The organism is Streptomyces sp. NBC_00212 (assembly GCF_045206365.1).
Classification (GTDB): domain Bacteria; phylum Actinomycetota; class Actinomycetes; order Streptomycetales; family Streptomycetaceae; genus Streptomyces.
The window spans coordinates 6601786-6712082 of sequence record NZ_CP108115.1; the positions used below are offsets into that span (position 1 = coordinate 6601786).

112 protein-coding genes and 1 riboswitch (2 of these 113 only partly in view) are annotated in these 110297 nt (G+C 71.6%); of the genes, 60 read left to right on the forward strand and 52 right to left on the reverse strand.

Annotated features, from left to right (window positions below; all coding sequences use genetic code 11):
* Positions 1–6, reverse strand: the 5' end (the start) of a protein-coding gene (locus OHA17_RS30050; RefSeq protein WP_406509136.1) for an aminoglycoside N(3)-acetyltransferase. Its footprint begins 798 nt before the window's first position; 6 of the gene's 804 nt are visible here — the first part of the coding sequence; its start codon is at positions 4–6; its stop codon lies off the left edge, out of view.
* Between the two features lie 172 nt (positions 7–178).
* Between OHA17_RS30050 and OHA17_RS30055 the strand changes: the two genes are divergently transcribed.
* The 9 genes from OHA17_RS30055 (at position 179) to OHA17_RS30095 (ending at position 8382) form a co-directional block, all read left to right on the forward strand.
* Entirely contained in the window at positions 179–931 is a 753-nt protein-coding gene (locus OHA17_RS30055; protein ID WP_053729351.1) for a metalloregulator ArsR/SmtB family transcription factor, read from the forward strand.
* On the forward strand, positions 928–2349 hold the full coding sequence (gene sufB / locus OHA17_RS30060) for a Fe-S cluster assembly protein SufB (protein WP_406509137.1): 1422 nt from the start codon (positions 928–930) through the stop codon (positions 2347–2349). The genes OHA17_RS30055 and sufB overlap by 4 nt, the downstream gene beginning before the upstream one ends.
* A 62-nt stretch (positions 2350–2411) precedes the next feature.
* On the forward strand, positions 2412–3632 hold the full coding sequence (gene sufD / locus OHA17_RS30065) for a Fe-S cluster assembly protein SufD (RefSeq protein WP_406509138.1): 1221 nt from the start codon (positions 2412–2414) through the stop codon (positions 3630–3632).
* On the forward strand, positions 3632–3949 hold the full coding sequence (locus OHA17_RS30070; protein WP_344373184.1) for a bifunctional 3-phenylpropionate/cinnamic acid dioxygenase ferredoxin subunit: 318 nt from the start codon (positions 3632–3634) through the stop codon (positions 3947–3949). Before sufD ends, OHA17_RS30070 begins: the two co-directional genes overlap by 1 nt.
* A gap of 7 nt (positions 3950–3956) precedes the next feature.
* A complete protein-coding gene (gene sufC / locus OHA17_RS30075; protein ID WP_406509139.1) occupies positions 3957–4721 on the forward strand; it encodes a Fe-S cluster assembly ATPase SufC in 765 nt (254 codons plus the stop codon).
* Entirely contained in the window at positions 4718–5992 is a 1275-nt protein-coding gene (locus tag OHA17_RS30080) for a cysteine desulfurase (protein ID WP_406509140.1), read from the forward strand. The genes sufC and OHA17_RS30080 overlap by 4 nt, the downstream gene beginning before the upstream one ends.
* A 12-nt stretch (positions 5993–6004) precedes the next feature.
* Positions 6005–6469 carry a Fe-S cluster assembly sulfur transfer protein SufU gene (sufU, locus tag OHA17_RS30085; RefSeq protein ID WP_053729357.1) on the forward strand — a complete coding sequence of 155 codons (465 nt, stop codon included), beginning with the start codon at positions 6005–6007 and terminating at the stop codon, positions 6467–6469.
* Positions 6466–6804: a metal-sulfur cluster assembly factor gene (locus tag OHA17_RS30090; RefSeq protein WP_267053850.1), complete on the forward strand. Its 339-nt coding sequence runs from the start codon at positions 6466–6468 to the stop codon at positions 6802–6804. The genes sufU and OHA17_RS30090 overlap by 4 nt, the downstream gene beginning before the upstream one ends.
* A gap of 255 nt (positions 6805–7059) precedes the next feature.
* A complete protein-coding gene (locus OHA17_RS30095) occupies positions 7060–8382 on the forward strand; it encodes a DUF3616 domain-containing protein (RefSeq protein WP_406509141.1) in 1323 nt (440 codons plus the stop codon).
* 7 nt (positions 8383–8389) lie between these two features.
* Here OHA17_RS30095 and OHA17_RS30100 read toward each other — a convergent pair whose 3' ends face one another.
* Complete coding sequence (locus OHA17_RS30100; RefSeq protein WP_406509142.1) at positions 8390–9430, reverse strand: glycerophosphoryl diester phosphodiesterase membrane domain-containing protein; 1041 nt, start codon at positions 9428–9430, stop codon at positions 8390–8392.
* 223 nt (positions 9431–9653) lie between these two features.
* Here OHA17_RS30100 and OHA17_RS30105 point away from each other — a divergent pair, with 223 nt between their 5' ends.
* Together OHA17_RS30105 and OHA17_RS30110 are read left to right on the forward strand one after the other, a co-directional pair.
* Complete coding sequence (locus tag OHA17_RS30105; RefSeq protein WP_053729362.1) at positions 9654–10190, forward strand: TetR/AcrR family transcriptional regulator; 537 nt, start codon at positions 9654–9656, stop codon at positions 10188–10190.
* Positions 10191–10256: 66 nt separating this feature from the next.
* Positions 10257–10580 (forward strand): DMT family transporter, encoded by a 324-nt coding sequence (locus OHA17_RS30110; protein ID WP_398876662.1) that lies wholly within the window; start codon positions 10257–10259, stop codon positions 10578–10580.
* A gap of 33 nt (positions 10581–10613) precedes the next feature.
* Here the strand turns inward: OHA17_RS30110 and OHA17_RS30115 are convergent, their stop codons facing one another.
* Positions 10614–11495 (reverse strand): winged helix-turn-helix transcriptional regulator, encoded by an 882-nt coding sequence (locus OHA17_RS30115; RefSeq protein ID WP_406509143.1) that lies wholly within the window; start codon positions 11493–11495, stop codon positions 10614–10616.
* Positions 11496–11623: 128 nt separating this feature from the next.
* A complete protein-coding gene (locus OHA17_RS30120; RefSeq protein WP_406509144.1) occupies positions 11624–11824 on the reverse strand; it encodes a hypothetical protein in 201 nt (66 codons plus the stop codon).
* Between the two features lie 136 nt (positions 11825–11960).
* On the opposite strand from OHA17_RS30120, the gene OHA17_RS30125 reads away from it, so the two are divergent.
* Both OHA17_RS30125 and dapD read left to right on the forward strand, forming a co-directional pair.
* Positions 11961–12683, forward strand: coding sequence for a GntR family transcriptional regulator (locus tag OHA17_RS30125; RefSeq protein ID WP_406509145.1), 723 nt, complete (start codon positions 11961–11963; stop codon positions 12681–12683).
* A gap of 190 nt (positions 12684–12873) precedes the next feature.
* Positions 12874–13866, forward strand: coding sequence for a 2,3,4,5-tetrahydropyridine-2,6-dicarboxylate N-succinyltransferase (gene dapD, locus OHA17_RS30130; protein ID WP_406509146.1), 993 nt, complete (start codon positions 12874–12876; stop codon positions 13864–13866).
* A 213-nt stretch (positions 13867–14079) separates the two neighbouring features.
* Here the strand turns inward: dapD and dapA are convergent, their stop codons facing one another.
* Entirely contained in the window at positions 14080–14970 is an 891-nt protein-coding gene (dapA, locus tag OHA17_RS30135) for a 4-hydroxy-tetrahydrodipicolinate synthase (protein WP_406509147.1), read from the reverse strand.
* An 88-nt stretch (positions 14971–15058) separates the two neighbouring features.
* Complete coding sequence (locus OHA17_RS30140; RefSeq protein ID WP_406509148.1) at positions 15059–15499, reverse strand: PPOX class F420-dependent oxidoreductase; 441 nt, start codon at positions 15497–15499, stop codon at positions 15059–15061.
* Positions 15500–15566: 67 nt separating this feature from the next.
* On the opposite strand from OHA17_RS30140, the gene OHA17_RS30145 reads away from it, so the two are divergent.
* Positions 15567–16007, forward strand: a complete 441-nt coding sequence (locus tag OHA17_RS30145) for a MarR family winged helix-turn-helix transcriptional regulator (RefSeq protein WP_406509149.1) — start codon at positions 15567–15569, stop codon at positions 16005–16007.
* A gap of 51 nt (positions 16008–16058) precedes the next feature.
* Here the strand turns inward: OHA17_RS30145 and OHA17_RS30150 are convergent, their stop codons facing one another.
* Positions 16059–17894, reverse strand: a complete 1836-nt coding sequence (locus OHA17_RS30150) for an endonuclease/exonuclease/phosphatase family protein (RefSeq protein ID WP_406509150.1) — start codon at positions 17892–17894, stop codon at positions 16059–16061.
* A gap of 333 nt (positions 17895–18227) precedes the next feature.
* Here OHA17_RS30150 and OHA17_RS30155 point away from each other — a divergent pair, with 333 nt between their 5' ends.
* Together OHA17_RS30155 and OHA17_RS30160 are read left to right on the forward strand one after the other, a co-directional pair.
* Complete coding sequence (locus OHA17_RS30155) at positions 18228–19694, forward strand: hypothetical protein (RefSeq protein WP_406509151.1); 1467 nt, start codon at positions 18228–18230, stop codon at positions 19692–19694.
* A gap of 319 nt (positions 19695–20013) precedes the next feature.
* Positions 20014–21591, forward strand: coding sequence for a TROVE domain-containing protein (locus tag OHA17_RS30160; RefSeq protein ID WP_406509152.1), 1578 nt, complete (start codon positions 20014–20016; stop codon positions 21589–21591).
* Between the two features lie 79 nt (positions 21592–21670).
* On the opposite strand, the gene OHA17_RS30165 is transcribed toward OHA17_RS30160, so the two are convergent.
* From OHA17_RS30165 to OHA17_RS30180, 4 genes are all read right to left on the reverse strand, one after another.
* The gene (locus OHA17_RS30165) at positions 21671–22438 is read right to left on the reverse strand and encodes an SDR family NAD(P)-dependent oxidoreductase (protein WP_406509153.1); all 768 of its coding nucleotides are present in this window, start codon (positions 22436–22438) and stop codon (positions 21671–21673) included.
* Between the two features lie 111 nt (positions 22439–22549).
* Complete coding sequence (locus OHA17_RS30170; protein ID WP_406509154.1) at positions 22550–23767, reverse strand: beta-ketoacyl-[acyl-carrier-protein] synthase family protein; 1218 nt, start codon at positions 23765–23767, stop codon at positions 22550–22552.
* A 175-nt stretch (positions 23768–23942) separates the two neighbouring features.
* Positions 23943–25154, reverse strand: coding sequence for a TerD family protein (locus tag OHA17_RS30175; RefSeq protein WP_406509155.1), 1212 nt, complete (start codon positions 25152–25154; stop codon positions 23943–23945).
* A gap of 84 nt (positions 25155–25238) precedes the next feature.
* The gene (locus OHA17_RS30180; RefSeq protein ID WP_406509156.1) at positions 25239–26051 is read right to left on the reverse strand and encodes an NAD-dependent epimerase/dehydratase family protein; all 813 of its coding nucleotides are present in this window, start codon (positions 26049–26051) and stop codon (positions 25239–25241) included.
* A gap of 277 nt (positions 26052–26328) precedes the next feature.
* Between OHA17_RS30180 and OHA17_RS30185 the strand changes: the two genes are divergently transcribed.
* The 3 genes from OHA17_RS30185 (at position 26329) to OHA17_RS30195 (ending at position 30797) form a co-directional block, all read left to right on the forward strand.
* Positions 26329–27339, forward strand: coding sequence for a 5-dehydro-4-deoxyglucarate dehydratase (locus OHA17_RS30185; protein ID WP_406509157.1), 1011 nt, complete (start codon positions 26329–26331; stop codon positions 27337–27339).
* The gene (locus tag OHA17_RS30190) at positions 27336–28478 is read left to right on the forward strand and encodes a hypothetical protein (protein WP_406509158.1); all 1143 of its coding nucleotides are present in this window, start codon (positions 27336–27338) and stop codon (positions 28476–28478) included. The genes OHA17_RS30185 and OHA17_RS30190 overlap by 4 nt, the downstream gene beginning before the upstream one ends.
* A gap of 1530 nt (positions 28479–30008) precedes the next feature.
* On the forward strand, positions 30009–30797 hold the full coding sequence (locus OHA17_RS30195) for an HAD family acid phosphatase (RefSeq protein ID WP_398876645.1): 789 nt from the start codon (positions 30009–30011) through the stop codon (positions 30795–30797).
* A 64-nt stretch (positions 30798–30861) separates the two neighbouring features.
* On the opposite strand, the gene OHA17_RS30200 is transcribed toward OHA17_RS30195, so the two are convergent.
* The 5 genes from OHA17_RS30200 to OHA17_RS30220 form a co-directional block, all read right to left on the reverse strand.
* Complete coding sequence (locus OHA17_RS30200; protein WP_406509159.1) at positions 30862–32322, reverse strand: peptidoglycan D,D-transpeptidase FtsI family protein; 1461 nt, start codon at positions 32320–32322, stop codon at positions 30862–30864.
* A gap of 78 nt (positions 32323–32400) precedes the next feature.
* A complete protein-coding gene (locus OHA17_RS30205) occupies positions 32401–33051 on the reverse strand; it encodes a response regulator (RefSeq protein WP_406509160.1) in 651 nt (216 codons plus the stop codon).
* Complete coding sequence (locus tag OHA17_RS30210; protein WP_406509161.1) at positions 33048–34268, reverse strand: sensor histidine kinase; 1221 nt, start codon at positions 34266–34268, stop codon at positions 33048–33050. Before OHA17_RS30210 ends, OHA17_RS30205 begins: the two co-directional genes overlap by 4 nt.
* Positions 34268–35251, reverse strand: a complete 984-nt coding sequence (locus OHA17_RS30215; RefSeq protein WP_406509162.1) for a hypothetical protein — start codon at positions 35249–35251, stop codon at positions 34268–34270. Before OHA17_RS30215 ends, OHA17_RS30210 begins: the two co-directional genes overlap by 1 nt.
* Positions 35252–35340: 89 nt before the next feature.
* Positions 35341–36111: an IclR family transcriptional regulator gene (locus OHA17_RS30220; protein WP_053729383.1), complete on the reverse strand. Its 771-nt coding sequence runs from the start codon at positions 36109–36111 to the stop codon at positions 35341–35343.
* Positions 36112–36263: 152 nt separating this feature from the next.
* Between OHA17_RS30220 and OHA17_RS30225 the strand changes: the two genes are divergently transcribed.
* Together OHA17_RS30225 and OHA17_RS30230 are read left to right on the forward strand one after the other, a co-directional pair.
* Positions 36264–37793, forward strand: a complete 1530-nt coding sequence (locus tag OHA17_RS30225) for an aldehyde dehydrogenase (NADP(+)) (protein ID WP_406509163.1) — start codon at positions 36264–36266, stop codon at positions 37791–37793.
* Positions 37790–38401, forward strand: coding sequence for a DUF1349 domain-containing protein (locus OHA17_RS30230; RefSeq protein ID WP_406509164.1), 612 nt, complete (start codon positions 37790–37792; stop codon positions 38399–38401). Before OHA17_RS30225 ends, OHA17_RS30230 begins: the two co-directional genes overlap by 4 nt.
* A gap of 340 nt (positions 38402–38741) precedes the next feature.
* On the opposite strand, the gene OHA17_RS30235 is transcribed toward OHA17_RS30230, so the two are convergent.
* Positions 38742–40124, reverse strand: coding sequence for an MFS transporter (locus OHA17_RS30235; protein ID WP_406509165.1), 1383 nt, complete (start codon positions 40122–40124; stop codon positions 38742–38744).
* Positions 40125–40194: 70 nt separating this feature from the next.
* Between OHA17_RS30235 and OHA17_RS30240 the strand changes: the two genes are divergently transcribed.
* From OHA17_RS30240 to OHA17_RS30250, 3 genes are all read left to right on the forward strand, one after another.
* Complete coding sequence (locus OHA17_RS30240) at positions 40195–41154, forward strand: GlxA family transcriptional regulator (RefSeq protein WP_053729387.1); 960 nt, start codon at positions 40195–40197, stop codon at positions 41152–41154.
* 84 nt (positions 41155–41238) lie between these two features.
* Positions 41239–41946: a DsbA family oxidoreductase gene (locus tag OHA17_RS30245; RefSeq protein WP_406509166.1), complete on the forward strand. Its 708-nt coding sequence runs from the start codon at positions 41239–41241 to the stop codon at positions 41944–41946.
* Positions 41947–42029: 83 nt separating this feature from the next.
* Positions 42030–43079: an aminotransferase class V-fold PLP-dependent enzyme gene (locus OHA17_RS30250; RefSeq protein WP_398876632.1), complete on the forward strand. Its 1050-nt coding sequence runs from the start codon at positions 42030–42032 to the stop codon at positions 43077–43079.
* Between the two features lie 66 nt (positions 43080–43145).
* On the opposite strand, the gene OHA17_RS30255 is transcribed toward OHA17_RS30250, so the two are convergent.
* Positions 43146–43640, reverse strand: coding sequence for a MarR family winged helix-turn-helix transcriptional regulator (locus OHA17_RS30255; RefSeq protein ID WP_406509167.1), 495 nt, complete (start codon positions 43638–43640; stop codon positions 43146–43148).
* Positions 43641–43744: 104 nt separating this feature from the next.
* On the opposite strand from OHA17_RS30255, the gene OHA17_RS30260 reads away from it, so the two are divergent.
* Positions 43745–44818 carry an alkene reductase gene (locus OHA17_RS30260; protein WP_406509168.1) on the forward strand — a complete coding sequence of 358 codons (1074 nt, stop codon included), beginning with the start codon at positions 43745–43747 and terminating at the stop codon, positions 44816–44818.
* A gap of 49 nt (positions 44819–44867) precedes the next feature.
* Positions 44868–45569 carry a hypothetical protein gene (locus tag OHA17_RS30265; protein ID WP_406510851.1) on the forward strand — a complete coding sequence of 234 codons (702 nt, stop codon included), beginning with the start codon at positions 44868–44870 and terminating at the stop codon, positions 45567–45569.
* Between the two features lie 27 nt (positions 45570–45596).
* On the opposite strand, the gene OHA17_RS30270 is transcribed toward OHA17_RS30265, so the two are convergent.
* The 6 genes from OHA17_RS30270 to OHA17_RS30295 form a co-directional block, all read right to left on the reverse strand.
* Complete coding sequence (locus OHA17_RS30270) at positions 45597–46247, reverse strand: hypothetical protein (protein ID WP_406509169.1); 651 nt, start codon at positions 46245–46247, stop codon at positions 45597–45599.
* A gap of 149 nt (positions 46248–46396) precedes the next feature.
* Positions 46397–47257 (reverse strand): ectoine hydroxylase, encoded by an 861-nt coding sequence (thpD, locus tag OHA17_RS30275; protein ID WP_406509170.1) that lies wholly within the window; start codon positions 47255–47257, stop codon positions 46397–46399.
* Between the two features lie 2 nt (positions 47258–47259).
* Complete coding sequence (locus tag OHA17_RS30280) at positions 47260–47664, reverse strand: ectoine synthase (RefSeq protein WP_053729395.1); 405 nt, start codon at positions 47662–47664, stop codon at positions 47260–47262.
* An 81-nt stretch (positions 47665–47745) separates the two neighbouring features.
* On the reverse strand, positions 47746–49014 hold the full coding sequence (gene ectB, locus OHA17_RS30285) for a diaminobutyrate--2-oxoglutarate transaminase (protein ID WP_398876626.1): 1269 nt from the start codon (positions 49012–49014) through the stop codon (positions 47746–47748).
* Entirely contained in the window at positions 49011–49532 is a 522-nt protein-coding gene (gene ectA / locus OHA17_RS30290; protein WP_398876625.1) for a diaminobutyrate acetyltransferase, read from the reverse strand. Before ectA ends, ectB begins: the two co-directional genes overlap by 4 nt.
* 313 nt (positions 49533–49845) lie before the next feature.
* Positions 49846–50943, reverse strand: coding sequence for a pyridoxal-phosphate-dependent aminotransferase family protein (locus tag OHA17_RS30295; RefSeq protein WP_406509171.1), 1098 nt, complete (start codon positions 50941–50943; stop codon positions 49846–49848).
* A gap of 101 nt (positions 50944–51044) precedes the next feature.
* Between OHA17_RS30295 and OHA17_RS30300 the strand changes: the two genes are divergently transcribed.
* Complete coding sequence (locus OHA17_RS30300) at positions 51045–52130, forward strand: amidohydrolase family protein (RefSeq protein WP_406509172.1); 1086 nt, start codon at positions 51045–51047, stop codon at positions 52128–52130.
* Here the strand turns inward: OHA17_RS30300 and OHA17_RS30305 are convergent.
* Positions 52108–53301 carry an MFS transporter gene (locus tag OHA17_RS30305; RefSeq protein WP_406509173.1) on the reverse strand — a complete coding sequence of 398 codons (1194 nt, stop codon included), beginning with the start codon at positions 53299–53301 and terminating at the stop codon, positions 52108–52110. The genes OHA17_RS30300 and OHA17_RS30305 overlap by 23 nt on opposite strands.
* Before the next feature lie 121 nt (positions 53302–53422).
* Complete coding sequence (locus OHA17_RS30310; protein WP_406509174.1) at positions 53423–54019, reverse strand: TetR/AcrR family transcriptional regulator; 597 nt, start codon at positions 54017–54019, stop codon at positions 53423–53425.
* A 362-nt stretch (positions 54020–54381) separates the two neighbouring features.
* On the opposite strand from OHA17_RS30310, the gene OHA17_RS30315 reads away from it, so the two are divergent.
* Positions 54382–55365, forward strand: coding sequence for an SCO1860 family LAETG-anchored protein (locus tag OHA17_RS30315; RefSeq protein ID WP_406509175.1), 984 nt, complete (start codon positions 54382–54384; stop codon positions 55363–55365).
* Positions 55366–55805: 440 nt separating this feature from the next.
* Here the strand turns inward: OHA17_RS30315 and cobC are convergent, their stop codons facing one another.
* Positions 55806–57350: an Rv2231c family pyridoxal phosphate-dependent protein CobC gene (gene cobC, locus OHA17_RS30320; RefSeq protein ID WP_406509176.1), complete on the reverse strand. Its 1545-nt coding sequence runs from the start codon at positions 57348–57350 to the stop codon at positions 55806–55808.
* An 87-nt stretch (positions 57351–57437) separates the two neighbouring features.
* Here cobC and OHA17_RS30325 point away from each other — a divergent pair, with 87 nt between their 5' ends.
* Positions 57438–58160: a ZIP family metal transporter gene (locus tag OHA17_RS30325; protein WP_053724040.1), complete on the forward strand. Its 723-nt coding sequence runs from the start codon at positions 57438–57440 to the stop codon at positions 58158–58160.
* A 5-nt stretch (positions 58161–58165) separates the two neighbouring features.
* On the opposite strand, the gene OHA17_RS30330 is transcribed toward OHA17_RS30325, so the two are convergent.
* The 8 genes from OHA17_RS30330 to OHA17_RS30365 all read right to left on the reverse strand — a co-directional run bounded on the left by OHA17_RS30330 (position 58166) and on the right by OHA17_RS30365 (position 67711).
* Positions 58166–59773, reverse strand: coding sequence for a cobyrinate a,c-diamide synthase (locus OHA17_RS30330; RefSeq protein ID WP_406509177.1), 1608 nt, complete (start codon positions 59771–59773; stop codon positions 58166–58168).
* Complete coding sequence (cobO, locus tag OHA17_RS30335; RefSeq protein ID WP_406509178.1) at positions 59767–60375, reverse strand: cob(I)yrinic acid a,c-diamide adenosyltransferase; 609 nt, start codon at positions 60373–60375, stop codon at positions 59767–59769. The genes OHA17_RS30330 and cobO overlap by 7 nt, the downstream gene beginning before the upstream one ends.
* Entirely contained in the window at positions 60375–62396 is a 2022-nt protein-coding gene (locus tag OHA17_RS30340) for a putative cobaltochelatase (protein ID WP_406509179.1), read from the reverse strand. Before OHA17_RS30340 ends, cobO begins: the two co-directional genes overlap by 1 nt.
* Positions 62397–62448: 52 nt before the next feature.
* Positions 62449–63993 carry a cobyric acid synthase gene (locus OHA17_RS30345; RefSeq protein WP_406509180.1) on the reverse strand — a complete coding sequence of 515 codons (1545 nt, stop codon included), beginning with the start codon at positions 63991–63993 and terminating at the stop codon, positions 62449–62451.
* Positions 63975–64931: a cobalamin biosynthesis protein gene (locus OHA17_RS30350; protein ID WP_406509181.1), complete on the reverse strand. Its 957-nt coding sequence runs from the start codon at positions 64929–64931 to the stop codon at positions 63975–63977. The genes OHA17_RS30345 and OHA17_RS30350 overlap by 19 nt, the downstream gene beginning before the upstream one ends.
* Positions 64932–65027: 96 nt before the next feature.
* Positions 65028–65169: riboswitch (cobalamin riboswitch) on the reverse strand.
* Positions 65170–65269: 100 nt separating this feature from the next.
* Entirely contained in the window at positions 65270–65491 is a 222-nt protein-coding gene (locus OHA17_RS30355) for a hypothetical protein (protein ID WP_406509182.1), read from the reverse strand.
* Positions 65492–65523: 32 nt separating this feature from the next.
* Complete coding sequence (locus OHA17_RS30360; protein ID WP_398876612.1) at positions 65524–66792, reverse strand: anion permease; 1269 nt, start codon at positions 66790–66792, stop codon at positions 65524–65526.
* Positions 66793–66922: 130 nt separating this feature from the next.
* The gene (locus tag OHA17_RS30365; protein WP_406509183.1) at positions 66923–67711 is read right to left on the reverse strand and encodes a lysozyme; all 789 of its coding nucleotides are present in this window, start codon (positions 67709–67711) and stop codon (positions 66923–66925) included.
* 112 nt (positions 67712–67823) lie between these two features.
* Here OHA17_RS30365 and OHA17_RS30370 point away from each other — a divergent pair, with 112 nt between their 5' ends.
* The 3 genes from OHA17_RS30370 (at position 67824) to OHA17_RS30380 (ending at position 71404) form a co-directional block, all read left to right on the forward strand.
* Entirely contained in the window at positions 67824–68519 is a 696-nt protein-coding gene (locus OHA17_RS30370) for a class II aldolase/adducin family protein (protein ID WP_406509184.1), read from the forward strand.
* 63 nt (positions 68520–68582) lie between these two features.
* Entirely contained in the window at positions 68583–69710 is a 1128-nt protein-coding gene (locus tag OHA17_RS30375; RefSeq protein ID WP_406509185.1) for an alpha/beta hydrolase, read from the forward strand.
* A 350-nt stretch (positions 69711–70060) separates the two neighbouring features.
* The gene (locus tag OHA17_RS30380; protein WP_398876608.1) at positions 70061–71404 is read left to right on the forward strand and encodes a hypothetical protein; all 1344 of its coding nucleotides are present in this window, start codon (positions 70061–70063) and stop codon (positions 71402–71404) included.
* Positions 71405–71566: 162 nt separating this feature from the next.
* Here the strand turns inward: OHA17_RS30380 and OHA17_RS30385 are convergent, their stop codons facing one another.
* The gene (locus tag OHA17_RS30385; RefSeq protein WP_406509186.1) at positions 71567–71956 is read right to left on the reverse strand and encodes a VOC family protein; all 390 of its coding nucleotides are present in this window, start codon (positions 71954–71956) and stop codon (positions 71567–71569) included.
* Between the two features lie 90 nt (positions 71957–72046).
* Entirely contained in the window at positions 72047–72940 is an 894-nt protein-coding gene (locus OHA17_RS30390) for a neutral zinc metallopeptidase (protein ID WP_406509187.1), read from the reverse strand.
* A gap of 146 nt (positions 72941–73086) precedes the next feature.
* Here OHA17_RS30390 and OHA17_RS30395 point away from each other — a divergent pair, with 146 nt between their 5' ends.
* The 4 genes from OHA17_RS30395 to OHA17_RS30410 all read left to right on the forward strand — a co-directional run bounded on the left by OHA17_RS30395 (position 73087) and on the right by OHA17_RS30410 (position 76579).
* Positions 73087–73335 carry a hypothetical protein gene (locus OHA17_RS30395; RefSeq protein WP_406509188.1) on the forward strand — a complete coding sequence of 83 codons (249 nt, stop codon included), beginning with the start codon at positions 73087–73089 and terminating at the stop codon, positions 73333–73335.
* Between the two features lie 94 nt (positions 73336–73429).
* The gene (locus OHA17_RS30400) at positions 73430–75028 is read left to right on the forward strand and encodes an ABC-F family ATP-binding cassette domain-containing protein (RefSeq protein WP_406509189.1); all 1599 of its coding nucleotides are present in this window, start codon (positions 73430–73432) and stop codon (positions 75026–75028) included.
* 378 nt (positions 75029–75406) lie between these two features.
* A complete protein-coding gene (locus OHA17_RS30405; RefSeq protein WP_006123601.1) occupies positions 75407–75628 on the forward strand; it encodes a helix-turn-helix domain-containing protein in 222 nt (73 codons plus the stop codon).
* Positions 75629–75778: 150 nt separating this feature from the next.
* Positions 75779–76579, forward strand: a complete 801-nt coding sequence (locus tag OHA17_RS30410; RefSeq protein ID WP_053724055.1) for an enoyl-CoA hydratase/isomerase family protein — start codon at positions 75779–75781, stop codon at positions 76577–76579.
* Positions 76580–76595: 16 nt separating this feature from the next.
* Here the strand turns inward: OHA17_RS30410 and OHA17_RS30415 are convergent, their stop codons facing one another.
* Complete coding sequence (locus OHA17_RS30415) at positions 76596–77258, reverse strand: hypothetical protein (RefSeq protein WP_406509190.1); 663 nt, start codon at positions 77256–77258, stop codon at positions 76596–76598.
* 88 nt (positions 77259–77346) lie between these two features.
* On the opposite strand from OHA17_RS30415, the gene OHA17_RS30420 reads away from it, so the two are divergent.
* The 5 genes from OHA17_RS30420 to amaP all read left to right on the forward strand — a co-directional run bounded on the left by OHA17_RS30420 (position 77347) and on the right by amaP (position 79819).
* A complete protein-coding gene (locus OHA17_RS30420) occupies positions 77347–77844 on the forward strand; it encodes an Asp23/Gls24 family envelope stress response protein (protein ID WP_398876602.1) in 498 nt (165 codons plus the stop codon).
* A 149-nt stretch (positions 77845–77993) separates the two neighbouring features.
* Positions 77994–78185, forward strand: coding sequence for a hypothetical protein (locus tag OHA17_RS30425; protein WP_053730757.1), 192 nt, complete (start codon positions 77994–77996; stop codon positions 78183–78185).
* Between the two features lie 3 nt (positions 78186–78188).
* The gene (locus tag OHA17_RS30430; protein WP_053730725.1) at positions 78189–78539 is read left to right on the forward strand and encodes an iron-sulfur cluster assembly protein; all 351 of its coding nucleotides are present in this window, start codon (positions 78189–78191) and stop codon (positions 78537–78539) included.
* Positions 78536–79237, forward strand: a complete 702-nt coding sequence (locus tag OHA17_RS30435; RefSeq protein ID WP_406509191.1) for a DUF6286 domain-containing protein — start codon at positions 78536–78538, stop codon at positions 79235–79237. The genes OHA17_RS30430 and OHA17_RS30435 overlap by 4 nt, the downstream gene beginning before the upstream one ends.
* Before the next feature lie 3 nt (positions 79238–79240).
* The gene (amaP, locus tag OHA17_RS30440; protein WP_398876600.1) at positions 79241–79819 is read left to right on the forward strand and encodes an alkaline shock response membrane anchor protein AmaP; all 579 of its coding nucleotides are present in this window, start codon (positions 79241–79243) and stop codon (positions 79817–79819) included.
* A 243-nt stretch (positions 79820–80062) separates the two neighbouring features.
* Here amaP and OHA17_RS30445 read toward each other — a convergent pair whose 3' ends face one another.
* The 6 genes from OHA17_RS30445 to OHA17_RS30470 form a co-directional block, all read right to left on the reverse strand.
* Positions 80063–80818 (reverse strand): SDR family oxidoreductase, encoded by a 756-nt coding sequence (locus OHA17_RS30445; RefSeq protein WP_406509192.1) that lies wholly within the window; start codon positions 80816–80818, stop codon positions 80063–80065.
* Positions 80819–80822: 4 nt separating this feature from the next.
* Positions 80823–82625: a glycoside hydrolase family 15 protein gene (locus tag OHA17_RS30450; protein ID WP_406509193.1), complete on the reverse strand. Its 1803-nt coding sequence runs from the start codon at positions 82623–82625 to the stop codon at positions 80823–80825.
* A 30-nt stretch (positions 82626–82655) separates the two neighbouring features.
* Complete coding sequence (locus OHA17_RS30455; protein ID WP_406509194.1) at positions 82656–83444, reverse strand: SURF1 family protein; 789 nt, start codon at positions 83442–83444, stop codon at positions 82656–82658.
* 109 nt (positions 83445–83553) lie between these two features.
* Complete coding sequence (locus OHA17_RS30460) at positions 83554–83787, reverse strand: hypothetical protein (RefSeq protein ID WP_078967008.1); 234 nt, start codon at positions 83785–83787, stop codon at positions 83554–83556.
* A gap of 53 nt (positions 83788–83840) precedes the next feature.
* Positions 83841–84821 carry a DEDDh family exonuclease gene (locus OHA17_RS30465; RefSeq protein WP_406509195.1) on the reverse strand — a complete coding sequence of 327 codons (981 nt, stop codon included), beginning with the start codon at positions 84819–84821 and terminating at the stop codon, positions 83841–83843.
* Between the two features lie 169 nt (positions 84822–84990).
* Entirely contained in the window at positions 84991–85617 is a 627-nt protein-coding gene (locus tag OHA17_RS30470; protein ID WP_406509196.1) for a TetR/AcrR family transcriptional regulator, read from the reverse strand.
* 126 nt (positions 85618–85743) lie between these two features.
* On the opposite strand from OHA17_RS30470, the gene OHA17_RS30475 reads away from it, so the two are divergent.
* The 8 genes from OHA17_RS30475 (at position 85744) to OHA17_RS30510 (ending at position 93493) form a co-directional block, all read left to right on the forward strand.
* Positions 85744–86541, forward strand: a complete 798-nt coding sequence (locus tag OHA17_RS30475) for an acetoacetate decarboxylase family protein (RefSeq protein WP_406509197.1) — start codon at positions 85744–85746, stop codon at positions 86539–86541.
* A gap of 2 nt (positions 86542–86543) precedes the next feature.
* Entirely contained in the window at positions 86544–87428 is an 885-nt protein-coding gene (locus tag OHA17_RS30480; protein ID WP_406509198.1) for an SDR family NAD(P)-dependent oxidoreductase, read from the forward strand.
* A gap of 13 nt (positions 87429–87441) precedes the next feature.
* Positions 87442–88752: an amidohydrolase family protein gene (locus OHA17_RS30485; RefSeq protein ID WP_406509199.1), complete on the forward strand. Its 1311-nt coding sequence runs from the start codon at positions 87442–87444 to the stop codon at positions 88750–88752.
* The gene (locus OHA17_RS30490) at positions 88749–89975 is read left to right on the forward strand and encodes an amidohydrolase family protein (protein WP_406509200.1); all 1227 of its coding nucleotides are present in this window, start codon (positions 88749–88751) and stop codon (positions 89973–89975) included. The genes OHA17_RS30485 and OHA17_RS30490 overlap by 4 nt, the downstream gene beginning before the upstream one ends.
* Before the next feature lie 24 nt (positions 89976–89999).
* On the forward strand, positions 90000–90713 hold the full coding sequence (locus OHA17_RS30495; protein WP_406509201.1) for a VIT family protein: 714 nt from the start codon (positions 90000–90002) through the stop codon (positions 90711–90713).
* 171 nt (positions 90714–90884) lie between these two features.
* The gene (locus OHA17_RS30500) at positions 90885–91769 is read left to right on the forward strand and encodes a sterol desaturase family protein (RefSeq protein ID WP_406509202.1); all 885 of its coding nucleotides are present in this window, start codon (positions 90885–90887) and stop codon (positions 91767–91769) included.
* Positions 91766–92431 carry a lysoplasmalogenase gene (locus OHA17_RS30505; protein WP_406509203.1) on the forward strand — a complete coding sequence of 222 codons (666 nt, stop codon included), beginning with the start codon at positions 91766–91768 and terminating at the stop codon, positions 92429–92431. The genes OHA17_RS30500 and OHA17_RS30505 overlap by 4 nt, the downstream gene beginning before the upstream one ends.
* A gap of 18 nt (positions 92432–92449) precedes the next feature.
* On the forward strand, positions 92450–93493 hold the full coding sequence (locus OHA17_RS30510) for a zinc-dependent alcohol dehydrogenase family protein (protein WP_406509204.1): 1044 nt from the start codon (positions 92450–92452) through the stop codon (positions 93491–93493).
* A 53-nt stretch (positions 93494–93546) separates the two neighbouring features.
* Here OHA17_RS30510 and OHA17_RS30515 read toward each other — a convergent pair whose 3' ends face one another.
* On the reverse strand, positions 93547–95088 hold the full coding sequence (locus OHA17_RS30515; RefSeq protein WP_406509205.1) for a S8 family peptidase: 1542 nt from the start codon (positions 95086–95088) through the stop codon (positions 93547–93549).
* Between the two features lie 363 nt (positions 95089–95451).
* Here OHA17_RS30515 and OHA17_RS30520 point away from each other — a divergent pair, with 363 nt between their 5' ends.
* The 3 genes from OHA17_RS30520 (at position 95452) to moaA (ending at position 98606) form a co-directional block, all read left to right on the forward strand.
* Positions 95452–95817: a DUF485 domain-containing protein gene (locus OHA17_RS30520; protein WP_053730742.1), complete on the forward strand. Its 366-nt coding sequence runs from the start codon at positions 95452–95454 to the stop codon at positions 95815–95817.
* A complete protein-coding gene (locus OHA17_RS30525; protein ID WP_406509206.1) occupies positions 95814–97442 on the forward strand; it encodes a cation acetate symporter in 1629 nt (542 codons plus the stop codon). The genes OHA17_RS30520 and OHA17_RS30525 overlap by 4 nt, the downstream gene beginning before the upstream one ends.
* Before the next feature lie 174 nt (positions 97443–97616).
* Positions 97617–98606, forward strand: coding sequence for a GTP 3',8-cyclase MoaA (moaA, locus tag OHA17_RS30530; protein WP_406509207.1), 990 nt, complete (start codon positions 97617–97619; stop codon positions 98604–98606).
* On the opposite strand, the gene OHA17_RS30535 is transcribed toward moaA, so the two are convergent.
* Positions 98589–98828 carry a hypothetical protein gene (locus tag OHA17_RS30535; RefSeq protein WP_406509208.1) on the reverse strand — a complete coding sequence of 80 codons (240 nt, stop codon included), beginning with the start codon at positions 98826–98828 and terminating at the stop codon, positions 98589–98591. The two genes, moaA and OHA17_RS30535, sit on opposite strands and share 18 nt — an antisense overlap.
* A 195-nt stretch (positions 98829–99023) precedes the next feature.
* On the reverse strand, positions 99024–99398 hold the full coding sequence (locus OHA17_RS30540; RefSeq protein WP_406510852.1) for a DUF3099 domain-containing protein: 375 nt from the start codon (positions 99396–99398) through the stop codon (positions 99024–99026).
* Positions 99399–99612: 214 nt separating this feature from the next.
* On the opposite strand from OHA17_RS30540, the gene OHA17_RS30545 reads away from it, so the two are divergent.
* The gene (locus OHA17_RS30545; protein ID WP_053730746.1) at positions 99613–99888 is read left to right on the forward strand and encodes a GlsB/YeaQ/YmgE family stress response membrane protein; all 276 of its coding nucleotides are present in this window, start codon (positions 99613–99615) and stop codon (positions 99886–99888) included.
* Between the two features lie 58 nt (positions 99889–99946).
* On the opposite strand, the gene tyrS is transcribed toward OHA17_RS30545, so the two are convergent.
* The 3 genes from tyrS to OHA17_RS30560 all read right to left on the reverse strand — a co-directional run bounded on the left by tyrS (position 99947) and on the right by OHA17_RS30560 (position 104260).
* Positions 99947–101215, reverse strand: coding sequence for a tyrosine--tRNA ligase (gene tyrS / locus OHA17_RS30550; protein ID WP_406509209.1), 1269 nt, complete (start codon positions 101213–101215; stop codon positions 99947–99949).
* Between the two features lie 44 nt (positions 101216–101259).
* Positions 101260–102657, reverse strand: a complete 1398-nt coding sequence (locus OHA17_RS30555) for a metallopeptidase TldD-related protein (RefSeq protein WP_406509210.1) — start codon at positions 102655–102657, stop codon at positions 101260–101262.
* 91 nt (positions 102658–102748) lie between these two features.
* Entirely contained in the window at positions 102749–104260 is a 1512-nt protein-coding gene (locus tag OHA17_RS30560) for a TldD/PmbA family protein (protein ID WP_406510853.1), read from the reverse strand.
* Between the two features lie 209 nt (positions 104261–104469).
* Between OHA17_RS30560 and fabG the strand changes: the two genes are divergently transcribed.
* The 3 genes from fabG (at position 104470) to OHA17_RS30575 (ending at position 106495) form a co-directional block, all read left to right on the forward strand.
* A complete protein-coding gene (gene fabG / locus OHA17_RS30565) occupies positions 104470–105189 on the forward strand; it encodes a 3-oxoacyl-[acyl-carrier-protein] reductase (RefSeq protein ID WP_398876582.1) in 720 nt (239 codons plus the stop codon).
* A gap of 5 nt (positions 105190–105194) precedes the next feature.
* Entirely contained in the window at positions 105195–105965 is a 771-nt protein-coding gene (fabI, locus tag OHA17_RS30570; protein ID WP_053730751.1) for an enoyl-ACP reductase FabI, read from the forward strand.
* A 155-nt stretch (positions 105966–106120) separates the two neighbouring features.
* A complete protein-coding gene (locus tag OHA17_RS30575; RefSeq protein WP_398876581.1) occupies positions 106121–106495 on the forward strand; it encodes a hypothetical protein in 375 nt (124 codons plus the stop codon).
* A 34-nt stretch (positions 106496–106529) separates the two neighbouring features.
* Here the strand turns inward: OHA17_RS30575 and OHA17_RS30580 are convergent, their stop codons facing one another.
* Complete coding sequence (locus tag OHA17_RS30580) at positions 106530–107213, reverse strand: FadR/GntR family transcriptional regulator (protein WP_053730752.1); 684 nt, start codon at positions 107211–107213, stop codon at positions 106530–106532.
* Positions 107214–107293: 80 nt separating this feature from the next.
* Here OHA17_RS30580 and OHA17_RS30585 point away from each other — a divergent pair, with 80 nt between their 5' ends.
* The 4 genes from OHA17_RS30585 to OHA17_RS30600 all read left to right on the forward strand — a co-directional run bounded on the left by OHA17_RS30585 (position 107294) and on the right by OHA17_RS30600 (position 109757).
* On the forward strand, positions 107294–108580 hold the full coding sequence (locus OHA17_RS30585; RefSeq protein ID WP_406509211.1) for a CynX/NimT family MFS transporter: 1287 nt from the start codon (positions 107294–107296) through the stop codon (positions 108578–108580).
* Positions 108581–108610: 30 nt separating this feature from the next.
* Positions 108611–108727 (forward strand): SGM_5486 family transporter-associated protein, encoded by a 117-nt coding sequence (locus OHA17_RS30590; protein ID WP_261711291.1) that lies wholly within the window; start codon positions 108611–108613, stop codon positions 108725–108727.
* Positions 108728–108936: 209 nt separating this feature from the next.
* A complete protein-coding gene (locus tag OHA17_RS30595; protein WP_406509212.1) occupies positions 108937–109143 on the forward strand; it encodes a hypothetical protein in 207 nt (68 codons plus the stop codon).
* A gap of 95 nt (positions 109144–109238) precedes the next feature.
* Positions 109239–109757: a histidine phosphatase family protein gene (locus OHA17_RS30600; RefSeq protein ID WP_053730755.1), complete on the forward strand. Its 519-nt coding sequence runs from the start codon at positions 109239–109241 to the stop codon at positions 109755–109757.
* Between the two features lie 80 nt (positions 109758–109837).
* Here the strand turns inward: OHA17_RS30600 and serB are convergent, their stop codons facing one another.
* Positions 109838–110297, reverse strand: partial view of a phosphoserine phosphatase SerB gene (gene serB, locus OHA17_RS30605; RefSeq protein WP_406509213.1) — the final stretch only. Its footprint extends 782 nt past the window's final position; the window shows 460 of its 1242 coding nt (coding positions 783–1242); the start codon falls outside the window, past its right edge; the stop codon is at positions 109838–109840.

Sequence of the window (110297 nt, forward strand, 5' to 3'; positions counted from 1 at the left end):
GGGCATGGCAGAGGAGTCTGCCGGAAGCCCGTTCGGGGGGCCAGCGAATTCACAGTGAAACGATCGATCAAAGATCGTTTCCGCAGGTCAGCTTAGGTATGCCTAAGTGATGCACCGCACCGGTCGGTGATCGGGACGTGGGTTGTCAGGCTCTGAGGAATTACGCAACAATGGCGTTGTGAAAAACATCGGCGAGGCTCCGCAGGAGGAACTCGCGACCGGTGAGCGGTCCACCCGCAACCGGGTCGCGCGATCCATCCTGGACCACGGGCCCTCGACCGCCCTGGACCTCGCGAACCGCCTCGGCCTCACCCAGGCCGCCGTCCGCCGCCACCTCGACGCGCTGGTCGCCGACGAGGTCGTGGCACCGCGCGAACAGCGCGTGTACGGGGCGCGGACCCGCGGCCGACCGGCCAAGGTCTTCGCGCTCACCGACTGCGGCCGGGACGCCTTCGAGCAGTCCTACGACAAGCTCGCCGTGGACGCCCTGCACTGGATCGAGCAGTCGGCGGGCGGCGGCGCGGCCGGCGAGGAAGCCGTCGCGGCGTTCGCCCGGGCCCGCATCGAGGCTCAAGCGGGGGCGTACAGGGACGCGATCGAGGCCGTGCAGCCTGAAGAGCGCACCCAAGCCCTGGCCAAGGCCTTGAGCGCCGACGGGTACGCTGCTACGGCGCGCAGCGCGCCCCTTCCGCAGCGGGGTGAGCAGCTGTGCCAGCACCACTGCCCGGTCGCCCACGCCGCCGAGCGGTACCCGCAGCTGTGCGAGGCGGAGACGGAGTTCTTCTCCCGCCTCCTGGGAACGCACGTGCAGCGCCTGGCGACCATCGCCCACGGCGACGGCGTCTGCACCACGTTCATCCCGCACGGCGCGCCACCACAGACCACACATCAGCAAGCATCTGCAAGCACGGCCGGGAGGAACCCCGCATGACTCTCCCCACGGAGACTGCCCACCCTGAGCTCGAAGGCCTGGGCACGTACGAATACGGCTGGGCCGACTCCGACGCGGCGGGCGCCGCTGCCAAGCGCGGTCTTTCCGAGGCTGTCGTGCGCGACATCTCGCAGAAGAAGAACGAGCCCGAGTGGATGCTGAAGCTGCGCCTCAAGGGTCTGCGGCTCTTCGACAAGAAGCCCATGCCGAACTGGGGCTCCGACCTCTCAGGCATCGACTTCGACAACATCAAGTACTTCGTCCGGTCGACGGAGAAGCAGGCCGCTTCCTGGGAGGACCTGCCCGAGGACATCAAGAACACGTACGACAAGCTCGGCATCCCCGAGGCGGAGAAGCAGCGCCTCGTCGCGGGCGTCGCGGCCCAGTACGAGTCCGAGGTCGTCTACCACCAGATCCGTGAGGACCTGGAGGAGCAGGGCGTCATCTTCCTCGACACCGACACCGCGCTGAAGGAGCACCCGGAGCTCTTCCAGGAGTACTTCGGCACGGTCATCCCGGTCGGCGACAACAAGTTCGCGTCGCTGAACACCGCCGTGTGGTCGGGCGGCTCGTTCATCTACGTGCCCAAGGGCGTCAAGGTCGACATCCCGCTCCAGGCCTACTTCCGCATCAACACGGAGAACATGGGCCAGTTCGAGCGGACGCTGATCATCGTCGACGAGGACGCCTACGTCCACTACGTCGAGGGCTGCACCGCCCCGATCTACTCCTCGGACTCGCTGCACAGCGCCGTCGTCGAGATCATCGTCAAGAAGGGCGGCCGCTGCCGCTACACGACGATCCAGAACTGGTCGAACAACGTCTACAACCTGGTCACCAAGCGCGCCGTGGCGTACGAGGGCGCGACCATGGAGTGGATCGACGGCAACATCGGTTCCAAGGTCACCATGAAGTACCCGGCCGTCTACCTGATGGGCGAGCACGCCAAGGGCGAGACGCTCTCCATCGCGTTCGCGGGCGAGGGCCAGCACCAGGACGCCGGCTCCAAGATGGTCCACATGGCGCCGAACACCTCCTCCAACATCGTCTCCAAGTCGGTGGCGCGCGGCGGCGGCCGCACCTCCTACCGAGGCCTCGTCGAGATCGGCGAGGGCGCCCACGGCTCCAAGTCGAACGTGCTCTGCGACGCGCTCCTGGTCGACACGATCTCCCGCTCGGACACGTACCCCTACGTGGATGTCCGCGAGGACGACGTCTCCATGGGCCACGAGGCGACCGTCTCCAAGGTCTCCGAGGACCAGCTCTTCTACCTGATGAGCCGCGGTCTGACCGAGTTCGAGGCGATGGCGATGATCGTGCGCGGCTTCGTCGAGCCGATCGCCAAGGAGCTCCCCATGGAGTACGCCCTGGAGCTCAACCGGCTGATCGAGCTGCAGATGGAGGGCTCGGTCGGATAACGACCGTCCCCCGTACGGCAGTTGAGCAGATTCTGATCTAGGAAGAGAGCACTACGACAGCCATGGCTGAGGCTCAGAACTCCCCCAAGTCCTCGAACAAGCTCGGACAGGGGGCGCCCCCACCGCTGGGTTCCACCACCGCAGGCTCCATCGCGGTGGCCGCCGAGTCGACCGTCGCCACCCGCATGAGCGCCCCCCCGTCCTTCGACGTCGCGGACTTCCCGGTCCCGCACGGCCGCGAGGAGGAGTGGCGGTTCACGCCGCTCGATCGGCTGCGCGGGCTGCACGACGGCACCGCCGTCGCCACCGGTGACGGTGTGAAGATCGTCGTCGAGGCCCCCGAGGGTGTCGTCGTCGAGACCGTCGGGCGCGACGACGCCCGGCTCGGCAAGGCCGGCACGCCGGTGGACCGCGTCGCGGCCCAGGCGTACTCCTCCTTCGCCAAGGCCTCCGTCGTGACCGTCCCCAAGGAGACGGTGCTCACCGAGCCGATCCGGATCGCCGTGCACGGCGAGGGCGGCGTGGCCTACGGCCACCAGGTCATCGAGCTCGGCGCGTTCGCCGAGGCCGTCGTGGTCATCGACCACACCGGCGACGCGGTGCTCGCCGCCAACGTCGACTACCTCCTCGGCGACGGCGCCAAGCTGACCGTGGTCTCCGTACAGGACTGGGACGACAAGGCCGTCCACGTCGCCCAGCACAACGCGCTGATCGGCCGCGACGCCACCTTCAAGTCCTTCGTGGTCACCTTCGGCGGCGACCTCGTGCGGCTGCACCCGCGGGTCGCCTACGCGGGCACCGGCGGCGAGGCCGAGCTCTTCGGCCTGTACTTCACCGACCAGGGCCAGCACCAGGAGCACCGGCTCTTCGTCGACCACAACACCCCGCACTGCAAGTCCAACGCCGTGTACAAGGGCGCCCTCCAGGGCGCCGACGCGCACGCCGTGTGGATCGGTGACGTCCTCATCCAGGCCGCGGCCGAGGGCACGGACACCTACGAGATGAACCGCAACCTGGTTCTGACCGACGGCGCCCGCGTCGACTCGGTGCCGAACCTGGAGATCGAGACCGGCGAGATCGCCGGCGCCGGTCACGCGTCCGCCACCGGCCGTTTCGACGACGAGCAGCTCTTCTACCTGATGTCCCGCGGCATCCCGCCGATGGAGGCCCGCCGCCTGGTCGTGCGCGGCTTCTTCGCGGAGCTCGTCCAGCAGATCGGTCTGCCGGACGTCGAGGAGCGCCTGCTCGCCAAGATCGAGACGGAGCTGGAGGCTTCCGTCTGATGGCCTTCGTCAAAGCCTGTGCGCTGAGCGAGCTGGAGAGCGACACCCCCAAGCGGGTGGAGATCGACGGCACGCCGGTGTCCCTCGTCAAGACCGAGGGCGAGGTGTTCGCGATCAACGACATCTGCTCGCACGCGAACGTGTCGCTCTCGGAGGGCGAGGTGGAGGACTGCTCCATCGAGTGCTGGCTGCACGGCTCCAGCTTCGACCTCCGCACCGGCAAGCCGTCCGGCCTTCCCGCGACGCGCCCCGTCCCCGTGTACCCCGTAAAGATCCAAGGGGACGATGTGCTCGTCTCCGTCACCCAGGAGTCCTGAGTTCCCCATGGCAACGCTTGAAATCCGCGACCTGCACGTCTCCGTCGACACCGAGAACGGTACGAAGGAGATCCTCAAGGGCGTCGACCTGACCGTGAAGCAGGGCGAGACCCACGCCATCATGGGCCCCAACGGCTCCGGCAAGTCGACCCTGGCGTACTCGCTGGCCGGTCACCCCAAGTACACGATCACCAGCGGCACCGTCACGCTCGACGGCGAGGACGTCCTGGAGATGTCCGTCGACGAGCGCGCCCGCGCCGGCGTGTTCCTCGCCATGCAGTACCCGGTCGAGGTCCCCGGCGTCTCGGTCTCCAACTTCCTGCGTACGTCGGCGACGGCGCTCCGCGGCGAGGCCCCCAAGCTGCGCACCTGGGTGAAGGAGGTCAAGTCCGCGATGGAGCAGCTCCAGATGGACCCGGCCTTCGCCGAGCGCAACGTCAACGAGGGCTTCTCCGGCGGTGAGAAGAAGCGCCACGAGATCCTCCAGCTGGAGCTCCTCAAGCCGAAGATCGCGATCCTCGACGAGACCGACTCCGGCCTCGACGTCGACGCGCTGCGCCAGGTCTCCGAGGGCATCAACCGCGTCCGTGAGAACGGCGAGGTCGGCACCCTCCTGGTGACCCACTACACGCGCATCCTGCGCTACATCAAGCCCGACTACGTCCACGTCTTCGCGGGCGGCCGCATCGTCGAGTCCGGCGGCGCCGAGCTCGCCGACAAGCTTGAGGCCGAGGGCTACGAGTCGTACACGAAGGGCGGCGCTTCCGAGTGACGTTTCTGCCGGGCCTCCTCACTGGGACATCTCAACTACTCGACGAGGCGATCCGCAAGGACTTCCCCTTGCTGGACCGTGTGGTCCACGACGGGAAGAAGATCGTCTACCTCGACTCCGCGGCGACGTCGCAGAAGCCGCGCCAGGTGCTCGACGCGCTCAACGAGTACTACGAGCAGCACAACGCCAACGTCCACCGTGGCGTGTACCTGGTGGCCGAGGAGGCCACGGCGCTGTACGAGGGCGCCCGTGACAAGGTCGCCACGTTCATCAACGCGCCGAGCCGCGACGAGGTCATCTTCACCAAGAACGCCTCGGAATCGCTCAACCTCGTCGCCAACATGCTGGGCTGGGCCGATGAGCCCTATCGCGTGGACAGCGACACCGAGATCGTCATCACGGAGATGGAGCACCACTCCAACATCGTGCCGTGGCAGCTGCTCGCGCAGCGCACGGGCGCGAAGCTGAAGTGGTTCGGCCTGACCGACGACGGCCGGCTCGACCTGTCGAACATAGACGAGATCATCAACGAGAAGACGAAGATCGTTTCCTTCACGCTGGTCTCCAACCTGCTCGGCACCCACAACCCGGTCGAGGCGATCGTCCGCCGCGCGCAGCAGGTCGGCGCGCTGGTCTGCATCGACGCCTCGCAGGCCGCCCCGCACATGCCGCTGGACGTGCAGGCGCTGCAGGCCGACTTCGTGGCCTTCACCGGCCACAAGATGTGCGGCCCGACGGGTATCGGCGTCCTCTGGGGCCGCCAGGAGCTCCTGGAGGACCTGCCGCCGTTCCTGGGTGGCGGCGAGATGATCGAGACGGTCTCGATGCACTCCTCCACCTACGCTCCGGCGCCGCACAAGTTCGAGGCGGGCACGCCCCCGATCGCGCAGGCCGTGGGCCTCGGCGCGGCCGTGGACTACCTGTCGGCGATCGGCATGGACAAGATCGCCGCACACGAGCACGCGATCACGGAGTACGCGGTCAAGCGCCTCCTGGAGGTGCCCGACCTGCGGATCATCGGCCCCACCACGGCCGAGGACCGCGGGGCGGCGATCTCCTTCGTGCTCGGCGACATCCACCCGCACGACGTGGGCCAGGTCCTCGACGAGGAGGGCATCGCCGTCCGCGTCGGCCACCACTGCGCGCGCCCGGTCTGCCTCCGCTACGGAATTCCTGCGACCACGCGAGCGTCTTTCTATCTGTACTCCACGCCCGCCGAGGTCGACGCCCTGGTGGACGGCCTGGAGCACGTACGAAACTTCTTCGGCTAGGGGTTAAGCGACGTGAAGCTTGATTCGATGTACCAGGACGTCATCCTGGACCACTACAAGCACCCGCACGGCCGGGGCTTGCGGGACGGTGACGCCGAGGTGCACCACGTGAACCCGACGTGCGGCGACGAGATCACTCTCCGGGTGAAGTACGACGGTTCGCGGATCGAGGACGTCTCGTACGAGGGCCAGGGCTGCTCCATCAGCCAGGCCAGCGCCTCGGTCCTGAACGACCTGCTGGTCGGCAAGGAGCTGGAAGAGGCTCGTCAGATCCAGGAGACGTTCCTGACCCTGATGCAGTCCAAGGGCCAGCTGGAGCCCGACGACGCGATGGAGGAGGTCCTGGAGGACGCGGTGGCCTTCGCCGGCGTCTCCAAGTACCCCGCCCGCGTGAAGTGTGCTCTGCTGAGCTGGATGGCCTGGAAGGACGCGACGGCCCAGGCTCTGGGCGAGCTCGCCGAAAGGAAGACGGCATGACCGAGAACGCAGAGGCGGCGATCAAGCCGGCGACCGAAGAAGAGATCCGCGAGGCCCTGTACGACGTCGTCGACCCCGAGCTGGGCATCGACGTCGTCAACCTCGGCCTCATCTACGGCATCCACATCGACGACTCCAACGTCGTCACGCTGGACATGACCCTGACGTCGGCGGCCTGCCCGCTGACCGATGTGATCGAGGACCAGGCGAAGTCCGCGACCGACGGCATCGCCAACGAGCTGAAGATCAACTGGGTCTGGATGCCGCCGTGGGGCCCGGACAAGATCACGGACGACGGCCGCGAGCAGCTGCGCGCGCTGGGCTTCAACGTCTGAGCCCCGCTTGCCAGTTGAGGCCCCCGGCACCGATGGTGCCGGGGGCCTCTTCGCGTTGCGGCGCATCCGGGGATGTGCCTCTGATCGGCTGACGTTCGCCTGCCGTACGGATTTCGTACGCCTCCCATTGGCGGGGTGACCGGAACCTACTCGACGACACCCCGCCGACGAGAGGCCAGCCCCGTGCCGCATCACCCATCGCTCCGCCGTGCCAGGACCCTTGCCGCCGCGTCCGGAGTGCTCACACTGGCTGTCATGGGACTCAACTTCCCCGCGCAGGCGGCGAGTTACGGGACGCCGACCATCGGGCTCTCGGCCTCCTACCTGTCGGGGGCCGTCGGCGCCACGGGTGACCCGGTGGTCACGGTCACCGTCGGGCAGAGCGGGGCCGACGCCTCGGCGCTCACCGTGGCCGCCTCCGCCAGCTCGAAGTCGTCCGTCGCCGGGACCGGGGACGTTGTCGTCAGCGGGAGCGGGGCCAGTCGGCAGCTGAGCGTCGCCGCGCACGCTCGTGGCTACACCGACCTCACCATCAAGGTCACCGGGCTCGGTGGGAAGACCGCCACCAAGACGCTGCACTACGCCGCCTCGGCCGCGGTGCAGAACGCCGCCGACACCCGCTACTTCACCGGCTCCAGCGACGCCTCGGCGGCCGTGGACGTGGGCGGCGGGTACGTGGTCGTCGCCGACGACGAGTCCAACACGCTGCGGATGTACGACCGTTCGGCCTCCGGCGCGCCCGTGCGGACCTGGGACTTCAGCTCCCAGCTCGGGGTGTCCAAGGAGATCGACATCGAGGGCGCGGCCCGCGTCGGCAACACGATCTACTGGACCGGCTCGCTCGGCAACAACAAGGACGGCGAGTACAAGGCCGACCGGAACACCGTCTTCACGACCACCGTGAGCGGGTCGGGTGCGAGCACCCAGCTCGCGCTCGGCGGCTCGTACAAGAAGCTGCGGGACGACCTCGTCGCCTGGGACCACGCCAACGGCGACCGGTACGGGTTCACCGCCGCCACCGCCTCGGGGCAGGTGCCCAAGCAGATCGACGGGTTCAACGTGGAGGGCCTGGAGTTCGCACCCGGCTCCACCAGCACCGCCTACATCGGGTTCCGGGCGCCGCTCGTGCCGCCGAAGACCGGCGGCAAGGCGCTGATCGTGCCCGTCACCAACTTCGACAAGGTGGTGGACAGCGGGGCGAAGGCCGTCGTGGGCACGCCCATCGAGCTCGACCTCGGCGGGCTCAGCATCCGCGACATCCGCAAGAACGCCGCCGACCAGTACCTGATCGTCGCCGGATCCTGGGCCGCGGACGACAACTCCGACCCGTACGCGGTCTACTCGTGGGACGGTGTCGCCGGGCACGCCCCCGTCAAGCGGGCCGACCTGCCGACCAGCGACCCGGGCGGCTGGGAGGCAGTGGTCGATGTGCCCGACCTGAACCAGGCGGGCGCCCGGGCCCAGTTCATCACCGACGACGGGTCCGCCGACCTCTACGGAGACGGCACCGAGGCCAAGGACCTCACCCACCCCGAGTGGAAGAAGTCCCGGGCCACGTGGTTCACCGTCACCAACTGATCCGGCGCTACCAGGTGCCCACCGGCGGGGCTCCCACCGGCGGGGCTCCCACCGGTGGGACACCGGCCGCGTCGGCCAGCGCGGGGGCGAGGTTCTCGCGGCGGATGCGCTGGTCGACGTAGAGCAGGCCGGTGGCGAGCTGGGGCAGGGTGGTCGACAGGAACTGGCTGATCACCGTGCCGATCAGGTAGAGCACCGCCATGATGACGATGGCCGTGATCTTGGGGCCGACCGCGTCGTCGCTGGACAGGGCCAGCGGCATGGCCGCGAAGATCCCGCCGTAGGTGAACGGTATCTGGACGAAGTAGCCGATCATCCCGCTGATCATGCCGACGAGGAGCAGGCTGCCGAAGGTCCGCCACCAGGCGTCCTTCACCAGGCGGGCCGAGCGGCGCAGCGCCTCGACGGGCCGCTGGTTCTCCAGGACCGCAGCCGCCGGCGCGAAGCCGAAGCGGATCCACAGCCAGATGCTGACCGGGACAAGCGCGAGGAAGACGACCACGAAGACCGCGATCAGCGCGGGCGGCGGCTCGTGATGCGAGCTCGACAGGATCGTCACCAGCATCAGGGTCACGAACAGGAGCAGCGCGCCGATCATGGCCGCCCACTGGAGCGCCAGCGCGCCGAGCACGGCCGGGAACCGGGACCAGGCCTTGCGCCACACCGGGCCGAACGTGGTGCGCCGGCCGAGGACCGCGTCCTGGAGCACGGCCGGGACGGCCGCGTACACCAGCGCCATCGCGACGAGCCACATGGTGATCGCGACGAGGAACACGGCGAAGCCGGCGATCACCACCGGCTGCACGTCGGCGCGGACCGGGTCCACTCCGTGGGGCTGGTTGAAGACGGGGTCGAGGTGGTCGTGCACGGCGGCCACCGCGATCGCGACCGTGCCGCCGACGGCCAGCGCGGCGATCCCGTACGCGACGAGGGCCACGCCGAAGAGCTGCTTCCAGTGGCGGCCCAGGGCCGAGAAGGCCCCGCCGAGTATGTCGCCGAGCGTCAGCGGCCCGAGCGGAATCACGCCCGGCTTGGGCGGCGGCGGCATCCAGCCACCGCCCCAGCCGGGCCCCCACCCCGGCGGCGGTCCGGGAGGCCCGCCCTGGGCACCCGGGCCCCACCCCATGTCCTGCGTCACGGCAACCTCGCACTTCCCGTACGTTTCCGCACGTCCCGTCCCCTGATCGATCAGCTTTACCGTAGCCCGCACGGCCCACGGGTACGGTCGGGGGCATGCTCTGTGACCAGGCCGGAACAACCGGAAGCCGCTGATGGCCCGCCGTTACGACCCCGACCGGCGCCGACGCATCATCGACGCGGCGATCCGGGTCGTCGCCGAGCGCGGCATCGCGGGGCTCAGCCACCGCACCGTCGCCGCCGAGGCCGATGTGCCGCTGGGCTCGACCACCTACCACTTCAAGACACTCGACGAGCTGCTCGTCGCGGCCCTGCGCCAGGCCAACGAGGGCTTCGCCACGGCGGTGCGCGACTGTGTGCGGCTGGAGGACCCCGACGCGGATCTGGCCGTCGAACTGGCCCGGCTGATGGGCGAGTGGCTGACCGGGGACCGGGCCCGCGCCGAGCTGGAGTACGAGCTCTACCTGGCGGCCCTGCGCCGCCCGGCCCTTCGCCCGGTCGCCGCCGAGTGGACCGACTCGGTCGCCGAACTGCTCGCCCGGCACACCGACCCGGTCACCGCGCGCGGACTCGTCGCCGCGATGGACGGCATCTGCCTCCAAGCCCTGCTCACCGGCGGCGCGTACGACGAGCGGTACGCGCGGGACCTGCTGGGCAGGCTGCTGCGGTAAGGCCGGGGCAGATCGCGGCCACCGCGTTATGTACGGGCGTACGCATCCCCGGATATCCTGGGCCGCATGCCCTACGTTCTGCTCGCCTGCGCCATCGGCTCGGAGATAGCCGCCACCTCCGCGCTGAAGTACAGCGAGGGCTTCACGAGGCTCTGGCCCTCGCTGATCACCGGCGCCGGGTACCTGCTCGCCTTCTTCCTGCTGTCGCTGACGCTGAGGTCCATGTCGGTGGGCACCGCGTACGCGATCTGGTCCGGCGTGGGCACGGCCGTCATCGCCGCCGTCGGCATGCTGTTCATGGGGGAGGCGATGACCGCCGCCAAGATCGCCGGGATCGCCCTCATCATCGGCGGAGTGGTGCTGCTCAACCTCGGCGGCGCGGCGCACTGAACGCGGGTTCAGGCACGGCCCGCGAGCGCGGGTTCAGGCACCCGCCCGGAGCACCGCCGCGAGGGCGGCCCGCACGCTCGCCTCGATGTCGGTGATCGGATAGAGCGCCTCGATCACCGTACGGTCCCGGTCGATCACCAGGGTCAGCCGCTTGAGCCGGCTCACCCCCGCCGTGCGGAAGGTCGGCAGGCGCAGCGCCGCCGTCAGGTCGAGCCCGGCGTCCGAGAGCAGCGGGAAGCGCAGCGCCTCCCTGTCGGCGAACGCCCGCTGCTCGTCCGGGCGTTGGGTGGAGACGCCGTGCACGGTGGCTCCCGCGTCCGTGAAGTCGGCCAGCTGGTCGCGGAAGGTGCAGGACTCCAGGGTGCAGCCGCGCGCGCCGGGAATCCCGGCCCAGCCGGGCGGGTACGACTCGGCGCGGGCGTAGGCACCGGGGAAGCAGTACAGGACCGTATACGGCGTGGACGCGGCGACCGGGTCCCTCAACTCGCCGTCGAAATCGGTCAGTTGGAGCTCCGGGACGCGGGTCCCGATCAGCTCGCGGACCCGCTCGGTCTCGCCTGACGTCTCGGTCGAGGTGGCCATGGTCTCTCCTTCCCCCAGCGCCCAGGTGTCTCCCCAGTCCTGGAGTGCGATCAGCACGGGCAGTAGGGCGCGGCCGCGCGGGGTGAGCCGGTACTCGTGGCGCACCGGGCGCTCCTGGTACGGCTCGCGCACCAGGACCCCGCACTCCACGAGCAGCTTCAGGCGTTCGGCGAGGACCTTGCGGGACATGCCGAGCTCCCGCTGGAGCGCGTCGAACCGGTGCACGCCGCGGGCCGCGTCGCGCACGATCAGGAGGGTCCACCAGTCGCCCACCACGTCCAGGGCCTGGGCGATGGCGCAGTGTTCGTCGTCCAGTCGGGTGCGTTGGGGCATGGGCCCATCCTCTCGCGACGCAGGCAGGTCAACCGACCCCCGTCCGGTTGACCTGCCGGCACCTCATGCTGCCATAGTTAGTTCCCATAGGAAACTCGCTCGGTCTACGGGCTCGGAGGGAGCGGGATCTATGTGCCGTGCTCCTGGCGCATGTGCCGCCTGATCTTCACCCGGGCGTCGACCTCGGCCGACTGGTCGCGGTCCTGTACGGCCTGGCGGAGCTGCGCGATGAGGAGGGAGCAGGGGCCGCACCCTTCCGTGCCTCGGACCGGCGGTGCGGCGGGCGGCATGGAGTAGTGGCCGTTCCCTGGTGGTTGGCTCGCGAACATCGCGCTGCTCCCCTCGTCCCCAACTCGTCTGTGTACTAGTTCAGTCTTCGGAGTGTTAGAAGCACTCCACAAGGGTGATCAGTGCACTAGTGTGCCGAGTGCCAGGAGAGCTCAACTCCCGTGAGGAGAACGGCAGATGCCCGGAGAGAAGACGTTCACGAAGATCGCCGACCACTTCCGCGAACGGATCATGTCCGGGGAGCTCGAACCGGGGGCCAGGCTTCCGACCAACCGGGAGATCGCCGGCAGCTGGCAGACCGCTGCGGCCACGGTGTCGCGCGCGCTGCAAGCGCTCCAGGTGGAGGGGTACATCAGGACCACCCCGCGCGGGACGTTCGTCGAGGACGACCCGGTGTGGACCCTGACGCCGAAAGACCGGCTGGAGCGTGTCCAGCGGGTCAAGAGCTTCCTCGCCGAGGGCGAGACTTCGCGCGTGACGGCGGCCGAACTGGTCAAGCCGCCGCTGTACGTCGCGGACATCCTGGACCTTGAGGCCGGGGACCAGGCTGTCCGGCGGGAGTGGCTCGCCGGACGCGGCAAGACCCGCACCGTGTTCGCCGTGACCTGGTACCCGGCACCGTTCGCGGCCCTGGTGCCGGATCTGCTCAACACGTCGCCCGGCCGGAACCACGGGCTCACGGCCAGGGTCCTGGAGGCCACGGGGCGCACGATCACGCACGCCCGGGACGACATGCACGCCCGTGAGGCCGACGCCCGTGAGGCAAGCGCCCTGGCCCTCCCGGTGGGTGCTCCGGTGCTGGCGGGCGCCCACCGCTGGTCCGACGCCGAGGGGATCATCGAGTACGGGGAGTGGTGCCTCCCGCCGCAGTTCACGATCGGCTACGAGTACACACCCTGACCGGGGCATCGGGGGCGCGAGGCACCCCGCCATCGCGACGGCGGGGTGCCGAGACCAGGCGCCCGCTGCCAGGGCCTGAAAGCGGGTGCGTGCTGCGGGGGCTGCCCCGGTGCGCCGGCCGGGGCGGACACGGGACCGGCACTTGAGACCGGTTCGCCGCGGCGGGCCGCGGCCGGTTAGGTTTTGGGGCATGACCGACACGACTACTGCTACGACCGGCGCCGCGGCCGCCGGCCTCGCCACCATCGCCGCCGACGGCACCATCCTGGACACCTGGTTCCCCGCCCCCGAGCTCGTGACCGTCGCCGAGCCCGGCCCCGCCGGAACCGAGCGCCTCTCCGCCGAGCGGGCCGCCGAACTCCTCGGCGCGGGTGCCCTCAAGGCCGTCGGCGCCGACGAGCGCCGCGGGGTCGAGGTCGTCGCCGTCCGTACGGTCATCGCCTCCCTCGACGACAAGCCCCTGGACGCGCACGACGCCTACCTGCGCCTGCACCTCCTCTCGCACCGGCTCGTCAAGCCGCACGGCCAGAACCTGGACGGCCTCTTCGGGCTGCTCTCCAACGTGGCGTGGACTTCGCTGGGCCCGGTCGCGGTGGACGACGTGGAGACCGTCCGTCTGAACGCCCGCGCCGAGGGGCTGCACCTTCAGGTGGCGTCCATCGACAAGTTCCCGCGCATGACGGACTACGTCGCGCCCAAGGGCGTACGCATCGCCGACGCCGACCGGGTGCGCCTCGGTGCCCACCTCGCCGAGGGCACCACGGTCATGCACGAGGGCTTCGTGAACTTCAACGCGGGCACGCTCGGCACGTCCATGGTCGAGGGCCGCATCTCCGCCGGCGTCGTCGTCGGCGACGGCTCCGACATCGGCGGCGGCGCGTCCACCATGGGCACGCTGTCCGGCGGCGGCAACGTCCGCATCGTCATCGGTGAGCGGTGCCTGGTCGGCGCCGAGGCGGGCGTGGGGATCGCGCTGGGCGACGAGTGCGTCGTCGAGGCGGGGCTGTACGTCACGGCCGGCACGCGGGTGACGATGCCGGACGGGCAGATCGTCAAGGCCCGGGAGCTGTCCGGGGCGTCCAACATCCTGTTCCGGCGGAACTCGGTGACGGGCACGGTCGAGGCTCGGCCGAACAACGCGGTGTGGGGCGGGCTGAACGAGGTCCTGCACGCGCACAACTAGCCGGGGTCGCCCGGCGGGCCGGGGTCACCGGGGGCTCGGCCCCCGGACCCCCGGCGGTTTGCCCACCCTCCCCCAAGCTCTTAAGGAGCAGGGGGGACCCCCATCCCGTGCAAGGGGTGGGATGAGCTGAGCCCTGGGGCTGCGCCCCAGACCCCCTGCGGGGGCTCCGCCCCCTGCACCCCCCGTCAGGGGCGCCGGTCCGCGAACCCGGCCTCACCCCCCGAGCAGCGCATCCCGCGCCGCCCGCAAGCGGGACACCTCGTCCGGGGTGGCCGGCTGCAAGGGTGCCCGCACCGGGTAGCCCAGCAGCGCCTTCGCCGTCACCGTGCCCGGCAGGCCCGACGCCATCATCAACTCCGTCAGGGGGGTGGCGAGTTGGTTGAGGCGGGCCGCCTCGGCGACGGCCCCCGCGTCGTGCGCGTCGAGGACCGCCCTCAGCTCGCGCGGCGCCACGTTCGCCACCGTGCTCACATAGCCCGCCCCGCCCACCGCGTACAGCGGAAGGTTCAGCTCCTCCGCGCCCGAGTAGTACGCCAGCGACGTACTGCCGATGACCTTGGTCGAGCCGAGCAGGTCGTACGCGCAGTCCTTCACCGCCACGATCCGTTCGTGCTCCGCGAGCCGCAGCATCGTCGCGACCTCGATGCGCGTGCCCGTGCGGACCGGGATGTCGTACAGCATCACCGGCAGCGCGGTCGCGTCGGCCACCGTGCGGAAGTGGGCCTCGACGGCGGACTGCGGGGGCCGGCTGTAGTACGGGGTCACCACCAACAGGCCGTCCGCGCCCGCCCGTTCGGCCTCCCGGGCCAGTGCGACGGTGTGCGCGGTCGAGGCGCTGCCCACCCCCGCCACGACCGCCGCCCGGTCGCCGACCGCCTCCACCACCGCCCGTACGAGCGCGGTCTTCTCCTCGTCGGAGGTCGTCGGCGACTCCCCGGTCGTGCCGTTCAGGACCAGGCCGTCGCACCCGTTGTCGACCAGGTGCGCGGCCAGCTTCTGCGCGGCCCGGAGGTCCAGCTCGTGCGACTCCGTGAACGGCGTGACCATGGCGCACAGGGCGCGCCCGAAGGGACGGGAGGGGCGGAGCGGGCTTGATGTCGTCATGCGACAGTTTTGCCCGGGCCGAGAGTTAACGTCTACTTAGAGTTTATGGCGGATGGCCGTAGCGCTGCTGAATCAACAACTCGGCCCGTCACTGCGAAGTGGTGTGCTCCGGGCGTACGACCAGGACGACCCGGTGCTCGGCGTCGCCCACCGGGGCCTCGTACTCAAGCCCGTACCGCTTGGCCAGGACGTCGAAGAACGCGCCCGTCGGGTCCGGCTCGATGCGCTCGACCGTGCCCCGGACCTCCAGGTAGCGGTAGGGCTGGTCGGGGTCGTTGACCGAGACGGAGACCCTGGGGTCGGCGGTGACGTTCTTGCACTTGCGGCGGGTGGTGGTCGTGGTGAAGCGCAGGAACTCGCCGTCCCACTCCTGCCAGACGGGGTTGACGTGCGGGGTGCCGTCCGGGCCCTTGGTGGCGAGGTGCACGAAGAGGGGGCGGGTCAGCAGATCGGCGTGGCCGGCCGGGACAACGGGTTCGTTGATCGTGGCGGCGGCGTCGTTCGGGCTCGTCTTCTTCGATGTCGTCATGGTGCTGAACGTTATCAATGTATTGATGATGCGCAAGCTTTTTATGGCTGCGTCGTATTCTCGGAGCATGACCATGCCGCCCGAGGAGCGCCTCGGCTTCGACATCAAGCGCGCCGAGCAGGAGCTGATCGCCGCGAAGAGCGCGGCGGTGAAGGTGGCCGGGCTCACCGTGCCGCAGTACGCGGCGCTGTTCGGGCTCTCCGGCGCGCCCGGCATCTCGGCGGCCGCGCTGGCCCGGGCCTGCCTGGTCACCCCGCAGGCCATGAACGTCGTACTGAAGAACCTCGAAGAGCGCGGCCTGGTCGAGCGGACCCCGCACCCCTGGCACCGCAACGTCCTGGAGACCCGGCTCACCGACGAGGGGGCCGCGGCACTGGCCACCGCCGACGAGCGGGCGGTGGCCATCGAGCGCCGCATCGAGCGTGAATTCACCGCAGGGGAGCGGGAGTTGCTCCGTTCGCTGCTCGGCCGGGCCGTCGCCGCGATCCGGGGCGACAGGACCGAGTGAGCCAGGGCCGGACGGGGTGACGTACCGCCTCCCCGGCCGGCTCGGCGGCCGCTACGGGTGGAAGCGGATGATCTGCGGGTCGTGGTCGCTGGTCTGGTTCGCGAACTCCGCGTTGATGTGCACGCTGTCGTAGTCGAAGTCCCGGATGGCGGGGCTGGTCAGGACCTGGTCAAGGACCTGGGTGTTGCCCTGGTAGACGTAGGAGTAGCGCTCCTTCTTCGGCAGGGTGCGGTAGGCCGAGCGCAGCGCGCCGCCGTCCTCCAGGGCCTTGGTCGTGCCCGAGAAGTCGAAGTCGTTGATGTCGCCGACGGCCAGCACGTCCGCGTGCTTGTCGGCCGCGAGCAGCTGCTTCACGAAGGCGTTGACGGCCTGCGCCTGCTGGAGCCGCTTGGCCTCCGAGGAGCGCGGCACCGGCTGGTGCTGCGAGAGAAGGCTCTCGTCGCCGCCCTTCGACGCGAAGTGGTTCGCGATCACGAACACCGTCTTGCCCTTGAAGACGAACTCGCCGGCCAGCGGCTTGCGGCTGTCCGTCCACGCCTCATTGGCCGGGTCGATCCGGCCGGGCGAGAGGGTGAGCGCCGGGTGGCCCTTGGTGCCGGTGACGCCGACGGCGGTCTTGTAGTCGCCGCCGGGACGGTCGGTGAAGGAGACGCGGGCCGGGTTGAAGAGGAAGCCCTGGCGGATGTTGCCGCCGGGCTCGCCGCCGTCCTTGTCGTTCTCCGGGTCGATCGAGCGCCACTGGTAAGCAGGGCCGCCCGCCGCGAGGATCGCGTCCGTGAACTTCTTCACGGTCGCCGAGGCGTCCACCGTGCCGTCGTTCTTCGCGCCGTTGTTGTCCTGGATCTCCTCCAGGGCCACGATGTCCGGCGAGGCGAGGTTGGTCACCACGCCCTGCGCCAGCGCGTCGAACTTCGACTGCGGGTCGCTCGGGTCCAGGTTCTCCACGTTGTACGTGGCGACCGCCAGCTCGCCCGTGCGCTGCTTGCGGGTGACCTCGCGCTTGAGGCCGTTGTCCTTGACCGTGCCGAGCGTGCGCGCGGTGATCGTGTAGCCGCCGAACTGGTTGAAGTCCAGCGGGCCTTCGGTGGTCCCGGTCAGGGTGTCGCCCACGTTCGCGGTGGGGAAGGCCTGCTGTGCGGTCGGGATCAGGCTCTGGATCTGGAGGCGGCCGGTGTTCTGGTCGTTGTACGAGGAGTAGAGCGAGCCGCCGCGCGCGGTCCGGTTCTCCTGCGGCTTCACCGTGACCCACAGCTCGGAGTACGGGTCCGTGGCGCCGACCACCCGCGAGGTGCCGATGCGGACGTTCATGCCCTCCAGGGACTCGTAGTAGTCCGTGGCGTACTTCTTCGGCTGGAGGGTCAGGCCGTTGACGCTGCCCGCGGCCGCCGGGTCGCCGTTCGGCGTGTAGCGGTCGGGCACCGAGCGGGCCGTGATGACGACCGGCGCGGGCACCGCGTTGCCCGAGGAGACGACCGTGACGGTCGGCTTCGAGAGCTCGGTCACCGACTGGTTGCCGGAGGCCGGGCCGCCGGGCACGTACTCGGTCACGGTGGCGGAGACGCTCACCGCGTCGCCCACCGCGACGGTCGGGTTCGAGCCGGTGAAGACGAAGACGCCCTCGCTGGTTGCGGGGTTCTTGTCGGGCGCCGTGTCCTGGAACCAGAAGCCCTTGGAGGAGCCGTAGGCGCGCACGCCGGTGACGACGCCGGTCACGCCCGTGACCTGCTGGCCCGCGAGCGGGGATATCCGGGTGGTGCCCTGGATGTCATGGATCTTCGCCTGCACGGGGGCGGCGGTGGCCGCCTGCGAGGAGGCGGCGCAGACCAGGCCGGCGGCGAGTGCGGTGGCGACCACGGCGGACACGGCGGCGGTTCTGGGAACGGGCATTCAGGTACTCCGGAGGTGATGAGGGAAGGAGATGAGAGAAACGTGCGTGCGGCGGTGCGGTTCTACGCGCGTCAATCTCTTGTCTGGGGTGGGGAGTTGTCAAGACTTCCCGGGTGGACGAAAACTGACGGGTACATGAACCCCCGGGGATGGGGCGCGGCCGACGCCCAGGGCGCGCCGCGGCGGAGCCGGGGGAAGCGGGGGCGGGCGCCGGGCGCGCACGACCGGCGCAGCGAAACCCGGTGAAATGCGTCTACGCTGGGTGCCGCTCAACCATCGCTGACCCAGCGCGACACAGAGCGCCCAGACCGTACGGCCGAGGAGTACCCCCAGATGTCCGGAGACCGCCCCACCCTGCCGCCGGTACGGCTGAACTCCGAGGCGGAGCTGGCCCGGGACGCACTGTCCGCCCCGCTGCTCGCCCGCGCGGTGCGGCTGGCCCGCTGGGCCGGGCCCGACACCCGGGTCGGCGCGGGCGGCGAACTCGTCGAGGAGCAGCTGCCCGCGGCCGCCGCCGAACTCGGCCTGGGCGACGACCAGGACGGCCCGGCATACGCGAGCGAGGCCTGGCGGGTCGCGGTCGACACCGGCCTCGTCGACATCGAGGACGCCCCCGAGACGCCGAACTCCGCGGGTGAGGACGACGAGGACGCCGAGGGCACCGCCTCGCCCGGCGACAACCTCTCCGTGCTCGCCTCCGGCTCGCCGCACGACGTGCTGGCCCTCTGGCTCGACGCCTTCGACGTCGTCTTCGCGGACGCCACCGCCCCGATGATCGACGACTTCGCCGACCTGGTCGGCGAGAACGGCGAGATCGACTTCGACCGCCTCGAATGGGACCCCGAGGAGGAGGCCGACTTCCTGGAGGGCGTTCTCGGCAACCTGTACCTGCTCACCGTCAGCGAGGGCGGCACCCCCGAGGGGCCGGTGCCGCTGCCCGCGCTCGCCGCCTCGATGATCGTCCCCGACGACATGGGCGAGCCCACCGACGACATCCTGGAGCAGGTCTCCGACGCGATGATGCGCCTCGACGACCAGTTCCGGCTCCTGGAGCCGATCGGCCTGGTCGAGTACGAGCCCGTCGACGAGGCCCTGATGGCCGAGGTCGGAGACGAGCCCGCCCCGCCGGTCGACGACGAGGACGTCTCCCGCTACGGCATGGTCCGCCTCACCCCGCTCGGCCTCTACGGCGTGCGCGCCCGGATGCTGGAGGCCGGCGTGGACGCCCCGGCCGTCGGCGACCTGGCCGACAAGGGCGCCGACACGCTGCTCGACGGCATCGCCTTCTTCCCCGAGCTCTCGGCCCGCGCCGAGACCGAGCAGTGGCTCGCGCGGCGCGAACCGGCCGAGGCGGCAAGGGAGTTGCTCACCGCGGCCCGGGGCGGCGACGAGGGCGGCCCGCTGCGCCGGCTGCACTGCCAGCAGGCCCTCGCCCTGACCGGCGCCTTGGCCGAACCCGCCGTGCGCGAGGTGCTGCCCGACCCGGAACTGGGCGGTCTCGCCCGGGTCTGGCTCGCCGAGCGCGGCGCCCCCGACGTGCCGCCGCCGTCCGAAGCGATGATCTTCTGGCTGGCCATCGACACCATCGCCGCGCAGCTCGCGGTGGAGGGCGATCTGGAGGAGCTCCAGGAACTCGTCGAGGGCCTGGTCGGCCAGCACAGCGGGTTCTTCGACGCGGCCTGGCGGGTGGAGCACCCCGCGACCGCCGACGTCCTGGAGGCGATGGGCCGCCTCCACCCGGACAAGTCCACGGCGAAGGAGGCCCGCAAGGCTGCCTTCAAGGCCCGCTCCCGAGCCTGATCCCACACCACACTCCATCCGCCCGGAGGCCGCATGGCCTCCGGGCGGCGCCATGTCCGACACTCCGTCACTTCTCCAACTGCACCTGAAGAGCGGCCAGTTGACGCCCTGAGCTCCTGCCGGGCCACGTACTCCCGTGAAAATGCTTGGCGTGCCGTCCGGGCCGCCGCCTAAGGTCGAACTCGTCCGGACGGGCAGGCAGGACCTGCTTCCGCGGCACCCACACCTCATCAATTCGTGCACCTCCCGGTGCGCAGGCAACGGCTCCTTCTTCCACGACAGCGCCGTCGCCGAATTCGATCTCGGGAGGCCATCCACCATGGCTCGGTTCAACCTGCGCGCCACCAAGGCGCGTACCACTTCGCCCGTGGCGTCCACCGGCGCCACCGCCCACACCCACGAGGGCGGCCCCGGCCACCTGCGGGACGCCCGGTCCGAGCTCTTCCTGCTCGCGGTCGCCAACTTCGTTTCCCAGCAGACCTTCTACGAGACCGGCGAGGCCCGCGACGACCGGTTCGCGGCGCTCGTGCGGAAGCTCGCCGTCGAGGACGCCGAGTGGACCGCGGGCCTGCTCGGCTGGCTGCGCGGCGAGGGCGGGATGCGTACCGCCTCGATCGTCGGCGCCGCCGAGTACGTCGGGGCGCGCCTCGACGCGGGCGCCGCGACCGGCCCGTCGAACCGGCAGGTCGTCGCCTCGGTGCTGCTCCGCCCGGACGAGCCCGGCGAACTCCTCGGGTACTGGACCTCGATGTACGGGCGGAACGTGCCCAAGCCCGTGAAGCGCGGGATCGCCGATGCCGTACGCCGCCTCTACAGCGGGAAGTCGCTGCTCAAGTACGACACCGCCTCGAAGGGGTACCGCTTCGGCGACATCCTCAACCTGGTGCACGCGGCGCCCGACCCGGCCAAGCCGTGGCAGGGCGAGCTCTTCCGGTACGCGCTGGACCGTCGGCACAACCCCGACACCGCGGTGCCGCCGGCCGGCGACCGGGTGCTGACCGCGCACCGCGAGCTGATGGCGCTGCCGGTCGAGGAGCGGCGCGCGGTCGTGCTCGCTCCGGACGGGGCGGAGCGGCTGGCAGCCGCGGGCCTGACCTGGGAGGCGCTCGCGGGCTGGCTGCAGGGGCCGATGGACAAGGAGGCCTGGGAGGCGGTCATCCCGTCGATGGGCCCGATGGCCCTGGTGCGCAACCTGCGCAACTTCGACGAGGCGGGCGTCTCGGACGAGGTGGCGGCCGAGGTCGGCGCGAAGATAGCGGACCCCGAAGTCGTCGCGAAGTCCCGGCAGTTCCCGTTCCGCTATCTCGCCGCGTACCAGCACGCGCCGTCGCTGCGCTGGTCGTACCCGCTGGAGAAGGCGCTCGGCCACTCGCTGGCCAACGTGCCCGCGCTCGGCGGCCGCACCCTGATCCTGGTCGACCGCTCGGGCTCGATGTGGTCGCCGCTCTCGGACCGCTCGAAGCTCAACCGGGCGGACGCGGCCGCGATCTTCGGTACGGCGCTGGCGCTGCGGGCCGCGGACGCGGACCTCGTGGAGTTCGGTACCGACAGCGCTCGGGTGAAGTACAGGGCGGGGGAGTCCGTCCTGAAGATCCTGGAGCGCTTCGGCGACCTGGGCGGCACCAACACCGCGGAGGCGGTCCGCAAGCACTACCGCCGCCACGACCGGGTGCTGATCGTGACGGACGAGCAGGCCTCGTACCACTACGGCGGCGACCCGACGGCGCTGGTCCCGGCGGACGTGCCGGTCTACACCTGGAACCTCGCGGGGTACCGGGTGGGGCACGGCCCGTCGGGCACGGACAACCGCCATGTGTTCGCGGGCCTGACGGACGCGGCGTTCCGCATGGTGCCGCTGCTTGAGGCGGGCCGCTCGGTCAACTGGCCGTGGCTGTAGGGCTGAGAAGCCCGGGTCTCATTCCGGTGGCCCCCTGATCGCTTGATCGAGGGGCCACCGGGCTGTGTGCGGCGCCGCCTCAAGTCCGCAGGTGGGACGCCCCGTTGAGGTCGAGCACCGCGCCCGACGACCACTGGGCGAGCGGCGAGGCGAGCCAGCGCACCGCCTCCGCGATCTCCTCGGCACAGGCGACCCGCCCGAACGGCGACTGCGCCCGGATCGCCTCGCCCTCCGCCCCGCCGAGCCGCCCCGCGACGCGCTCCGTCTCGAAGAACCCGGGCGCGACCGAGGCGACGCCGATTCCGTACGGGGCCAGCGACACCGCGAGCGACTGGCCGAGCGCGTGCACCGCCGCCTTGGTGGCCCCGTAGGCGGGGTGGTCGGGCTCCCCGCGGAAGGCGCCGCGCGAGCCGATGTTCACGATCCGCCCGCCGGTGCCCTGCGCGATCATCCGGGACGCCGCGAGGTGGCTGAGGTTGGCGGTGGCGAGGAGGTTCACGCTCACGTGCCGCTGCCACAGCTCGGCCCACTCCTCGTACGGGGTGTCGGCGAGGGGATGGGGGAGGTTCACGGCCGCGTTGTTCACCAGGACGTCGATGCCGCCGAGCGCGTCGGCGGCGGCGTCGGCGACGCGACGGGCCCCGGCGGGGTCGGTGAGATCGCCGCCGACCAGCGCGTGCCCGTCCCCCTTCAGCGAGTCGAGAGTCTCGCGGGCCTCCTCCTCCCGGGACCCGAAGTGCACGGCCACGCGGTCCCCCTGGGCCGCGAACGCCTGGGCGACGGCGCGGCCCAGTCCGCGGGAGGCTCCGCTGACGAGGACGCGGCGGTCGGTGGCCGACAGATTCATGAACTCTCCCCGGGGTCACGGCGGTTGCACTGCCGTTCAGCTGCACTGCCGTTTATACGTGGTCACCCGTGGCGGGCGCTCGGCGGTGTCCCCGGGGTTCTTCACAGGCTCTCAGGCCCGCCCGAGCACCAGGCTCACGTTGTGCCCGCCGAACCCGAAGGAGTTGGCGAGCGCCGCGTCCCAGGAGCCCTTGCGGTTCTCACCCGCGGCCACGTCGAGCCGGACCGCCGGATCGAGGTGGTCCAGGTTGCGGGTTGCGGGCACGATGCCGTCGCGCAGCGCGAGCAGCGCCGCGATCGCCCCCACCGCGCCGGACGCGCCCAGCATGTGGCCGGTCATCGACTTGGTGGCGGTGACCACCGGGTGTGTGCCGATGGCCTTGGCCACCGCCTCCGCCTCGGCGAGGTCGCCCGACGGCGTGGAGGTGGCGTGCGCGTGCACCACGCCGATGTCGGCGGGGCCCAACCCGGCGTCCCGCAGCGCCGATTCGACGGCCCGCACCTGGCCGGCCACGTCCGAGGCCGTGATGTGGTCCGCGCTGGACGTGACGGCCGCCCCGGCCACCGACCCGTACACCCGCGCTCCCCGGGCCCGCGCGAACTCGGCCCGCTCCAGGACGACCATCCCCGCGCCCTCGCCCATCACGAAGCCGCTGCGGTCCCTGTCGAACGGCCGGGACACCGACGCCGGGTCCTCGGCCTCGGTCGACAGCGCCTTCATCTGCGCGAACGCGGCGATCGTGAACGGGTGCAGACAGGCTTCGGTGCCGCCGGCCACCACCACATCGGCCCGGCCCAAGCGGATCAGGTCCAGGCCCATCGCGATGGCCTCGGCGCCCGACGCGCAGGCGCTGACCGGCGTGCGGGCGCCGCCCTGCGCGCCGAGCTCCATGGACACCCAGGCGGCGGGCCCGTTCGGCATGAGCATCGGCACGGCGTACGGGGAGAGCCGCCGGGCACCGCTCTTCTCGAAGGTGTCGTCCTGGCCCAGGGTGGTCAGCACGCCGCCGGTGCCGGTGCCGATCACCACGGCGAGCCGCTCGGGAGCCACCTCCGGGGTGCCCGCGTCCTGCCAGGCCTCGCGGGAGCTGATCATCGCGAGTTGTTCACAACGGTCAAGCTTGCGTGCCTCGACCCGGTCGAGCAGCGAGAGGGGGTCCACACAGAGCCCGGCGGCCACCCGGACCGGCAGGTCGGCGGCCCACTCCTCCTCGATCAGGCCCGCCCCGGACGTACCGGCCAGCATCCCGGCCCAGGTGGTCGCGGTGTCGGCGCCGAGCGGGGTGATCGCGCCGAGCCCGGTGACGAGTACTTCTCCAAGATCGCTCATGCTCCGACTCTGCCAGGGGAGGTGGCTCCGCGCGAATGGTAAGGAGGCAGCGATTTGCCCCGGGGGTGTTGTGGGGTTCCGACAGGACGGTCGCGTGAGAGGGGCAGGGGGCCGCATGAGAGGAGGGCGGCGGGGCCCGTAACCCCGCCGCCCTCACACACCAGTGGTGGGCGCGCTACAGCGCCTCGGCCCCCGGCTTGACCATGCCGCGGGCGGTGCGGGACTTCACGAACGAGCCGAGCGCCGTCATCTCCCACTCGCCGGAGAACTGCTTGACCAACTTCGCCATCATGACCCCGGTCTGCGGCTCGGCCCCGGTCAGGTCGAAGCGCACCAGCTCCTCGCCGCTCGCCGCGTCGATCAGGCGGCAGTACGCCTTGGCGACCTCGGTGAACTTCTGGCCGGAGAAGGAGTTGACGGTGAAGACCAGGCCGGTGGCCTCGGCGGGGATGCGGCCGAGGTCGACCACGATCACCTCGTCGTCGCCCGCGCCCTCGCCCGTCAGGTTGTCGCCGGAGTGCTTGATCGCGCCGTTCAGGATGGAGAGCTTGCCGAAGTAGCAGCTGTCCAGGTGGTTGCGCTGCGGGCCGTACGCGAGCACCGACGCGTCCAGGTCGATGTCCTTGCCGCGGAACGCGGGCTCCCAGCCGAGGCCCATCTTGACCTGGGAGAGCAGCGGGCGGCCGCCCTTGACCAGCGAGACCGTCTGGTTCTTCTGGAGGCTGACCCGGCCCTTGTCCAGGTTGATCTTCCCGCTGCTCGCGGGGGCGGGCGCGGGCGCGGCCGGTGCGGCCGGTGCTGCGGGGGCCGCCGGGGCCGGGGCGGCGAGGCGCGGGTCGGCCGGCGGGGCGGACGGCATCGGGGGCGCGGCGGCCGGTGCCGCGGGCTCCTCGACCGAGACGCCGAAGTCCGTGGCGATCCCCGCCAGGCCGTTGGCGTACCCCTGGCCCACCGCGCGGGCCTTCCACGCGCCGCCGCGCAGGTAGATCTCCATGACCACCAGGGCCGTCTCGGCGCCGAGACGGGGCGGGGTGAAGGAGGCGATCACGCCGCCGTCGTCGCCGTTGCGCAGGGTGGCCGTGGGCTCGATGCCCTGGAAGCTCTGGCCCGCGGCGTCCGGACTCGCGGTCACCACGATCTTCTCGATGCCGGGCGGTACGGCGGCGGTGTCCACGACGATCGCGTCGGGCGCGGTGCCGCCGCCGGGGCGGTAGGTCACACCAGGGCCCTGCGGCTGGTTGTAGAAGATGAAGTCGTCGTCCGAGCGCACCTTGCCGTCGGCGGTGAGCAGCAGGCCCGAGACGTCGAGCCGTACGGGAGCGGTCACGTCCACCGTCACCCGGGTGGTCGGGAGCGGAAGGTTCGAGCCGGGGGTCATTGCGGTCATGTCCCGGAAACGACCGGCGTCGCTTTACGGTTCCTTGAACCTCGCCCGAATGTCGGCGCCGCGTTCCACGTGCTCCACGCGGTCTCAGTGCGGCCAGATCGGCGGGTCGGTGGTGAAGTGACCGCCGAGGCAGGCGTGCTCGGGCTCGTCCGGGTCGGGCTCGCCCTGCTCGGCGAGCAGCTTCTCGGCGTACTGCTCGGAGTCGTCCCGCGGCTCGTAACCGAGCGCCCGCGCCGAGGAAAGGTCCCACCACAGGCGGGTGTTGGCGGACGATCCGTACACCACGCTGTGCCCGACCCGCTCGGCCGTGAGCGCGGCGTGGAAGAGCCGGGCCCCGTCGCCGGGGCTCAGCCAGATCGACAGCATCCGTACGGAGGTGGGCTCCAGGAAGCAGGAGCCGATGCGGACCGAGACGGTCTCCAGGCCGTGCCTGTCCCAGTAGAACTGCGCGAGGTCCTCGCCGAAGGCCTTGGAAAGCCCGTAGAAGGTGTCGGGGCGGTGCGCCGTGCCGACCGGAATCAACGGGTCGCCCGCGCCCCGGGGGCGGGGCGTGAAGCCCACCGCGTGATTGGACGAGGCGAACACGATCCGCCGTACGCCCTCCTGGCGCGCGGCCTCGTAGAGGTTGTACGTGCCCTCGATGTTGGCCTTGAGAATCTTGTCGAAGGAGGCTTCGAGGGAGATTCCCGCGAGGTGGAGGACCGCGTCGACCCCGCGCACCGCCTCGCGCAGCGCGTCCTTGTCGGCGAGGTCGGCGGTGATCGCGTCCGGCTCACCGGGGATCGGCAGCACGTCCAGGAGCCGCAGCTCGTATCCGTACGCCGGGAGCAGCCCGCGCATCAGGGTGCCGAGCCCGCCGGCGGCGCCGGTGAGCAGGACGGTGCGGGGACCTGGCATGGGTTCTCCTCGGGGGTGCGGGGCCGTCCATGGGGACGCCGATGGAGGGGGTGACGGGTTGACGGATCGCCGCATCCATAGACGTCATTCACATGTGTGGACACGCTAGGGAGCGCGGTCGGACCTCGTCAAGGGGGACGCGAAAGTGTCGAATCCGCCCGTGCGCCAAGGTTGTTCACCTTGACCGCCGCCTGGGCGCGGGCTTAGCGTGGCGCTGTTCAGAAATATAGACGACAGTCAGAATTGTGCACGACGGTCCTTGCCCAGGGAGCAGCCCGTGACCTCAGCCCCGCTCGCCGCCCGTCTCACCCACGTCAGCGGACCGCTGTTCTTCCCCGTGACCGCGTACGGGCCGGACGGCGGCCTCGACCTCGACGTCTTCCGCGTGCACGTGCGCGACGGCATCGAGGCGGGTGCCGCCGCGGTGTTCGCCTGCTGCGGCACGGGGGAGTTCCATGCCCTGACCCCGCAGGAGTTCCGGGCCTGCGTCGCCGTCGCTGTCGAGGAGAGCGCGGGCCGGGTCCCGGTGGTCGCGGGCGCCGGGTACGGCACGGCCCTCGCCGTCGAGTACGCCCGCCTCGCCGAGGAGGCCGGTGCCGACGGGCTGCTCGCGATGCCGCCCTACCTCGTCGTCGCCGACCAGGCGGGCCTGCTGCGCCACTACACCGAACTGGCCGCGGCGACCTCGCTCGACGTCATCGTCTACCAGCGCGACAACGCGATCCTCACTCCCGACACGGCCGTCGCGCTGGCCCGCGTCGACGGCATCATCGGCTTCAAGGACGGCCTGGGCGACCTCGATCTGATGCAGCGGATCGTGAGCGCCGTACGCTCGGCGGGCCTGAGCCCGCTGTACTTCAACGGTCTGCCCACCGCGGAACTGACCGGCCTCGCCTACCGGGGCATCGGCATCACCCAGTACTCCTCCGCGGTGTTCTGCTTCGCACCGGACATCGCGCTGGCCTTCCACCGGGCCCTCGAATCCGGCGACGACGCCTTGGCCAACCGGCTCCTCGACGGCTTCTTCGTGCCGCTCGTCGAACTGCGCAACCAGGGCCGCGGGTACGCCGTTTCGCTGGTCAAGGCGGGGGTGCGGCTGGGTGGCCTTGAGGTGGGCGAGGTCCGGCCGCCGCTGAGCGAGCCGGATGCGGACCACATCAAGCGGCTGGCCGCGCTGATCGAGCGGGGACGGGGGCTGTTGGCTTCGGGGGAGGGCGGAGCGAGTGGAGGTGCGGCTGGTGAGTCCGGGGCCGAGGGCGAGGCCGGCCCGTCCGGGGCGGGCGCGTGAAGGCGTCCGCGTTCCTCTATCCCTGGGACGTGCTCGGCGACCCGGACGCCCCGGCCCGGATCGCGGACCTCGGGGCCGGGCAGGTGACGCTCGCCTGCGCCTACCACTCGACCCGCGCCGTGACGCCGCGCCACCCGCGCCACCGCATCGTCACGGCCGAGCACGCGGCGGTGCTGTACCCGCCCGATGAACTCGCTTGGCAGGGGCGGGAGTTGAGACCGTACCCGGCTGGGGCCTGGGCGCCGGGCGACGCCTACGGTGAGGCCGCCGAGGCGCTGGCGGGGGCCGGGCTCGACGTGCACTCCTGGGTGGTGCTCGCGCACAACTCCCGGCTGGGCGCGGAGCACCCCGGCACGTCGGTGGTCAACGCCTACGGCGACCGCTACCCCTGGGCGCCCTGCATCGCCCAGCCCCGGGTCCGCGCGTATCTCGTCGCCCTGGCGGCGGAGGCGGCGGTACGGCCCGGCGCCTGCGGCACCGAACTCGAATCCTGCGGCTGGTACGGGCTCGCGCACCTGCACGGCCACGACAAGATCGCGGGGGTGGCGCTGGACGACATCGCGGAGTATCTGATGTCGCTCTGCTTCTGCGCGTCCTGCGAGCGGGGGTACGGCGAAATCGGCCTGGACGCGGGCGAGTTGAGGGTACGGGTGCGAGAGGCGCTGGAGCCGGTGTGGCGGGGCGGGGCGGTGCGCGCGTCCGGTGCGGAACTGCGCGCGGGCACGCTGGAGTTCCGTACGCGGGTCGCTCGGGAGCTTCAAGAGGCGGTCGTCACGGCGGTACGGGGGCGGGCCCGGGCGGGGTTTCGCGTGCTGCTGCACGCGGATCCGCGGCCGGAGCGGTGCGGGGCCAACGTGGGGGTCGAACCCGCGCACATCCTAGGTGTGGCCGATGGGGTGGTGGTGCCCTGTGCGGGCGGCACGGAGCTTCTCGAACCCTTTGCCGCGCGGGGCCCTTCGGGGGCTGTGATTGCCGCCAACTTCACGGTGGTGTCGGGGATGGGGGGCCGGCCGGCGGCGCTGGCGGAGGATGCGGCCCGGGCGGCGGCCCTGGGGGCGACGGAACTCCGGCTGTACCACGCGGGGTTGGCGTCGGGGGCGGACCTTGAGGCGGTGCGGAAGTCGGGGGCACTGGGGTAGCCGCCTGCGGCGCGCTTGCCCATCCGGCAGCCGCGGGCCGACCCCCGTATTGCGGGTGGACATTGCAGGCGGACGGAATGGACGGCTACGGCTCCGGCGCGAGTTTCTGCCCCCCCTTCCGCTCGGCGGTGAGAGGGGAAGGGGGCACCCCCTTGGGCGCCCCTTGGGCAGAACGGCCGAAGGCCGTCGGCCGCACGCCGTGATCGCGCCTCGGCGGCGAAAGCGACGAACTGATTGTGCGCGATCCCGCCGTTATGGCGGCGAGCACCCGGCGAACGCAGATGCTTAACGGTTTCACGGCTCTTGTTCACTGCGCCTCGATGCTTCTCGCGGCGCCCACCGTGGACGGCTCGGGGCACCCAGGGACAGAACAAGGGGAGGGCGGGGGCATCCGGGAATGGGCGGGATCGTAGCCCAAGGGGCGGAGGGGCCATTTCATCTTCCACGGGCGGGTGAAGACGAGCGTGTCCATTTGATGGGTCAGGCAGTTACAGGGGTGGCTCGAACGAGGCGTCGAGCCGGTCAAACTCCATTTCACAGCAGGGAGATCACTGTGCCAATTCTTGTCGTCCTTGGTGCTGTCGTGGGCGGGCTTCTCCACGTCGTAGGTGCCCTCCTCAAGGCTCTGCTCGGCTAGCGAGAGAGCCGGGAGAGGCGTACTCGAACCGCCTCTGTCGCCCGTTTGGGCCTGGTCACGAGCCAGGGCAACTCAGGGCAGGGTCCGGCACCCGCACCGCATCGCCGCCCCGGTACGTGCCGACTCGGCCCGCACCGGGGCGGAGCCATGAAATCAGCGAGACGGAGTCATGCCGGAATTCCGCAGACTTCGGAGTCGAGGCCTATCGAGCTCTGCGAGAAAAGCGGGGGGCGCCAGGCGTTCGGCCGTACGAGCGGTTAGTTCGATGAGCGGTTATTCAGGGTGAATGCCGGGGTAGCTTGGCGGCGACTTGTTGTCCTGGATGAGGAGAAAGCCATGCGCGTACGCAGAGCCCTGGCCATTGTGCTCGCCACACCTGTCCTACTCGCCACCATCGGAATGAATGGCGCTTCCGCGGCGCCTCCGCAGAGGGATACGACCGGGGGTTCAACCACCCGGCTTGAGCCTATCCCCGGCAGCGGGCATCGCGACGCCTCCGACCGTAAGCACGGCAGGGTCAAAATGTCGCCCGATGACGAAATGGACGGAGGCGTCCTCGGTAATATCGCAGGTGAACTCCTGGGCCGCGTTTAAGCGCCGCTCCGGCACTTCTTGAGCTCGGCAATTCCCGACCCGGGCGGGCGCACGCGGCCCACATTCACCAGCGCTGCCCGTCGGCCCGATATCGCGGGGTGCGTGATGCACGGACGGTGAATTGGGCAGGCCTGTTGTATCGGGTGTCGTGGACTCCCGGCCGCGCGGACCGGGTGGACCACTGTGCCGGGGGCGCGGCGGGGTCCGGGGCGGGCCCCTACCCCCGGTAGGACACAGTGCGGCAAAGATTTCCGCATTTCCCCTGGCGGGGCGCCATGTGATGCGCGTAGACAATGCCCATGCGCACTCTCACCAAAGCCGCAACCACCGCCGCCGCACTCGCCGTCACCGGCGTCGCCTTCTACGGCGTCGGAGCGGCCTCCGCCGACAACGCGGCGCCGAAGTCGGACCGCGAGATACCGAACATCACCAAGGTCGAAGACAAGATCAACGCGTACTACGGCGGTACCGCCGACGCCTCCGGGAACTTCCAGGCGTCGCCCAAGAGCAACTACGCCAAGCAGGTCGCCGACATCGAGGCCCGCGCCAAGCGGCAGATAAAGCACGCCGCCGAGCACCCCGGGCGGGACGGCCGTAAGCCCGCCATCGTGCTCGACGTCGACGACACGACGCTGCTCACGTACGACTACGAGAAGAAGAACGGCTTCGCCTACAACGCCGCCGCCTTCGACGCCTATGTGCAGAGCGCGCAGTCGATCGCGGTGTTCGGCATGCCGGACCTGGTCAACTACGCGGCCAAGAACGGTGTCACCGTCTTCTTCCTCACCGGGCGCGACGCCTCCCAGCGCACCGCCAGCGCCGCCAACCTCACCAAGGCGGGCTACAACGTGCCGGTCGACGCGGCGCACTTCTTCCTCAAGGACAAGGCCAACCCGCCGGCCTACCTGAGCTGCGGCAAGCCCACCTGGACCTGCTCGACCGTCGACTACAAGTCGGGCACCCGCAAGCACATCGAGTCGCTCGGCTACAACATCGTGGCCAACCTCGGCGACCAGTACACCGACCTCTCGGGCGGCTACGCCGACAACACGTACAAGATCCCGAACCCGATGTACTTCCTGCCGTAACTCGTAGTCCGTAACCACTCCGGTCCGGGGCGCCCGTCCGTCCGCGCGCGCCCCGGGCCGGGCTTCACTGCGAGGCCAGGGCCGCCTTCATCATCGCCTGGGCGACCGGGCCCGCCAGGCCGTTGCCGCTGACCTCGGAGCGCTCGGCGTCGGAGTCCTGGATGACCACGGCCACCGCGACCTCCTTGCCGGTCTTCGCGTCCTTGGCGAACGAGGTGAACCAGGCGTACGGCTTCTTGGAGTTGTCCACTCCGTGCTGGGCCGTGCCCGTCTTGGCGCCGACCTCCATGCCGTCGATCTTCGCGTTGGACCCGGTGCCGTCGGTGACGACCGAGACCATCGCGCTGTACATCTGCTGCGCCGTCTTCGACGACATGATGCGCTTGCCGTCGGAGTCCGCGTACGACTGAAGGGTGCTGCCCTTCGAGTCCGTCACCTTGGACACCATGTGCGGCGACGACATCACACCGTCGTTGGCAATGGCGGCCGACACCATGGCCATCTGCATCGGCGTCGCGGTCACGTCGAACTGGCCGATGCCGGACAACGCCGTCGACGACGCGTTCATGTTCTTCGGGTACACACTCGCCTGGGCGCGTACGGGAACGTCCAGCTCCGCGTCGTTGAAGCCGAACTTCTCGGCCATCGCCCGCACCTTGTCCTGGCCCAGGTCCACGGCCATCTTGCCGAAGACGTTGTTGCAGGAGTATTCGAGCGCCGTACGGATCGAGGCGTTCTCGCAGGGCGCGGACGCCGACTCGTTGCGCAGATCCGTCGTCGTGCCCGGCATCCGGTACGGGTTGGGGCTCGTGGTCTTGTCGTCGATCGAGGAGTAAAGGCCGTTCTCCAGCGCCGCCGACGCCACCACCAGCTTGAAAGTGGAGCCCGGCGCCAGCGGCTGGCGCAGCGCCCGGTTGAGCATCGGCTGGCTCTTGTCCTCGGACAACTGCTTCCACACGTCGCCGTCCACCGACGAGGAACCCGCGATCTTCGACGGGTCGTACGACGGCGTGGAGACCATGCCGAGGATGCGGCCGGTCTTCGGGTCCATGGCGACGGCCGCGCCCTCCTTGTCGCCGAGCGCCTGGAACCCGGCCTTCTGCACCGCCGGATCGATCGTCGTCAGGACGTCGCCGCCGGGCGCGCGCTGCCGGGTGAGCGCGTCGAACGGGTTCTGCATGCGCGGGTCGCTGCCGTCGAGGACCTTGGAGTAGATCCCCTCCAGCTGCGTCGATCCGTACACCTGCGAGGCGAAGCCCGTGACCGGCGCGTACATCGGCCCGTCCTTGTAGCTGCGCTGGTAGGCGAGGTCGCCGCTCTTCGTCCTTTCCGAGCCGGTGACCGGCGAGCCGGCCACGATGATGTCCCCGAGCGGCTGCGAGTACTCCGCGATGGTGTTCCGCCGGTTCAGCTTGTCGTCCGCGAGGGCCTGGCCTTTGTAGAACTGCACATAGGTGGCTCGTCCGAGGAGGGCGAGCACCATCAGCAGACAGAAGACCGAGGCGCGCCTGATTGTCTTGTTCATCCCGTACGCAAGACGGACGGGCCCGAGCGCGGAGTTCCGGTTGTCCCGGTTTCTCAGGAAACCTTCATCGGGAAACCGTCATCGGGGCCGCACGAAGCCCGACTCGTACGCCGCGATCACCGCCTGGGTGCGGTCGCGGGTGCCCGTCTTGGCCAGGACCGAGGCGACATGGGTCTTCACGGTGGCGGGTCCCACGCCGATGCGCCCCGCGATCTCCGCATTGGTGAGGCCCGTCGTCATCAGGCTCAGGACCTCCGCCTCGCGCTCGGTGAGCCGGGCGGTCCAGGCGGCGGTGCGGGCGGACGAGTGGCGGGCGGCCAGCTCGCGGACCTGCGCGGGGAACAGGAGCGAGTCGCTGCGGGCGACCAGGCGGACCGCCTGGATCAGCTCCTCGGCGGCGGCCCGCTTCAGGAGGAACCCGCAGGCGCCCGCGCGCAGCGCGTCGTACACGTAACTGTCGTTCTCGAAGGTCGTGACCACCACGACCTTCGGCGGTGCGGCGAGCGTGGCCAGGATCTGTTCGGTGGCGCGGATACCGTCGATCTCCGGCATCCGGACGTCCATCAGGACGACGTCGGGGAGCTTGGCGCGGACGACCGAGACGGCCTCGGCGCCGGTGGTGGCCTCGCCGACCACCTCCAGGTCGGGCTCGGCGTCGAGGATCACCCGCAGCGCCGTGCGCACCATCCGCTCGTCGTCGGCGACCACCACCCGGATCGCGCCGCTCATCGCGCACCGCCGAGCGGGAGGCGCGCGCCGAGCCGCCAGACGTCACCCTCCGGGCCCGCCGAGGCGCGCCCGCCGAGCAGCACGGCCCGCTCGGCGATCCCGCGCAGACCGCGTCCGCCGCCCGGCCGCACCACCGGCGCGGCCCCGGACAGGGGGTTCTCCATCACAAGGACCAACTCTCCATCGCCTATGGCGACTTGCAGGGTGACAGGTGAACTCCCGCCGTGGCGAAGGGCGTTGCTCAGGCCCTCCTGGACGATGCGGTACGCCTCCCGGGAGACGAGCTCGGGCACCGAGGCCGGATCGCCCTTCAGGGAGTACGTCACCTTCAGGCCGGTGCGGGACAGCAGGCCCTCCAGGGCGGCGAGGTCCGGGGTCGCGAGATCGCCGTCGTCCTGGCGCAACAGGCCGAGGACGGAGTCGAGTTCGCCGACCGTGCGCCGGGTGGTCTCCTCGATGGCGGCGAGCGCCTCGCGTACGAACTCGGGGTCCGAGTCCAGGACGCGGCGGGCCGCGCTCGCCTGGAGCGTCACCGCGCTCAGGGCGTGGCCCACCGAGTCGTGCAGCTCGCGCGCCAGCCGGTTGCGTACGGCGAGCTCCGCCGCGCGCTGCTCGGCGGCGGCCAACTTGTCGGCCGGCGACGGGCCGAGCAGCACCGGCGCGAGCCGGGCGAGCAGCGCCCCGGCCGCCGCCGAACAGGCCGCGAGGCCCAGCAGCATCGCGATCCCGGCGACCGGGGCGCACGCCATGCCCCAGCCGGTGGCGAGCGGTCCGCCGGTGCTGTACACGGTGTGGCGCAGGCCGGGGAAGGCGGGCAGCGCGATCAGGAACACCGTGAACGGGGGCAGCGCCAGGCTCATCCCGCTCAGGATCCCGCCGAGCGCGACATGCAGCGTGTACCAGGCGGAGGCGCGAAGGCGGGCGTCGCGGGAGCGGGCGGGACCGTCGGCGAGCGCCGAAGGATCGACCCCGCACAGCGCCCGCGCACCGAACACGAGCAGCGGCCGGGCGATCGGCACCAGGCCGGTGACGGCGGCGAACGGCAGCGCGACGGCGAAGGTGACGAGCGCACGCGGGAACGAGTCGAAGGAGCTGACCCCGGGCGCGGAAGAGCCGACGATGACCGAGCCCACCAGGAAGTACGGCATCAACAGGGCCCCGCCGATGACCAGATGGACCCAGCGGTGCCGGGCCCGTATGCCGAACAGAGCCCGCATCACGGGGTACGGCCCGGGTGGCGGCGCTCGGCGAAGAACCGGGCGCCCAGGGTGACGACCAGCGTCCCGACGATCATCTGCACAGCGTAAGTGAGGTCCATCAGCGCGGTGGGCCCGTCCGCCGCGCGGTCCGTGACCGTGAGAGCGGAGAGCCACAGCCAGCCGCCCCAGCAGGCGGTGGCGCCCGAACCGAGCCACGCCAGGGCCAGCGGCACCCGGAGCGGCAGCGACCGCCCGAGCCCGAACGCGACCATCAGCACACCTGCCGCGCCGAGCACGGCGAATGCCGCGAACACCGCCTCCACGACGTACTGGTCGGCCGTCCGCCCCTCGGCCATGGACGGGCTCAGGCCCGCCGCCGAACCCGTCGACCACAGCAGGTGCATCCCGGCCGGAAGGAGCGAAAGCACCGCCACGGCGCCGGCGGCCGTCCGCAGCGCGGGCCGCACCGTGACGTGCGGGAGCTCGCCGAGCCGGCCGCGCCACAGGTGGCCCCAGCGGTCGCGGGCATACAGCGCGAACAGGGTGCCGAGCGCGAGGCCCTGGATGATGAAACCGGTGTAGACGACGCCGAAGACCCACTCGTCGAGGAACGGAGCGCTCGCCGGGTCGGAAGGCTCACCGATGGCGGTGCCGCTCAGCGCGCGCACCAGGAGCTGGAGGGGGTATCCGGTCATGACCGGCGCGAGCAGGCCGGTGGCGAGCCACATCGGCAGCGCGAGCAGCCAGGCCTTCACCCGCAGCCCCCACGGCCGGGTCAGGAGCAGCGCGAGGACGATCACGCACGAGTCCATGAGCACCGAGGCGCTGTTGGCCGCCGCCATCGAGGCGCGGTGGGCGAGCAGGACGCTGTGGTCCGGGATGCCCAGGTGGCTGCCCGCGACCCAGGCGATCTTGAGGCAGAGGTAGGGCAGGCAGGCGGCGATGGCGGCGGCCCGCAGAGCGGGTCGAAGGGCGGGGCGCGGCGGGGCGACGGTGGTCATGCCCTCACGCTCCCGCGCGGCCCCGCCCCACCGCGTCGTGCGCCCCGACGATCCGCCTCCGCCGCGCGGGGGAGGCGGGGCGAGCCTGGTCAGAGGCGGCGGGTCGCCAGGGTCAGGCGGTCCCGCGCGTCGAACAGGGCGTCCTTCACCATCTGTTCGTGGGCCGGGGTGAGCCGGGCCACCGGCACCGAGCAGCTGATCGCGTCGCGGGCCGGGGTGCGGTACGGGATCGCGACGCCGAAGCAGCGCAGGCCCAGCGTGTTCTCCTCGCGGTCCACGGCGTAGCCCTGCTCGCGGATGAGGTGCAGCTCCTCGATGAGCTTCTCGCGGTCGGTGATGGTGTGCTCGGTGAGCTGCTGGAGGGTCTCCGGGAGCAGCTTGCGCACCTGCTCGTCGCTGTGGGTGGCGAGCAGCGCCTTGCCGAGCGAGGTCGAGTGGGCCGGCAGGCGTCGGCCGACCCGGGTGAACGGGCGCAGGTAGTGCTGGGACTGGCGGGTGGCGAGGTAGACCACGTTCGTGCCGTCGAGGCGCGCGAGGTGGATCGTCTCGGTGGTGTCGTCCGAGAGCCGGTCCAGGGTGGGGCGGGCCGCCGCGACCACCTCGTCGCCGTCGATGTACGAGGTGCCGACCAGCAGGGCCCGCACGCCGATGCCGTACCGGGTGCCCGTCGCGTCGGTCTCCACCCAGCCGAGCTCGACCAGGGTGCGCAGAAGCATGTACAAACTGGACTTCGGGTAGCCAACCGCTTCCTGGACCGCGGCGAGGGAGTGCATTCCGGGCCGCCCCGCGAAATACTCCAGCAACTCGACGGTCCGCACCGCGGACTTGACCTGTGCTCCACCTGAATCGGCAGCCGACATCCAGCACCCCGCTCCTTCTCGCCGAGGCTTCTTGCCAAGGCGGAACGCCCATCAATAGAGTCCCAGCATATTCAGCATCGGGAACTCTGTTCAGAATACCGAACAAGTCCTGGTGGGCGGCAGGAGCGGACCGGCAGTGGAAGGACAACGCGGTGAGCGCAGCAGCACCAGTCTGGAGTGTCGACCCCCGAACGGGGAAGCCGCGTGAAGAGGTTGCGGTCGAAGCCACGCCCGAAGAGGTCGACCAGGCCGTCCGGGCAGCCCACGCCGCGCGCGGTGCGCTGGCCGGCCTGAGCGTACGCGCCGTGTTCCTGCGGACCGCGGCCGACCTCCTGGACGCCTCGGCCGAGCACGTGGTGGAGGCCGCCGACGCCGAGACGGCGCTCGGCCCGGTCCGCCTGAAGGGCGAACTGGCCCGGACCACCGCCCAGTTGAGGGCGTTCGCCGAGGCCGTCGAGGACGGCTCCTTCCTCGACATACGCATCGACCACGCCGACCCGGCCCGCACCCCGCCGTGGCCGGACCTCAGGCGCGTCAAGATCCCGCTCGGCGTCGTCGCCGTCTACGCGGCCTCCAACTTCCCGCTGGCCTTCTCCGTGCCTGGCGGCGACACCGCGAGCGCGCTCGCGGCCGGCTGCCCGGTCGTCGTCAAGGCACACCCCGACCACCCGGCGACCTCGGAGCTCTGCGTCTCGCTCCTTCGCCGCGCGGCAGCTAGGGTCGGCCTCCCCGAGGACGTCGTGGTCCTGGTGCACGGCTTCACCGCGGGCGTCGAGCTCGTACGCCATCCGCTGGTGTCGGCCGCCGGGTTCACCGGGTCGGTGCGCGGCGGGCGGGCGCTGTTCGACGCGGCGGCCGCGCGGCCCGTGCCCATCCCCTTCCACGGCGAGCTCGGCTCGCTGAACCCCGTCGTGGTGACGACCGCCGCCGCCGAGGAGCGCGGCGAGCGGATCGGGGCCGGGCTCGGCGCCTCGATGACCATGGGCGTCGGCCAGTTCTGCACCAAGCCGGGCTTCGTGCTCGCTCCCGGGGGCGAGGCGGGCGACGCCCTGCTCAAGGCCCTGACGGCCACCGTCAGCGACACCGAAGCCGGGGTCATGCTCGACCACCGGATGCGGGACGCGTTCGTCGCCGGGGTCGCCGAGCGGGCCGCACTGCCGGGCGTCGAGGCCCCGGTGACGCCCGGCGCGGGCGGCGAGCACACGGTGAGCGGCGGATTCCTGACCGTACCGGCGGCGCTCCTTGCCACGGAGGGCGAGCACGACCTGCTCCTGGAGGAGTGCTTCGGCCCGGTCACCGTCGTCGCCCGGTACGCGGACGAGTCCGAGATCGGCGCGGTGCTCTCCCGCCTGCCGGGCAACCTCACCGCGACCCTCCAGCTGTCCTCCGCCGAGGCGGCGGGCGAGGGATCCGGGCCTCAACTCCTCGCGGAACTGACCAAGTTGGCCGGTCGCGTGCTGGTCGACGGCTGGCCCACCGGGGTCGCGGTCGCCCCCGCCCAGCACCACGGCGGCCCCTACCCGGCGACGACCTCCACCTCCACGTCGGTCGGCGCCACCGCCGTGGAGCGCTGGCTGCGCCCGGTCACGTACCAGAGCACCCCCCAGGCCCTGCTGCCGCCCGAGCTGCGCGACGACAACCCGCTGGGGCTGCCCCGCCGCGTGAACGGCACGCTCGGATGACGCTGCGCCTGCCCGAACTGCCCTTCCCGCTGGAGCAGTTCGGGCCGGTCGTGCCCTGGACGTACGACGACGGTGTCCTCTCGGTACGCGCCGGAGCCCGCCAGGACCGGTTCGTGCCGCCGGCCGGGGAGGGCCTGGAGCCCGCCTCCGACGCGCCCCGGCTGCTCGGGACCGCCCCCGCGGGAGACTTCCAGCTGATCGCGCGGGCGACCGTCTCGTTCGAGGCGCCCTTCGACGCGGGCGTCCTGTACGTCCATGTCGGCGAGCGGCAGTGGGCCAAGCTCTGCCTGGAGCTCTCGCCGCGGCGGCCGACGATCTGCACGGTCGTCACGCGGGGGCTCTCCGACGACGCGAACTCCTGGGAGGTGGAGGGGGACAGCGTCTGGCTGCGGGTCAGCCGGACCGGCAAGGCGTTCGCCTTCCACGCCTCGACGGATGGCGAACGCTGGATCTTCGTCCGGGTCTTCGCGCTCGGCACGGCTCAGGAGAGCGGGGTGGCACGGGTCGGGTTCCTGGCGCAGTCGCCTGCGGGCGAGGGGTGTGCGGTGGCGTTCGACTCGGTGGAGTTCCGGGGGTACGCCCCGAAGGCCCTACGGGACGGAACCTGACCCGGGGAGGCCGTTTTCCTGGGGCTCCGCCCCAGACCCCGGTTGAACCCCCACCCCACCCCTTCCCGCTGTAACACTCTGCGGCTCCGCCGCGTGGCCTCCGGGGGTTGAAGGACTCCTGGGGCTCCGCCCCAGACCCCGTTCGCGCCTGAAGGGCGCTCGTCCTCAAACTCCCCCAAGGCCTTAAGGGCCAGGGGGGACCCCCATGACAGGCTGAAGATGTCGGTGCCGGCCAGGATCAACCCTGCTAGGGGCGCGGGGAACTGCGCGACCAGCCACGCACGGCCCGCAGCCGAACCTCCCCACCCCCGGAGGGTCTCGGGAAGGGGCGGGGTGGGGATCACTCGGCCGGCCGCAGCCGCAGCGTCGCCAGCGCCGACAGCGCGAACAACCCCGCCGCAACCAGCAGACTCGCCCGCAGCCCCGGAACGAAACCCCCCTCGCCCGCGACCATCGTGCCGAACACCGCGATGCTCAGCGCCCCCGCGACCTGCCGGCCCGCGTTGAGGACGCCCGCCGCAAGACCCGCCCGCTCCTGCGGCAGCGCTTCCATCATCGCGGCGGTCAGCGCGGGAACCGAGATGCCGCAGCCCAGCGCGAGCGGGACCATCAGGAACGCGGCGAGCAGCGCGGGGGTGTGCTCGTCGGCCAGGAGGAGCACCAACAGCCCGGCCAGGGCGAGGAGTTGGCCGATCAGCATCGGGACGCGCGGCCCGTACCGGTTCGACAGCTTCCCCGACAGCACGTTCACCACCGGGATCAGTGCGGTCATCGGGAGGAACATCAGGCCGGCCGTCAGGGCGGATTCCCCGCGCACCCGCTGGAAGTAGAGGCTGAAGACGAAGATCACCCCGTAGAAGGCGACGCTGGCCGCGGCGCCCGCGCCGATGGCGACGACCACCGTCCGGTTGCGGAACAGGCCGAGCGGCACCACCGGGTGCGCGACGCGGCGCTCGATCAGCCAGAACGTCACCCCGGCGGCCAGCGCGAGGGCGCCCGCCACGATCCGTACCGTGCCCTGCTCGATCACCGCGAAGGCGAGCGCGGCGAGCGCGATCGCCGCCGCCAGCTGGCCCGGCAGGTCGAGCGGCGCGGGACGGCGCTCGGTGCGCGGGGCGCGGGCGGTCAGGGCGAGCGCGGCGAGGCCGAGGGGCAGGTTGATGAAGAAGATGCCGCGCCAGTCCCACACCGTGGTCAGCGCGCCGCCCGCGACCGGGCCGAGCGCGACCGCGACCGAACCTCCGGCCGCCCAGAGCGCCACCGCCCTGGCCCTCCGCGCCGGGTCCGGATAGGCCTGGCGGACCAGGGCGAGGGAGGCCGGCAGCACCACCGCCGCCGCCACGCCCTGTACGACTCGGGCGCCGATCAGTACGTCCAGGTTCGGGGCCAGGCCGCAGGCCGCCGAGGCCAGGGTGAAGACGACCGTGCCCAGCGCGTACGCCTTCGCCGAGCCGACCCGGTCGGCGAAGGCCCCCGTCGAGAGCATCAGCGCGGCGAACGCGAGGGTGTAGGCGTCCACCACCCACTGGAGCCCGGACATGCCGCCGCCGAGGTCGCTTCCGATCGCCGGCAGCGCCACGTTCACCACGGACGCGTCCAGGGTGATCAGCGCGAAGCCCAGCAGGGAGGCGGCGAGAGTGAGGGCGGGGGAGGCCCCGCGCGGCGGCTTCGGGGTCAACCGGTGGTCGGCGGGCGGGGCTTGGAGTGCGGCGTTCGGTGACATGCCCCCAGCCTGGCGAGGGCGAGCCGCGTACAGTAGTGGCCTGAATGCCATACGTCCGGAGGTTCTGGCCATGCCGCTGCACCGGGTCGCCGTCATCGCGCCCTCGCCCGTCTCGATGTTCAACCTCGCCATCCCCGAGCTGCTCTTCAGCAAGGTCGAGGTGGACGGCGGGCCCGGGTACGAGGTGGTCGTCTGCACCCCCGAGCCGGGCCCGATCGCCACGACCGCCGGCCTCGACCTGTACGTGGGCCGGGGCCTGGACGCGGTCGAGGGCGCCGACACGATCCTCGTCGCCGGTACCGGACAGCGCTACGAGCCCGACCCGCGCACGGTGGCCGCGGTCGCGAAGGCGGCCGCCGAGGGCGTGCGCATCGCGTCCATCTGCAGCGGCGCCTTCGTGCTCGCCGAGGCCGGGCTGCTCGACGGCCGCAGCGCCACCACGTACTGGGAGCTCGCCGAGGAGCTGCGCAGGCGCTACCCGGCGCTCGACCTCAAGGGCGACGTCCTGTACGTCCAGGACGGCAATGTCATGACCTCGTCCGGGTACGCGGCCGGGATCGACCTGTGCCTGCACGTCATCCGCACCGACTACGGCGCCGCCGTCGCCAACACGGTGGCCCGCCGGACGCTGGTCGCACCGGTGCGGCCGGGCGGGCAGACCCAGTTCACCCAGACCCCGCTGCCCGCCGAGCGCGGGGCGGTCTGCGCGGACACCCGGGGCTGGGCGATGCGCAACCTCGACAAGCCGCTCACCCTGACCGACCTGGCCCGGCACGCGGGCGTCAGCGTGCGCACCCTGACCCGGCGCTTCCACGCCGAGAGCGGGGTGAGCCCGCTCCAGTGGCTCCTTCACCAGCGCATCGAGCGGGCCAAGGAGCTCCTGGAGACGACCACCCTCGCCATGGACCAGGTCGCCGACGCCAGCGGCCTGGGCAGCGCGGACTCGCTGCGCGGCCACCTCGTACGGCGCACCGGGCTGACGCCGAGCACCTACCGGGCCACCTTCAGCAGGCTGACGGCGGCGGCCTGAGCCGGGAGGGCCCTGCGGGAATGGGCCGGGCACCCCGCGCGTTGGCGTAAAACGTACGACCTTCAACAAACTGAGAGAAGTGACATGCGCGTCGAGATCTGGAGCGACATCGCCTGCCCGTGGTGCTACATCGGGAAGGCCCGCTTCGAGAAGGGCCTGGCGGAGTTCGCCCACCGCGACGACATCGAGGTGGTCCACCGCTCCTTCGAGCTCGACCCGAACCGGGCCAAGGGCGACGTCGGCCCGGTGATCCCGATGCTGGCCAAGAAGTACGGCCGCACCATCGAGGAGGCTCGCGACATGGAGGCGCACGTCGCGTCCAACGCGCACGCCGAGGGCCTGGGGTACCTGGCCGACGGCCGCGACCACGGCAACACCTTCGACATCCACCGCGTCCTGCACCTGGCCAAGGCCCGCGGCCGCCAGAGCGAGCTGCTCGACCTCGCCTACCGGGCCAACTTCGCCGAGGAGCGCTCCGTCTTCGACGCCGAGGTCCTGGTCGAGATCGCGGTCGCGGCCGGCCTGGACGCCGACGAGGTCCGTACGGTCCTCGCCGACGAGGACGCCTACGCCGACGAGGTGCGCGCGGACGAGCGGGAGGCGGCCGAGCTCGGCGCCAACGCCGTCCCGTTCTTCGTGCTCGACCGCAAGTACGGGATCTCCGGCGGCCAGCCCGCCGAGGTCTTCACGCAGGCCCTCGATCAGGCCTGGCAGGCGCACACCCCGGCCCTGAAGACCATCGAGGGCGACGCCGAGGCCTGCGGCCCCGAGGGGTGCGAGGTTCCCCGCTGAGGGCCCTTTCATAAGGGTTGCTTAGGGGCATCAGTCAATTTTGCCCAATTGACTTGGGGTTGGCGGGGATTCAGGGTGGAGTCATGGAACTGGACTCCCTCGCGCGCGGCGAATTCGCGCCGCAGACCACCTACCTCAACACCGCGAGCACCGGGCTGCTGCCCGCCCGGACCGTGGCGGCCATGGGCGAAGCCGTGGCCGCCTCGGCCGCCGGGGCGCCGACCGACATGTTCGGCGACGTGGAGGCGGCCCGCGCCGCCTACGCCCGGATCGCCGGCGTGCCCGTGCGGCGCGTCGCGGCCGGTGCGTCCGTCGCCGTCTACACCGGGCTCGTCGCGGCCTCGCTGCCCGAAGGCTCCGAAGTCCTGGTCGCGGAGGCCGACTTCAGCTCGGTGGTGAACCCGTTCCACATGCGCCGCGACCTGAAGGTGCGCACCGCCCCGCTGGAGCGGCTCGCCGAGGCGGTGCGGCCGGGCACCGCGCTGGTCGCGGTCAGCGCGGTCCAGTCCGCCGACGGGCGCATCGCCGACCTCGCCGCGATCCGCGAGGCCGCCCGCGCCCACGGCACCCGGACCCTGGTCGACGTGTCCCAGGGCGCGGGCTGGTACCCGGTCGACGCCGACGCGTACGACTTCACGGTGACCGTCGGCTTCAAGTGGCTGACCACCCCGCGCGGGGTCGCCTTCCTCACCGTCCCCGACGACCTCGGCGGCCTGAACCCGATCTTCGCGGGCTGGGTGGCCGGCGAGCACCCGTGGGACAGCTGCTACGGGCCGGTCGAGGAACTCGCCCACTCCGCGCGGCGGTTCGACGAGAGCCCGGCGCTCTTCTCGTACACCGGGGCCCGGCATTCCCTCGCGCTGGTCGAGGAGCTGGGCACCGAACGCATCCGCGCGCACAACACCGCGCTCGCCGACCGCTTCCGCGCCGGGCTCGCGCCTCTCGGATACGAGCCGGTGGCCGCGCCGGGCTCGGCGATCGTCGCGGTGCCGGGGCTCGGCCACCGCCAGGAGGAGCTGAGCCGCTCGGGCATCGAGCTCTCCAACCGGGCCGGCAACCTGCGTGCGGCCTTCCACCTCTACACCTCGGCCGAGGACGTCGACCGGCTGCTCGACCTGCTGCCCGCCCGCTGAGCCGGAGTCGCGGCCGCGGCCGGGGCCGCGTACGGCCGGGGGGGGGGCTCCCCGGCCGCCCCGCCGTCAGCAGCCGGCGCCGTCACCCGCCGTAGGGCACAGGTTGGCCTCGACCTTCCCCAACAGCCGTGTCAGCTCGGCCCGTTCGGCCGCGTCGAGGCCGGCCAGGGTCTGCTGCTCCAGCTCGTTCCAGGCCGCCTTCACCCGCTCGTGGAGTACGAGGCTGTCCTCGGTCGCCTCGACCAGCGAGGCGCGCCGGTCCTTCGGGTCCGGGCTGCGCCGCACATAGCCCGCCTGCTCCAGGCGCTGGAGCATCTTGGTGACCGTCGAGGGGTCGAGATCGAGCAGCCTGATCAACTCGGACTGCCGGGTCGCCCCCGCGTCCCACAGGTGCATCATCAGGAACTCCTGGCCCGGGTAGAGCCCGATGTCGCGCAGCAGGCGGCCCGCGGTGAAGCGGTGGAGGCGGGCCACCCGGGAGACCGCGTGACTGAACGGGCCGCAGCTCGCGGCGCTCGGCAGGCGGGAGTACTCGGTACAGGCGGGGTCTTCGGAGGTCATGCGTCAAGATTACCTTGGTCGGCCAAGTATTGCGCTACAGTGGCTCTCGGCGGCATTACTTGGCCGACCACATATTCGCCCGTCATGTCTCCCTGGAGGCCGTTGTGACCACCGCTTTCGATCCGATCGACCTGGCCGGCACCCGGCTCGCCAACCGCATCGCCCTGGCGCCGATGACCCGCAGCCGCGCCCACGGCCCGGGGAACTCGCCGACCTCCTCGACGGCTGAGTACTACGCCCAGCGCGCCTCGGCGGGGCTCGTCATCACCGAGGGCGTCCAGCCCTCCGTGGTCGGCCAGGGCTACCCCGACACCGCCGGACTGCACAGCGCCGAGCAGATCGCGGCCTGGCGCAAGGTCGCCGACGCCGTGCACGCCAAGGGCGGCCGGATCTTCGCCCAGCTGATGCACACGGGCCGGATCGGCCACCCCGATCTGCTGCCCGACGGGCTGATCAACGTGGCCCCGTCCGCGGTGGCCGCCGAGGGGCAGGTCTACACCCACGAGGGGCCGAAGCCGTTCGTCACCCCGCAGGCGCTGAGCGAGGACCAGATCCAGGTCACCATCGGCGAGTTCGTGTCCGCCGCCCGCAACGCCATCGAGGCGGGCTTCGACGGGGTCGAGCTGCACGGCGCCAACGGCTACCTCATCCACCAGTTCCTCGCGCCCAACTCCAATGTGCGCGACGACGGCTGGGGCGGCTCGGTCGAAGGCCGCATCCGCTTCGCCGTCGAGGTCGCCAAGGCCGTCGTCGCCGAGATCGGCCCCGAGCGCACCGCCATCCGCCTCTCGCCCGGCAACCCGTACAACGACATCGCCGAGCCCGAGCCGCAGCCGACCTACACCGCGCTCGTCGCCGCCCTCGAACCGCTGGGCCTCGCCTACCTGCACCTCCTCGAAGGCAGCCCGGAGCAGCGGGAGTTCACGCTTCAGCTGCGCAAGTCCTTCTCGGGCACGTTCATCCTGAACGCGGCGACCGCTGGGCCGACCGGGCCCGACGCGCTCGCCCTCGTCGAGGACGGCACCGCCGACCTCATCTCCTACGGCGCCCTCTTCCTCGCCAACCCGGACCTGCCGGCCCGGCTCAGGGCGGGCGGCCCCTACAACACCCCCGACCGCTCCACGTTCTTCGGCGGCGACGACCGCGGCTACACCGACTACCCGGCGCTCGACGCGTGAAATCCGCTGGTCACGGCCCGGGAGGAGTATGCAGGATCGGGCCGTGACCATGGACACCAGTGACACCGGGCGCGTGCGCGAAGCCGTCCGCAACAACGCCGAATGGTGCGCCGCGCTCTGCCGCGCGCACGGCATCGCGGGGGAAACGGGACCGTACGCCTGGACCAGCCCGCGCAGAACCCCGCTCTACTATCCGGACGCCGTGACGCTCACCCCCGAGGCCTCGCCCCGCGACATCGTCGGCCGTATCGACCTCGCGGCACCGGGCGCCTCGGTGAAGGACAGCTTCGCCTCGCTCGACCTGACCGGCGACGGCTTCGAGGTGCTCTTCGAGGCTGAGTGGATCCATCGCCCGGCCCCGCGAGCCACCGGCGAGGGGTGGCAACTCCTGCGTGCCGAGGGCGAGTTGGCCGAGTGGGAGCGGGCCTGGTCCGACGGGGACAGCGAAGGGCTCTTCCCGCCGGGACTGCTCGCCGAATCCGCCCACACCTTCCTGGCGGAGCGCGACCGGGAAGGAAAGGTGGTGGCGGGAGCCGTCGCGAGCAGGAGCGGACAGGTGGTGGGCATCTCCAACCTGTACGCGGTCGACGGTGACCAGGACGCGGCCTGGGCAGGCTGCCTCGCCACCGTCGCCCGCGTCTGGCCCGGCCTCGCCGTCGTCGGCTACGAGAGCGGCGACGACCTGGCCGCGGCGCTGCGCGCGGGCTTCACCACGACCGGACCGCTCAGCGTGTGGCTGCACCAGGGCTGAGCGGTCCGGTCGTGCGAGTGACTGGTGTCAGCCGAGCGGTTCGCCGTACCAGCGCCACTTGTCCGGGCGGGCCCGCCCCGGCAGATCCGCCCGGCCGGTGGCCCAGAGCAGCACCCGCCAGCGGTCCTGGTCGTCCGGCACGTCCCGGAAGAGCCGGGCGAGCACCCGGTCGCACAGTCCGGCCGGCGGGGCCCAGGCAAGACCGAGCCCCTCGGCCACGTCGTGCGTGTGCAGCAGGGTCTCCACGATGCCCATCGCCCCGAATCCCTCCGGATCCGAGACGCCGAAGCCGTGGTACGCCCGCACCTCCGGCGAGGTGGTGCGGACCATCGCGGTGAGCAGGGCGCCGCTCGCCTCCAGGGCCTGGAGCAGCCCGGCCGGCCCCGCCGCGCGGTCCGCGTGCACCGCGTTGCGGGGGCCGCCGGGACGTTTCGCCTCCCACAGGTACGGCACCTCGCCGTCCAGCGGCGGCTGGGCGGGACCGAGCTGCACCGCGTAGGCGAAGAGATCGTCCGAGAGGTGCTCGACGGTCTCCCAGCAGTCCCACTCCAGCGTTCCGGCCTTCACACCCCAGTCCGCCGCGAGCCCGGCCCGCAGCGCGGTCACCGAAAGGCGCACGGCGTGCTCGACGTCGGCGGCGGTGACGGGAGTTCGCGAAGATTCATCGACCATGGACATGGGGGGACCGTACCAACGATCTCTGTGGGCGGGGCCCCCGGCCGGGGGCAGTTCGGCGTACCGGGAACCCCTGGCCGGGAAAGCGCTTCACCTCACCGGAGTGCTGTGTCTTCCGGGGGCAACCCCCGGACCCCCGGCCGGGAAGCGCTTCACCTCACCGGCGTGAAATCCCTCGCCCCGATGAACTCCGGTCGGCGGATCGGGGCCGCGAACGGATCCTGCGCCGCGTTCTCCACGCTGTTGAAGACGATGAAGACGTTGCTGCGCGGGTACGGGGTGATGTTGTCCCCGGAGCCGTGCATCGCGTTGCAGTCGAACCAGGTGGCCGAGCCCGCCCGGCCGGTGAACAGCCGGATGCCGTGCCGGTCGGCCATCTTCGTGAGCGCCTCGTCGGACGGCGTCCCCGCGTCCTGCATCTGGAGGGACTTCTTGTAGTTGTCCTTCGGGGTGGCGCCCTCGCAGCCGAGGAAGTCCCGGTGCGAGCTGGGCATGATCATCAGGCCGCCGTTGGTGTCGTGGTTCTCGGTCAGCGCGATCGAGACGGACACCGCCCGCATCCGCGGCAGGCCGTCCTCGGCGTGCCAGGTCTCGAAGTCCGAGTGCCAGTAGAAGCCCGAGGCGCCGAAGCCCGGCTTCACGTTGATCCGCGACTGGTGGACGTACACGTCCGAGCCGAGGATCCGCCGGGCCGTGCCCACCACCCGCTCGTCGTGCACGAGCCGCCCGAAGAGCTCGCTGATCCGGTGCACCTCGAAGACCGAACGCACGGACTGCGACTGCGGTTCGATGATCGACCGCTCATCGGCACGTACGGAAGGATCGGCGATCAATCGCTCAAGTTCCGAGCGATAGAGCGATACTTCGTCGTCCGTGAGCAGATCTTCGATCGCGAGGAAGCCGTCCCGCTCGAACGATTCGAGCCCGGCGGACGGGCCCCAGACGACCGGGTCCTGGCGGGGCGTGATCACCTCGGCGGTGCCACGGGTGGGGTAGAGATCCTGGGCGGTCATGGTCAGCCCTCCTCGGGTTCGGTCAGCAGGGGGTAGACGCCGTTCTCGTCGTGGTCCTCCCGTCCGGTGACGGGCGGGTTGAAGACGCAGACGCAGCGGAAGTCGGTCTTGGGGCGCAGGGTGTGGCGCTCGTGGCCGTCGAGGAGATACATCGTGCCCGGCGCGATCCAGTGGGTCTCGCCGGTCTCGTCGTCGGTGAGCTCGGCCTCGCCCTCGGTGCACAGCACGGCCTCGATGTGGTTGGCGTACCACATGGAGGTCTCGGTGCCCGCGTACAGGACGGTCTCGTGCAGGGAGAAGCCGACCTTCTCCTTCGCGAGCACGATCCGCTTGCTCTCCCAGGTGCCGGAGGCGGCCTTCACATGGCGGTCGGTGTTCTCGATGTCCTTGAACGAGCGGACGATCACGGTGAGTTGGTGCCTTTCTCTCTTCGCTGTCTGCGCAGGCTGGGTACGCAGGCTGTGTATGTCGGTGGGGTGCGGGGCCGGTCAGACGGTCGCGGCGACCGCGCGGGCCAGCGTCCGCAGGCCCTCGTCCAGTTCGTCGGGCGTGATGGTCAGCGGCGGCAGCAGCTTGACCACCTCGCTCTGCGGCCCGGAGGTCTCCAGGAGCAGCCCGAGCTCGAAGGCGCGGGCGCAGACCTCGGAGGCGCGGGCCGGGTCGGCGAACTCCAGGCCCCAGACCAGGCCCCGGCCCCGGTAGCTCGCGCCGAGCCGGCCGTGCTCGGCGCACAGCGCGAGCAGCGCCTGCTCGACCTGCTCGCCGCGGGCCAGGGTGTGCTTCTCCATCTGGCCGTCGGCCCAGTACGCGTCGAGCGCGGCGGTCGCGGTGACGAACGCCGGGTTGTTGCCGCGGAAGGTGCCGTTGTGCTCGCCGGGCTCCCACACGTCGAGCTCGCCCTTGAACAGGCAGAGCGACAGGGGGAGTCCGTAGCCGCTGATCGACTTGGAGACGGTGACGATGTCCGGCACGATGCCCGCCTCCTCGAAGGAGAAGAACGCGCCGGTGCGCCCGCAGCCCATCTGGATGTCGTCGACGATGAGCAGCATGTCGCGGCGCCGGCACAGGTCGGCGAGCGCGCGCAGCCACTCGGCGCGGGCCACGTTGATGCCGCCCTCGCCCTGCACGGTCTCCACGATCACGGCGGCCGGCTTGTTGAGGCCGGAGCCCTGGTCCTCCAGGAGCCGCTCGAACCACAGGAAGTCGGGCACCCGGCCGTCGAGGTAGTTGTCGAACGGCATCGGCGTGCCGTGCACCAGCGGGATGCCGGCCCCGGCCCGCTTGAAGGCGTTGCCGGTCACCGCGAGCGAGCCGAGCGACATGCCGTGGAAGGCGTTGGTGAAGGAGACGATCGACTCGCGGCCCTTCACCTTGCGGGCCAGCTTCAGCGCGGCCTCCACCGCGTTGGTGCCGGTCGGGCCGGGGAACATGACCTTGTACGGCAGGTCGCGCGGGCGCAGGACCACGTTCTGGAACGTCTCCAGGAACGCCCGTTTCGCGGTCGTCGCCATGTCCAGGCCGTGCGTGATGCCGTCCCGCTCGATGTAGTCGATCAACGCCCGTTTCAGTACGGGGTTGTTGTGGCCGTAGTTGAGTGATCCGGCCCCGGCGAAGAAGTCCAGGTAGCTGTGGCCGTCCTCGTCGGTGAGGCGGGCACCCTGCGCGCGGTCGAACACGGCGGGCCAGCCGCGGCAGTAGCTGCGCACCTCCGATTCGAGCGACTCGAAGACACTGAGGGCGGGCGGGGTGATGGTCACAGCGATTCTCCCTGGGGGTGGAGGGGGCCGATGCGGTAGAGGACTTCGGGCTGGTGCCCGTCGTCGGGGAACAGGCCCGCATCGAAGAGGAGTTCACGGTCGAGAGTGGCGCCGCGCCGCTTGGCGTACGAGGTGAAGAGCCGGTCGGAGGGGGTGTTGTCCGGCGACACCGTCGTCTCGACGCCGGTGATCCCGTGCGAGGCGGACACCTTCGCGGTCAGCGCTTCGAGCAGCAGTCCGGCGAGCCCGTGGCCCCGGTGGGCGTGGTCGACGGCGACCTGCCAGACGACCAGGGTGCCGGGACGCTCGGGCCGTACGTAGCCGGTGATGAACGCGATCGGCTCGCCGGCGTCGTCGCGGGCGACGGCGGAGGTCCCGGCGAAGTCGCGGCACCAGAGCAGATAGCTGTACGAGGAGTTGAGGTCGAGTACCTCGGAGTCACGGGCGATGCGCCAGATCGCGGCTCCGTCCTCCACTCGTGGGCTTTCGATACGGACTGCTGTTTGCGCGGCGGTCATGCCGAGGGAATTTACCGACCGGAAATTGAAATCGCATTCCCGTGAGGGGGTGTGCCAGAAGGTCATCCGTGTTATCACGCGAGCATGCGCGCGAACCGGTTTGTCCGGGAATTACCGGACAAAAGGGCAGGGTTGTGGAGTCGATCACACCCCTGTGACGGCCCCGGAACCTTGTTGAAACCTTTGCGTTTGAGGTCGGAAAGTCGGGGCAGAAGAAAACGGGAAGCTGCGATGGATAGGCAGCTTCCCGTTGTGTGGATCGTTTTGCGGAATTCAGTTGTGATTTACCCGCCGGAGGAACGCGGAAAAAGTGTCACCAGGTTTCGGAAACGGCCTTGCGGGCAGCTTCCAGGTCCACCGCGATTCCGTACTCGCCGAGTGCCGCCCCCAGCGCCGCGAGCGAGGACTGGACGACGCCGCGGGTGGCGTCCACGCCGTAGTGGTTGACCCGGATCATCGTCGAGGCCAGCGCCCCGCCACCGGCGATCAACGGCAGCGAGGGGTCGGAGGCGAGCGCCTTGGCGACCAGCTCCGAGGCGTCGACTCCGGCCGGGGCGCGCAGAGTTGTGGCCACCGGGGCGGCGTCCGCGGCCTCGTGGACGTACGGGGTGAGCCCGCCGCCCAGCGCCACGGAGCCCGCCCGGGTCGCGGCGGCGGCCGAGGCGTGCCGGGCCGTCACCGCGGCCAGGCCCTCGGACTCGATGCGCTCCACGCACGCCTCAAGGGCGAGCATCTCCAACTGCGCGGGCGCGTGCAGCAGGGCCTTGCGGCCGCCGTCGATCCAGCGCTGCTTCCAGTCCAGGAGGGAGAGGTAGGAGCGGCGCGGTGCGTTCGGGTTGGCGGCGATCCGCTCCCAGGCACGGGCGCTGACCGAGACCGCCGAGACGCCGGCCGGGCCGCCCATCGCCTTCTGTGCGCCGATCACGCACAGGTCCACGCCCCAGGCGTCGGGCAGCAGCGGCTCGGCGGCCACCGAGGCCACCGCGTCCAGCATGAACAGGGCGCCGTGCCGGCGCACGACCTCGCCGATCTCCGCGACCGGGTTCGTATTGCCGGTCGCCGCCTCCGCATGAACGAGCGAAACGAAATCGATCTCCGGGTGTTCGGTGAGCGATCGATCGATCTGCTCCGCGGTGACCGCCGCATGGAACGGCACCTCCAGATCGATCACCTCGGCCCCGCAGTCGCGCAGCCAGTTGCCGAAGGTCTGCCCGTACGGCCCGGTCACCACGTTCAGCGCGGCGGAGCCGGGGTGCGCGGCGCCGCGGATGCAGCCCTCCAGGGGGAGCAGTGCCTCGCCCTGCATGATCACCACGTCCTGCCCGGTGTCGAGCAGGGCGGCCACGCGGCGCTCGATCGCCGCGAAGTGGTCGGCGGCCAGCGGGGCCAGATCCAGGAGCGGGTGTGTCACGGCGATGCCTTCTTCGATCAGGTCGGGGGTCGAGTCGGGGGTCGAGTCGGGTGTTCGATCCTCTGGATGGAGACTACCCAGCGCCTCGTACAGTGCTGACCATGAGCGATCGCACGGTGCTGCATGTGAAGGGGCGCGTCCTCGCGGGACCCGAGGATGTACGGGACGAGCTGTGGGCGGTCGACGGGCGGATCACCTACGAGCGGCCCCCGGGGGAAGCCCTCACCGTGACCGGCTGGGTGCTGCCGGGCCTGGTCGACGCGCACTGCCACGTCGGGCTCGACAAGCACGGCCCGGTGCCGGACGAGGTGAGCGAGAAGCAGGCCCTCACCGATCGCGACGCCGGGACGCTGCTGCTCCGCGACGCGGGCTCGCCCTCCGACACCCGCTGGGTCGACGACCGCGAGGACCTACCGAAGATCATCAGGGCGGGCCGGCACATCGCCCGCACCCGCCGCTACATCCGCAACTACGCCCACGAGATCGAGCCCGGCGACCTCGTCGCCTACGTCGCCCAGGAGGCGCGGCGCGGCGACGGCTGGGTCAAGCTGGTCGGCGACTGGATCGACCGGGACGAGGGCGATCTGACCGCGTGCTGGCCGCGCGGCGAGGTCGAGGCCGCGATCGCCGAGGCCCACCGGCTCGGCGCCCGGGTCACCGCGCACTGCTTCGCCGAGGACTCGCTCAGGGACCTGGTCGAGGCGGGCATCGACTGCGTCGAGCACGCCACGGGCCTGACCGAGGACACCATCCCGCTGTTCGCCGAGCGCGGCGTGGCGATCGTCCCGACGCTGGTCAACATCGCCACGTTCCCGCACATGGCCGACGGCGGCGAGGCCAAGTTCCCCGACTGGGCCGCCCACATGCGGCGGTTGTACGAGCGCCGCTACGACACGGTGCGCTCGGCCTACGACGCGGGGATCCCCGTCTTCGTCGGCACGGACGCGGGCGGCTCGCTCGCCCACGGCCTGGTCGCCGCCGAGGTCGCCGAGCTCGTGAAGGCGGGCATCCCGCCGGTCGACGCGCTCTCGGCGACGGCCTGGGGCGCCCGGGCGTGGCTCGGCCGCCCCGTCCTCGAAGAGGGCGCCCCGGCGGACCTGGTGGTCTACGACCAGGACCCGCGCGCGGACGTCCGGGCCCTTGCCGCGCCGAGCCGGATCGTGCTCAACGGGCGCGTTGTGGGCTGACCAACTCCCGTTCCGGGATGGTGAGTTCACGGGCGCGCCGGCGGGCGGCCAGCTCGGGCAGCAGGCTGAGGACGCCGAGCGCGGCAAGCCCCGCGCCGAGCCACAGCGGCGCCCGGAGGCCGAAGTGGGTGACGCCGACCCCGCCGAGCGAGGAGCCGATGCCGACGCCGAGCGTGATGAACGAGGCGTGCACCGAGTTCACCAGCGGCCGGGCGTTGGCGATGCGCTGGACGCGCGTGACCATCGCCGGGTTCATGGTGACCCCGACAAGGCCGATGCCCAGCATGAACACCACGGCGGGCAGGGCGAGGTGGGCGAGCAGCGCGAACCCGGTGAGGAAGAGCAGGTTCAGCGCGAGCCCGGCCGCGAGCACGTTCAGGGCGTACCGGTCGGCGAGCCGGCCGACCACGTGGTTGCCGATCACGGTCGCGGCCCCGTACGCGATGAGCAGCACCGGGACGGCCCCGCTGCCGAACCCGGTGACCTCGGTCAGGATCGGATTGAAGTAGCTGAACGCGGAGAAGGTCGCGCCGATGATGAACGTGCTGGTGACGAGCGCCAGCCACAGCCCGGGGCGCCGGAAGACCGCCAGCTCCTTGACGAAGCCCCCGCCGTCCTCGGCCCGGCCGAGCCGGGGCACCCCGGCAAGGGTGCACAGGGCGGCGGCCACGGTCAGTACGGTGATGGCCCAGAACGCGGTGCGCCAGCCCAGGTGTTCGCCTATCAGGGTGGAGAGCGGCAGCCCGAGGAGGGTGCCGAGCATCAGCCCGTTGAGCGCGACGGACGTGGCCCGGCCGCGTTCCTCGGGGCGGGCCAGCTGGGCGCAGATCGACAGCGAGACACCGAAGAACGCCTGCGAGGCCGTGCCCGTGACGATCCGGGCGAGCAGCATGACCGCGTACGTGGTGGCGGTCGCGGCCAGCACATTGCCGACCAGGAAGACGCCGAACAGCACCATCAGCGCCTGTCTCTGCGGCAGCCGCATCACGGTCACGGTCAGGAACGGGCCTCCGAACGCCATCGCCAGCGCGAACGCGGTGATGAGATAGCCGATTTGGGGGACGGTGACATCGAGGCCCGCCGCCATCTGCGGCATCAGTCCGGCGACGACGAACTCGCTGGTGACCATGGCGAAGATCCCCAGGGCCAGTACGTAAACGGCGCGAGGCATGACAGGTGTGCTCCTGTTCGGGGGTGTTGCTGGTTATGGATTGTTCAGTACAAAACTGGGGCGTGCGTCAACTGGGCGGAATTCGGCGGGACTTGACGGGAGTTGACGGAGGGTCAGTGGCTCAGTGGGCCAGGGCGTCCATGGCCGTGTCGATGATGCCCTCCAGGTCGGCGCGGTCGGCGCCGCCCTGGCCGGCCACTCGCAGCCCGGCGATCACCGAGTTGAGATAGCGGGCGAGGGTGAGCGGATCGCGCCGGGAGGTGATCTCGCCGGCGCTCCGGCCGGTGGCGATGACCGTACGCAGTGCGTCGAGACGCCGGGCCAGGTCGCGTTCCAGGAGGGCGGCGGCCCTGGCGTCGCGGCGGGCGAGCTCGACCGTGGCGTTGACCGCGAGGCAGCCGATGCCGCGCCCGTCCCGGCGCTCCTTCATCTCGCCGTCGACGACCGTGGCGAACAGGGCCCGGATCCGTTCCAGAGGGCCGAGCCGCTCGTCCTGGAGGAGTTCGAGCTGGGTCGCCGTCATCATGTCGACATAGCGGCCGAGTGCCCGCTCGAAGAGGTCGTGCTTGCTGACGAACGTGTTGTAGATGCTGCTGCGGCCCAGTCCGGTGGCCTCGCACAGGTCCTGGGTCGAGGTGGCCTCGTAGCCGTTCGCCCAGAAGGCGCGCATCGCCGCGTCCAGGGCCCGCTCCTCGTCGAACTGTCTCGGTCGGGCCATGGTCGTACCGTAGCACCGTTTTGAATCGAGCTGTCCAATACATTGCCCGGTTGACCGGACGTTACGCGTGGCGCGGCTGGGTCGTTGAAGTTCTTCATGCGTACGCCGGGGTGGTGGGGCGGCGTATGGGGTGCGGGGCGATGTCGGGGGTGACGGAAGGGAACGCCCGTGTCGAAAGAATCGAATATGGGAACGGAAACCACCCTTTGGGATGAACTCGCGCCAGGTGACCGCCAGTTCACTCTCAGTGCGTAAAGATTCGGTGTCCCAAGTCGCCGGTGCGCCCCTCGATTCGCAGGAGTCCCACGAGTCCCCGTGGCGGGCGTCCGGCCAGTCATGTCTCCTGTGGGGGTTCCACCACTTTGAACAGCAACAACTTCGGCCTGCCCTTCTGCCTGCCCGCGAACGGTCCGGCCACCCGTCGTCCGGCGGGCCGCCGCTCCGCCGCGGTCGCGGCCTGCGTGGCGCTCGCCGCCGGGCCGCTGCTGCTCGCCGCGCCCGCGCGGGCCACCGGCGTCGAGGGTGGGGGCGGCGGCCGGGCGAGCGCCGTCGTGCTGCGCACCGGGCTCGATGTGTCCCTGCTCGACAAGGCCGTCGACGTACCGCTCAAGGCCACGCTCAACGAGGTGCAGGCGCCGGCCGGTGCCGAGAAGACCGCGCTGACCGTGAAGCTGGACGGGGTCGGCGGCGGGCAACCCGTCGATGTCCTGAAGGCGGACGTGGCCACGGCCGGGGCGAGCGTCGACGCGAAGCGGGCGGAGGGGTCGTCGCGGCTGGTCAACGCCCGGCTGCACGTGCCCGGGCTTCCGCTGCTCTCCCTCGTCGAGGTGCGGGAGGTGACCTCAAGCGCGGTCTGCGAGGCGGGCCGTACGCCGGTCGCCAAGTCGAATGTGCTGGGGGCGGTGACCGTGCTCGGCAGGAAGGTCACGCTGTCGGCGGGCGGGGCCACGAGGGTGCGGGTGCCGGGGGTCGGCGAGGTCGCCCTCGACCTGTCGAAGGCCACGACCACCTCGCGCACCGCGGCGGCCGTCGCCCTTCAGCTGAAGGTCTCGGTCAACCCGCTCCATCTGAACGTCGCCGTCGTCAAGGGCGAGGTCACCCTCGCCGAGGCGACCTGCGAGTCGCCCAAGGCGCCCGCGAAGCCGACACCGGCCGCGGCGGACCCGGACGCGGGTCCCGTCTCCACGGCGGTGAAGACGCAGAGCGTCGCGGCGGATACGAAATTGGCGGAGACCGGGGGGAGTTCTGCCACGCCGTACCTCGCGGGTGGGGCGGCGGTGCTGCTCGTGGGTGGGGCGGGGGCGCTGGTGCTGACCCGGGTGCGGGCGCGGGGCGGCCGGGACTGACCCCTCCGGGGGGCGGGCGGTGCGAGGGGATGCGTGCCGCCCGCCCTCCGGTCCCCGGCAGGATGCGGCGAGGGCTTCCCCGGGGCTGCGCCCCGGACCCGCGATGTCCTTCGGCCTGCGGGCGGTGGATGGCTGGTCGCGCAGTTCTCCGCGCCCCTAACGCCGCCTCTGACCGCAGACCGTGCGTGGTTGCTCGCGCCCACGCGGCGGAGCCGCACAATGTCACAGCCCCGCGCCCCTAGCAGCGTCCATGCTGGCCAGCACCGGAGCATTTCAGCCCGTCCGGCGTTTGAGGACGAGCGCCCTTCAGGCGCGAACGGGGTCTGGGGCGGAGCCCCAGGAAACCCGGCTTCCCCCCTTTCACCCCCGGAGGGTCTCGGGAAGGGGTGGGGTGGGGGCATCCGGGGTCTGGGGCGGAGCCCCAGGGTGGGCTCCCGGGCTCAGCGGGCCGTCAGGGTCAGGGACTGGTCCAGGGCCTGGAGGAAGCGGTTGGTGGTGGCGCGGTCGCGGACCGCCAGACGCAGCCACTCGGGCCCGAGCCCCGGGAACGTGTCGCCGCGCCGAGCCGCGAACCCGAGCGTGCGCAGTCGTTCCCGGACTTCCGCCGCGCCCTCGATCCGTACGAGTACGAAGGGGCCCTCGGCCGGCTCGACCGCCGTCACCTCGTCGAACTCCGCGAGCCCGGCCAGGAGATGGGCCCGGTCCTCCGCGGCACCCACGGCGGCCGCCTCGGCCTCCGCCAGCGCCCGGGGCTCCATGCAGGCGCTCGCCGCGACCAGCGCCGGAGTCGACACCGGCCACAGTGGCTGGGCCCGCTGGAGGGCCGCGATGGTCTCCGGGTCCGCCAGTACGTAACCGATCCGCAGCCCCGCCAGACCCCACGTCTTGGTCAGGCTGCGCAGCACGACCAGGCCGGGCAGGTCGGTGCGGCCCGCGAGGGCCTCGCGCTCGCCCGGCACCGCGTCCAGGAACGCCTCGTCCACCACCAACGTCCGCCCGGGACGGGCGAGTTGGGCCAGGGTACGGGCCGGGTGCAGTACGGACGTGGGGTTGGTCGGGTTGCCGACCACCACCAGGTCCGCCTCCTCGGGGACGGCCGCGGGGTCGAGCCGGAAGCCGTCCTCGGCCCGCAGCAGAACCCGCCGCACCTCGTGCCCCGCATCGCGCAGCGCCGCCTCCGGCTCGGTGAACTGCGGGTGCACCACGATCGGGTGACGGAACGTCAGGGATCGGGCGAGCAGGACGAATGCCTCCGCGGCCCCCGCCGTCAGCAGCACCCGCTCCACCGGGAGGCCGTGCCGCGCCGCCACCGCCGCGCGCGCGGAGCGCCCGTCCGGATAGGCGGCGAGGCCGGTCAGCGAGTCGGCGATGCGCTCCCGCAGCCAGGCCGGGGGAGTGCCGGTGCGGACATTGACCGCGAGATCGGTCAGCTCGTCGCCGTCGTCGCGGACCTCGGCGTCGCCGTGGTGACGCAGATCGTGCTGGGCCTCGGTGGCAGGCATGGACATGGCTTCGCTCCTGGTGGGGGGTCCGTCGCGTCCGTCCGCGAACGGCCGGAGGCGGGGTCGACGTACGATCGCACACGTCGCCATGGCGGCACGGCCGGCGGGGCTCGACTTCCGCTTGGGCACGAGCAGTTCACCACCCCCGGCAAGGGCTGCGGCCTCCGCCACGGAGCCGGTGCCGACGGCGGCACGTACGTCGTCCGAGCCGTGCGGCACCGGGACGGCCGCGAGCTCGTCGGCGGCGTACGCGACGAGCGGAACCCCGAGCTTCGCCGCGGCTTCGACGACGCTCGGCTCCCTCGACCTGGCATCCAGGGTGGCCAGTTCGGCGACGGCGCGCGGATCGAGGCCCGCGTCCGACAGCGCCGCCTCGATCAGCCCGAGCACCTCGTCCTCGGACACGCCCTTCGAGGCGCCGACGCCCACGACGAGCGGCGCCCCGGCGTGCTGGGGGATGCTGATGCGGACGGCGTCGGCCATGGAGGGATCCTCGCAGGCCGATCCGGAGTGGCGGCGGGGCCGGAGATGGACGTGCGGAGTGCGGGCCCCGTCGGTTAGCAAGGGCGCATGGCGGTATTCGTCGCGCTCGGCGCGTTCCTGATGACCCTGGTCGGCGGCTGGACCGCCCAGCGGGTCACCGACCGGCGCCACCTGGTGCTCGGGCTCGCGGGCGGACTCATGCTCGGCGTGGTCGGGCTCGACCTGCTGCCGGAGGCCCTGGACGCGGCCGGCGACGACCTCTTCGGGGTGCCCCGCGCGCTGCTCCTGTTCGTCGGCGGCTTCCTCTTCGCGCACGTCGTCGAGCGGGTCCTCGCCGTGCGCCAGGCCGCCCACGGGGCGGGCGAGCACCGGGCCCCGCAGGTCGGCGTCACCGTCGCCTCCGCGATGGTCGGGCACAGCCTGATGGACGGCATCGCCATCGGCGCGGCCTTCCAGGTGGGCGCCGGCATGGGCGTCGCCGTGGCGCTCGCCGTCATCACCCACGACTTCGCCGACGGCTTCAACACGTACACGATCACCAGCCTGTACGGGAACGAGAAGCGCAAGGCGGTGGCGATGCTGTTCGCCGACGCGCTCGCCCCGATGGTGGGAGCCGCCTCGACCCTGCTGTTCACTCTTCCGGAGCAGCTGCTCGGCAGCTATCTGGGCTTCTTCGGCGGCGTGCTCCTCTACCTCGCCGCCGCCGAGATCCTCCCCGAGGCCCACCACGAGCACCCCGCCCTGTCGACGCTGCTGTGCACCGTCGCGGGCGTGGGGTTCATCTGGCTGGTGGTGGGCATCGCCGGCTGAGTGCGTCACCTGGCGCAGCCCGCGGTGAAGCGGCGGGCGACCTCCGGGTGGGCCGCCCAGTGCGTGTGCAGATAGCTGGCGTGCACGCCCTGCCGCACGAAGCCCTCGACGCGGCGCTCCGGGTGCACGATGCCCCACGCGGGGTCGGCGCCCGCGCCCGGCTCGATGACGGTGCGGTGGAACTCGTGGCCGCGCAGCCGCGTCCCGGCGACGGCCAGGCTGTTGTCCCGCACCGCGACGGCCTCCCGGTACCCGAGGGTGAGCCGCCCCGACATCCGCGCGTCGGCGTCGAGCACCCCGCACATGGGCTCCCCGTCGAGCGACCGCGCGAGGTAGAGCAGCCCCGCACACTCGGCGGCCACGGGCGCCCCCGACCGCGCGAGCTCGGCGACGGCCTTGCGGAGCCGTTCGTTGGCCGAAAGCTCGGCGGCGTACATCTCGGGGAAGCCCCCACCTATCACCAACCCGCTTGTTTCCGGGGGGAGTTGCTCGTCCCGGAGCGGATCGAAGGTGACGACTTCCGCGCCGGCGGCGGTGAGGAGTTCGGTGTGCTCGGCGTACGAGAACGTGAAGGCGGAGCCACCGGCGACGGCGATGAGGGGCCGCTGCGCGGAGCCTTTCCCCACCCCGCCCCTTCCCGCTGCGACACTGTGCGGCTCCCCCGCGTGGGGGGCCTTGCCCCCCGGCCCCCAGTCCTCAATCGCCGGACGGGTTTGATTTCGCCGAGCCTGAATCTCGGCCTCAGCCGCAATATCCAGCCCTTCCGGCGCACCATTCAGCCCCTCCGGCGTTTGAGGAGCTGGGTCCGGGGCGGAGCCCCGTGCCCACCGGCCCGAGGCCGACGATCCATCCGCCGGAGGCTTGCGGGAAGGGGCGGGGTGGGGGAGCTCAAAGGTCGGATCCCACGCCTGCGCACCCAGCCGCGGAGCCGACCGCGCCAGAGCCAGGAGCGCATCCAGATCGCACCCCGCCCGCACCTGCTCCCCCATGGCCGCCACCGCGTCCACCGCATCGGCCCGCCGCTCGGCGACCGGCACCAGACCCAGGTGCCGGGACGGGGTGTCGACCTGAGGGGCGCGGCGCAGGGCGCCGAGTACCGGGACGCCGACGTCGTCCATCGCCTCGCGCAGCAGCGCCTCGTGCCGGTCCGAGCCGACCTTGTTGAGGATCACCCCGCCGATCCGCACCTCCGGGTCCCACGACGCGAAGCCGTGGACCAGGGCGGCCACCGACCGGGACTGCGACGAGGCGTCCACGACGAGCACCACCGGGGCGCGCAGGAGCTTGGACACCTGGGCGGTGGAGGCGAGTTCGCCGAGCCCGCTCGCCCCGTCGTACAGGCCCATCACGCCCTCGACCACGGCGAGGTCGCAGCCGCGCGCCCCGTGCGCGAACAGCGGGGCCACCAGCTCGGGCCCGCACATGTACGCGTCGAGGTTGCGGCCCGGCCGCCCGGTCGCCAGGGAGTGGTACCCGGGGTCGATGTAGTCGGGCCCCACCTTGTGCGGGGACACGGCGAGCCCGGACCGCGCGAACGCGGCCATGAGGCCCGTCGCGACGGTGGTCTTCCCGCTGCCCGACGACGGGGCGGCGATGACGAGACGTGCTACCACTCGATGCCCCGCTGGCCCTTCTGCCCGGCGTCCATCGGGTGCTTGACCTTGGACATGTCCGTAACGAGGTCCGCGTAGTCCAGCAGTTGCTGCGGCGCGTTGCGGCCCGTGATGACCACGTGCTGGGTGCCCGGCCGGTCGCGCAGCACCGAGACGACCTCGTCGACGTCGACCCAGCCCCAGTGCAGCAGGTAGGCGAACTCGTCGAGGACGTAGAACTTGTACGTCTCGGCCGCCAGGTCGCGCTTGACCTGCTCCCAGCCCTCGCGGGCCTTCTCCTCGTGGCTCGGCTCGCCCTCGGCCGGCTCGCGCTGGATCCAGGACCAGCCCTCGCCCATCTTGTGCCAGTCGACGGGGCCGCCCTCGCCGGACGCCCCGAGCACCTTCAGCGCGTTCTCCTCGCCGACCTTCCACTTCGCCGACTTCACGAACTGGAACACCCCGACCGGCCAGCCCTGGTTCCAGGCGCGCAGCGCCATGCCGAACGCGGCCGTCGACTTCCCCTTGCCGACGCCCGTGTGCACCATGACCAGCGGCCGGTTGCGGCGCTGACGGGTCGTCAGACCGTCCTCGGGTACGACACTGACCTGTCCCTGCGGCATTAAGCGGCCCTCCTCGAAGTTCCAGTTGCGTCCTTGACGAGACCGGCGATGGAGTCCGCCCGCAGCTCGTCCAACGTGACGGCGGTGCCGCCGAGTTCGCGGGCAAGGTCCCCGGCGAGCCCCAGCCGCACCATGCCCGACTCGCAGTCCACGACCACCGACGCGGTGCCCTCGGCGGCGTGCAGCCGGGCCGCGCGGGCGCCGAGCGCCACCGGCTCGGGGCCGCCGGTGGCCCGGCCGTCGGTGACGACCACGAGCAGCGGCCGCCGCGAGGGATCGCGCAGCCGCTCCACGCGCAGCACGTCGTGGGCCTTGAGCAGCCCCGCCGCGAGCGGGGTGCGCCCGCCGGTGGGCAGCGTTTCGAGCCGGGCCGCGGCCGCGTCCACCGACGAGGTGGGCGGCAGCGCCAGCTCGGCGTCCTTGCCGCGGAAGGTGATCAGGCCGACCTTGTCGCGGCGCTGGTAGGCGTCGAGGAGCAGCGAGAGCACCGCGCCCTTGACCGCGCTCATCCGCTGCCGGGCCGCCATCGACCCGGACGCGTCCACCACGAACAGGACGAGGTTGCCCTCGCGGCCCTCGCGGGTGGCCTGGCGCAGATCGTCACGGCGCACCACGAGACCGCGGCCCGATCGCCCGCGCGCCCGCTGGTGCGGGGCCGCCGCCTGCACGGTCGCCGTCAAGTGCAGCTTGGTGAGCGCACCTTGGGGGCGGCGCGAACCGGTCGTCCTGCCGTGGTCGGTACGGGCCCGCGAGCGCCGGCCCGCCGCGCCCTCGCCGAGACCGGGCACGCTCAGCATCTTCGTACGGAACGGCTCGGCGGCCTTCACCGCGGCCCGCTCACCGGGACCGCTGGGGGCGGGGGCGGCCGGCGGCTCCACGGCGTCGGAGGATTCCGACGGCTCGGGGGATTCGGCCGGGCTCTCCGGGGAGTCGCCCTGCGGCGGCACCCCACCGCCTCCGCCACCGCCACCGGGGCCTTCGGGGCCCGGGTCCGGATCGTCGTCGCCCTCGTCCTGGAACTGCTCCAGGGTCTCGTCGAGCTTGTCCTGGTCGAGGCCCGGCGCGTCGAACGGGTTGCGCCTGCGCCGGTGCGGAAGCGCGAGCAGCGCGGCCTGCCGGACGTCCTCACTCGTCACCTCGGTGCGCCCCGCCCACGCGGCGAGCGCGGTGGCGGTGCGCGCCATCACGATGTCGGCGCGCATGCCGTCCACCTCGAACGCGGCGCAGGTGGCGGCGATCTGGAGCAGCACCGCGTCCCCGAGCGAGACGGAGTGCAGGAGCTCGCGCGCGGCCACGATCCGCCCGCGCAGCGCGCCCTCCTCGTCGGCCCAGCGTGCGGCGAACGCGGCCGGGTCGTCGTCGTACGCGAGGCGGCGGCGCACGACCTCGACCCGCTGCTCGGGCTCGCGCGAGGCGGCGACCTCGACGGTCAGGCCGAACCGGTCGAGCAACTGCGGCCGCAGTTCGCCCTCTTCGGGGTTCATCGTGCCGACGAGCAGGAACCGCGCGGCGTGCCGCACCGATACGCCCTCGCGCTCGACGTAGGACGAGCCCATCGCGGCGGCGTCGAGCAGCAGGTCGATGAGGTGGTCGTGGAGCAGGTTGACCTCGTCGACGTACAGGATGCCGCGGTGGGCGTCCGCGAGCAGGCCCGGCTCGAAGGCCTTCACGCCCTCGCCGAGCGCGCGCTCGATGTCGAGGGCGCCCACCAGACGGTCCTCGGACGCGCCCACCGGGAGCTCGACCATGCGCGCCGCGCGGGCGGTGCCGGGACCGCTCTCGTGCGGCCCGTCCGGGCACTGCGCGTCGGGCGCGGCCGGGTCGCAGCTGAAGCGGCAGCCCGCCACGACCGCCACCTCGGGCAGCAGATCGGCGAGCGCCCGTACGGCGGTGCTCTTCGCGGTGCCCTTCTCGCCCCGGACAAGCACGCCGCCCACGGCCGGGCTCACCGCGTTCAGGAGCAGCGCGAGGCGCAGGTCGTCCATGCCGACGACGGCGGTGAACGGATACCGGGTGCTCATGTGCCGATCTCTCCTTCGAGTAGTGCTGTACGCCGCGGGCTCGCGGGGGTGTTCATGGCGCCCCCGGCGGGATGAAGGGCAGCCCGGCGGGCGGGCCCTGCTCGATCAGCCGCAACAGGGCGTCGGTGTCCGCGTGTTCTTCGATCAGGTCGCCGAGCCGGTCGAGCTGCTCCTCGCGCAGCGCGCCGAACGAGGTGTCGGGCGCGGGCACGAACCGGCGGCCCGCCGCCCGCGCGACCTGCTCAAGGAACCGGCGCCGGAACCCGTCGCTCTCCAGGGAGCCGTGCCAGTGGGTGCCCCAGACGGAGCCCACATGGCATCCGTCCAAGAAGGCTTCTCCGCCGAGGACTTGGGCCACGCCGTGGTGGATCTCGTACCCCTCGACGGGTTCCCCCAGGGCCTCGCCGACGGGCCGCGCCAGGGTCTTCTCGGCGGCGAACCGCACCCGTACCGGAAGGAGGCCGAGCCCGGTGACCGAGCCCGCCCTCGACTCGACCTCGTCCTCGATGTGCTCGCCGAGCAGCTGGAACCCGCCGCAGATGCCGAGCACCGGGCGGCCCCCGGCGGCCCTGCGGGCCAGCTCCGCCGCGAGGCCGCGCTCGCGCAGCCACTCAAGGGCGCGGACCGTGCCGCGCGTGCCCGGCACCACCACGAGGTCCGCGTCGATGAGCTCCTCGGGCCGGTCCACGAACCGCACGACCACGCCGGGCTCGGCCGCGAGCGCGTCCACGTCGGTGAAGTTGGACATCAGCGGAACGGCGCAGACGGCGACCCGCAGCACGTCCTCGCCGACCGGCGGCGTCACCACGGACTCCCGCACGGCGCCGCGCAGGGAGACCCGGAGCCCGTCCTCCTCGTCGATGCCGAGGCCGTGGGCGTACGGCAGGATCCCGTAGGTGTGCCGTCCGGTGAGGCCGCGCAGCATCTCGATGCCCGGCTCCAGGAGCGTCACGTCGCCCCGGAACTTGTTGACGACGTAGCCGGCGACCAGCGCCTGGTCCTCGGGGGCGAGCAGCGCCGTCGTCCCGAAGAACGAGGCGAAGACGCCGCCCCGGTCGATGTCGCCGACCACGACGACGGGCAGCCGCGCGGCCCGCGCGATGCCCATGTTGACGATGTCGGTACGCCGCAGATTGATCTCGGCCGGGCTGCCCGCCCCCTCGCAGATCACGGCGTCATACGTGCCCCGAAGCTCCTCCAGGCACTCCAGGACGGTGCCGAGCAGCGCCTGCCGGTGCCCCCCGTGCAGCGTCTTCCCCGAGGACGGGCCCCCGGACCCGCCGAAGAACCCGCGCGCGCTCATCTCGCCCACCGGCTTGCCCATGAGCACGACCTGGCTGGAGCGGTCGCTGCCCGGCTTGAGCAGCACCGGGTTCATGAGCGCGCTCGGCTCCACGCGCGCCGCCTGCGCCTGCATCGCCTGCGCCCGGCCGATCTCCGCGCCCTCGCGCGTCACGAACGAGTTCAGCGACATGTTCTGCCCCTTGAAGGGCGCGACCTTGACGCCCTGGCGCACCAGCCAGCGGCAGATCCCGGCCGTGACGACGCTCTTGCCGGCGTCCGAGGTCGTGCCCGCGATCAGCAGCCCGCCACCCATGTACGTCCCTTCCTCACAGCGGCCCTCGTCGCGACGGAGGCGGCCAGCGTCAGCCAGCCCACCCTGCGCGAGAGCCGTACCGCCCGTTCGATGTCCGCGACGCCGACGGCCCGCCCCGAGCCGTTCAGGACCGGCCGGTGCTCGACGCGTCCGGCGTAGGAGAGAGTGCCGCCGAGCCGTACGCCGAGCGCCCCCGCGAACGCGGCCTCGACCGGGCCCGCGTTGGGGCTCGGGTGCCCCGCCGCATCCGCGCGCCAGGCCCGTACCGCGCCCTTGGTGTCCGGGCCCGCGAGCGCCGCGAGGACGGCGGTGAGGCGGGCGCCCGGCCAGCCCGCCACGTCGTCCAGGCGCGCCGAGGCCCAGCCGTACCTGCGGTACTTGGCCGACTTGTGCCCGACCATCGCGTCCAGCGTGTTGACCGCTCGGAAGCCCACGAGGCCGGGCACGCCCGCGAGCGCGCCCCACACCAGGGCGCCGACGACCGCGTCCGAGGTGTTCTCGGCGACCGACTCGACGACGGCCCGCGCGATGCCGTCCGCGTCCAGGGACTGCGGGTCGCGCCCGCACAGGTGCGGCAGGCGCTCCCGGGCCACCTCCACGTCGCCCGCGGCCAGCGCCCCGCCGATGGCCCGTGCCTCGCGGCCGAGCGAGGTGCCGCCCACCACGGTCCAGGTGGCGGCGGCGGTCAGCGCGAGGGACGCGGCGGGACGGCCTCGTACGGCACGGGAAAGGAGCGCTGCCGCGCCCGCGGCGCCGCCCGCGCACACCAGGGTGTGCAGCGCGCCCCAGCCGCGGTGGTCACGCCACAGGGCGCGTTCGACGGCGCCGGCCGCGCGGCCGAACGCGGCGACCGGATGCCCGCGGCGTGGATCGCCGAGCAGGAGGTCGCCGAGGAGCCCGGCCGTGGCGCCGTAGGCGAAGGTGCGATCGGCCCGCATGCGCTCAGCCCGCCAGGGCGTCGCGGGTAGGGCCGGAGAGTCTCGACGGGCAGGCGCGCATGGCGGTATGTCCTCACTCAGGGTGTCCGCGCCCTGGTACGACGTGACCGGCGGTGAGAGTTCCTGGCTCGCGGGGATCATTCCCCGGTGACAGTGGCGGGACCGCGCCGGATTCGCACCGGCTTCCTCTGCTGCCGCCGTAGCTGGCCGGTGCAGTCCACCACGCTGCGAGAACACCCGTCAACTTGCTGTTGACCTGCGGCGGGGGAGAGTGCGCGGTGCCACACAGAACCGCCCTCCGGCACGGGCCGGAGGGCGGTTCGGGTGATGCCTGTGGGTCAGGCGACGATCAGATAGATCCCGTACGCGACGGCCGCCGCGCAGGCCGCGAAGCAGGCGTACGCACCGGTGCGGGCCAGCGCCACGTTGCCGGTGCCGGATGCCGCGGCCTCCCGCTTGGTGAGGCCGACGATGCCGAGGGTGAACAGGCCCACCAGGCCGACGGTCACCGCGAGGCTGACGCCGAAGACGGAGCCGAGAGCTGCCCAGTCGATGTGCATGAGGATTCCTTAGCTGTGCCGGAGAACCGGGGTCAGACCGTCGCCGGGGTGGGCGGGTCGGCAGGCGTCACCGGGGCCGGGGCCTGGATCGTGGCCTTGAGGTCGATGGCCGCGGCGGCCGCGGCGGTCGGCGGCGGGGTGACCGCGGCGATCGCGGTGGTGACGACACCGGCGGGCTCGGCCGCGGGGGCCTCGCCGATCTCGTCGGCGGTGACGTTGTGGTGGTCGACCGGCTGGCGGCGCGACAGCTTCCAGATGGTGCCCGAACCGGCGATCAGGAGGATCGCGACGGCGACGATGCCCCAGGTGCCCTGCTTGGTGAGGAACTCCGCGCCCGCGCCGACGAGTCCGGCGGCCGGCAGCGTCAGAACCCAGGCGACGGCCATCCGGGACGCGGTGGACCAGCGGACCACACCGCCCTTGCGGCCGACGCCCGCGCCCATCACGGAGCCCGAGCAGACCTGGGTGGTGGAGAGCGAGAAGCCGATGTGCGAGGAGGCCAGGATGACGGTGGCGGCGCCGGTCTGGGCGGCGAAGCCCTGCGGCGGGCGGAGCTCGGTCAGGCCCTTGCCCATGGTGCGGATGATGCGCCAGCCGCCGAGGTAGGTGCCCATCGCGATGGCCAGACCGGCCGAGACGATGACCCACAGCGGGGGGTTCGCGCCCGGGTGCAGCACACCGCCGGTGACCAGGGCGAGGGTGATGATGCCCATCGTCTTCTGGGCGTCGTTGGTGCCGTGGGCGAGCGAGACGAGGCCGGCCGAGGCGATCTGGCCCGCGCGGTAGCCCTTGGCGGTCGCCTTCTCGTCGGTGTTCCGGTTGAGCCGGTACGTCAGCCTGGTGGCCAGCATCGCGGCGATGCCCGCGACGATCGGCGCGGCGACGGCCGGGAGCAGCACCTTGGTGACCACGGTCGAGCCGTTGACCGAGGACCAGCCCGCCGACATGACCGCGGCGCCGATGAGGCCGCCGAACAGGGCGTGCGAGGAACTGGAGGGCAGACCGAGCAGCCAGGTCAGCAGGTTCCAGAGGATGGCACCGACCAGGGCCGCGAAGATGACCTCGGTTCTGATGCCTTTTTCGTCGATGATCCCGCCGGAGATCGTCTTGGCGACCTCCACTGACAGGAACGCGCCGACCAGGTTGAGCACGGCGGACATGGCGACCGCCGTCTTGGGCTTCAGGGCGCCGGTCGAGATGGTGGTGGCCATCGCGTTGGCGGTGTCATGGAAACCGTTCGTGAAATCGAACACGAGAGCTGTCACGATCACAATCGCGAGCAGCAGCGTGATGTGTTCCATTTACCCAGGCAATCGTTCGACGTCAGTGGCTGGACGAACGTAAGTAACCTGAGTGAACGGAAGATGAACTGGGGCGGGCGTGTCGGTGTCTGTGGCCGTTTCTCGCCCCAAGTTGGCCCACGGGGGCCGGTCAGCTGCCCGCCGCGAACCGCTTCAACTGCCCAAAAGTCCCATTGAAGAGATTCTGGTCACCCGGCAGGCTCCCGCTGCCGTTCTGGTACTGCCAGAACGTCCAGTACGACCAGCCCGCCGGCAGCGCGCCCGGCGTGTCGGCGTACCGGGCCAGCCACAGGGCGTGGGTCGCGGCGAAGGCCCTGCTGTGGCCGGTGCAGTCGTTCCACCAGCCCGCGGTCGTGTAGATCACCGGGCGGCGGCCGGTGAGCAGCCGCACCTCGTCGCTGAACTCCGCGATCCACGACGTCATCGCGGCCGGACTCAGGCCGTAGCACTTGGCGCTGCTGCCGCCCTTGGCATCCTTGGCGTCCTTGCCGTACGGGTTGCGCTCCAGATCGACCGCGGGCGGCAGCGTCCAGCCGTCGTCCGACCAGTCGCCGCCGTGCCGCACGAAGAACTCGGCCTGCGCCCGGCCGGACGCCTGGTCGGGCAGCGCGAAGTGGTAGGCCCCCCGCACCAGACCCGCCTGCCGGGCGCCGTCGTACTGCTGCCCGAAGTAGGGATTGTGGTACGTCGTCGACTCGGTCGCCTTCACGTAGACGAACGAGGCGCCCAGGCCCTTCGCCGAGGCCCAGTCCACGTTCTTCTGGTGCGAGGACACGTCGTGGCCGAGCGGCTTGTCCGCGGCCGACGCGGCGGGCAGCGCCGCGAGCCCCACACTGCCCAGCGCCAGTGCGGCCAAGCCCCCCGTGAGCGCGGCCCGCACCCGGGCTCGGCGCGGGAGCGGATTGCGGTCGCGAGCCATGACGTCCCCCCCAGAATTCCGATGATGTACGGAACAAAGCACCCAGAGGCTAGTTGAAGATCGCCGTCCAACTCCCGTGTCGCGGCCGTTGCGCCCTGGCAGGATCGGCCGCATGAGCGACGACGAGGCGGCGACCGCCGCGGCATGGGCCGAACTGATCGACACCGCACGCAGAACCGCCGCGGCATGGGCCGAACTGATCGACACCGCACGCAGAACCGCCGCGGAAGGGCTGGTCGTCGGCACCTCGGGCAATGTGTCGGTACGCGTCGGCGACCTGGTCCTGGTCACCCCGACCGGCGTCCCCTACGACCGGCTCGGCCCCGCCGACACCGTCGCCGTCGACCTCGAAGGCCGCCAGGTCATGGGCACGCTCCGGCCCACCAGCGAGATCCCGATGCACCTCGCGGTGTACCGGAACACCGACGCGCGGGCCGTCGTCCACACCCACGCCGTGCACGCCACGGCCGTGTCCACCCTCGTCACCGAACTGCCCCTGGTCCACTACATGGCGGCCGCGCTCGGCGGCCCGGTCCGGGTCGCCCCGTACGCCCTGTACGGCAGCGAGGAGTTGGCCGGGAACATGCTGCGCGCCCTTGAGGGCCGCACCGGATGTCTCCTGCAGAACCACGGAACCGTCACTTACGGAACCGGCCTAGCCCAGGCCTACGACCGCACCGCCCAGCTGGAGTGGATGTGCCGGCTCTGGCTCACCGCCTCGGCGCTGCCCGGCCGGGCCCCCTCGCTGCTCAGCCCCGCCCAGCTCGACGAGGTCGCCGAACGGCTGCGCGGATACGGGCAGCCGTAGGCGCGCCGCCCCGATGGGCTCCGCCCACTGGCACCCCGGCGGCCCCGAGCCGAGACTGGAGGGGTGCGCCCCGCTACGAAGACGGCCGCGGCCGTCACCACCCTCCTCGGCGTCGGCGCGGCAGCGGTCGTCGCCGGACGCTACGCCAGCGACGCCGCCCTCAAGGCGCCGCCGGGCCGCCCGCTGCCCACCGACCCCCGGCTGACCGTGCACGCCACGGCCCCGGGCCGGATCACCCTGACCCGCTCGCTCGTGTCGCTGCGCCCGGGCACGTACGGCCTGGAGGGGAGGGGTGCCCACGTCGCCGTCGGCGAGGTCCTCGACGGCGCCCCGCACACCGCCGACACGGTGGTGCGCCGTCTGGAGCGGGTCACCCACGGCAGCCTCGCGGCGGGGGACCGGGTACGGCTCACGCCCCAGGTGCATCGCGGCACCCCGGGCACCGCCCTGGGCATCGAGTACCAGGACGTCGAGATCGCGGCCGAACTCGGGCCGCTGCCCGCCTGGTTGGTGCCCGGCCCCCGCACCACCTGGGTGATCGCCGTCCACGGCCTCGGCACGACCCGCGAACACCCCCTGAACATCGTGGAGTTCCTGCACCGCCAGCAGCTCCCCGTGCTTCTCCTCGCCTACCGGGGCGACGAGGGCGCACCCCGCTCGCCGGACGGGCTCGGCCACCTCGGCGACTCCGAGTGGCGCGACCTCGACGCCGCGATCCGCTACGCCCTGCGGTCCGGGGCCCGGCGGGTCATCCTGCACGGCTGGTCCACCGGCGCCACGATGGCCCTGCACGCCGCCACCCACTCCGCACTGCGCGAGCGCATCGGCGGCATCGTGCTCGACTCGCCCGTACTGGACTGGGAGTTCACCCTGAAGGCCCTCGCCACCGCCCACGGCACCCCGGGCGCGCTCCTTCCGCTCGCCGTCCGGGCCGCCCAGGGCCGCACCGGCCTCCACGGCGACCGCCTCCAGGAGGCCGTCGACCCCAAGGCCCTGCGCGTCCCGACGCTGCTCTTCCACGGCCCCGACGACACGCTCGCCCCCTGGGGCCCCTCCCGCGAACTGGCCGATCGCCGCCCGGAACTGATCACCCTGCACACGGTCCCGCACGCCCCCCACGCCTCCATGTGGAACGCCGACCCACGGACCTACGAAGAAACCCTGCGCCGCTTCCTCACCCCGCTCATGTGACACCCCGCAGCCCCGGTGCGGCATGAGGGGCGGATTCCGTTTGAGCTTTCGGGCAGCGCCGGAGCCGTGTCCATCCGGGGGCGACCTCGGACCCCCGGCGGTCCCCGCAGCCCCGGTGCGGCGTGAGGGGCGGATTCCGTTTGGGTTTTCGGGCAGTGCCGGGACTGTGCCCATCCGGGGGCGACCCCCGGACCCCCAGCAATCCCCGTGGCCTCCGGCGTGGCGATCGTGGCCGATTCCGTTTGGGCTTTCGGGCAGTGACGGGGAAGACTGCCTGCGTGACGTCCCGGAAGCCTGAAGAGAAGTTGCCGCGCGACTCCAGACTGCGGCTTGTCCGCGCTCCGCACCCGATGCAAGCCCGACCCCTTGCCACCGCCCGCAGGGCCGTGACCGACCGGCGTACCCGGCCGGCGCCCCGGCCGCCCGCGGGCACCCCGGCCGCCGCCGAACTGGCCCGCCAGGCCAGGGCGGTGCTCGCCGACGCCGTACGCGTGGCCCGCTGGACCGACGCCGAGCGCGCCCGCGGCGGCGCCTGCGGTCCCGGCCGGCCGGGACCGCTGCCCGCGCCGGTCGCCGAGCGGGCCGCCGCCGCACTGGGTCTGACGCCCGGTCAGGTGCGGGCCGGCTGGGACCGGGCCCGGCTGGCCGGTCTCGTCGAGCTCCACGGCGCCACGGTGCGGCCCGGCTGGCGGCTGCGCGCCTGGGACCGTGACGACGCGGCCGTCCTGCGCGGCTGGGTCGCCCTGTTCGACGCCTGGTCCCTCGTCCACCCCGCCCCGGACGACATCGCCCCCACCGCGGTCGCCGAGGTCGTCGAGGCCGTCCCCCAGGTGCTCTCCCTCCTCCAGCTCTCCAACGGGCCCGTCCTCGTACCGGCGCTGCTCGACCTGCTCGGCCAGCGGGTCGCCGAACTCCGAGAGGAACGCTGCGAGGTCCCCTACGGGCCCCAGCCCGACCCCGTGTCCCTGCCTCCGCTCCTGCCACACCTCCTCGGCTGGGCCCTGGCCGGCCTCGCCGCCGTCGGCGCGCTCGTCCTCGGCGAGGGCCAGGCCACCCTGACCCCGCTCGGCAACTGGGCGGTCTGGGTCAAGCTGGAGCAGATCTGCGTCGCCGCGCAGAGCCCCGCCGGGAACATCGAGCAGTCCGCCGACGACATGCTGCGCGGCTGCGCCGGCCTCACCCCGGGCCCGGCCCGAGCCGAGTACCGGGCCTGGACCGCCGCCCGCACCGTCGGCAGCGCCGTCACCGAACTCCTCGACGTCGCCCGGGGTGACGACGCCCTGCTGCGCGGACTCGCCTTCGAGGCGCTGCGGGTCGTCGGAGCACCCGCCGAGGCCGGGGTGCGCGCCGCCGCCGCGGAAACCTGCCTGCGCCCCTACGCCCTGCTGTGGCTCGCCGAGTACGAGGGCGGCGACCCCGAGGACGTGCTCGGTGTCCTCACCCGCGAGGAGTCCACCTGGCTGTGGGTCGACACGGCCGCCGCCGTGGCCGATCACGGCGAGAGCGAACTGCTCGTACGCCACCTCGACTCGGCGGTGCAGGGCACGGTCCCGGCACTGCTCGACGAGGTGCGTGCCGTCGGGCATCCGCGCACCGTGCAGGTCCTGGTGGCCCTGGCCGCGGCTCACCCCGACCCGGCTCTGGCCAAGGCGGTCCGCCGGGCCGCCTTCCAGGTTCACACGGGTTCCGTATAGCGACGCGCGTAGCGACACCGCCGCCCGCCCCCAGGGGCGGCACGCCACGCCCTCAACTCCCGTTCCCTGCCGACCCGTTGAGCAGCCCCGAGCCGCCCACCCCCGAGCCCCCGCGCCTGAGCTCCCGGTGCCGGCGGGGTCAGGGGCCAGGCCCCTACCCCCTCACTCCGCGCCGCCCGGCGCATACGTGCCGAAGCTCCACACGTTGCCCTCCGCGTCCCTCGCCATGTAGTCCCGCGAGCCGTAGTCCTGGTCCGTCGGCTCCATGAGGATCTCCACGCCCTGCTCGGCGGCCCGCTTGTAGTGCGCGTCCACATCGCTCACCACCACGTACACCCCCACCGGGCCCGCGTCGGCCATCACCTTCGCGAAGAGGCCCGCGCGGCCCTTGGAGCCGAGCATCACCGCGCCCGTCCCGTACGACAGCTCGGCGTGCATCACGCTGCCGTCCTCACCCTCGTACGCACACACCTCGGTGAAGCCGAAGGCGTCCTTGAGCTGGCGGATCGCCGCTTTCGCATCGCCGTAGAGAATCGTCGGGTACATGCTCATGCCGATCACTCCTTCCGGGTCCAAGCCGCTGACTGTGACCTGGATCTCAGTCTCGCACCCGGCACTGACAACGCCCCTCGGCGCCCGGATTCACCGCGCGAAGGTGTTGCAGCGGGCCATGTCGCCCGTCTGGTAGCCGGTGTAGAACCACTGCTGGCGCTGCTGCGCCGAGCCGTGCGTCCAGGTCTCGGGGGTGACCCGGCCCTGGAACTTCTCCTGGATCCGGTCGTCGCCGACCGCGGCCGCCGCGTCCAGGCCGTCCTTGATGTCCTGGTCGGTGAGCTTGGTGAAGAGCGGGCGGCCCCCCGGCTTGTCGGGGGTCGTCGTCGCATGGTGCGCCCAGACCCCGGCGTAGCAGTCGGCCTGCAACTCCACCTTCACCGCGTTGCTGTTGGCGCCCTGCTGCCCGTCCTGCGCCTTCTGCAGGGTGCCCATCAGGTTCTGGATGTGGTGCCCGTACTCGTGCGCCACCACGTACGCCTGCGCGAACGGGCCGCCGCTGGAACCGAACTTGGTGCGCAGTTCGTTGAAGAAGCCCAGGTCGAGATAGACCTGCCGGTCACCCGGGCAGTAGAAGGGCCCGACGGCCGAAGTCGCCGCGCCGCAGGCCGTGTTGACCCGGTTCGTGAAGAGGACCGTCTTGGCGGGGGAGTACTTGCCGCCGCGCCGCGGGAACTCCTGGCTCCAGTAGTCCTGCACGCTGTTGACCACCGCGACGATCCGGCAGTCCTCCTTGGTGTTGGCGTCCGAGCCGGTGCGGCAGCTCTCGCTGACCTGGGCCTGCGACGACGAACTCGCCCCCGGTGTGGTGTCGCCGGACGAGAGCCCGAGCTCCTCGGGCCCCACGCCGAAGAACAGGCCCAGGAGCAGCGCGATGACGCCGACGATTCCGCCTCCGACCGTGGCCCGGCCGCCCGGGATCCGGCTGCCGCGCACATCCTTGACCTCGGACGTGTCCAGATCGGCGTCGTCGTCGAACTGCATGGGCGCACCACTCTCTGTTCACCCGGGCCGGCGTGAGGGGCCGCCCGCTCAAGGTCACCCCGAGTATCAGGAAAGTCACCCCGAGTATCAATCGGTTCATTGCGCTACGCCCGTTTTATTACGTCGGCCGATACGCTCTGCGCGTCATGGACCGGGCCAGTCTCGCGCTGACCGCAGTCGCCGCCGTACTCGCTCTGCCGCTGGTCACCGCGGCCCGGCACGCCGACCGGACCCCGTGCGGCGACCGCTTCGACAGCTTCGCCGGGTACCCGGCGGGACCGGCCGCCGTCGACGGGCTCGGCAAGATCACCCCTGGCCGTACCCCGCTGGGCGACGAACTCCCAGGTGAGCGGCCCACGGACCGCGGCGGAAACCGGGTTGCGCGACCCAGTTAGAATTGGCCCATGGCAATTCTCCTTGTGCATTAGGCGGCGTCGACCTCCGCGACCCCCGTCCCGTCCGCCGTCCATACCGCCCTGGAGTCTTTCCGTGATCACCGCCACCGGCATCGAGCTGCGCGCCGGCGCCCGAGTCCTCATCGAGTCCGCATCCTTCCGCGTCGCCAAGGGCGACCGCATCGGCCTCGTCGGCCGCAACGGAGCCGGCAAGACCACCCTCACCAAGTGCCTGGCCGGCGAGGGCATCCCGGCCGCCGGCACCATCACCAGCTCGGGCGAGGTCGGCTATCTGCCGCAGGACCCGCGCACCGGCGACCTCGACGTCCTCGCCCGCGACCGCGTCCTGTCCGCCCGCGGCCTCGACGAAGTCCTGCGCAAGATGCGCGAGAACGAGGAGCGCATGGCGAACGGCAAGGGCGCCACGCGCGAGAAGGCGATGAAGAAGTACGAGCGCCTGGAGACCGAGTTCCTCACCAAGGGCGGGTACGCCGCCGAGGCCGAGGCCGCCACCATCGCCGCAGCCCTCGGCCTGCCCGACCGCGTGCTCGGCCAGCCGCTGCACACGCTCTCCGGTGGCCAGCGCCGTCGCATCGAGCTCGCCCGCATCCTCTTCTCGGACGCCGACACCCTGCTCCTCGACGAGCCGACCAACCACCTCGACGCCGACTCCATCGTCTGGCTGCGGGACTACCTCAAGACGTACCGCGGCGGCTTCATCGTGATCTCCCACGATGTCGACCTCGTCGAGACGGTCGTCAACAAGGTCTTCTACCTGGACGCCAACCGCGCCCAGATCGACGTCTACAACATGGGCTGGAAGCTCTACCAGCAGCAGCGCGAGGCCGACGAGAAGCGCCGCAAGCGCGAGCGCCAGAACGCCGAGAAGAAGGCCGCGGCCCTCAACTCGCAGGCCGACAAGATGCGCGCCAAGGCCACCAAGACCGTCGCCGCGCAGAACATGGCCAAGCGCGCCGAGCGCCTGCTCTCCGGCCTTGAGGCGGTCCGCGTCTCCGACAAGGTCGCCAAGCTGCGCTTCCCCGAGCCCGCGGCCTGCGGCAAGACGCCGCTGACGGCGGAGGGCCTCTCGAAGTCGTACGGCTCCCTGGAGATCTTCACCGACGTCGACCTGGCCATCGACAAGGGCTCGCGCGTCGTCATCCTCGGCCTCAACGGTGCCGGCAAGACGACCCTGCTGCGGCTGCTCGCCGGCGCCGAGAAGCCGGACACCGGCGAGGTCACCCCGGGCCACGGCCTCAAGATGGGCTACTACGCGCAGGAGCACGAGACGCTCGACCCGGAGCGCACCGTCCTGGAGAACATGCGCTCCTCCGCGCCGGACCTGGACCTCGTCGAGGTGCGCAAGACGCTCGGCTCGTTCCTCTTCTCCGGCGACGACGTCGACAAGCCCGCCGGGGTCCTGTCCGGCGGCGAGAAGACCCGCCTGGCCCTTGCCACCCTCGTCGTCTCGTCCGCCAACGTGCTGCTCCTCGACGAGCCCACCAACAACCTCGACCCGGCCAGCCGCGAGGAGATCCTCGGCGCGCTGCGCACGTACAAGGGCGCCGTCGTCCTCGTCACGCACGACGAGGGCGCCGTCGAGGCGCTCCAGCCGGAGCGGATCATCCTGCTGCCGGACGGCGTCGAGGACCTGTGGGGTCCCGACTACGCGGACCTGGTCGCCCTCGCCTGACCGGACGCCTCCGGCGCGGGATTCCGTGCATGATCCATCCGCTGATCCACTCGGTATGGATCATTCGGCTTACGCGTGATCCTCAATCTGAGTGAGTGCGTCTCGTACCCCGGTGTGTCATGTGCGGGATCAAGGTCCGCCCCTTGTGGGGCGGGCCTTTTTCCATGTGTGACCCGGAACACAGCGCTGACCTGGCGCTTCGCCTCGACTTTCGGCCCGGGATATGTCCGGGCCCAGCCGGAATGTGGAATTCCGCCCCGCTCGGCGGCAGTCCGGGCCCCGAAGCTTGTTGTACGGACCTTGCCGAATGGGTGGCCAGGAAGCCCGGGAGGGGTGATCATGAGAAGTCCAGAGCGCACTTCCCATGAGGAGGCACGGGTGGCCGAGACTCTGAAGAAGGGCAGCCGGGTTACCGGCGCCGCGCGCGACAAGCTCGCGGCAGACCTGAAGAAGAAGTACGACTCCGGTGCGAGTATCCGGGCGCTGGCCGAGGAAACCGGCCGGTCCTATGGATTCGTCCACCGGATGCTCAGCGAGTCCGGGGTCACTCTCCGTGGACGCGGTGGGGCGACACGGGGCAAGAAGGCCGCCTCGGCCTGACCGAGGCAGTTTCCGGACAGCTCCTGTGGCCCACCGGGTCCGGTGGTGGCCACCCGGTCGGCCGTGCGGTCGACCGGGTGGTTACTGTGCAGTCACTTAATGACCGCCGACGCGGTCATTCGATGACGGCCACTGACCCGGAGGCGCCCCATGGCTACGCCCGCATCCGCAGCTGAGGTATTCGACAAGGACGGCGTCCGGCTCTCCGTCGACGACGCGGTCGCCACGGTGACCCTGACCAATCCGGCCAAGCGCAACGCCCAGTCTCCCGCTCTGTGGCGGGCGTTGACGGACGCCGGACGGTCGCTTCCGGGCAGCGTCCGCGTCGTCGTGCTGCGCGGTGAGGGCAAGTCCTTCTCCGCCGGCCTCGACCGCCAGGCCTTCACCCCCGAAGGCTTCGACGGCGAGCCCTCGTTCATCGACCTGGCGCGCGGCTCCGACGCGGACCTCGACGCGGAAATCGCCGCGTACCAGGAGGCGTTCACCTGGTGGCGCCGCAACGACATCGTGTCGATCGCGGCCGTCCAGGGGCACGCGATCGGTGCCGGCTTCCAGCTCGCCCTCGCCTGCGACCTCCGGGTCGTCGCGCAGGACGTGCAGTTCGCCATGCGCGAGACCAGCCTCGGGCTGGTTCCCGACCTCACGGGCACGCATCCGCTGGTCGGGCTCGTGGGCTACGCCCGCGCGCTCGAAATCTGTGCGACGGGACGCTTCGTCGGCGCCGAGGAGGCCGAGCGCGTCGGCCTGGCCAACCTCGCCGTTCCCGTCGAGGAACTCGACTCCGCCGTACGGGACTTGGCGGGGGCGCTGCTCGCCGCTCCGCGCGACGCGGTGGTCGAGACGAAGGCGCTGCTTCGCGGTGCCGGCGGGCGGGGTTACGAGGAGCAGCGGGTCGCCGAGCGTGCGGCTCAGGCCCGGCGGCTTCGTGACCTGGCCGGGCTTTCCGACTGAGCTCCGCCCGGGGCTGTCAGCCCGCCCATGTGATCAGTACGGCCACTGAATTCGCCTCCGGCGCCGCCCGGGCCACCGCGTCCCGTACGGCTCTCGCCACCTCCAGGGGGTGGCGGGTCGTGGCCAGCTCCACCCGCAGGTGAGCCTGCGTCGCATGGATCGGCGAGCCCAGTTCCGCCGTCAGATGAGCCACCCCCGGCGTCCCCAGGGCCGCTGCCGCGGCTGCTGTCGCCGGGGGTTCGGCGGGGCCGGGTGGGGGGCCGCCGGGCTGGGGATCCGGGAGGGCGTCCAACAGGGACGTCACGCTCAGGTCGATGTCCGAGACGGGCAGGCCCAGACGGTCGTCCGCCGCTGTGAAGAGGGCCTCTCGCAAGGTCGCCGTCAGCTCCGGCAGCGGGTGGCCGCCCAGGGCCGCCAGCTCGGCCGTGATCCGCAGCGGGCCCGGGGGCAGGGCGGTCGGCGGGGGCGGAACCGACGGCTCGATGCGGGATTCGGGGTCGGCAGGGGCGAGCCTCAGGGACGTCACCGCCAACCCCGGCAGCGTCGCCGACGCGGCCCTCAGCACCGATACCGCCGCCCGTTCGGTGATCCACGCGCCGTCCCGGACGTCACCCAGGGCGAGCAATCGGCCCAGGCCCAGCCGACGGCGTACCGCGGAACTCCAACTGTCACCCGTCATTGCTCCAGCCTGCCGCATCGCAGGCGCGAGTCGGGGCAACCGCACTTAATGTGGGCAATGGAGTCCAAGGGCGAAGGGACAGACGGTCATGAGTGACACCGCACAGCGCAACCGGCCCGGCACACCCGCGAACGACCCGCTGGGCGAATCGGCCGAGCAGGCCAAGAAGACGTCCGTCACCAAGCGTGGCGGCGGCGATCCGGCGGGGCGCGGCCGCACCACGATCGCCGACGGCGTGGTCGAGAAGATCGCCGGGCTCGCCGCCCGCGACGTTGTCGGCGTGCACGCCATGGGCAGCGGCTTCTCCCGTACGCTCGGCGCGGTCAGGGACCGGGTGCCCGGCGGCAAATCGGCCGTCACGCGCGGAGTGAAGGCCGAGGTGGGCGAGGTACAGACCGCGCTCGACCTCGAAATCGTCGTCGACTACGGGGTGTCCATCGCCGAGGTGGCCCGCGACGTGCGGGAGAACGTCATCTCCGCGGTCGAGCGGATGACGGGGCTCGAAGTCGTCGAGGTCAACATCGCGGTGAGCGATGTGAAGCTGCCCGACGAGGAAGACGAAGAGCCGGAGTCCCGGCTTCAATAGGTCACCCGCAGGTCACCCGCAGGTCACCCGCAGGTCACCCGCAGGTCCCCGCAGGGCACGGCTTTTCGTAGATATCGGATCACGTACCGGATCACGTGTCCGACCACGTATAGGACCACATCGGAACTCATCGGACCGAGGAGCTCGGCATGAGCATGGCGGTGGTTGGCTTGATGGCCGGCATGGCACTCGGCTTCGCCGGATACTTCGGCGGCTTCGGGGCCTTCCTGCTGGTCGCGGCACTCGGCGCGATCGGCTTCGTGGTGGGCCGGTTCCTGGAGGGCGACCTCGAACCCGGCGACTTCTTCCGGCCCCGCGACCGCGGCGACCGGCGGCGCTGACCCATGGCGGTGGCCGGACGGATCGAGCCCGCCGAGCGCGGCGCCACCCGGATCGCCGACCGGGTCGTCGCGAAGATCGCCGCACAGGCGGCCAGAGAGGCGCTCGACGAGATCCCCGAGGGCGGCGCCCCGCCCCGCGCCACCGTCACCGTGCACCAGGAATCCGCGCGGGTACGGGTCAGCGTCGAGCTCGGCTACCCCGGCGATCTCGGCGGCCAGTGCCGCGCCGTGCGTCGCCAAGTCGCCGAGCGGGTAAGGGCGTTGGCGGGGATGGAGGTGCCCGAGGTGGCAGTGCAGATCGAGCGTCTGCACGCGGCGGACGCGGGCGCGGCGGACCGGGGGAGGATCCGATGAGCCAGCCGCACGAAGGCGACGACGGGACGCAGCGCCTGCCCGTGATCGAGCAGAGCCCCGATCCGGCGGCCGCCGCCGGGGCCCCCGGGCTCGACCAGTCGGTCTCGGCCGCCGACTACGACCCCGTGCCCGTTCGCGCGGACGGCGAGGGCGGCAAGGCCGGGCGCTTCTGGTCGGTGCGCCGGGTGCCCGCCGCACTGCTCGCCCTGGTGCTGCTGGCGGCGTCCGGGCTCTTCCTCTACGACATCGCCGCCGTACGCGCCCACCGCTCCGCGATGCGCTGGCGGGTCCGGCTCGCCGACTGGCTGGCGGGGCACCCCGTCGACGACGTGGCGGTGCTCGCGGGCGCGGGCGCCGTGGCGCTGCTCGGCATCTGGCTGATCGTGCTCGCCGTGACCCCGGGCCTGCGCGGCATCCTGCCGATGCGGCGCGAATCCGCGGCCGTACGCGCCGGGCTCGACCGGGCCGCGGCGGCGCTCGTGCTGCGCGACCGGGCCATGGAGGTGGCCGGCGTCCAGTCGGTCCGGGTCCGCATGGGGCGCACCCGGGTCGTGGTGCGCGCCCTGTCGCACTTCCGTGAACTCGACGACGTACGGGCCGACTTGGACGCGGCACTGGGTACGGGAATCCGGGAGCTGGGCCTTGCCGGGCCGCCCGGGCTCGCGGTCCATGTGAGCCGCCCGGTACGGAAGGGCTGAGCCATGCTGAGGACGGTCAACCGGGTGGTGCTCGGCCTCGCGGGGCTCGTGCTGTTCCTCGCGGGGGGCGCGGCTCTGGCCGCCGGGTTCGGGCTTGACGTGCCGTCCTGGTGGCCCTGGCGCGGCAAGGCCGACGTAGTCCTGAGCCGTTCGCGCCGCGACCACTGGAACGACCAGGGCTGGTGGTGGCCGGTCGTCATCGCCGTACTGGCGCTGCTCGTGCTGCTCGCCCTGTGGTGGCTGCTCGCCCAGCTGCGCCGGGCCCGGCTCGCCGAGGTTCTGGTGGACTCCGGTGACGGGGAGGGGGCGTTGCTGCGGGGGCGGGCGCTGGAGGCGGTGCTCGCCGGCGAGGCGGAGGGGCTTGACGGGGTGTCCCGGGCGCAGGTCGTCCTGGTCGGCCGGCGGTCCGCCCCCTCGGCCCGGGTGGAGCTCCTCCTGGAGGCACATGCGGAGCCTGCGGTCGCGCTGGCCCGGCTTGAGGGGGAGTCGCTTGCGCACGCTCGGGACTCGGCGGGGCTTGCGGAGCTGCCGGCGGAGGTTCGGCTGCGGGCGGTCAAGCATCGGGCGCGGCGCGTGAGTTGACGCTGGGAGCCCTTTCCCCACCCCGCCCCTTCCCCAGACCCTCCGGGGGAGTTCGTTCGGCTGCCGGTTGGCGCTCCTGGGGTTCCGCCCCAGGCCCCGTTCGCGCCTTAAGGGCGCTCGTCCTCAAACGCCGGACGGGCTGAAATGCCCTGGTGCGGGCCAGCACCGACCCTGCTAGGGGCGCGGGGAACTGCGCGACCCGGCGCGGCGTGGTGGGGCCCCTCGCAGGGAAGGGCCCGGCCCTCAGAAGCCGTGTCGCGCACCCCCGTCCACCGGCAGCATCACGCCCGTCAGGTACGACGCCGCCGGCGAAAGGAGGAACGCGGCCGTGCGGCCGAACTCCTCCGGGGTGCCGTAGCGGCGCAGCGGGATGCGGGACTCGTTGGCCGCTCGGGTCGCCTCCGCGTCGCCGGACAACTCGTCGAGCTGGCGCACCCGGTCCGTGTCGATGCGGGAGGGGAGGAGTCCCACGACGCGGATTCCGCGCGGGCCCAGCTCGTCGGCCAGTGACTTGGCGAAGCCCGCCAGGCCCGGGCGGAGCCCGTTGGAGATGGTCAGGCCGGGGATCGGTTCGTGGACCGAGCCCGACAGGACGAAGCCGATCACGCCGCCCTCGTCGAGTTCGTCCGCTGCCGCGCGGGCGATGCGGACCGCCCCGAGGAACACCGAGTCGAAGGCCGACTGCCACTGCTCGTCGGTGTTGTCGGCGACGAAGCCCGGCGCCGGGCCGCCCACGCTGATCAGTACGCCGTCGAAGCGCCCGAAGCGCTCGCGGGTGGTGGCGATCAGCCGCGCCGCCGCTGCCGGGTCGGCGTTGTCGGAGGTGACCGGCAGGGCGTCGGGGCCGAGTTCGGTGGCGGCCTCCTTCAGCGTCTTCACGTCGCGGCCGGTGATGACCACCTTCGCGCCGTCCTCGACGAGCGCGCGGGCGGATGCGAGACCGAGGCCCCGTGAAGCTCCGGTGACGACGTATGCACGGTTCTTCAGTCCAAGATCCATGCGCCTATCCTGCCTCTTCCCCGCACTCCAGCGCGCAGGCGGTCGCGACCAGGCCGATGTGGCTGAAGGCCTGCGGGAAGTTGCCGAGCTGGCGCTCCCCCACCGGGTCGTACTCCTCGGCGAGCAGCCCCACGTCGTTGCGCAGGGCCAGGAGCCGCTCGAAGAGTTCCCGGGCCTCGTCCTCGCGGCCGGTCAGGCGCAGCGCGTCCGCCAGCCAGAACGAGCACACCAGGAAGGTGCCCTCGCCGCCGGGCAGCCCGTCCACGGTCGTGCCGTCCGTGCTGTAGCGGCGCAGGAAGCCGTTCACGCCGAGCTCCGCGCGCACCGCGTCGACCGTGCCCACCACCCGCGGATCGTCCGGCGGCAGGAAGCCGACCCGGGGGATGAGCAGCGTCGCCGCGTCCAGCTCCGTCGAGCCGTACGCCTGCGTGAAGGTATTGCGGACCGGGTCGAAGCCCTTCTCGCACACCTCCTTGTGCACCTCGTCGCGCATCTTGCGCCAGCGCCCGGCGGTGCCGCGCAGCTTCGGGTCGGTCTCCAGGGTGCGCACCGCGCGGTCCGCGGCCACCCACGCCATGACCTTCGAGTGGACGAAGTGCCGGCGCGGCCCGCGCACCTCCCACAGGCCCTCGTCCGGCTCGCGCCAGCGCTCCTCAAGGAAGCCGAGCAGGGCCAGCTGGATGTTCCAGGCGTGCGACTCGCTCTTGAGGCCCGCCTCGCGCGCCAGATACAGCGAGTCGACGACCTCGCCGTACACATCGAGCTGGAGCTGGTCGACAGCCGCGTTGCCGATCCGGACCGGAGCGGACCCCAAGTGGCCCTTGAGCCAAGGGAGTTCGGTCTCGGGCAGCCTGCGTTCACCCGCGAGCCCGTACATGATCTGGAGGTCGGCCGGGTCGCCGGCGACTGCCCGAAGGAGCCAGTCCCGCCAGTGCGAGGCCTCCTCCAGATAGCCGGCCGCGAGCAGTGCCTCCAGGGTGAGGGTGGAGTCGCGCAGCCAGCAGTAGCGGTAGTCCCAGTTCCGTACGCCGCCGATCTCCTCGGGCAGCGAGGTCGTGGCGGCGGCCACGATGCCGCCGGTGGGGGCGTAGGTGAGGGCCTTGAGGGTGATCAGGGAGCGGATCACGGCTTCCCGGTAGGGCCCCTGGTACTGGCAGCGGTCCGCCCATTCCTGCCAGTCGGCCACCGACTGCTCAAGTGCCTCGTGCGGGTCGCAGAGGTCGGGGCGCGGCTGGTGTGAGGCGTGCCAGGTGAGGACGAAGGCGACCTTCTCCCCCTCGCCGACCGTGAACGACGAGCGCGTACTCATGTCCTGGCCCCATGTCTTGACCTCGGGCTCGCTGCGCAGCCACACCGAGTCGGGCCCCGCGATCGCCACCCGGTGCCCGTCCGAGCGCCGCATCCAGGGCACCACATGGCCGTAGTCGAAGCGCAGCCGCAGGACGGAGTCCATCTCGACGGTGCCGCTCAGGCCCTCCACGATGCGGACGACATCGGGGGCCCGGTCGCGCTGCGGCATGAAGTCGACGACCTTCACCGTGCCGGTGCGGGTCTCCCAGAACGTCTCCAGGATGAGCGAGTCGCCCAGATAGGCGCGCCGGTCGCACTGTCCCAAGTGGCCCACCTCGGCCGGGGCGATCCGCCAGTGGCCGTTGTTCTCGTCGCCGAGCAGCGCCGCGAAGCAGGCGGCGGAGTCGAAGCGGGGCAGACAGAGCCAGTCGACCGACCCGTCCCGGCCGACCAGGGCCGCGGTCTGCAGATCGCCGATGAGGGCGTAGTCCTCGATGCGCTGAGTACGTTGTGTCACGCCATGGCGTGTTCCCGGCCGGACAAAATGCTAAGCAGTCGCGGGTTCGGGCGCCGCCTGAGGCGCGGCCGCCGCCTCCTCGCGGTCCTGCTTCTCGCGCCGTACGAGGATGAACCAGCCGACCGGCACGGCGGCCGAGAAGAGCCACCATTGAACGGCGTACGCCATGTGCGGGCCGATCGAGCTGTCGTCGGGGGCCGGGATCAGCTCGGGGGAGTCGTCGGGCGACTCGGGGGCGGTCTGCTCGATGTAGCCGCCGAGCACGGTGCGGCCGAGCGCCTTGGCCTGCTGGGCGCTGCTGATCAGCATGACCTGGCGGGGCGGCAGGCCCTTGACGTTCTTGATGCCGCTGGCCGCGGTCGTCTGGTCGGCCATCAGCCGGCCGGTGATCGTGACCTTGCCCTTGGGCGGCGCGGGGATCTTCGGGAAGTCCAGCTGGTTGCCGTTGTCGGCGATCCAGCCCCGGTTGACCATCACGGTCGGGCCGCTGTCCAGGATGAACGGGGTGAGCACGTGGTAGCCGACCCGGCCGTCGGCCGCGGTCCTGCGCCGTACGACGACCTCGTGCGCGGTGTCCCAGGTGCCGGTCGCGCTGACCCGGCGCCAGTAGTCCGACTGCGGGACCGTGTGGCCCGGCGAGGTGAGGTCGGTCACCGGGAGGGGCTTCGCCTTGAGGTTGTCGGCGATCAGGGTGTTCTGGGCGACCTTGTGCTCGTGGCGGTGCAGCTGCCAGAAGCCCAGCTCGATCATCGTGGGGATGAGGGCGAGGGCCAGAAGGGTGACGAGCACCCACTGCCGGGACAACAGGAAGCGGTACACCCCATGACCGTACAACTCGGGTCACGGGGTGCGCTGAGTGGGGTGGCGGGAGGCCGGGTGGGTGGCGGGAGCAGGAGGGGAGTGGGTGGCGGGAGGAGGAGGGGAGAGGTCACACCTTGTCGACGATGCCCACCTTTCCGTCCGCGCGGGCGCAGTGCGCTCCGCAGTACCACGCCCCCTCGACCTCGACGCCCTGGCCGATGATCTGGACCCGGCAGTGTTCGCAGATGGGCGCCATGCGGTGGATGGCGCACGAGAAGCAGTCGAAGACGTGCACCGCGCCCTGCGCGTGCACCTCGAAGGACATCCCGTAGTCGTTTCCGCAGACCTCGCAACGTGCCATGCGCCACAGGGTGAGGGGTGCGCGGCACGCACGGTGGGCGCCGCGCCCGGCACTCACCCGTCTGCCGGTGTCACGTCCCGCAGGAGTTGGGTGAAGGCGGCCTCGTCGACGACCGGTGTGCCGAACGACTTGGCCTTGACGGTCTTGGACGTCGCCGAGTCCGGATCGTTGGTGACGAGGAGGCTGGTGAGGCGCGAGACGCTGGTCGCCACGTGCAGCCCCGCCTCGATCGCCCGGTCCTCCAGGAGCTCGCGGTCTACGGAGGTGTCGCCGGAGAACGCCACCCGCATGCCCTGCTTCAGGGGCCGGTCCGGCTCGTAGCGGCCGGGGTTGGGGTGCGGGCAGGCGGGGCGCTTGCGCGAGGCCCGCCAGGTGCCCGAGCCGCCGCGGTAGGAGGCCTGGTAGCCGATGCGGGGGGTCGCCGGGGAGTCCGTCCACTCGGTGAGCGGGCGGCATTCGAGCAGCGGGAGGCGCACCCCGCCGGCCGCGGCCGCGTGCAGGCTCGGCCGGAACGCCTCGGCGAGCACCCGCGCGTCGTCCAGGGCGTGGTGCGCGCGCTGCTGCACGACGCCGTAGTGCGCGGCGAGCGACTCCAGTTTGTGGTTGGGCAGCGGCAGCGCGAGCTCCTTGGACAGCGCGATGGTGCACAGCCGCTGCCTGACCGGCGCGGTGCGCTCGGCCCGCGCGTACTCGCGCGCGATCATCTGCCAGTCGAAGATCGCGTTGTGCGCGACCAGGACCCGCCCGTCGAGCCGGGCCGCGAACTCCTCGGCGATCTCCGGGAAGAGCGGCGCCCCTTCAAGGACGTCACTGGTCAGCCCGTGGATCCACACCGGGCCCGGGTCGCGCTCGGGGTTGACCAGCGTGTACCAGTGGTCCTCGACGTTGCCCTGGGCGTCCAGCCGGTAGACGGCAGCCGAGATTATCCGGTCGTCGCGGGCGAGGCCGGTGGTCTCCACGTCGACGACCGCGTACCCCGGTGGGTAGGCGGCCGGCCACGTCGCTGCTGTCGTCAGGTCGTCGAGCATGGTCACAGAGAATACGGGGCGACACTGACACTCCGGGCCGGGGCCGGGTGGGCGACCCGGTTCGCGGTGCCGGGCCCCGCCGGTCCGGAGCGGCCAACCGGCCCTGGTATCGGCCGATTTGGGGCTGTCGTGGACCCGCTCGGGAGCCACCCCTCCGTGTACCCGGGCCGGGGCCTCACGCGCCGCCCCCGGCCAGCAGCCCCGCCACGAGCGCCCGGACCGACTCCGTGAACAGCCGGTCCTGGTCCACCGGGGCGGCGAGCGCGCGGGCGAGGGACGGGTCCTGCTCGGCCGCCGCGGCGTGCCACAGCTCCTCCTCGGCCGGGCGCTGCACCGGCGCGCGCTCCCGGTTGCGCTCGACCAGGACGTACCCCACCACCTGGAACTGGATCGCCCGCACCGCCTGGGCCGCCCGGGCGCCGCGCAGGCCCGCCGCGTGCATCTCGTGGACCAGGGCCTCCTGTGCGGGCAGGAACATCCGCTCGGTCAGGCCGCGTTCGTGGACCATCGCGATCAGGTGCGGGCGCGCGCGCAGCTCCCGGCGCAGGGTGCGGGCCACCGACACGACGCGGGCGGCCGGGGTGCGCCCGCGCGGTCTGATCTCGCCCAGCTCCTCGACGGTCCGCTCGACGAGCGCGTCCAGGAGGGACTCGCGGTTGCCGACGTGCCAGTAGATCGAGGTGACCGCGGTGCCGAGCTCCGCCGCCAGCTTCCGCATGGTGAGGGCGGCCGGGCCGTGCTGTCTGACCAGGGATCCGGCCGCGGCGAGCACCTCCTCGCGGGTGAGTGACGTACGCGTCATATCTGACTCTCCATCAATTCCGGTGCGTGCACGGGTCTTTACCCTTCATCGGACGCGGTGTAACTGTGTTACAGAACCCCTGGAAGGGACAGCCTGCCGAGAACAGCCTGCGAAGGGTGGTACGACATGGCACGCGTACGGTACGGGGCGCGCACCGAGGACGAGATCCAGGCGGCGCGCACCGCGAGCTCCAAGCTCCCCGACATCTGGTCGACCGGCGTGGTGGCGGTCTGGGAGAGCGACCCCGACGCGGTCGCGGCCGTGCTGCCGCCGCCGCTCAAGCCCGCGCAGCGCCCGCTGGTGCGGGCCAACATCAGCAAGGTCGACCTGCCCGGCTATCCGCTCGGCGCGGGCTCGGTGGCGGTCGCCGCCGTGCACGACGGGCAGGAGGGCTGGTATCCGCTGGTCATGCCGATGACGCACGAGCGGGCCCTGATCGGCGGGCGCGAGGTGTTCGGCGAGCCGAAGAAGCTCGGCGAGGTCCTCGTCGAGCGCGACGGCCTGGCCGTGAAGGCCTCGCTGGCCCGGCACGGGATCGCGTTCGTGGAGGTGCGGGGCGCCGTCGAGGGCGCGCTGCCGCTGCCGGAGCCGACCCGGAAGACGGACTTCTACTTCAAGTTCCTGCCCGCCGTGGACGGCGAGGGCTTCGACGCCGACCCCGTCCTCGTCCACTGCGTACGCAACGAGAAGGTGCGCAAGCTGGAGAAGATCACCGGCGATGTGGTGCTGCGCGAGTCGATGTACGACCCGGTCGCCGACCTTCCGGTGCGCCGCGTCGTCGAGATCACCATCGGCGAGAAGACCACCGACCAGAAGGGCCGGGTGGCCGAACGGGTCAGCGCGCAGGCCCTGTTGCCGTACATCCACCAGCGCTACGACGACCCCCAGCAGATCCTCGACGGGCCGCCCGAGGGGAGCGTCTGACCATGGAGCTCGGGCAGGGGCAGGTCGCCGTCGTCACGGGTGCGGCGAGCGGGATCGGTCTTGCGATGGCCCGGCGGTTCGCCGCCGAGGGCCTCAGGGTCGTCCTCGCCGACGTCGAGGAGGGCGCCCTGGAGAAGGCCGCCGGGCAACTGCGCGAGGACGGGGCGCAGGTGCTCGCGCGCACCGTCGACGTCAGCGAGCGGGACTCCGTGATCGCGCTCGCGGACGCCGCGTACGAGACCTTCGGCGCCGTGCACGTGCTCTGCAACAACGCGGGCGTCGGCTCCGGCGCCGAGGGCCGCATGTGGGAGCACGAGGTCAACGACTGGAAGTGGGCGTTCGCGGTCAATGTGTGGGGTGTCTTCCACGGCATCCAGGCCTTCGTGCCCCGCATGATCGCGGGCGGCGAGCCCGGCCGGGTCGTCAACACCTCGTCCAGTGACGGCGGGATCGCCCCGCTGCCGACCGCGTCCGTGTATGCCGTCACCAAGTCGGCCGTCGTCACGATGACCGAGTCCCTGTACGCGCATCTGAAGGCGGAGGGCGCGGCGCTGGGCGCCTCGGTGCTCTTCCCCGGGCCGCACATGCTGCGCACCGGACTGTGGGAGTCGCACCGCAACCGGCCCGAGCGGTACGCGAAGGAGCGGCCGCGCCGGACTCCGTACCGCAGCCTCGACCAGTGGGAGGCGGCCATGAAGGCGGCCGGCCAGGAGATCGAGTTCACCCCGGTCGAGTCCGTGGCCGCCGAGGTCGTCGACGGGATCCGCGCCGACCGGTTCTGGATGCTGCCCGCGAGCGAGCACAGCGACCGGCAGATCAGAGCGCGGTCGCAGGCAATGCTCGACCGGGCGAACCCGGCGTACCTGGAAAGCTTCATCCTGGACTGACGAGGGACGTGCGATGACAGCACAGAACACGGCGCGGCACGCGGCGCAGAACGACCCGTACCTGATCATCTCCTCCGACTGCCACGCCGGGCTGCCCACCGAGCGGTACCGGCCCTATCTGGACGCCCGGTTCCACCGGGACTTCGACCAGTTCCTCGCGGGGCGCGACCGCCGCCGCGAGGAGATGACCCGGCTCGGCGTGCGCAACGAGGCGTTCGCCGACAAGTGGTTCAGCGACAACGAGGAAGGCCTGCGCGGCGGTTGGGACGCGGCGCAGCGGCTCAAGGAGCTCGACGGGGACGGCGTGGCCGCCGAGGTCGTCTTCCCCGACGCGGACGCCGTCGACAGCCAGACCGCCGCGCCCTTCGGCGTGGGCCTCGGCCTCTCCGGCGACCAGGACCCCGAGCTCGGCATGGCGGGCGCGCAGGCGCACAACCGCTGGCTCGCCGAGTTCGTCGGCCAGAATCCCGAACGGCACTGCGGGGTCGCCCTGCTGCCGGTCACCGGCGAGGTCGACCGGGTGGTCGCCGAGATCCACCGGGCCAAGGAGTCCGGGCTCGGCGCGCTGATGATCCCCTCGATGTGGGTGGACCGCGCCCCCTACCACGACCGCCGCTACGACCCGGTCTGGGCGGCGGCCGCCGAGAGCGGGATGCCGCTGGTGACCCACTCGGGCGCGGCCCCGCGCCACGAGTACGGCGACCACCTGGGGATCTATGTGTCCGAGGTGACGTTCTGGCCCGCCCGGCCCCTCTGGTTCCTGCTGTGGTCGGGCGTCTTCGAGCGCCACCCGGGCCTGAAGTTCGGGGTGGCGGAGTCGGGCTGCTGGTGGCTGCCGAACCTGCTGTGGTTCATGGACCGGCTCTACCTCGGCGCGCACGGCGGCAAGAAGCTCTCCCCGTTCGCCGAGCTGAAGCGCCCGCCGAGCGAGTACCTGGACCGGCAGATCTTCATCTGCGCCACCAACACCAAGCGCCGCGAGCTGGCCCAGCGCTACGAGATCGGCGTCGACAACATCCTGTGGGGCTCCGACTTCCCGCACCCGGAAGGGACGTGGCCGAACACCCGCGAGTGGCTGCGCAACACCTTCCACGACATTCCGGTGGCCGAGACCCGGCGGATGCTGGGCCTGGCGGCGGCGGAGGTCTTCGGCTTCGACACGGAGAAGCTCGCGCCGATCGCCCGCCGGATCGGGCCCACCCCCGCCGAACTCGGCCAGAGCGACGACCAGTTGGCGGTCGAGGAGTCCTGGGCGCGCTCGCGCGAGGTGGGCCGGCACTGGCTCACCGAACACGACTTCCCGGTCCTGGGGGTGTCGTCATGACGGACCGCTACACCGTCATCTCGGCGGACTGCCACGCCGGGGCCGACCTCCTGGACTACCGCCCGTACCTGGAGTCCAAGCACCACGAAGCCTTCGACGCGTGGGCGGCGACCTACGTCAACCCGTACGAGGACCTGATGGCGGACACCGCCGACCGCAACTGGAACTCGGCCCGGCGGCTGGCCGATCTTGAGGCGGACGGCATCGTGGCGGAGGTCGTCTTCCCGAACACGATCCCGCCGTTCTTCCCCTCCGCCTCCCTCATGGCGCCCGCGCCCACCCGCGAGGAGTTCGAGCAGCGCTGGGCGGGCCTGCGCGCCCACAACCGCTGGTTGGCCGACTTCTGCGCCGAGGCGCCGGGCCGCCGGGCGGGCGTCGCGCAGATCCTCCTGAACGACGTCGACGAAGCGGTACGGGAGATCCGCCGGGTCAAGGAGGCGGGCCTGACCGGCGGCATCCTGCTGCCCGGCGCGCCGCCGGGCTCGGGCGTCCCCGAGCTCTACTCCTCTGCGTACGACCCCATATGGGCGATCTGTGCGGAATTGGGCGTGCCGGTCAACCATCACGGGGGGGCCGCGTCCCCGCCGCTGGGGGAGGAGCCGGCGGCCCGGGCGGTGTTCATGGTGGAGACGACGTGGTTCTCGCACCGGGCGCTGTGGCACCTGATCTTCGGCGGCGCCTTCAACCGCCACCCGTCCCTCAAGCTCATCCTCACCGAGCAGGGTTCGGGCTGGATCCCCGGCGTCCTCGACATGCTGGACTACTACCACGCCCGCCTGGTGGCGGCCGCGACGAAGGCGTCCACGGCGGAGTCCAAGTTCGGCGCGGGCCTCGCGGAGTCCATGGGCAGGGGCCCGTCCCAGGTCTGGCGGGACAACTGCTTCGTCGGCGCGAGCTTCATGCGTCCGCACGAGGTGCCGCTGCGGGACCGGATCGGCCTCGACAAGATCATGTGGGGCAGCGACTACCCGCACGACGAGGGCACGACCCCGTTCTCCCGGGAGGGGCTGCGGATCGCGTACGCGGGCCTGCCGAGCGACGAGGTCGCGGCCATGGTCGGCGGCAACGCGGCCCGCGTCTACGGCTTCGACCTGCCCTCTCTCGACAAGGTCGCGGCCCGGGTCGGCCCCACCGTGGCGGAGATCGCCGAGCCGCTGAAGGAGATCCCGCCGCAGGCGACGAGCCCGGCGTTCGCGCCGGGTGGGTCGGTGCGCGTGTGGTGAGGGGCGGGGTGAGACCCTCCCCGCATGAGCTCAACCGACCAGCACGACGAGGCGCACAACGGGGCGCTCGGCTCGCGGCTCAACTGGCTGCGGGCCGCGGTCCTGGGCGCCAATGACGGCATCGTGTCCACCGCCGGCCTCGTCGTCGGCGTGGCCGGCGCGACGGACGACCGCTCGGCCCTCCTGACGGCGGGCCTGGCCGGACTGCTCGCCGGTTCCATGTCGATGGCGGCCGGCGAGTACGTCTCCGTCTCCACCCAGCGCGACTCGGAGAAGGCCGCGCTCGCGACGGAACGCCGCGAACTCAAAGAGTTCCCCGAGGCCGAACTGGCCGAGCTCACCGGCCTGTTGGCGGATCGCGGCCTCAGCGAGGAGGTGGCCCGCGAGGCGGCGCTCCAGCTCACCGAACGCGACGCCCTGCGCGCGCACGCCCGCGTCGAGCTGGGCATCGACCCCGACGAACTCACCAACCCCTGGCACGCGGCGTGGGCCAGCTTCTTCGCCTTCACAGCGGGCGCGCTGCTCCCGCTCCTGGCCATCGTCCTGCCCCCGGCCTCGGTCCGCCTGTACGTCACGGTCGGCTCGGTCCTGGCCGCACTGGCCCTGACGGGCTGGTGGAGCGCCCGCCTGGGCGCGGCCCCGGTGAGCCGCGCGATCCTGCGGAACGTGGGTGGGGGTGCGGTGGCCATGGGGGTTACTTATGGGGCGGGGGTGCTTTTGGGGGCGGTGGGGGCGTGACCCCGCGGAGGACCTTCGCGAGGCGGTCCGGCGACGCGGGCTTCGGCAGGGGGCGCACCGGTCCGGCCACCCCATTGGCAGAACTCACCAAAGCCTGCTGACAACACGTCTCGCATACTTGTGGGTAACAACATCTAGCCGGACCTGCCACCCCGCCCCTACGGTGCAGGCATGTCGCCGAACCTGCCCGATGTCGTGCTGTGGTCGATACCCGCCTTCGTGCTGCTCACCGTCATCGAGATGGTGAGCTACCGGCTCCATCCGGACGAGGACGCCGCCGGGTACGAGACGAAGGACGCCGCCACCAGCGTCGGCATGGGCCTGGGCAGTCTGGTCTTCGACGCGTTGTGGAAGATTCCGATCGTCGCCATCTACACGGCGGTCTACGCGCTGACCCCGCTCGCGATCCCGGTCCTGTGGTGGACGGTGCCGCTGATGCTGCTCGGGCAGGACTTCTTCTACTACTGGTCGCACCGCGGCCACCACGTGATCCGGATCCTGTGGGCCTGCCACGTGGTGCACCACTCCAGCCGCAAGTTCAACCTCACCACCGCGCTGCGCCAGCCCTGGACGAGCTGGACCGTGTGGCCCTTCTACGTGCCGCTCATCGCGCTCGGCGTGCACCCGGCAGTCCTCGCGTTCTGCTCGTCGGCGAACCTCGTCTACCAGTTCTGGGTGCACACCGAGCGGGTCGACAAGCTGCCCCGCCCGTTCGAGTTCGTCTTCAACACGCCCTCCCACCACCGGGTGCACCACGCCTCCCAGGGCGGCTACCTCGACCGGAACTTCGGCGGCATCCTGATCATCTGGGACCGGATGTTCGGCTCGTTCACGGCCGAGACCGAGCGGCCCGTGTTCGGCCTCACCAAGAACATCTCCACCTTCAACCCGCTGCGCGTCGCCACCCACGAGTACGCCGCCATCGCCCGCGACGTACGCGCCGCCCGCACCTGGCGGGAGCGGGCCGGGCGGGTCTTCCGCGGCCCGGGCTGGCAGCCGCAGCCCCCGGTGGCGACGGCCGCCGAGCCCGCCGCCGTGGCGGAGCGCGCCGTATGACGCAGCCCGGCGCGGACGCCGTCCCGCGCGGGCTGACCGCGAAGGCCGCCACGGTCCCCCCGCTCCTGATCGCCTTCGGCCTCGCCTCGGCCGTCGATCTGGTCTCCCTCCTCGCGGGCTGGCACACCGGGCACCTCGTCGCCAAGCCGCTGCTCATGCCGCTGCTCGCCGGGCACGTGTACGCGCGGGGCGGGCCCCGGCTGCTCATCGCGGCGCTGCTGTGCGGCTGGGGCGGCGACGTGTTCCTGCTCTCCGGCGCCGATGCCGCGTTCCTGCTCGGCATGGGCTGCTTCGCCGCCGGGCACGTCTGCTACCTCGTGCTGTTCGGGCGGGGCAGGACACATGCCGGGCTCGGTGCCGCGTACGGGATCGCGCTCGTCGGGACCGTCGCCGCGCTCTGGCCGGACCTGCCGGGCGGGCTGCGGATCCCGGTCGCCGGATACAGCCTGCTGCTCACCGCGATGGCCTACCGCTCATCGCGGCTCGGGCCGCTCGTGGGCCTCGGCGGGGCGCTGTTCCTGCTCTCCGACACCCTCATCGCCACCGGCGTCGCCCACTGGCCGCAGCCGCCGCGCCCCGACTTCTGCGTCATGCTGACCTATCTCGCCGCGCAGGCACTTCTCGCACAGGCGTACCGTGAGGAGTCCCGTACCACCCCCTGACCGGCAAGGACCAGCAGCATGCGCGCCACCGTCATCCACGCCCCCCACGACATCAGGGTGGAGGAGGTGCCGGACCCGAAGGTCCAGGTGCCCACCGACGCGGTCGTCCGCGTCCTGCGGGCCTGCATCTGCGGCAGCGACCTGTGGGCGTACCGCGGCGAGTCCGCCCGGCAGCCCGGGCAGCGCATCGGGCACGAGTTCCTCGGCATCGTCGAGGAGGCCGGCCCCGAGGTGCGCGGGTTCAGCAAGGGCGACCTCGTCGTCGCGCCCTTCGTCTGGTCGGACGGCACCTGCGACTTCTGCTCCGAGGGCCTGACCACCTCCTGCCCGCAGGGCGGGTTCTGGGGCTCGGTCGGCTCCGACGGCGGCCAGGGCGAGGCCGTACGTGTTCCGTTCGCCGACGGCACCCTCGTCAAGCTCCCCGCCGACGCGGCATCCGACGACCACCTGCTGACCGCGCTCCTCGCGCTGTCCGACGTCATGGGCACCGGCCACCACGCGGCCGTCGGCGCGGGCGTCACGCGCGGCTCGACCGTCGCCGTCGTCGGTGACGGCGCCGTCGGCCTGTGCGGGGTGCTCGCCGCCAAGCGGCTCGGCGCGGAGCGCATCATCGCGCTCGGCCGCCACCAGGTCCGTACCGACATCGCGAAGCTCTTCGGCGCCACCGACGTCGTCGCCGAGCGCGGCGAGGCAGCCGTCGCCGCGGTGCGTGAGCTGACCCGCGGCCAGGGCGCGCACTCGGTCATCGAGGCCGTAGGCACCGAGCAGTCCATGCGCACCGCCGTCGAGATCACCCGCGACGGCGGCGCCATCGGCTACGTCGGCGTCCCGCACGGCTCCGGCACCGGCCTCGACCTCGGCGTCATGTTCGACCGCAACATCGCGCTGCGCGGCGGCGTCGCCCCCGTGCGCACCTACATCCCCGAGCTGCTCGCCGACGTGCTCGACGGCACCATCGACCCGTCCCCGGTCTTCGACCTCACGGTCGGCATCGAGGGCGTGCCGGGCGGCTACCGGGCGATGGACGACCGCACCGCGCTCAAGGTCCTCGTCAAGCCGTAGCACGCACGCCGAAGGGGCCGCCCGCAGAACGGACGGCCCCCTCAACTCCCTTGCTACTTCACGGCGTTGAGGGCATTGGCGATGCCCGCACCGTAGAAGCCGTTGTAGAACGTGCCGCCCTGGCAGACCGCGTCCGCCTTGCCGTCACCATCGATGTCGTACGGCGTCGTGCACGGCGTCCGGTCCGCCTGCAGTGCGAGCAGCGCCTTGATCTGAGCCGCCGAGGCGTGCGGGTGCTGCGACTTCAGCAGGGCCGCCACACCCACCACATGGGGCGTCGCCATCGACGTACCGGCCATGTAGGCCCAGGTGCCGCCCGGGACCGGGCCGAGGATCAGGCCGCTGGTGGCCGGGGCCTGCGGCGGCTGGTACGCGGTCGAGTCGCCGCCCGGGGCCGCGATGTCGATCACGCCGAGGCCGTAGTTGGAGAACGACGACTTGAGGCCCTTGGCGCCGGTCGAGGCGACCGTCACCACACCGGGCAGCTGGGTCGGGATGTCCAGGCACTCACGCGGGTTGATCACCCGGCTGCCCGGAGTCGTGTCGTTGGGGCTCGAAGGGTCGGTGAGGGAGTCGGCCGCGAAGTCGTTGTTCTCGTTGCCTGCCGCCGCCACGTTGACCGTGCCCTTGGACTCGGCGTACTTCGACGCCCGGGTGATCGCGTCGACCAGCGCCTTCTGGTCGGGGTCGTTCTTGCAGTTGAAGTACCAGGGGTCGGTGTAATAGCTGTTGTTCGTCACGTCGATGTGGTGCTCGGCCGCCCACACGAAACCGCAGACCACGGCCTCCGTGTAGAAGAAGCTGCCGCCCTGCGTCGACACCTTGACGGCCGCGACCTTCACGCCGGGCGCGACCCCGGTGATGCCGACGCCGTTCTTGGCGCCCGCGATCTCACCCGCCACATGGGTGCCGTGCGGGGAGCCGCCGGTGGTGAACGGGCGCCAGGCGCCGTCCGTGGTGTCCGGCTTGCCGGTGATGCAGCTGACCGACTTGGCCCGGTCGAAGTTGGGCGCGATGTCGGGGTGGGTGTCGTCGACGCCGGTGTCGATCACGCCGACGGTGACCTTGGAGCTGCCCAGCGTCTTCTCGTGCGCCTTGTCCGCCTTGATCGCCTTCAGGTCCCACTGGAGCGGCTCAAGGGGATCCTCACCCGGCGCGGCCTTCGCGGACGCGGCCTTCAGGTCCTCGGCGGTGAGCTTCTTCGGCGTGCCCACATCGGTGGTGGACTGCGCGGGCAGCGGCGCCGTCCGCGTCGCCCCCGCCGAATCGACGCCCTTGACCTCGCGGATCGTCTTCGCGAAGTCCGCGTTGGCGGAGTGCACGACGAGCACGCCGATCTGGTCGTACGCCTGGAGCACCGAGCCGCCCGCATCGGCGACGGCTCTCTGCACCCGGGCCGAATTCCCGTGCCCGGGGCGGATGTTGACGATGTAGCTCAGCTCGGGCCCGGCCGTCTGCGCGGCCTTCGCGCTCGACGGACCGATGTCGAAGGAAGCGGCCGAAGCCGTGCCGGGAAGCAGCGCCAGAGCGGCGGCGGTGGCCAGGCCCGCCGAGGCGGCGACGGCGCGGCGCGTACGGGAGATGTGCAACGGCATGGGGTCTCCATGGGGTTGGCGGAACTCTCGATGCGTACGTGGGTGAAGAACCCGGGAAGGGCGAAGACAACTGCTCCGGCACCGGAACCGCCCGGGGCATTGAGCAGTGAAGCTATCGCCGATCATCTCGACGGATCAACGTTTTGTGCCGAGTCCGCGAAGAAAGTCGCGTACTCGACCCGGCGGGCGCGCGGAACGCGCCACGCGCCGGCAGGGGATGCGCCACGGAGAAAAAACGGCCGGACTGAACCGAGACGCCCCGCGCTCCGTGCCGTTGTCAGGGGGACCGCATCCAGCCCCACAGCGAGGACCCCTATGTCCGAACTTTCCGTTCCCGCCGCATCCGCACCGCGAGGAGATTCCGTGGCCACCGACGCGCCGCCGCCCGAAGCCGGGACGGACCCCCGTCCCGCCCAGCCCAGCACCGAGGCGTTCACCGCGGTGCAGCAGAGCGCGGAATTCGGCGAACTCCGCCGCGCCCACCGCTCGTTCGCCTTCCCGCTGACCATCGGCTTCATCGTCTGGTACCTGCTGTACGTGCTGCTGTCCAACTACGCGGGCGGCTTCATGGGCACCAAGCTCATCGGCAACATCAACGTGGCCTTCGTCTTCGGCCTCGCCCAGTTCCTGACCACGTTCCTCATCGCCTGGTTCTACTCGCGGCACGCCGCCGCGAAGCTCGACCCCAAGGCCGAGGCCATCAAGTCCCGCATGGAGGCCGACGCATGAGCCCCGCCCTCGTTCCCCTCGCCGCCTCCGCGACCACCGAGCACCGGCCGCTGATCATCACCCTGTTCGCGGTGTTCGTCGCCGCGACCCTCGCCATCACCGTCTGGGCCGGCCGGCAGACCAAGAACGCCTCCGACTTCTACGCGGGCGGCCGCCAGTTCACCGCCTTCCAGAACGGCCTCGCCGTCTCCGGCGACTACATGTCGGCCGCCTCGTTCCTCGGCATCGCCGGAGCCATCGCGCTGTTCGGCTACGACGGCTTCCTGTACTCCATCGGCTTCCTGGTCGCCTGGCTGGTGGCGCTCCTCCTGGTCGCCGAGCCGCTGCGCAACTCCGGCCGCTACACGATGGGCGACGTGCTCGCCTACCGGATGCGCCAGCGCCCGGTCCGCACCGCGGCCGGCGCCTCCACCATCGTCGTCTCGATCTTCTACCTGCTCGCGCAGATGGCCGGCGCGGGCGTGCTCGTCTCCCTGCTGCTCGGCATCACCACCGACGCGGGCAAGATCCTCATCGTCGCCCTGGTCGGCGTCCTGATGATCGTGTACGTCACCATCGGCGGCATGAAGGGCACCACCTGGGTCCAGATGGTCAAGGCGGTGCTGCTCATCGCGGGCGCGATCCTGATGACCTTCCTGGTGCTGCTCAAGTTCCACTTCAACATCTCCGACCTGCTCGGCACGGCCGCCGAGAAGAGCGGCAAGGGCTCGGCGTTCCTGGAGCCCGGCCTGAAGTACGGCGCGAACGGCACCTCCAAGCTCGACTTCATCTCGCTCGGCATCGCGCTGGTCCTCGGCACCGCGGGCCTGCCGCACATCCTGATCCGCTTCTACACGGTGCCCACCGCGAAGGCCGCCCGTAAGTCCGTGAACTGGGCGATCGGCATCATCGGCGCCTTCTACCTGATGACGATCGCGCTCGGCTTCGGCGCGGCCGCCCTCGTGGGCCCCGCCGCCATCAAGGCGCAGAACCCGGCGGGCAACACCGCGGCCCCGCAGCTCGCCGAGTACCTGGGCGGCGGCGTCGGCACCACGGGCGGGGCGACGCTGCTCGCGGTGATCTCGGCGGTCGCCTTCGCGACCATCCTCGCCGTCGTCGCCGGCCTCACCCTCGCCTCGTCCTCCTCCTTCGCGCACGACATCTACGCCAACGTCATCCGCAAGGGGAAGGCGACCGAGAAGGAGGAGATGAGGGCCGCCCGTTGGGCCACCGTGTTCATCGGCGCGATCGCGATCGTGCTCGGCGCCTTCGCCCGCGACATGAACGTGGCCGGTCTGGTCGCGCTCGCCTTCGCGGTCGCCGCATCGGCGAACCTGCCGACCATCCTGTACAGCCTGTTCTGGAAGCGCTTCACCACCCAGGGCGCGCTGTGGTCGATCTACGGCGGCCTGTTCAGCTCGGTGTTCCTGGTGCTGTTCTCGCCCGTCGTCTCCGGCAACCCGAAGACGTCGATGTTCAAGGGCGTCGACTTCCACTGGTTCCCGCTGGAGAACCCGGGCCTGATCTCCATCCCGCTCGGCTTCCTGCTCGGCTGGATCGGATCGCTCCTGTCCAAGGAGGAGCCCGACGCCGGCAAGTACGCCGAGCTGGAGGTCAAGTCCCTCACGGGCGTCGGCGCCCACTGACGTACATCCGCACCGCGCATGGCCGAGGCCGTGTCGTAGAGTCCTACGACACGGCCCCGCCGCACCTCGTGACAATCGGCCCCTCCAGTTGTCGGACGCAACGCGTAGGCTCGGGTGTATACACATTCGACGGATGTGCGACTGACCTTCGACGGACAGGGGAGGGGGCCCACAGTGCTCATCGACACCTACGGCCGAGTGGCCACTGACCTGCGTGTCTCACTCACCGACCGGTGCAATCTGCGGTGCACGTACTGCATGCCGGAAGAGGGTCTGCAGTGGCTGGCCAAGCCCGATCTGCTGACCGACGACGAGATCGTCCGCCTCATCCGCATCGCCGTCACCGACCTCGGTGTGAATGAGGTCCGCTTCACCGGCGGCGAGCCGCTGCTGCGCCCGGGCCTGGTCGGGATCGTCGAGCGCTGCGCCGCCCTGGAGCCGCGCCCCAAGATGTCGATCACCACCAACGGCATCGGCCTCAAGCGCACCGCGACCGCCCTGAAGGCCGCCGGGCTCGACCGCGTCAACGTCTCCCTTGACACCCTGCGGCCCGACGTCTTCAAGACACTGACCCGCCGCGACCGCCACAAGGACGTCATCGAGGGCATGGAGGCCGCCCGCGAGGCAGGCCTCACCCCGGTCAAGGTCAACGCCGTCCTGATGCCGGGCCTCAACGACGACGAGGCCCCCGACCTGCTCGCCTGGGCCGTCGAGCACGACTACGAGCTCCGCTTCATCGAGCAGATGCCGCTCGACGCCCAGCACGGCTGGAAGCGCGACGGCATGATCACCGCCGGCGACATCCTGGAATCGCTGCGTACGCGCTTCACGCTCACCCCCGAGGGCGACGACGAGCGGGGCTCCGCGCCCGCCGAGCGCTGGGTGGTCGACGGCGGCCCGCACACCGTGGGCGTCATCGCCTCGGTGACCCGCCCGTTCTGCCGGGCCTGCGACCGCACCCGGCTGACCGCCGACGGCCAGGTGCGCACCTGCCTGTTCGCCCGCGAGGAGTCCGACCTGCGTGCGGCCCTGCGCTCGGACGCCGGTGACGAGGAGATCGCCCGGCTGTGGAAGCTGGCGATGTGGGGAAAGAAGGCCGGTTCCGGTCTGGACGACCCCTCGTTCCTGCAGCCCGACCGCCCGATGTCAGCGATCGGCGGCTGAGCCGGCCGACTCCCACTCGGCGAGCGTCACGACATCCTTCAAGAAGCCCCGTACGCCCAGGAATTGGGAGAGGTGCTCGCGGTGCTCGTCGCAGGCGAGCCACGTCTTGCGTCGCTCCGGCGTGTGGATCTTCGGGTTGTTCCAGGCCAGGACCCACACGGCGGCGGCACGGCAGTCCTTGGCGGAACAGCTGGGGGTCTCGTCAGTCGTCTCGTCACTCACAGAGACATTGTCCGTCATGCGACCCCGTACAAAAGGCGACGCCGAGCAGCCACGGGGGGAGCTGCCCGGCGTCGGTCCGTCGCTCCGACGGGGGATGCGGAGCGCCTACGAAGTATGTCATGGGGGACCCGGTGTGGTGCACCGGAACTTCATGATTGATCTGAGGTTTTCCTGAGCTTCGCGGACGGTGACGGGTCAGCCTTGTTCGCGTGAAGGCCACTCCTGGTCACCGGCCGTGGGTTCCGTGGGGGATTCCGCGGAGCCGCCCGTCGGGGCCGCGCCCAGCGCCGGCCGGCTCGGGGCGGGGATGAAGGTGGAGGGCAGCGAAGTCACGTTCTCCCGGCCCGCGTTGGCGAACACGACCGCCACATAGGGCAGCAGCGCGCCGAGGACCAGCGTCACGATGGCGACAGGACGCTCGATGTTCCACAGCACCGCGGTCAGCACCACCGAAACGGTGCGGACCGACATCGAGATCACATAGCGGCGCTGCCGGCCGCGGACGTCCTCGGCGAGCCCCTGACGGGCCCCGGTGATCCGGAAGACCTGGCCGCTGCGCTGCTTCCGCATCACGTTCCACCACCCGAGTTCCACGGCGGGCTCTCCCCGGCCCGCACCTTTATCACCGTACGCCGGGGCTCCGCCGGGTTCGAGACCGGGGCGGCTCTTACCTGCGCGGATGCCACAGTACGTACCACGTAGGGAGGTGTCCGACATGCGCCGTACGGAGTACGGGCTGACACTGGCTGAACCTGCTCACGTCGAGCCGTACTAGGAGGCAGCCATGGGCTGGTTGTGGGCCATCATCGTGGGATTCGTGCTCGGTCTCATCGCCAAGGCGATCATTCCCGGCAAGCAGCACAGTCCGCTCTGGCTGACCACCATCTTCGGCATCATCGGCGGCATCGTAGGCAACTCGATCGCCCGGGCGATCGGGATCGCCGAGACCAAGGGCATCGACTGGGGCCGGCACGGCCTGCAGGTCGCGGCCGCCGTCGTCATCGTCTTCCTCGGCGACATGCTGTACATGGCGCTGCGCGGCAACAAACAGCGAGCCTGACGAGCAGGACGAAGGGGCGGTCCCGCAGCGGAACCGCCCCTTCGTACGTGTGCGAACCTCAGGCGCCGGTGACCTCGACGGCCGCCAGGTTCTTCTTGCCCCGGCGCAGCACCAGCCAGCGCCCGTGCAGGAGCTCCTCCGCCGTGGCCACCGCGTCCTCGGCGGTCACCTTCACGTTGTTCACGTAGGCGCCGCCCTCCTTCACGGTGCGGCGGGCGGCCGACTTGCTGGCGGCCAGGCCGACCTCGGCGAACAGGTCGGTGACCAGGCCGAGTTCGGACACCTGGGCGTGCGGCAGCTCGGACAGGGCGGCGGCCAGCGTCGACTCGTCCAGCTCGGTGAGCTCGCCCTGGCCGAACAGCGCCTTGGACGCGGCGATCACGGCCGCGCACTGGTCGGCGCCGTGCACCAGAGTGGTCAGCTCCTCGGCGAGCGCGCGCTGCGCGGCCCGAGCCTGCGGCCGCTCCTCGGTGAGCTTCTCCAGCTCCTCGATCTCCTCGCGGGACTTGAAGCTGAAGATCCGCAGGAACTTCGAGACGTCCCGGTCGTCCGCGTTCAGCCAGAACTGGTAGAAGGCGTACGGCGTGGTCTTCTCGGGGTCGAGCCAGACCGTGCCGGACTCCGTCTTGCCGAACTTGGTGCCGTCCGCCTTGGTGATCAGCGGCGTGGCCAGCGCGTGCACGTCGGCGTCGGGCTCGACCCGGTGGATCAGGTCGGTGCCCGCCGTGAGGTTGCCCCACTGGTCGCTGCCGCCGGTCTGCAGCGTGCAGCCGTACCTTCGGTTCAGCTCCAGGAAGTCCATGCCCTGGAGGATCTGGTAGCTGAACTCGGTGTAGCTGATGCCCGCGTCGGAGTTGAGCCGCCGCGCGACGGCCTCCTTCGCGATCATCTTGTTGACCCGGAAGTACTTGCCGACGTCCCGCAGGAAGTCGATGGCCGACAGGCCCGACGTCCAGTCCAGGTTGTTGACCATCGTCGCGGCGTGCGGGCCCTCGAAGTCGAGGAACCGCTCGATCTGGCCGCGCAGCCGCTCGACCCAGCCCGCCACGACCTCCGGCGCGTTCAGCGTGCGCTCCGAGTTCGGCTTCGGGTCGCCGATCAGGCCGGTGGCGCCGCCGACCAGGCCCAGCGGCCGGTTCCCCGCGAGCTGGATCCGGCGCATCGTGAGGATCTGCACCAGGTTGCCGAGGTGCAGGCTGGGCGCGGTCGGGTCGAAGCCGCAATAGAACGTGACGGGACCGTCCGCGAACGCCTTGCGCAATGCGTCCTCGTCAGTGGAGAGGGCGATCAGCCCACGCCACTGCAGTTCGTCGACGATGTCCGTCACGGGTCTCTTGTCTCCTTCAGACGTGCTTACTGACAGCACCGAGGTTATACGCCCCGGCTGACCGAACTCATGTTGAAGTCCGGGATGCGCAGCGCCGGCATCGCCGCCCGCGTGAAGTAGTCGCTCCACTCCCTGGGCAGGGTCTTCGCGGTGCGGCCGGCCTCGGTGGCCCGGGACAGCAGGTCCACCGGGGACTCGTTGAAGCGGAAGTTGTTCACCTCGCCGACCACCTCGCCGTTCTCGACGAGGTACACGCCGTCCCGGGTCAGACCGGTGAGCAGCAGCGTCGCCGGGTCCACCTCGCGGATGTACCAGAGGCAGGTCACCAGGAGGCCCCGCTCGGTGGCGGCGACCATCTCGTCCAGGGTGCGCTCGCCGCCGCCGTCCAGGATCAGGTTCCCGGGGGAGGGGGCGACCGGCAGGCCGGTGAGAGCGGCACTGTGCCGGGTGGTGACCAGGTGCTCCAGGCGGCCCTCGCGCATCCAGTCCGTCGCGGTGAGGGGAAGCCCGTTGTCGAACACCGACTCCGTGTCGCCCGAGGCGTGCGCCACCATGAACGGCGCGTACTCCAGGCCCGGCTCGTTCGGGTCGCTGCGCAGCGAGAGCGGCAGCCCGGAGAGGGTCTCGCCGATGCGGGTGCCGCCGCCCTGCTTCGAGAAGACGGTCCGGCCCTCGGCCGCGTCCCGGGCCGCCGCCGACCACAGCTGGTAGATCAGCAGGTCGGCCACGGCGGTCGGCGGCAGCAGCGTCTCGTACCGCCCGGCGGGCAGCTCGATGCGCCGCTCGGCCCAGCCGAGCCTGCGGGCGAGCTCCTCGTCGAGGGCCGCCACGTCGACGTCCTTGAAGTCGCCGGTCGCTCGCCCGGCCCAGGCCGAGCGGGTCCGGTCCGGAGACTTGGCGTTGAGCTCCAGGGTGCCGTTGGGCTGGTCGTGGCGCAGCCGCAGGCCCGTCGACGTACCGAGGTAGGCGGAGTTCAGCTCGTGGTTGGCGAAGCCGTACAGCTCGCGGCCGCCCGCCCTGGCCCGCGCGAAGGCCTCGCCGAGCGCGGGCGCGAAGTCGGCGAACACGGCGGAGGTGGTCTCGGCCGGGGCGTCGGTGAAGTCCGGGGACAGGGGCACCCCGGTGACCAGCGGCTGCGCGTCCTCGGCGGGCCCGGCGCCGCGCGCGGCCGCCTCCGCGGCCCGTACCAGCGGCTCCAGGTCGGCGGCGGTGACGGCCGAGCGCGAGACGACACCGGAGGCGGTGCCCTCGGCTCCGTCGACCGTCGCGATCACGGTCAGGGTGCGCCCGCGGGTGACGCCGTTGGTGGTCAGCGCGTTGCCGGCCCAGCGCAGGTTCGCCGAGGAGTGCTCGTCGGCGATGACGACACAGCCGTCGGCGGTGGACAGCTCCAGGGCCCGCTCGACGATCTCGTGCGGCTTGACGGTCGTACGGGAGCTCATCGCCCGGCCTCCTGCGTGGTGTTGAGGATGTGCTTTCCCGGGGGGCGACCCCCGGACCCCCAGCCGGGGGCGCTGTTGTCGGACCCGTGCTTCATCGACCCGCCTCTTGCGTGGTGTTGAGGATGTTGACGCCCCGGAACAGGGCCGACGGGCAGCCGTGGGAGACCGCGGCGACCTGGCCCGGCTGGGCCTTGCCGCAGTTGAAGGCGCCGCCCAGGACGTACGTCTGGGGGCCGCCGACCTTCTCCATGGAGCCCCAGAAGTCCGTGGTGGTCGCCTGGTAGGCGACGTCGCGGAGCTGGCCCGCGAGGCGTCCGTTCTCGATGCGGAAGAAGCGCTGGCCGGTGAACTGGAAGTTGTAGCGCTGCATGTCGATCGACCAGGACCGGTCGCCGACCACGTAGATGCCGCGCTCGACCCCGCCGATCAGGTCCTCGGTGGAGAGCCCGCCCGGGTCCGGCCGGAGCGAGACGTTCGCCATCCGCTGGACCGGAACGTGCCCGGGGGAGTCCGCGTAGGCGCAGCCGTTGGAACGGCCGAGGCCCGTCAACTTCGCGATGCGGCGGTCGAGTTGGTAGCCGACGAGCGTGCCGTCCTTCACCAGGTCCCAGGACTGCGCCTCGACGCCCTCGTCGTCGTAGCCGATGGTCGCGAGCCCGTGCTCGGCGGTCCGGTCGCCGGTCACGTTCATGACCTGCGAGCCGTACGCCAGCTTGCCCAGCTGGTCGAAGGTGGCGAACGAGGTGCCCGCGTACGCGGCCTCGTAGCCGAGCGCGCGGTCCAGCTCGGTGGCGTGGCCGATCGACTCGTGGATGGTCAGCCACAGGTTGGACGGGTCCACCACCAGGTCGTAGAGGCCGCTCTCGACGCTGGGCGCCCGCATCTTCTCGGCCAGAAGCGAAGGGATCTCATCCAGTTCCGCGTTCCAGTCCCAGCCGGTGCCGGTCAGGTACTCCCAGCCGCGCCCGACCGGCGGCGCGATGGTGCGCATCGAGTCGAACTCGCCGGTCGTGCGGTCCACCGCGATGGCCGTGAGCTGGGGGTGCAGCCGCACGCGCTGCTGGGTGGTCACGGTGCCCGCCGTGTCCGCGTAGAACTTGTTCTCGTGCACGGTGAGCAGCGAGGCGTCCACGTGCTCGACCCCGTCGGCGCCGAGCAGCCGCGCGCTCCAGTCGGCGAGCAGCGCGCTCTTGTCCTCGTCCGGCACCGAGAACGGGTCGATCTCGTAGGAGGAGATCCAGGTCTTCTCGGAGTGCACCGGCTCGGCCGCCAGCTCCACTCTCTCCTTGGACCCGGCGGCCGCGATGACCTGCGCGGACAGCTTGGCCATGGCCACCGCCTGGGAGGCGACCTTGGCCGCCGCGTCCATCGTCAGATCGACTCCGGAGGCGAACCCCCAGGCCCCGCCGTGCACGACCCGGACCGCGTAGCCGAGGTCGGTGGTGTCGGAGGAACCGGCGGGCCGGGCGTCGCGCAGGCGCCAGGCGGCGCTGCGCACCCGCTCGAACCGGAAGTCGGCGTGGTCGGCGCCGAGCGCGCGGGCCCGCGCGAGCGCCGCGTCGGCGAGCGCCCGCAGGGGCAGCGCCGTGAAGGCTTCGTCGATGGAATGGGTCCCAGATGGCACAGCTGTCTCCCTGTCGTATGAGACCGGTCGCCCCGATCATGTCGCGCCGACGGGCCTTGTGACTACGGCTTTCTGTAGGGACCCGACAGCGCTCGTTCCACGCCACTGTCAGGGCTCGATTCCTCGTAAGTCGGGCCGTACCGATAGTTTGCGTGGAGTACGAATCCACCTATCGAAAGGGTGATCCGTTGAGCCGCTCGGTTCTCGTCACCGGAGGCAACCGGGGCATCGGCCTCGCCATCGCCCGCGCTTTTGCCGACAGCGGCGACAAGGTCGCGATCACGTACCGCTCCGGAGAGCCGCCCGAGGCCCTTACCGCATTGGGCTGCCTGGCCGTCAGGTGTGACATCACCGACACCGAGCAGGTGGAGCAGGCCTACAAGGAGATCGAGGACAAGCACGGTCCCGTCGAGGTCCTGGTCGCCAACGCGGGCATCACCAAGGACCAGCTCCTGATGCGCATGTCCGAGGAGGACTTCACGTCCGTCCTCGACACCAACCTGACCGGCACCTTCCGCGTGGTCAAGCGCGCCAACCGCGCCATGCTGCGCGCGAAGAAGGGCCGCGTGGTCCTGATCTCCTCGGTCGTCGGGCTGCTCGGCTCGGCGGGCCAGGCCAACTACGCCGCCTCCAAGGCCGGTCTGGTCGGCTTCGCCCGGTCGCTCGCGCGTGAGCTCGGGTCCCGGAACATCACTTTCAACGTCGTCGCACCCGGTTTCGTCGACACCGACATGACCAAGGTGCTCACCGAGGAGCAGCGCGCGGGCATCGTGTCCCAGGTGCCGCTGGGCCGCTACGCGCAGCCCGAGGAGATCGCCGCCGCGGTGAAGTTCCTCGCCTCCGACGACGCCTCGTACATCACTGGAGCCGTCATCCCGGTTGACGGCGGATTGGGCATGGGTCACTGATCACCATGAGCGGAATTCTCGAAGGCAAGCGCATCCTGATCACCGGTGTGCTGATGGAGTCCTCCATCGCCTTCCACACCGCGAAGCTGGCTCAGGAGCAGGGCGCCGAGGTCATCCTGACCGCCTTCCCGCGCCCGACCCTGACCGAGCGCATCGCCAAGAAGCTCCCCAAGCCCGCCAAGGTCATCGAGCTCGACGTGACCAACCAGGAGCACCTGGACCGGCTTCCGGGCCTGGTCAAGGAGGAGCTCGGCGGCCGTCTGGACGGCATCGTCCACTCCATCGGCTTCGCCCCGCAGGACGCCCTCGGCGGCAACTTCCTGAACACGCCGTTCGAGTCGGTCGCCACCGCCATGCACGTCTCGGCGTTCTCGCTGAAGTCGCTGACCATGGCCCTGCGCGAGCTGCTCGTCCCGGGCAGCGCCGTCGTCGGCCTCACCTTCGACGCGCAGTTCGCCTGGCCGCAGTACGACTGGATGGGCCCGGCCAAGGCCGCCCTTGAGGCCACGTCCCGCTACATGGCCCGTGACCTGGGCAAGGACGACATCCGCTGCAACCTGATCTCGGCGGGGCCGATCGGTTCGATGGCCGCCAAGTCCATCCCGGGCTTCGCGGAGCTCGCGGACGTGTGGAACCACCGTTCCCCGATGGAGTGGAACATGGCCGACCCCGAGCCCGCGGGCAAGGGTGTCGTCGCGCTGCTCTCGGACTGGTTCCCGAAGACCACGGGCGAGATCATCCACGTCGACGGCGGTCTGCACGCCGTGGGTGCCTGACCCCGCACAGCACGAATCGCGGCCGCCCACCGGACCTTTTGGTGGGCGGCCGCCGTGCGTGGACCGCGACTTCCCCGCAGACTGATCAAACGGACATGTCGGGCAGTCGGCCGGGGAAGAGGTGGGGTGTGCGTCCGCTGCGTACGGGTCCCCGTGTGCGTCCCCTGAGCGTCGGGCAGCGCCGGGCCCTGGCCCTGTTGTTCCTCCTGCTCGCCACGGCCGCCGGGCTCGCCGCCCCCTCCGTGGTGCGCGCCGCCACCGCGCCCGACCCGGCGCCCGCCGTGGCGCCGCCCGAGCCGTTCGGCGCCGCGTGCCGGACCTCCGTGCAGGGCTCGCACGTCACCGCGTACTGCCACAACCCCTACCCGGACGCCGACCTGGTGCGCCTGCACACCGACTGTGCGAACTGGTGGGACCTGGACGCGGACGCGGCGCCGGTGGAGGTGGGCCCCGGCCAGACCGTACGCCTGGGCGACCGCTGCTGGAAGGACGTCCGCGCGGTCTGGGTGACCCACCAGAAGGCGCCCTGACCGCAGCAGAGTGCCCCGGCGGAGCAGCGCCCGCTCAGCGGGCTTCGAGCCGGTCCGGCAGGCAGATGAAGGCGTGGGCGGCGGCCTCGGAGGCGGCCGTCTCCGCGTCGCCGGCCCGGATCGCGTCGACCATCCGACCGTGGTCCATGTGGTTCTCCGGGGTCATCTCCAGTGCCACGTCGTCGCGCAGCCAGTCGCGCAGCAGATGGCCGAGGTCGGCGTACAGCTCGGTCAGTACGTCGTTGTGCGAGGCCGCGACGACCGCCAGGTGGAGCGTGGCGTCGGCCGCCACGAAGGCCTCCCGGTCGCCCGAGGCCCACGCCTGCTCGCGCCGCTCAAGCAGCGTGTCCAGCTGCTTCAGCTCGCGCTCGGTACGCCGCTCGGCGGCCAGCTTCGCCGCCGACGACTCCAGCGTGGAGCGCAGCTCGGCCACGTGGCGCGGGTCCGCGTCGGCGAACCGGCGGTGCATCACCCCGGCCAGCTCGCTGGTCGCCACGACGTAGGTCCCCGAGCCCTGGCGGATGTCGAGCAGGCCGTTGTGCGCGAGGGCGCGGACGGCCTCGCGGACGGTGTTGCGCGCCACCCCGAGCTGTTCGACCAGCTCCGGCTCGGTCGGGATGCGCGAACCCACCGCCCACTCGCCCGAGGTGATCTGGTTGCGCAGCTGCGCGATCACCTGGTCGGCGAGGGCGGACCGCCGGGGAGAGCTGAGGGTCATGGTGCTCCAGTCCGAGAGGGAGTCGTCAGTGACGAGAATCGATTGGACAACCAATCATCCCATGATTCTATGATGGCACCATGCCCGACGAAGAGACCACCACGCTGAGCCCGACGCCCGCCGTCCGCACCGAGCCCCTCGAAACCCCCGCCGACGCGGGCCGGGTGCCGTCGTGGACGCGCTGGCTCGTACCGCTCGCGCTGGTCCTCGCCGCCGTCAACCTGCGCCCCGCCATCACCAGCCTCGGCTCGCTGATGAAGGAGGTCACCGGCGGGCTGCACATGAGCGGCGGCATCGCGGGCGTCCTCACCTCGGTCCCGGCGTTCTGCTTCGCCGTGTTCGGCGTCATGGCGCCGCGGCTCGCCCGCCGCTTCGGCCCCGGCGCCGTCGTGTTCGCGGGCATGGCCGCCATCACCGCCGGCCTGCTCCTGCGCCCCTTCGCGGGCGGCACCGTCACCTTCCTCGCGGCCAGCGCGCTCGCCCTGATGGGCATAGCCGTCAGCAACGTCCTGATGCCGGTGATCGTCAAGCGGTACTTCCCCGACCGGGTCGGCTCCATGACCGGCCTCTACTCGATGGCGTTGGCCGCGGGCACCTCGCTCGCCGCGGTCACCACCGTGCCCCTCACCGATGCGCTGGGCGGCAGTTGGCGCCAGGGGCTCGGCATCTGGGCACTGCTCGCCGTCGTCGCGGTGGCCGCCTGGATCCCGCTGACGCGCGACCGTTCCGGGAGCGCGGGCCCGGCCCTCAGCGCCAAGGAAGAGGCCGCCCCCGCCCTGCGCATCACCCGCAGCGGCACCGCCTGGGCGCTGGCCTGCTTCTTCGGGCTCCAGGCCACCGGCGCGTACATCACCATGGGCTGGATGCCGACGATCTTCCGTGACGCGGGCGTCTCGGCCGGCACCGCGGGGCTGTTGCTCTCCATCACCATGGTCATGGGCGTGCCGCTCGGCTTCGTCATCCCGTGGCTGGTCAACCGGCTGCGCAGCCAGGGCCCCATCGTCGTCGCGCTCGGCAGCTGCGGCCTGGCCGGCTACGCGGGGCTCTACCTCGCGCCGGCCGCCGGCGCCTGGGCCTGGGCGCTGCTGCTCGGCATCTCCAACTGCGCCTTCCCGCTCGCCCTCACGATGATCGGCAAGCGGTCGCGGACCGGCGCGGGCGTCGTACGGCTCTCCGCCTTCGCCCAGTGCGTCGGCTACCTGCTCTCCATCCCGGGGCCGCTCCTGGTCGGCGTCCTGCACGACCGCAGCGGCGGCTGGGACCTGCCCATCGCGCTGATGGCGGCGCTCATGGTGCCGCAGATCGCCGTCGGCATCCTGGCGGGCCGCGACCGTACGATCGAGGACGAGGCCGGGGCCCGGCGATAGCGGCCCGAACCCGGATGCGACACTGGCCGCATGCCAGTGCTCGAACCCAATCCGCAGAACAGCCACAAGAAGCTCCTGCTCGTGCTCGGCGCGATGCTCGCCGTCACGGTCGTCGTCGCCGTCATCGCGACGCTCGCCTCCCCCTGACCGAGGCACTGACCGGGGCTCCGGCCGGTGCCCCCGGACGGGGCCATGGTGGTGCTAGCCCCACCATCCCCTAGGGGGTCAGGGTCAGGGTCAAGTAGGTGGGTCACCGGATGGGATGACGCCCGCCGGATCCGTAGGTTTTGAGGTACCGCGACGGACACCCCGTTCGCCCCGCGGCACTCGAACCCGGAACCCACACGGAGGCGGTCATGTCGGCCCACACCCACCCCAGGTCCCCCCAACCGACCGCCGGTGGCGTCGACTTCAAGCTGCCGTGGTGGGGTGTCGTGCTGCCCGCGGTCGCGTTCTTCGCGCTGCTCGCGCTCGTCATCGGATCGGGCGACACCCACGCCGTCTCCGGTGACGGCACCCTCACCCACCTCGTCGACCGCATCCAGCAGAGCATCTCGCGTTAGCGGGCAACAGCCCCCGCGAGCACAGGCGTCACCCCCCTGGCGGAGCCCTTCGACACCCTGCGCCCGATGGCGCGATTCATGCGAAGCTGGGGAACATGAGCGTCGATACACCCCGCAGGATCGTCCTTCTGAGGCACGCGAAAGCCGACTGGCCCCAGGTGTCCGACCACGACCGGCCGCTCGCCGAACGGGGCAGGGCGGACGCCCCCGTCGCCGGCCGCTGGCTGGCCGGGGCCGGCGTCGGCCCGGACCTCGCCCTCTGCTCCAGCGCGGCCAGGACCCGCGAGACCTGGAAGCTCGCCGTCCAGGAACTGCCGCAGCGCCCCAAGACGGTGTACGAGGAGCGGCTGTACGAGGCCTCCCTCGGCGAACTGATCGCGCTGGTCAACGAGACCCCCGACGACGTCGCCGACCTCCTGCTCGTCGGGCACAACCCCGGGATGCACGCCCTTGCCGACGCGCTCGCCGGTGACGCCGAGGGCGACCTGCTGGCCCGGATGAACCGCAGCGGCTTCCCCACCTGCGCCGTCGCCGTGCTCACCTTCAACGGCTCCTGGAAGTCCGTGGAGCACGGGGTGGGCAGGCTCGTCTCCTTCTGGTCCCCGCACGCCTGACCTCGCAGGCGGACCCCGGTACGCGACGAAGGCCCCGGTACGCGATGCGCGCCGGGGCCTTCGCCACAGGACGACAAGGTTCAGTCGATGAGGCCGTCGGCCGCCTCGACCTCTTCCCGGGTGATGCCGAGCAGGTACAGCACGGTGTCGAGGAAGGGCACGTTCACCGCGGTGTGCGCGGCCTCGCGGACCACCGGCTTGGCGTTGAAGGCGACGCCGAGGCCCGCCGCGTTCAGCATGTCGAGGTCGTTGGCGCCGTCGCCGATCGCCACCGTCTGGGCCAGCGGCACCCCGGCCTCCGCGGCGAACTCCCGCAGCAGCCGCGCCTTCCCCGCCCGGTCGACGATCTCGCCCGTGACCCGGCCGGTGAACTTGCCGTCCTCGATCTCCAGGGTGTTGGCGGAGGCGAAGTCGAGGCCGAGCCGGTCCTTGAGGTCGTCGGTGACCTGGGTGAACCCGCCCGAGACGACGCCCACTTGATAGCCGAGCGCCTTGAGCGTACGGATCAGGGTGCGGGCGCCGGGAGTGAGCCGGACCTCG

Excerpts from the sequence above, each read along its gene's own strand:
- sufB (WP_406509137.1), top strand. The coding sequence starts at position 928 with ATGACTCTCCCCACGGAGACTGCCCACCCTGAGCTCGAAGGCCTGGGC.
- sufD (WP_406509138.1), top strand. The coding sequence starts at position 2,412 with ATGGCTGAGGCTCAGAACTCCCCCAAGTCCTCGAACAAGCTCGGACAG.
- OHA17_RS30070 (WP_344373184.1), top strand. The coding sequence starts at position 3,632 with ATGGCCTTCGTCAAAGCCTGTGCGCTGAGCGAGCTGGAGAGCGACACC.
- sufC (WP_406509139.1), top strand. The coding sequence starts at position 3,957 with ATGGCAACGCTTGAAATCCGCGACCTGCACGTCTCCGTCGACACCGAG.
- OHA17_RS30090 (WP_267053850.1), top strand. The coding sequence starts at position 6,466 with ATGACCGAGAACGCAGAGGCGGCGATCAAGCCGGCGACCGAAGAAGAG.
- OHA17_RS30095 (WP_406509141.1), top strand. The coding sequence starts at position 7,060 with ATGGGACTCAACTTCCCCGCGCAGGCGGCGAGTTACGGGACGCCGACC.
- OHA17_RS30100 (WP_406509142.1), bottom strand. The coding sequence starts at position 9,430 with ATGCCGCCGCCGCCCAAGCCGGGCGTGATTCCGCTCGGGCCGCTGACG.
- OHA17_RS30105 (WP_053729362.1), top strand. The coding sequence starts at position 9,654 with ATGGCCCGCCGTTACGACCCCGACCGGCGCCGACGCATCATCGACGCG.
- OHA17_RS30110 (WP_398876662.1), top strand. The coding sequence starts at position 10,257 with ATGCCCTACGTTCTGCTCGCCTGCGCCATCGGCTCGGAGATAGCCGCC.
- OHA17_RS30115 (WP_406509143.1), bottom strand. The coding sequence starts at position 11,495 with ATGCCCCAACGCACCCGACTGGACGACGAACACTGCGCCATCGCCCAG.
- OHA17_RS30120 (WP_406509144.1), bottom strand. The coding sequence starts at position 11,824 with ATGTTCGCGAGCCAACCACCAGGGAACGGCCACTACTCCATGCCGCCC.
- OHA17_RS30125 (WP_406509145.1), top strand. The coding sequence starts at position 11,961 with ATGCCCGGAGAGAAGACGTTCACGAAGATCGCCGACCACTTCCGCGAA.
- dapD (WP_406509146.1), top strand. The coding sequence starts at position 12,874 with ATGACCGACACGACTACTGCTACGACCGGCGCCGCGGCCGCCGGCCTC.
- dapA (WP_406509147.1), bottom strand. The coding sequence starts at position 14,970 with ATGACGACATCAAGCCCGCTCCGCCCCTCCCGTCCCTTCGGGCGCGCC.
- OHA17_RS30140 (WP_406509148.1), bottom strand. The coding sequence starts at position 15,499 with ATGACGACATCGAAGAAGACGAGCCCGAACGACGCCGCCGCCACGATC.
- OHA17_RS30145 (WP_406509149.1), top strand. The coding sequence starts at position 15,567 with ATGACCATGCCGCCCGAGGAGCGCCTCGGCTTCGACATCAAGCGCGCC.
- OHA17_RS30150 (WP_406509150.1), bottom strand. The coding sequence starts at position 17,894 with ATGCCCGTTCCCAGAACCGCCGCCGTGTCCGCCGTGGTCGCCACCGCA.
- OHA17_RS30155 (WP_406509151.1), top strand. The coding sequence starts at position 18,228 with ATGTCCGGAGACCGCCCCACCCTGCCGCCGGTACGGCTGAACTCCGAG.
- OHA17_RS30160 (WP_406509152.1), top strand. The coding sequence starts at position 20,014 with ATGGCTCGGTTCAACCTGCGCGCCACCAAGGCGCGTACCACTTCGCCC.
- OHA17_RS30165 (WP_406509153.1), bottom strand. The coding sequence starts at position 22,438 with ATGAATCTGTCGGCCACCGACCGCCGCGTCCTCGTCAGCGGAGCCTCC.
- OHA17_RS30170 (WP_406509154.1), bottom strand. The coding sequence starts at position 23,767 with ATGAGCGATCTTGGAGAAGTACTCGTCACCGGGCTCGGCGCGATCACC.
- OHA17_RS30175 (WP_406509155.1), bottom strand. The coding sequence starts at position 25,154 with ATGACCGCAATGACCCCCGGCTCGAACCTTCCGCTCCCGACCACCCGG.
- OHA17_RS30180 (WP_406509156.1), bottom strand. The coding sequence starts at position 26,051 with ATGCCAGGTCCCCGCACCGTCCTGCTCACCGGCGCCGCCGGCGGGCTC.
- OHA17_RS30195 (WP_398876645.1), top strand. The coding sequence starts at position 30,009 with ATGCGCACTCTCACCAAAGCCGCAACCACCGCCGCCGCACTCGCCGTC.
- OHA17_RS30200 (WP_406509159.1), bottom strand. The coding sequence starts at position 32,322 with ATGAACAAGACAATCAGGCGCGCCTCGGTCTTCTGTCTGCTGATGGTG.
- OHA17_RS30205 (WP_406509160.1), bottom strand. The coding sequence starts at position 33,051 with ATGAGCGGCGCGATCCGGGTGGTGGTCGCCGACGACGAGCGGATGGTG.
- OHA17_RS30210 (WP_406509161.1), bottom strand. The coding sequence starts at position 34,268 with ATGCGGGCTCTGTTCGGCATACGGGCCCGGCACCGCTGGGTCCATCTG.
- OHA17_RS30215 (WP_406509162.1), bottom strand. The coding sequence starts at position 35,251 with ATGACCACCGTCGCCCCGCCGCGCCCCGCCCTTCGACCCGCTCTGCGG.
- OHA17_RS30220 (WP_053729383.1), bottom strand. The coding sequence starts at position 36,111 with ATGTCGGCTGCCGATTCAGGTGGAGCACAGGTCAAGTCCGCGGTGCGG.
- OHA17_RS30230 (WP_406509164.1), top strand. The coding sequence starts at position 37,790 with ATGACGCTGCGCCTGCCCGAACTGCCCTTCCCGCTGGAGCAGTTCGGG.
- OHA17_RS30235 (WP_406509165.1), bottom strand. The coding sequence starts at position 40,124 with ATGTCACCGAACGCCGCACTCCAAGCCCCGCCCGCCGACCACCGGTTG.
- OHA17_RS30240 (WP_053729387.1), top strand. The coding sequence starts at position 40,195 with ATGCCGCTGCACCGGGTCGCCGTCATCGCGCCCTCGCCCGTCTCGATG.
- OHA17_RS30245 (WP_406509166.1), top strand. The coding sequence starts at position 41,239 with ATGCGCGTCGAGATCTGGAGCGACATCGCCTGCCCGTGGTGCTACATC.
- OHA17_RS30250 (WP_398876632.1), top strand. The coding sequence starts at position 42,030 with ATGGAACTGGACTCCCTCGCGCGCGGCGAATTCGCGCCGCAGACCACC.
- OHA17_RS30255 (WP_406509167.1), bottom strand. The coding sequence starts at position 43,640 with ATGACCTCCGAAGACCCCGCCTGTACCGAGTACTCCCGCCTGCCGAGC.
- OHA17_RS30265 (WP_406510851.1), top strand. The coding sequence starts at position 44,868 with ATGGACACCAGTGACACCGGGCGCGTGCGCGAAGCCGTCCGCAACAAC.
- OHA17_RS30270 (WP_406509169.1), bottom strand. The coding sequence starts at position 46,247 with ATGTCCATGGTCGATGAATCTTCGCGAACTCCCGTCACCGCCGCCGAC.
- thpD (WP_406509170.1), bottom strand. The coding sequence starts at position 47,257 with ATGACCGCCCAGGATCTCTACCCCACCCGTGGCACCGCCGAGGTGATC.
- ectA (WP_398876625.1), bottom strand. The coding sequence starts at position 49,532 with ATGACCGCCGCGCAAACAGCAGTCCGTATCGAAAGCCCACGAGTGGAG.
- OHA17_RS30300 (WP_406509172.1), top strand. The coding sequence starts at position 51,045 with ATGAGCGATCGCACGGTGCTGCATGTGAAGGGGCGCGTCCTCGCGGGA.
- OHA17_RS30305 (WP_406509173.1), bottom strand. The coding sequence starts at position 53,301 with ATGCCTCGCGCCGTTTACGTACTGGCCCTGGGGATCTTCGCCATGGTC.
- OHA17_RS30310 (WP_406509174.1), bottom strand. The coding sequence starts at position 54,019 with ATGGCCCGACCGAGACAGTTCGACGAGGAGCGGGCCCTGGACGCGGCG.
- cobC (WP_406509176.1), bottom strand. The coding sequence starts at position 57,350 with ATGGCCGACGCCGTCCGCATCAGCATCCCCCAGCACGCCGGGGCGCCG.
- OHA17_RS30325 (WP_053724040.1), top strand. The coding sequence starts at position 57,438 with ATGGCGGTATTCGTCGCGCTCGGCGCGTTCCTGATGACCCTGGTCGGC.
- cobO (WP_406509178.1), bottom strand. The coding sequence starts at position 60,375 with ATGCCGCAGGGACAGGTCAGTGTCGTACCCGAGGACGGTCTGACGACC.
- OHA17_RS30340 (WP_406509179.1), bottom strand. The coding sequence starts at position 62,396 with ATGAGCACCCGGTATCCGTTCACCGCCGTCGTCGGCATGGACGACCTG.
- OHA17_RS30345 (WP_406509180.1), bottom strand. The coding sequence starts at position 63,993 with ATGGGTGGCGGGCTGCTGATCGCGGGCACGACCTCGGACGCCGGCAAG.
- OHA17_RS30350 (WP_406509181.1), bottom strand. The coding sequence starts at position 64,931 with ATGCGGGCCGATCGCACCTTCGCCTACGGCGCCACGGCCGGGCTCCTC.
- OHA17_RS30355 (WP_406509182.1), bottom strand. The coding sequence starts at position 65,491 with ATGCACATCGACTGGGCAGCTCTCGGCTCCGTCTTCGGCGTCAGCCTC.
- OHA17_RS30360 (WP_398876612.1), bottom strand. The coding sequence starts at position 66,792 with ATGGAACACATCACGCTGCTGCTCGCGATTGTGATCGTGACAGCTCTC.
- OHA17_RS30365 (WP_406509183.1), bottom strand. The coding sequence starts at position 67,711 with ATGGCTCGCGACCGCAATCCGCTCCCGCGCCGAGCCCGGGTGCGGGCC.
- OHA17_RS30370 (WP_406509184.1), top strand. The coding sequence starts at position 67,824 with ATGAGCGACGACGAGGCGGCGACCGCCGCGGCATGGGCCGAACTGATC.
- OHA17_RS30380 (WP_398876608.1), top strand. The coding sequence starts at position 70,061 with ATGCAAGCCCGACCCCTTGCCACCGCCCGCAGGGCCGTGACCGACCGG.
- OHA17_RS30385 (WP_406509186.1), bottom strand. The coding sequence starts at position 71,956 with ATGAGCATGTACCCGACGATTCTCTACGGCGATGCGAAAGCGGCGATC.
- OHA17_RS30390 (WP_406509187.1), bottom strand. The coding sequence starts at position 72,940 with ATGCAGTTCGACGACGACGCCGATCTGGACACGTCCGAGGTCAAGGAT.
- OHA17_RS30395 (WP_406509188.1), top strand. The coding sequence starts at position 73,087 with ATGGACCGGGCCAGTCTCGCGCTGACCGCAGTCGCCGCCGTACTCGCT.
- OHA17_RS30410 (WP_053724055.1), top strand. The coding sequence starts at position 75,779 with ATGGCTACGCCCGCATCCGCAGCTGAGGTATTCGACAAGGACGGCGTC.
- OHA17_RS30415 (WP_406509190.1), bottom strand. The coding sequence starts at position 77,258 with ATGACGGGTGACAGTTGGAGTTCCGCGGTACGCCGTCGGCTGGGCCTG.
- OHA17_RS30420 (WP_398876602.1), top strand. The coding sequence starts at position 77,347 with ATGAGTGACACCGCACAGCGCAACCGGCCCGGCACACCCGCGAACGAC.
- OHA17_RS30425 (WP_053730757.1), top strand. The coding sequence starts at position 77,994 with ATGAGCATGGCGGTGGTTGGCTTGATGGCCGGCATGGCACTCGGCTTC.
- OHA17_RS30430 (WP_053730725.1), top strand. The coding sequence starts at position 78,189 with ATGGCGGTGGCCGGACGGATCGAGCCCGCCGAGCGCGGCGCCACCCGG.
- OHA17_RS30435 (WP_406509191.1), top strand. The coding sequence starts at position 78,536 with ATGAGCCAGCCGCACGAAGGCGACGACGGGACGCAGCGCCTGCCCGTG.
- amaP (WP_398876600.1), top strand. The coding sequence starts at position 79,241 with ATGCTGAGGACGGTCAACCGGGTGGTGCTCGGCCTCGCGGGGCTCGTG.
- OHA17_RS30445 (WP_406509192.1), bottom strand. The coding sequence starts at position 80,818 with ATGGATCTTGGACTGAAGAACCGTGCATACGTCGTCACCGGAGCTTCA.
- OHA17_RS30460 (WP_078967008.1), bottom strand. The coding sequence starts at position 83,787 with ATGGCACGTTGCGAGGTCTGCGGAAACGACTACGGGATGTCCTTCGAG.
- OHA17_RS30470 (WP_406509196.1), bottom strand. The coding sequence starts at position 85,617 with ATGACGCGTACGTCACTCACCCGCGAGGAGGTGCTCGCCGCGGCCGGA.
- OHA17_RS30475 (WP_406509197.1), top strand. The coding sequence starts at position 85,744 with ATGGCACGCGTACGGTACGGGGCGCGCACCGAGGACGAGATCCAGGCG.
- OHA17_RS30480 (WP_406509198.1), top strand. The coding sequence starts at position 86,544 with ATGGAGCTCGGGCAGGGGCAGGTCGCCGTCGTCACGGGTGCGGCGAGC.
- OHA17_RS30485 (WP_406509199.1), top strand. The coding sequence starts at position 87,442 with ATGACAGCACAGAACACGGCGCGGCACGCGGCGCAGAACGACCCGTAC.
- OHA17_RS30490 (WP_406509200.1), top strand. The coding sequence starts at position 88,749 with ATGACGGACCGCTACACCGTCATCTCGGCGGACTGCCACGCCGGGGCC.
- OHA17_RS30495 (WP_406509201.1), top strand. The coding sequence starts at position 90,000 with ATGAGCTCAACCGACCAGCACGACGAGGCGCACAACGGGGCGCTCGGC.
- OHA17_RS30500 (WP_406509202.1), top strand. The coding sequence starts at position 90,885 with ATGTCGCCGAACCTGCCCGATGTCGTGCTGTGGTCGATACCCGCCTTC.
- OHA17_RS30505 (WP_406509203.1), top strand. The coding sequence starts at position 91,766 with ATGACGCAGCCCGGCGCGGACGCCGTCCCGCGCGGGCTGACCGCGAAG.
- OHA17_RS30510 (WP_406509204.1), top strand. The coding sequence starts at position 92,450 with ATGCGCGCCACCGTCATCCACGCCCCCCACGACATCAGGGTGGAGGAG.
- OHA17_RS30515 (WP_406509205.1), bottom strand. The coding sequence starts at position 95,088 with ATGCCGTTGCACATCTCCCGTACGCGCCGCGCCGTCGCCGCCTCGGCG.
- OHA17_RS30525 (WP_406509206.1), top strand. The coding sequence starts at position 95,814 with ATGAGCCCCGCCCTCGTTCCCCTCGCCGCCTCCGCGACCACCGAGCAC.
- OHA17_RS30540 (WP_406510852.1), bottom strand. The coding sequence starts at position 99,398 with ATGCGGAAGCAGCGCAGCGGCCAGGTCTTCCGGATCACCGGGGCCCGT.
- OHA17_RS30545 (WP_053730746.1), top strand. The coding sequence starts at position 99,613 with ATGGGCTGGTTGTGGGCCATCATCGTGGGATTCGTGCTCGGTCTCATC.
- OHA17_RS30555 (WP_406509210.1), bottom strand. The coding sequence starts at position 102,657 with ATGAGCTCCCGTACGACCGTCAAGCCGCACGAGATCGTCGAGCGGGCC.
- fabI (WP_053730751.1), top strand. The coding sequence starts at position 105,195 with ATGAGCGGAATTCTCGAAGGCAAGCGCATCCTGATCACCGGTGTGCTG.
- OHA17_RS30580 (WP_053730752.1), bottom strand. The coding sequence starts at position 107,213 with ATGACCCTCAGCTCTCCCCGGCGGTCCGCCCTCGCCGACCAGGTGATC.
- OHA17_RS30585 (WP_406509211.1), top strand. The coding sequence starts at position 107,294 with ATGCCCGACGAAGAGACCACCACGCTGAGCCCGACGCCCGCCGTCCGC.
- OHA17_RS30590 (WP_261711291.1), top strand. The coding sequence starts at position 108,611 with ATGCCAGTGCTCGAACCCAATCCGCAGAACAGCCACAAGAAGCTCCTG.
- OHA17_RS30595 (WP_406509212.1), top strand. The coding sequence starts at position 108,937 with ATGTCGGCCCACACCCACCCCAGGTCCCCCCAACCGACCGCCGGTGGC.
- OHA17_RS30600 (WP_053730755.1), top strand. The coding sequence starts at position 109,239 with ATGAGCGTCGATACACCCCGCAGGATCGTCCTTCTGAGGCACGCGAAA.